At 71.2% G+C, this 114,403-nt stretch carries 104 protein-coding genes, 4 tRNA genes and 1 pseudogene (1 of these 109 running past the window's edge); 51 read left to right on the top strand and 58 right to left on the bottom strand.

Annotated features, from left to right (window positions below; all coding sequences use genetic code 11):
- The 4 genes and pseudogenes from ACFSDF_RS13875 to ACFSDF_RS13860 form a co-directional block, all read left to right on the top strand.
- Positions 1-58, top strand: the 3' end of a protein-coding gene (locus tag ACFSDF_RS13875; RefSeq protein ID WP_377157909.1) for a hypothetical protein. 317 nt of this gene lie to the left of the window's left edge; the window shows 58 of its 375 coding nt (coding positions 318-375); its start codon lies beyond the left edge, outside the window; the stop codon is at positions 56-58.
- Positions 10-1,839 carry a GDSL-type esterase/lipase family protein gene (locus ACFSDF_RS13870; protein WP_377157907.1) on the top strand — a complete coding sequence of 610 codons (1,830 nt, stop codon included), beginning with the start codon at positions 10-12 and terminating at the stop codon, positions 1,837-1,839. Before ACFSDF_RS13875 ends, ACFSDF_RS13870 begins: the two co-directional genes overlap by 49 nt.
- 155 nt (positions 1,840-1,994) lie before the next feature.
- Entirely contained in the window at positions 1,995-2,561 is a 567-nt protein-coding gene (locus tag ACFSDF_RS13865; protein WP_377157905.1) for a hypothetical protein, read from the top strand.
- 369 nt (positions 2,562-2,930) lie between these two features.
- Positions 2,931-3,296: pseudogene (locus ACFSDF_RS13860) on the top strand (bifunctional DNA primase/polymerase); the annotation flags it as partial.
- Between the two features lie 26 nt (positions 3,297-3,322).
- Here the strand turns inward: ACFSDF_RS13860 and ACFSDF_RS13855 are convergent.
- The 3 genes from ACFSDF_RS13855 to ACFSDF_RS13845 all read right to left on the bottom strand — a co-directional run bounded on the left by ACFSDF_RS13855 (position 3,323) and on the right by ACFSDF_RS13845 (position 4,974).
- Positions 3,323-3,970: a DEAD/DEAH box helicase gene (locus tag ACFSDF_RS13855; RefSeq protein WP_243843131.1), complete on the bottom strand. Its 648-nt coding sequence runs from the start codon at positions 3,968-3,970 to the stop codon at positions 3,323-3,325.
- Entirely contained in the window at positions 3,963-4,445 is a 483-nt protein-coding gene (locus tag ACFSDF_RS13850; protein ID WP_377157903.1) for a hypothetical protein, read from the bottom strand. The genes ACFSDF_RS13855 and ACFSDF_RS13850 overlap by 8 nt, the downstream gene beginning before the upstream one ends.
- Before the next feature lie 112 nt (positions 4,446-4,557).
- Entirely contained in the window at positions 4,558-4,974 is a 417-nt protein-coding gene (locus ACFSDF_RS13845) for a hypothetical protein (protein ID WP_167008814.1), read from the bottom strand.
- Positions 4,975-5,235: 261 nt separating this feature from the next.
- On the opposite strand from ACFSDF_RS13845, the gene ACFSDF_RS13840 reads away from it, so the two are divergent.
- On the top strand, positions 5,236-5,433 hold the full coding sequence (locus ACFSDF_RS13840; protein WP_377157901.1) for a helix-turn-helix domain-containing protein: 198 nt from the start codon (positions 5,236-5,238) through the stop codon (positions 5,431-5,433).
- Positions 5,434-5,527: 94 nt separating this feature from the next.
- Here the strand turns inward: ACFSDF_RS13840 and ACFSDF_RS13835 are convergent.
- A tRNA-Val gene (locus ACFSDF_RS13835) sits at positions 5,528-5,599 on the bottom strand.
- A gap of 379 nt (positions 5,600-5,978) precedes the next feature.
- Positions 5,979-6,812: an aminotransferase class IV gene (locus tag ACFSDF_RS13830; RefSeq protein ID WP_377157899.1), complete on the bottom strand. Its 834-nt coding sequence runs from the start codon at positions 6,810-6,812 to the stop codon at positions 5,979-5,981.
- A 93-nt stretch (positions 6,813-6,905) separates the two neighbouring features.
- Here ACFSDF_RS13830 and ACFSDF_RS13825 point away from each other — a divergent pair.
- From ACFSDF_RS13825 to ACFSDF_RS13810, 4 genes are all read left to right on the top strand, one after another.
- Positions 6,906-6,977 (top strand) — tRNA-Gly (locus tag ACFSDF_RS13825).
- 43 nt (positions 6,978-7,020) lie between these two features.
- Positions 7,021-7,091, top strand: a tRNA-Cys gene (locus tag ACFSDF_RS13820).
- 39 nt (positions 7,092-7,130) lie between these two features.
- Positions 7,131-7,202, top strand: a tRNA-Val gene (locus ACFSDF_RS13815).
- Between the two features lie 75 nt (positions 7,203-7,277).
- Positions 7,278-7,667, top strand: coding sequence for a hypothetical protein (locus ACFSDF_RS13810; protein WP_377157897.1), 390 nt, complete (start codon positions 7,278-7,280; stop codon positions 7,665-7,667).
- A 325-nt stretch (positions 7,668-7,992) separates the two neighbouring features.
- On the opposite strand, the gene ACFSDF_RS13805 is transcribed toward ACFSDF_RS13810, so the two are convergent.
- Genes ACFSDF_RS13805 through ACFSDF_RS13775 form a run of 7 tightly spaced genes read right to left on the bottom strand, consistent with a single transcriptional unit; the run spans position 7,993 to position 14,294 of the window.
- The gene (locus ACFSDF_RS13805; protein WP_167251827.1) at positions 7,993-9,555 is read right to left on the bottom strand and encodes a two-partner secretion domain-containing protein; all 1,563 of its coding nucleotides are present in this window, start codon (positions 9,553-9,555) and stop codon (positions 7,993-7,995) included.
- Positions 9,556-9,613: 58 nt separating this feature from the next.
- Positions 9,614-10,234 (bottom strand): GTP cyclohydrolase II, encoded by a 621-nt coding sequence (locus ACFSDF_RS13800; RefSeq protein WP_377157895.1) that lies wholly within the window; start codon positions 10,232-10,234, stop codon positions 9,614-9,616.
- On the bottom strand, positions 10,231-10,923 hold the full coding sequence (locus tag ACFSDF_RS13795; RefSeq protein ID WP_167008799.1) for a RibD family protein: 693 nt from the start codon (positions 10,921-10,923) through the stop codon (positions 10,231-10,233). Before ACFSDF_RS13795 ends, ACFSDF_RS13800 begins: the two co-directional genes overlap by 4 nt.
- Positions 10,920-11,858 carry a lysylphosphatidylglycerol synthase domain-containing protein gene (locus ACFSDF_RS13790; protein WP_243843130.1) on the bottom strand — a complete coding sequence of 313 codons (939 nt, stop codon included), beginning with the start codon at positions 11,856-11,858 and terminating at the stop codon, positions 10,920-10,922. The genes ACFSDF_RS13795 and ACFSDF_RS13790 overlap by 4 nt, the downstream gene beginning before the upstream one ends.
- The gene (locus ACFSDF_RS13785) at positions 11,855-12,877 is read right to left on the bottom strand and encodes a glycosyltransferase family 4 protein (RefSeq protein ID WP_167008796.1); all 1,023 of its coding nucleotides are present in this window, start codon (positions 12,875-12,877) and stop codon (positions 11,855-11,857) included. Before ACFSDF_RS13785 ends, ACFSDF_RS13790 begins: the two co-directional genes overlap by 4 nt.
- Positions 12,874-13,281 carry a 6-pyruvoyl trahydropterin synthase family protein gene (locus ACFSDF_RS13780; RefSeq protein ID WP_167008793.1) on the bottom strand — a complete coding sequence of 136 codons (408 nt, stop codon included), beginning with the start codon at positions 13,279-13,281 and terminating at the stop codon, positions 12,874-12,876. Before ACFSDF_RS13780 ends, ACFSDF_RS13785 begins: the two co-directional genes overlap by 4 nt.
- Positions 13,281-14,294, bottom strand: a complete 1,014-nt coding sequence (locus ACFSDF_RS13775; protein ID WP_167008790.1) for a zinc-dependent alcohol dehydrogenase — start codon at positions 14,292-14,294, stop codon at positions 13,281-13,283. The genes ACFSDF_RS13780 and ACFSDF_RS13775 overlap by 1 nt, the downstream gene beginning before the upstream one ends.
- Positions 14,295-14,391: 97 nt before the next feature.
- On the opposite strand from ACFSDF_RS13775, the gene ACFSDF_RS13770 reads away from it, so the two are divergent.
- Positions 14,392-16,737, top strand: coding sequence for a CDP-alcohol phosphatidyltransferase family protein (locus ACFSDF_RS13770; RefSeq protein ID WP_377157892.1), 2,346 nt, complete (start codon positions 14,392-14,394; stop codon positions 16,735-16,737).
- Complete coding sequence (locus tag ACFSDF_RS13765; RefSeq protein WP_167008787.1) at positions 16,734-17,135, top strand: hypothetical protein; 402 nt, start codon at positions 16,734-16,736, stop codon at positions 17,133-17,135. Before ACFSDF_RS13770 ends, ACFSDF_RS13765 begins: the two co-directional genes overlap by 4 nt.
- On the opposite strand, the gene ACFSDF_RS13760 is transcribed toward ACFSDF_RS13765, so the two are convergent.
- From ACFSDF_RS13760 to ACFSDF_RS13750, 3 genes are all read right to left on the bottom strand, one after another.
- A complete protein-coding gene (locus ACFSDF_RS13760) occupies positions 17,082-17,822 on the bottom strand; it encodes an anti-sigma factor family protein (protein ID WP_167008784.1) in 741 nt (246 codons plus the stop codon). The genes ACFSDF_RS13765 and ACFSDF_RS13760 overlap by 54 nt on opposite strands.
- Positions 17,819-18,328 carry a sigma-70 family RNA polymerase sigma factor gene (locus ACFSDF_RS13755; protein WP_167008781.1) on the bottom strand — a complete coding sequence of 170 codons (510 nt, stop codon included), beginning with the start codon at positions 18,326-18,328 and terminating at the stop codon, positions 17,819-17,821. Before ACFSDF_RS13755 ends, ACFSDF_RS13760 begins: the two co-directional genes overlap by 4 nt.
- Positions 18,329-18,409: 81 nt before the next feature.
- A complete protein-coding gene (locus tag ACFSDF_RS13750) occupies positions 18,410-19,318 on the bottom strand; it encodes an aminoglycoside phosphotransferase family protein (RefSeq protein WP_167009347.1) in 909 nt (302 codons plus the stop codon).
- Between the two features lie 91 nt (positions 19,319-19,409).
- Here ACFSDF_RS13750 and ACFSDF_RS13745 point away from each other — a divergent pair, with 91 nt between their 5' ends.
- The gene (locus tag ACFSDF_RS13745; RefSeq protein ID WP_167008778.1) at positions 19,410-19,730 is read left to right on the top strand and encodes a hypothetical protein; all 321 of its coding nucleotides are present in this window, start codon (positions 19,410-19,412) and stop codon (positions 19,728-19,730) included.
- Positions 19,731-19,743: 13 nt separating this feature from the next.
- Here the strand turns inward: ACFSDF_RS13745 and ACFSDF_RS13740 are convergent, their stop codons facing one another.
- From ACFSDF_RS13740 to ACFSDF_RS13715, 6 genes are read right to left on the bottom strand one after another with little or no spacing between them, the layout of a single operon-like run.
- Entirely contained in the window at positions 19,744-20,499 is a 756-nt protein-coding gene (locus tag ACFSDF_RS13740; RefSeq protein ID WP_167008775.1) for a copper chaperone, read from the bottom strand.
- Complete coding sequence (locus ACFSDF_RS13735) at positions 20,496-22,622, bottom strand: tyrosinase family protein (RefSeq protein WP_377157889.1); 2,127 nt, start codon at positions 22,620-22,622, stop codon at positions 20,496-20,498. Before ACFSDF_RS13735 ends, ACFSDF_RS13740 begins: the two co-directional genes overlap by 4 nt.
- Positions 22,623-22,634: 12 nt before the next feature.
- Positions 22,635-23,756: a hypothetical protein gene (locus tag ACFSDF_RS13730; protein WP_377157887.1), complete on the bottom strand. Its 1,122-nt coding sequence runs from the start codon at positions 23,754-23,756 to the stop codon at positions 22,635-22,637.
- Positions 23,753-24,181, bottom strand: a complete 429-nt coding sequence (locus ACFSDF_RS13725) for a hypothetical protein (RefSeq protein ID WP_167008766.1) — start codon at positions 24,179-24,181, stop codon at positions 23,753-23,755. The genes ACFSDF_RS13730 and ACFSDF_RS13725 overlap by 4 nt, the downstream gene beginning before the upstream one ends.
- A 22-nt stretch (positions 24,182-24,203) precedes the next feature.
- Positions 24,204-25,454 (bottom strand): hypothetical protein, encoded by a 1,251-nt coding sequence (locus tag ACFSDF_RS13720; protein WP_167251834.1) that lies wholly within the window; start codon positions 25,452-25,454, stop codon positions 24,204-24,206.
- On the bottom strand, positions 25,451-27,928 hold the full coding sequence (locus tag ACFSDF_RS13715; RefSeq protein ID WP_167251764.1) for a hypothetical protein: 2,478 nt from the start codon (positions 27,926-27,928) through the stop codon (positions 25,451-25,453). Before ACFSDF_RS13715 ends, ACFSDF_RS13720 begins: the two co-directional genes overlap by 4 nt.
- A gap of 296 nt (positions 27,929-28,224) precedes the next feature.
- Here ACFSDF_RS13715 and ACFSDF_RS13710 point away from each other — a divergent pair, with 296 nt between their 5' ends.
- The 4 genes from ACFSDF_RS13710 to ACFSDF_RS13695 all read left to right on the top strand — a co-directional run bounded on the left by ACFSDF_RS13710 (position 28,225) and on the right by ACFSDF_RS13695 (position 32,999).
- On the top strand, positions 28,225-28,911 hold the full coding sequence (locus tag ACFSDF_RS13710; protein ID WP_167251835.1) for an AfsR/SARP family transcriptional regulator: 687 nt from the start codon (positions 28,225-28,227) through the stop codon (positions 28,909-28,911).
- A gap of 39 nt (positions 28,912-28,950) precedes the next feature.
- On the top strand, positions 28,951-30,111 hold the full coding sequence (locus tag ACFSDF_RS13705; RefSeq protein ID WP_377157885.1) for a PQQ-dependent sugar dehydrogenase: 1,161 nt from the start codon (positions 28,951-28,953) through the stop codon (positions 30,109-30,111).
- 79 nt (positions 30,112-30,190) lie between these two features.
- A complete protein-coding gene (locus tag ACFSDF_RS13700) occupies positions 30,191-31,600 on the top strand; it encodes an amidase (RefSeq protein WP_167008756.1) in 1,410 nt (469 codons plus the stop codon).
- 43 nt (positions 31,601-31,643) lie between these two features.
- Positions 31,644-32,999, top strand: coding sequence for a M15 family metallopeptidase (locus ACFSDF_RS13695; protein ID WP_377157883.1), 1,356 nt, complete (start codon positions 31,644-31,646; stop codon positions 32,997-32,999).
- 14 nt (positions 33,000-33,013) lie between these two features.
- Here ACFSDF_RS13695 and rsgA read toward each other — a convergent pair whose 3' ends face one another.
- Entirely contained in the window at positions 33,014-34,027 is a 1,014-nt protein-coding gene (gene rsgA, locus ACFSDF_RS13690; protein WP_377157881.1) for a ribosome small subunit-dependent GTPase A, read from the bottom strand.
- Between the two features lie 93 nt (positions 34,028-34,120).
- Here rsgA and ACFSDF_RS13685 point away from each other — a divergent pair, with 93 nt between their 5' ends.
- Positions 34,121-35,764: an acyl-CoA dehydrogenase family protein gene (locus tag ACFSDF_RS13685; RefSeq protein WP_377157879.1), complete on the top strand. Its 1,644-nt coding sequence runs from the start codon at positions 34,121-34,123 to the stop codon at positions 35,762-35,764.
- A 22-nt stretch (positions 35,765-35,786) separates the two neighbouring features.
- On the opposite strand, the gene ACFSDF_RS13680 is transcribed toward ACFSDF_RS13685, so the two are convergent.
- Entirely contained in the window at positions 35,787-36,221 is a 435-nt protein-coding gene (locus tag ACFSDF_RS13680; protein WP_377157875.1) for an SRPBCC family protein, read from the bottom strand.
- 354 nt (positions 36,222-36,575) lie between these two features.
- Between ACFSDF_RS13680 and ACFSDF_RS13675 the strand changes: the two genes are divergently transcribed.
- The 3 genes from ACFSDF_RS13675 (at position 36,576) to ACFSDF_RS13665 (ending at position 39,955) form a co-directional block, all read left to right on the top strand.
- Positions 36,576-38,258, top strand: a complete 1,683-nt coding sequence (locus tag ACFSDF_RS13675) for a nitrite/sulfite reductase (protein WP_167251839.1) — start codon at positions 36,576-36,578, stop codon at positions 38,256-38,258.
- A 151-nt stretch (positions 38,259-38,409) separates the two neighbouring features.
- Complete coding sequence (locus ACFSDF_RS13670; RefSeq protein WP_167008743.1) at positions 38,410-39,135, top strand: phosphoadenylyl-sulfate reductase; 726 nt, start codon at positions 38,410-38,412, stop codon at positions 39,133-39,135.
- Between the two features lie 70 nt (positions 39,136-39,205).
- On the top strand, positions 39,206-39,955 hold the full coding sequence (locus ACFSDF_RS13665; RefSeq protein ID WP_377157872.1) for a sirohydrochlorin chelatase: 750 nt from the start codon (positions 39,206-39,208) through the stop codon (positions 39,953-39,955).
- Here ACFSDF_RS13665 and ACFSDF_RS13660 read toward each other — a convergent pair.
- A complete protein-coding gene (locus ACFSDF_RS13660; protein WP_208322521.1) occupies positions 39,913-40,812 on the bottom strand; it encodes a PPK2 family polyphosphate kinase in 900 nt (299 codons plus the stop codon). The two genes, ACFSDF_RS13665 and ACFSDF_RS13660, sit on opposite strands and share 43 nt — an antisense overlap.
- Before the next feature lie 46 nt (positions 40,813-40,858).
- Between ACFSDF_RS13660 and ACFSDF_RS13655 the strand changes: the two genes are divergently transcribed.
- Together ACFSDF_RS13655 and ACFSDF_RS13650 are read left to right on the top strand one after the other, a co-directional pair.
- Positions 40,859-41,563 (top strand): SDR family NAD(P)-dependent oxidoreductase, encoded by a 705-nt coding sequence (locus ACFSDF_RS13655; RefSeq protein WP_377157870.1) that lies wholly within the window; start codon positions 40,859-40,861, stop codon positions 41,561-41,563.
- Positions 41,564-41,631: 68 nt separating this feature from the next.
- Positions 41,632-42,189 carry a hypothetical protein gene (locus ACFSDF_RS13650; RefSeq protein WP_167008731.1) on the top strand — a complete coding sequence of 186 codons (558 nt, stop codon included), beginning with the start codon at positions 41,632-41,634 and terminating at the stop codon, positions 42,187-42,189.
- Between the two features lie 10 nt (positions 42,190-42,199).
- On the opposite strand, the gene msrB is transcribed toward ACFSDF_RS13650, so the two are convergent.
- From msrB to hemE, 4 genes are all read right to left on the bottom strand, one after another.
- On the bottom strand, positions 42,200-42,607 hold the full coding sequence (gene msrB / locus ACFSDF_RS13645; RefSeq protein WP_377157868.1) for a peptide-methionine (R)-S-oxide reductase MsrB: 408 nt from the start codon (positions 42,605-42,607) through the stop codon (positions 42,200-42,202).
- A 63-nt stretch (positions 42,608-42,670) separates the two neighbouring features.
- Positions 42,671-43,369: a hydrogen peroxide-dependent heme synthase gene (hemQ, locus tag ACFSDF_RS13640; RefSeq protein WP_377157867.1), complete on the bottom strand. Its 699-nt coding sequence runs from the start codon at positions 43,367-43,369 to the stop codon at positions 42,671-42,673.
- A gap of 4 nt (positions 43,370-43,373) precedes the next feature.
- On the bottom strand, positions 43,374-44,786 hold the full coding sequence (gene hemG / locus ACFSDF_RS13635; protein ID WP_167008722.1) for a protoporphyrinogen oxidase: 1,413 nt from the start codon (positions 44,784-44,786) through the stop codon (positions 43,374-43,376).
- A 10-nt stretch (positions 44,787-44,796) separates the two neighbouring features.
- On the bottom strand, positions 44,797-45,822 hold the full coding sequence (hemE, locus tag ACFSDF_RS13630) for a uroporphyrinogen decarboxylase (RefSeq protein ID WP_243843153.1): 1,026 nt from the start codon (positions 45,820-45,822) through the stop codon (positions 44,797-44,799).
- Positions 45,823-45,985: 163 nt separating this feature from the next.
- On the opposite strand from hemE, the gene ACFSDF_RS13625 reads away from it, so the two are divergent.
- From ACFSDF_RS13625 to secD, 6 genes are all read left to right on the top strand, one after another.
- Positions 45,986-46,588 (top strand): DUF3000 domain-containing protein, encoded by a 603-nt coding sequence (locus tag ACFSDF_RS13625; RefSeq protein WP_167008716.1) that lies wholly within the window; start codon positions 45,986-45,988, stop codon positions 46,586-46,588.
- On the top strand, positions 46,585-47,820 hold the full coding sequence (locus ACFSDF_RS13620; protein WP_377157864.1) for a ribonuclease D: 1,236 nt from the start codon (positions 46,585-46,587) through the stop codon (positions 47,818-47,820). Before ACFSDF_RS13625 ends, ACFSDF_RS13620 begins: the two co-directional genes overlap by 4 nt.
- Positions 47,821-47,862: 42 nt before the next feature.
- Positions 47,863-48,462, top strand: a complete 600-nt coding sequence (locus tag ACFSDF_RS13615; RefSeq protein ID WP_167008710.1) for a hypothetical protein — start codon at positions 47,863-47,865, stop codon at positions 48,460-48,462.
- Between the two features lie 149 nt (positions 48,463-48,611).
- Positions 48,612-50,006, top strand: coding sequence for a dihydrolipoyl dehydrogenase family protein (locus ACFSDF_RS13610; RefSeq protein ID WP_167251843.1), 1,395 nt, complete (start codon positions 48,612-48,614; stop codon positions 50,004-50,006).
- A gap of 72 nt (positions 50,007-50,078) precedes the next feature.
- Positions 50,079-50,435, top strand: a complete 357-nt coding sequence (locus ACFSDF_RS13605; RefSeq protein ID WP_167251844.1) for a hypothetical protein — start codon at positions 50,079-50,081, stop codon at positions 50,433-50,435.
- A gap of 69 nt (positions 50,436-50,504) precedes the next feature.
- The gene (gene secD / locus ACFSDF_RS13600; RefSeq protein WP_167251845.1) at positions 50,505-52,811 is read left to right on the top strand and encodes a protein translocase subunit SecD; all 2,307 of its coding nucleotides are present in this window, start codon (positions 50,505-50,507) and stop codon (positions 52,809-52,811) included.
- 86 nt (positions 52,812-52,897) lie between these two features.
- Here the strand turns inward: secD and ACFSDF_RS13595 are convergent, their stop codons facing one another.
- The 6 genes from ACFSDF_RS13595 to ACFSDF_RS13570 all read right to left on the bottom strand — a co-directional run bounded on the left by ACFSDF_RS13595 (position 52,898) and on the right by ACFSDF_RS13570 (position 59,668).
- Positions 52,898-53,410 (bottom strand): hypothetical protein, encoded by a 513-nt coding sequence (locus ACFSDF_RS13595; RefSeq protein ID WP_167008698.1) that lies wholly within the window; start codon positions 53,408-53,410, stop codon positions 52,898-52,900.
- 71 nt (positions 53,411-53,481) lie between these two features.
- A complete protein-coding gene (locus tag ACFSDF_RS13590) occupies positions 53,482-53,925 on the bottom strand; it encodes an SRPBCC family protein (RefSeq protein ID WP_167008695.1) in 444 nt (147 codons plus the stop codon).
- A complete protein-coding gene (locus ACFSDF_RS13585; RefSeq protein ID WP_377157860.1) occupies positions 53,922-56,561 on the bottom strand; it encodes an AAA family ATPase in 2,640 nt (879 codons plus the stop codon). Before ACFSDF_RS13585 ends, ACFSDF_RS13590 begins: the two co-directional genes overlap by 4 nt.
- Entirely contained in the window at positions 56,558-57,691 is a 1,134-nt protein-coding gene (locus tag ACFSDF_RS13580) for a metallophosphoesterase family protein (RefSeq protein ID WP_167008689.1), read from the bottom strand. Before ACFSDF_RS13580 ends, ACFSDF_RS13585 begins: the two co-directional genes overlap by 4 nt.
- A 106-nt stretch (positions 57,692-57,797) precedes the next feature.
- Positions 57,798-58,637 (bottom strand): ribokinase, encoded by an 840-nt coding sequence (locus ACFSDF_RS13575; protein ID WP_243843128.1) that lies wholly within the window; start codon positions 58,635-58,637, stop codon positions 57,798-57,800.
- The gene (locus ACFSDF_RS13570) at positions 58,634-59,668 is read right to left on the bottom strand and encodes a nucleoside hydrolase (RefSeq protein ID WP_377157858.1); all 1,035 of its coding nucleotides are present in this window, start codon (positions 59,666-59,668) and stop codon (positions 58,634-58,636) included. The genes ACFSDF_RS13575 and ACFSDF_RS13570 overlap by 4 nt, the downstream gene beginning before the upstream one ends.
- Before the next feature lie 146 nt (positions 59,669-59,814).
- Between ACFSDF_RS13570 and ACFSDF_RS13565 the strand changes: the two genes are divergently transcribed.
- Both ACFSDF_RS13565 and tgt read left to right on the top strand, forming a co-directional pair.
- Entirely contained in the window at positions 59,815-60,666 is an 852-nt protein-coding gene (locus ACFSDF_RS13565; RefSeq protein ID WP_377157856.1) for a hypothetical protein, read from the top strand.
- Between the two features lie 49 nt (positions 60,667-60,715).
- The gene (gene tgt / locus ACFSDF_RS13560; RefSeq protein WP_167008680.1) at positions 60,716-61,951 is read left to right on the top strand and encodes a tRNA guanosine(34) transglycosylase Tgt; all 1,236 of its coding nucleotides are present in this window, start codon (positions 60,716-60,718) and stop codon (positions 61,949-61,951) included.
- Between the two features lie 88 nt (positions 61,952-62,039).
- Here the strand turns inward: tgt and ACFSDF_RS13555 are convergent, their stop codons facing one another.
- Positions 62,040-62,768, bottom strand: coding sequence for a queuosine precursor transporter (locus ACFSDF_RS13555; protein ID WP_167008676.1), 729 nt, complete (start codon positions 62,766-62,768; stop codon positions 62,040-62,042).
- Positions 62,765-64,018, bottom strand: coding sequence for a geranylgeranyl reductase family protein (locus tag ACFSDF_RS13550; protein ID WP_243845170.1), 1,254 nt, complete (start codon positions 64,016-64,018; stop codon positions 62,765-62,767). The genes ACFSDF_RS13555 and ACFSDF_RS13550 overlap by 4 nt, the downstream gene beginning before the upstream one ends.
- A 40-nt stretch (positions 64,019-64,058) precedes the next feature.
- Here ACFSDF_RS13550 and ACFSDF_RS13545 point away from each other — a divergent pair, with 40 nt between their 5' ends.
- Positions 64,059-65,597 carry an ATP-dependent DNA ligase gene (locus tag ACFSDF_RS13545; RefSeq protein ID WP_377157853.1) on the top strand — a complete coding sequence of 513 codons (1,539 nt, stop codon included), beginning with the start codon at positions 64,059-64,061 and terminating at the stop codon, positions 65,595-65,597.
- A gap of 10 nt (positions 65,598-65,607) precedes the next feature.
- On the opposite strand, the gene ACFSDF_RS13540 is transcribed toward ACFSDF_RS13545, so the two are convergent.
- The gene (locus ACFSDF_RS13540) at positions 65,608-65,910 is read right to left on the bottom strand and encodes a helix-turn-helix domain-containing protein (protein WP_167008667.1); all 303 of its coding nucleotides are present in this window, start codon (positions 65,908-65,910) and stop codon (positions 65,608-65,610) included.
- Positions 65,911-65,974: 64 nt separating this feature from the next.
- On the opposite strand from ACFSDF_RS13540, the gene map reads away from it, so the two are divergent.
- The 5 genes from map (at position 65,975) to ACFSDF_RS13515 (ending at position 69,453) form a co-directional block, all read left to right on the top strand.
- On the top strand, positions 65,975-66,745 hold the full coding sequence (gene map, locus ACFSDF_RS13535; protein ID WP_167008663.1) for a type I methionyl aminopeptidase: 771 nt from the start codon (positions 65,975-65,977) through the stop codon (positions 66,743-66,745).
- A gap of 104 nt (positions 66,746-66,849) precedes the next feature.
- Positions 66,850-67,569 carry a hypothetical protein gene (locus ACFSDF_RS13530; RefSeq protein ID WP_167251848.1) on the top strand — a complete coding sequence of 240 codons (720 nt, stop codon included), beginning with the start codon at positions 66,850-66,852 and terminating at the stop codon, positions 67,567-67,569.
- Between the two features lie 77 nt (positions 67,570-67,646).
- Positions 67,647-68,060: an MmcQ/YjbR family DNA-binding protein gene (locus ACFSDF_RS13525; RefSeq protein WP_377157850.1), complete on the top strand. Its 414-nt coding sequence runs from the start codon at positions 67,647-67,649 to the stop codon at positions 68,058-68,060.
- 57 nt (positions 68,061-68,117) lie between these two features.
- Positions 68,118-68,612 (top strand): hypothetical protein, encoded by a 495-nt coding sequence (locus ACFSDF_RS13520; protein ID WP_377157848.1) that lies wholly within the window; start codon positions 68,118-68,120, stop codon positions 68,610-68,612.
- Complete coding sequence (locus ACFSDF_RS13515; RefSeq protein ID WP_377157846.1) at positions 68,602-69,453, top strand: hypothetical protein; 852 nt, start codon at positions 68,602-68,604, stop codon at positions 69,451-69,453. Before ACFSDF_RS13520 ends, ACFSDF_RS13515 begins: the two co-directional genes overlap by 11 nt.
- Position 69,454: 1 nt before the next feature.
- On the opposite strand, the gene ACFSDF_RS13510 is transcribed toward ACFSDF_RS13515, so the two are convergent.
- Together ACFSDF_RS13510 and ACFSDF_RS13505 are read right to left on the bottom strand one after the other, a co-directional pair.
- A complete protein-coding gene (locus ACFSDF_RS13510; RefSeq protein ID WP_167251852.1) occupies positions 69,455-72,280 on the bottom strand; it encodes an ATP-binding protein in 2,826 nt (941 codons plus the stop codon).
- Positions 72,281-72,334: 54 nt separating this feature from the next.
- Entirely contained in the window at positions 72,335-73,204 is an 870-nt protein-coding gene (locus ACFSDF_RS13505; protein ID WP_167251853.1) for a sulfurtransferase, read from the bottom strand.
- A 24-nt stretch (positions 73,205-73,228) separates the two neighbouring features.
- Between ACFSDF_RS13505 and ACFSDF_RS13500 the strand changes: the two genes are divergently transcribed.
- Positions 73,229-73,885, top strand: a complete 657-nt coding sequence (locus ACFSDF_RS13500) for a thymidine kinase (protein WP_167008638.1) — start codon at positions 73,229-73,231, stop codon at positions 73,883-73,885.
- A gap of 23 nt (positions 73,886-73,908) precedes the next feature.
- On the opposite strand, the gene ACFSDF_RS13495 is transcribed toward ACFSDF_RS13500, so the two are convergent.
- The 5 genes from ACFSDF_RS13495 to ACFSDF_RS13475 form a co-directional block, all read right to left on the bottom strand.
- Positions 73,909-75,294 (bottom strand): adenylate/guanylate cyclase domain-containing protein, encoded by a 1,386-nt coding sequence (locus ACFSDF_RS13495; RefSeq protein WP_377157843.1) that lies wholly within the window; start codon positions 75,292-75,294, stop codon positions 73,909-73,911.
- Positions 75,287-77,008 carry an NAD(P)/FAD-dependent oxidoreductase gene (locus ACFSDF_RS13490; RefSeq protein ID WP_377157841.1) on the bottom strand — a complete coding sequence of 574 codons (1,722 nt, stop codon included), beginning with the start codon at positions 77,006-77,008 and terminating at the stop codon, positions 75,287-75,289. Before ACFSDF_RS13490 ends, ACFSDF_RS13495 begins: the two co-directional genes overlap by 8 nt.
- Positions 77,009-77,060: 52 nt before the next feature.
- Complete coding sequence (locus ACFSDF_RS13485; RefSeq protein ID WP_243845171.1) at positions 77,061-78,191, bottom strand: alkaline phosphatase family protein; 1,131 nt, start codon at positions 78,189-78,191, stop codon at positions 77,061-77,063.
- Positions 78,185-78,817: a DUF5998 family protein gene (locus tag ACFSDF_RS13480; protein WP_167008629.1), complete on the bottom strand. Its 633-nt coding sequence runs from the start codon at positions 78,815-78,817 to the stop codon at positions 78,185-78,187. The genes ACFSDF_RS13485 and ACFSDF_RS13480 overlap by 7 nt, the downstream gene beginning before the upstream one ends.
- Positions 78,818-78,885: 68 nt before the next feature.
- The gene (locus ACFSDF_RS13475) at positions 78,886-81,609 is read right to left on the bottom strand and encodes a bifunctional acetate--CoA ligase family protein/GNAT family N-acetyltransferase (protein WP_167008626.1); all 2,724 of its coding nucleotides are present in this window, start codon (positions 81,607-81,609) and stop codon (positions 78,886-78,888) included.
- Between the two features lie 128 nt (positions 81,610-81,737).
- On the opposite strand from ACFSDF_RS13475, the gene ACFSDF_RS13470 reads away from it, so the two are divergent.
- Positions 81,738-84,197, top strand: coding sequence for a DNA gyrase/topoisomerase IV subunit A (locus ACFSDF_RS13470; RefSeq protein ID WP_377157838.1), 2,460 nt, complete (start codon positions 81,738-81,740; stop codon positions 84,195-84,197).
- Positions 84,198-84,205: 8 nt separating this feature from the next.
- Here the strand turns inward: ACFSDF_RS13470 and ACFSDF_RS13465 are convergent, their stop codons facing one another.
- A complete protein-coding gene (locus tag ACFSDF_RS13465) occupies positions 84,206-84,628 on the bottom strand; it encodes a glyoxalase superfamily protein (RefSeq protein WP_167251857.1) in 423 nt (140 codons plus the stop codon).
- An 84-nt stretch (positions 84,629-84,712) separates the two neighbouring features.
- On the opposite strand from ACFSDF_RS13465, the gene ACFSDF_RS13460 reads away from it, so the two are divergent.
- The 4 genes from ACFSDF_RS13460 to helR all read left to right on the top strand — a co-directional run bounded on the left by ACFSDF_RS13460 (position 84,713) and on the right by helR (position 90,063).
- Positions 84,713-85,411 (top strand): LppX_LprAFG lipoprotein, encoded by a 699-nt coding sequence (locus tag ACFSDF_RS13460; RefSeq protein WP_167251858.1) that lies wholly within the window; start codon positions 84,713-84,715, stop codon positions 85,409-85,411.
- The gene (locus ACFSDF_RS13455; protein WP_377157835.1) at positions 85,408-87,174 is read left to right on the top strand and encodes an MFS transporter; all 1,767 of its coding nucleotides are present in this window, start codon (positions 85,408-85,410) and stop codon (positions 87,172-87,174) included. The genes ACFSDF_RS13460 and ACFSDF_RS13455 overlap by 4 nt, the downstream gene beginning before the upstream one ends.
- Before the next feature lie 9 nt (positions 87,175-87,183).
- The gene (locus ACFSDF_RS13450; protein ID WP_167008614.1) at positions 87,184-87,699 is read left to right on the top strand and encodes a beta-class carbonic anhydrase; all 516 of its coding nucleotides are present in this window, start codon (positions 87,184-87,186) and stop codon (positions 87,697-87,699) included.
- 174 nt (positions 87,700-87,873) lie between these two features.
- A complete protein-coding gene (gene helR / locus ACFSDF_RS13445) occupies positions 87,874-90,063 on the top strand; it encodes an RNA polymerase recycling motor ATPase HelR (RefSeq protein ID WP_377157833.1) in 2,190 nt (729 codons plus the stop codon).
- A 79-nt stretch (positions 90,064-90,142) separates the two neighbouring features.
- Here the strand turns inward: helR and ACFSDF_RS13440 are convergent, their stop codons facing one another.
- Positions 90,143-92,323, bottom strand: coding sequence for a DNA gyrase/topoisomerase IV subunit B (locus ACFSDF_RS13440; RefSeq protein ID WP_377159062.1), 2,181 nt, complete (start codon positions 92,321-92,323; stop codon positions 90,143-90,145).
- Between the two features lie 149 nt (positions 92,324-92,472).
- Here ACFSDF_RS13440 and ACFSDF_RS13435 point away from each other — a divergent pair, with 149 nt between their 5' ends.
- On the top strand, positions 92,473-92,703 hold the full coding sequence (locus ACFSDF_RS13435) for a DUF7455 domain-containing protein (RefSeq protein WP_167008605.1): 231 nt from the start codon (positions 92,473-92,475) through the stop codon (positions 92,701-92,703).
- An 80-nt stretch (positions 92,704-92,783) separates the two neighbouring features.
- On the opposite strand, the gene ACFSDF_RS13430 is transcribed toward ACFSDF_RS13435, so the two are convergent.
- A complete protein-coding gene (locus tag ACFSDF_RS13430; protein ID WP_167008603.1) occupies positions 92,784-94,865 on the bottom strand; it encodes a WD40/YVTN/BNR-like repeat-containing protein in 2,082 nt (693 codons plus the stop codon).
- A gap of 109 nt (positions 94,866-94,974) precedes the next feature.
- The gene (locus ACFSDF_RS13425) at positions 94,975-95,325 is read right to left on the bottom strand and encodes a hypothetical protein (protein WP_167008600.1); all 351 of its coding nucleotides are present in this window, start codon (positions 95,323-95,325) and stop codon (positions 94,975-94,977) included.
- 74 nt (positions 95,326-95,399) lie between these two features.
- Between ACFSDF_RS13425 and ACFSDF_RS13420 the strand changes: the two genes are divergently transcribed.
- A complete protein-coding gene (locus ACFSDF_RS13420) occupies positions 95,400-95,882 on the top strand; it encodes a DUF456 domain-containing protein (protein WP_167008597.1) in 483 nt (160 codons plus the stop codon).
- 14 nt (positions 95,883-95,896) lie between these two features.
- Here ACFSDF_RS13420 and ACFSDF_RS13415 read toward each other — a convergent pair whose 3' ends face one another.
- Entirely contained in the window at positions 95,897-96,625 is a 729-nt protein-coding gene (locus tag ACFSDF_RS13415) for a DUF981 family protein (RefSeq protein ID WP_243843124.1), read from the bottom strand.
- Positions 96,626-96,712: 87 nt separating this feature from the next.
- Here ACFSDF_RS13415 and ACFSDF_RS13410 point away from each other — a divergent pair, with 87 nt between their 5' ends.
- Positions 96,713-97,324, top strand: a complete 612-nt coding sequence (locus ACFSDF_RS13410) for a TetR/AcrR family transcriptional regulator (RefSeq protein ID WP_167008595.1) — start codon at positions 96,713-96,715, stop codon at positions 97,322-97,324.
- Positions 97,325-97,330: 6 nt separating this feature from the next.
- Here the strand turns inward: ACFSDF_RS13410 and ACFSDF_RS13405 are convergent, their stop codons facing one another.
- On the bottom strand, positions 97,331-97,942 hold the full coding sequence (locus ACFSDF_RS13405; RefSeq protein WP_167008592.1) for a rhomboid family intramembrane serine protease: 612 nt from the start codon (positions 97,940-97,942) through the stop codon (positions 97,331-97,333).
- A 134-nt stretch (positions 97,943-98,076) separates the two neighbouring features.
- On the opposite strand from ACFSDF_RS13405, the gene ACFSDF_RS13400 reads away from it, so the two are divergent.
- The gene (locus ACFSDF_RS13400; protein ID WP_208322519.1) at positions 98,077-99,426 is read left to right on the top strand and encodes a phytase; all 1,350 of its coding nucleotides are present in this window, start codon (positions 98,077-98,079) and stop codon (positions 99,424-99,426) included.
- Positions 99,427-99,510: 84 nt separating this feature from the next.
- On the opposite strand, the gene ACFSDF_RS13395 is transcribed toward ACFSDF_RS13400, so the two are convergent.
- Together ACFSDF_RS13395 and ACFSDF_RS13390 are read right to left on the bottom strand one after the other, a co-directional pair.
- Positions 99,511-100,926 (bottom strand): RNA polymerase sigma factor, encoded by a 1,416-nt coding sequence (locus ACFSDF_RS13395; RefSeq protein ID WP_377157829.1) that lies wholly within the window; start codon positions 100,924-100,926, stop codon positions 99,511-99,513.
- A 100-nt stretch (positions 100,927-101,026) separates the two neighbouring features.
- Positions 101,027-101,431: a universal stress protein gene (locus ACFSDF_RS13390; RefSeq protein ID WP_167008589.1), complete on the bottom strand. Its 405-nt coding sequence runs from the start codon at positions 101,429-101,431 to the stop codon at positions 101,027-101,029.
- 120 nt (positions 101,432-101,551) lie between these two features.
- Between ACFSDF_RS13390 and ACFSDF_RS13385 the strand changes: the two genes are divergently transcribed.
- Entirely contained in the window at positions 101,552-102,010 is a 459-nt protein-coding gene (locus tag ACFSDF_RS13385; protein WP_167008586.1) for a hypothetical protein, read from the top strand.
- 10 nt (positions 102,011-102,020) lie between these two features.
- Here ACFSDF_RS13385 and ACFSDF_RS13380 read toward each other — a convergent pair whose 3' ends face one another.
- The gene (locus tag ACFSDF_RS13380) at positions 102,021-103,493 is read right to left on the bottom strand and encodes a glutamate-cysteine ligase family protein (RefSeq protein WP_167008584.1); all 1,473 of its coding nucleotides are present in this window, start codon (positions 103,491-103,493) and stop codon (positions 102,021-102,023) included.
- A 55-nt stretch (positions 103,494-103,548) separates the two neighbouring features.
- Positions 103,549-104,583: a DUF4192 domain-containing protein gene (locus ACFSDF_RS13375; RefSeq protein WP_167008582.1), complete on the bottom strand. Its 1,035-nt coding sequence runs from the start codon at positions 104,581-104,583 to the stop codon at positions 103,549-103,551.
- Positions 104,584-104,697: 114 nt separating this feature from the next.
- Between ACFSDF_RS13375 and ACFSDF_RS13370 the strand changes: the two genes are divergently transcribed.
- The 4 genes from ACFSDF_RS13370 to ACFSDF_RS13355 all read left to right on the top strand — a co-directional run bounded on the left by ACFSDF_RS13370 (position 104,698) and on the right by ACFSDF_RS13355 (position 109,937).
- Positions 104,698-106,020 carry a DNA polymerase IV gene (locus tag ACFSDF_RS13370; RefSeq protein ID WP_167008579.1) on the top strand — a complete coding sequence of 441 codons (1,323 nt, stop codon included), beginning with the start codon at positions 104,698-104,700 and terminating at the stop codon, positions 106,018-106,020.
- On the top strand, positions 106,017-108,155 hold the full coding sequence (locus tag ACFSDF_RS13365; protein WP_167008576.1) for a S9 family peptidase: 2,139 nt from the start codon (positions 106,017-106,019) through the stop codon (positions 108,153-108,155). Before ACFSDF_RS13370 ends, ACFSDF_RS13365 begins: the two co-directional genes overlap by 4 nt.
- 49 nt (positions 108,156-108,204) lie before the next feature.
- Complete coding sequence (locus ACFSDF_RS13360) at positions 108,205-108,747, top strand: dihydrofolate reductase family protein (RefSeq protein ID WP_167008573.1); 543 nt, start codon at positions 108,205-108,207, stop codon at positions 108,745-108,747.
- 293 nt (positions 108,748-109,040) lie between these two features.
- Positions 109,041-109,937 (top strand): sigma-70 family RNA polymerase sigma factor, encoded by an 897-nt coding sequence (locus ACFSDF_RS13355; RefSeq protein WP_167009328.1) that lies wholly within the window; start codon positions 109,041-109,043, stop codon positions 109,935-109,937.
- Positions 109,938-110,022: 85 nt separating this feature from the next.
- On the opposite strand, the gene coaE is transcribed toward ACFSDF_RS13355, so the two are convergent.
- From coaE to ACFSDF_RS13335, 4 genes are all read right to left on the bottom strand, one after another.
- Positions 110,023-110,634, bottom strand: a complete 612-nt coding sequence (gene coaE / locus ACFSDF_RS13350; protein ID WP_167008570.1) for a dephospho-CoA kinase — start codon at positions 110,632-110,634, stop codon at positions 110,023-110,025.
- Complete coding sequence (locus ACFSDF_RS13345; RefSeq protein ID WP_182397159.1) at positions 110,631-111,410, bottom strand: lipoate--protein ligase family protein; 780 nt, start codon at positions 111,408-111,410, stop codon at positions 110,631-110,633. The genes coaE and ACFSDF_RS13345 overlap by 4 nt, the downstream gene beginning before the upstream one ends.
- A gap of 91 nt (positions 111,411-111,501) precedes the next feature.
- Positions 111,502-113,010, bottom strand: a complete 1,509-nt coding sequence (gene rpsA, locus ACFSDF_RS13340; protein WP_167008567.1) for a 30S ribosomal protein S1 — start codon at positions 113,008-113,010, stop codon at positions 111,502-111,504.
- 225 nt (positions 113,011-113,235) lie between these two features.
- A partial coding sequence (locus ACFSDF_RS13335; protein ID WP_377157824.1) for a M18 family aminopeptidase occupies positions 113,236-114,403 on the bottom strand: 1,168 nt, incomplete at its 5' end.

The raw sequence follows: 114,403 nt of genomic DNA, 5'->3' as shown, positions 1-114,403 counted from the left end.
CGCAGCCAAGTGGGGCAGCACCTACTGGCAGGGCTCGCTAACATCCAGAACCAGGTGACCTCCAGTGGGGCTAACACGCTCGTGGTCATGCTTGGCAGCAACGACCTGTCCTACGCGACGAGTCCAGCGGCGACGATCGACAATGTCCGCACCTACATCCAGACAGCCCGTGCCGCCATGCCCGGAATCGACGTGGTGGTCGGCGAGGTCGTCAACAAGTACGACCCGTGGACCGGCGTCTACTCCCTCGAGTCCGAAGGCGCCGACTACGCCTCCCGACTCCGGACGTTGGCTACGCAACTCAACACCGCATCCGAGCGCGTCGTCGTCGCATCCACCCGCACCGGGTGGGACGCCAGAGACCACACTTGGGACGGCACTCACCCCAACCCGACCGGGGAAGCTCTGATCGCCCAACGCATGTCCCAGGCCCTCGCGTCGATCGGCATCGGAACGTCCACCCCCGACATTTCAGGGGCAAAGGCTTGGAACGTCGCAGCGCCCGCTCTGACCGGGCTTACGCCGGGCAGCGAACAGGCGACACTGTCGTGGAACAGAACATCGACCGGTGCTACGGGCATGTACATCCACGTCCGAAATGTCGACACGGACGAGCCGTGGAACCCCCTACCGTATGCTGTTGGCGGCAGTGGCTGGACAGCCGAACTCTTGGCCGCCGGAGGGACATACCAGTTCCGCAACGCGCCCGCCAAGGGGTGGAACACCGGGCTCCCTGGCCCCGCATCGACTGTCACGGTTGGAGGGCCGCAACCGGGGGCGATCGCGAGTTTGGCGGCTCGGTCGACAGGTGAGTCCATTTATGGCGGGATGCGAATCACGGCGGACTGGTCTGCGTCCGCAAACTCGACTGGCTACCTGCTTTCATCGCGTATGGGCGGAACCACGGGCGCCGAGGCATGGTCCAATCTTCCGTATCCAGTCTCTGACACCCGCACGTGGACGTGGGAGCCGCTCTATCCGGGGCGCTGGCACGAGATGCGTGTGCGGGGTGTCCGTGGCTTCTTGAATAGCGCTTGGAAGGTGAGTAACAAGGAGCGGACCCTCGGCACACCTGGTGAGCAGGTGCACGTCGGGCTAGGTGACTCCTACTCGGCAGGGGTTGGTGCTGAAGAAGACCATGTCTACTTTGACGGCAGTTGCTACCGAAGCGGCGAGGCTTGGCCGTACAAGATTCTGCAGTACTCCGTCACGAATCGTGAGAACTGGGCGTGCACCGGCGCGGTAGTCGCGGGCATTGCGAACCAGCGGACGTACCTCCGTCAGAAGTTCGCCAAGCATCCAGGTAGGCCTGCCGTGGTCACGATGACCGTTGGCGGCAATGACGTGGGATTCTCCGACGAGCTGAAACGATGCATCACCAGTGATTGCACGAGTCGCGAGAGCGCGATGAACACGAAGATCGACGCTATGCGCCCCACATTGGCTGCGGTCTATCGACAGATTGTGGCCGACGCCCCATATGCGGACATCTACGTAGGTGGGTATCCCGGCCTGCTTGAGCCCGCAGGAACTTCGTTGGCAGCAGCGTGCATCCCGATCACTCGTCCAGAGCGCGAGATGGTGCAGCGGCTCGCAAGGAGGCTCAACAACGTCATCTCATACGCCGCAAACGACGCGGGTGGCGGTGTCTTCGCAATCGGCAACGGCCTAGTAACCCGGTTCGCTGGGCACAACGCCTGCGTCGGAGGTATCCATGAGTGGATTCATGCCCAGGTTGCCGCTTATCTCGTAGAGAGCTTCCATCCAAATAGGTCAGGTCAGACGGCGTACGCTATCGAGTTCAACAACCTGATCTCTCAACTCTCGGCGGGTGGATGATGCGCACGGTACAAGTGGCAGCGGCCGGAGTCGCCTTGCTGGCCAGCCTGATTCTCGCCGGCTGCGACGCTGGGTCTCCTCGTGAACCAGCCGGGGCCAGCGAGACGAACGCGAGCTCGTCGGCGCCGTCGTGGGCAGCGCCACCGGTCGACTTCGTGCCAAGCTTCCAGCCCTTGGACGAATCGAGCGCATGGCTCCCTCTAGAGTCGGCACCGATTCCTGAGGACGTCGACCGCGAGGACCTTTTCGAGCTCCGGGCTACGGGACCATCGCCGATCGAGGGCGCGGAGTACGTCCTTGCCCTCGCTTCGTACTGGCACGACACCCGGCATGAGGTGGTTGTCGACGAGGAGTTGCGTGAACTCAGCGATCCAGATATGTCGGAAGAACTCTGGAGGTTCCTCGCGTCTGATCGCTGGGCGCAACAGGACCTTGGGACGAAGCGGTTCTACGATCCCGCTGGAGGCGGGTTTGTCCGGGCGAGCGCGACAGGGAATCGTGAATCCCCATCCGTCACGCTTGAGTTGGTAGCCGCAACGACTGCCGATGCGCCAGAGTATGCGACCGACGAGGTGAGTTTCAGTCGCTACACGTATGAGGTTGTCTGGGACGGCGAGGAGTGGCAATGGCTCGATTTCGCGGTGGCCAACTCACCCGAGGTTCAGCCATCGCAGGACGGTAGCGTCAAAGGGGCTGGTTGGGTCCGGCTGCCCCCGGCGTGACGACGTCCTCAGATGGAAGGTGCCGCGTGACGATCGGTTGGCGGTGAGATCGATCTGAGCGGGAGGGCTCGAGCAGCAGAGCTCGAGCCCTCTTCGGCCGCGCGGCCATCGCCGAGCCCTACCATCAAGTCGAGGTGGCTCATCCCGCCGAGCTGGGTACCGGCACAGCAACCTGCTCTGCGCTGGATGGTGAAAGACCGTAGAGGCTTCCGCACGCGAGTGCCGTAATCGCGAGGAACACGCGCTGGCTACAGACTCTGCTCGACATTGGTGTACAGCCCGCCCGTCCAGCATCACGGAGGCGGAACGGGCGCACCGCGGAGGTGGGACGGGCGCGGAGTGGTGCGCTGCGGGCGGACAGTCAAACGCATGGACAGGCAGTCAATCCGAGCTGCGGCGGCCCGATGGAACTCACGGCTGCTACACGACGTCGCGAACGCGCCGGATCTCGCAACGGCAGCAGGGCTCCTCGGGAGTGTGGGAGTCCCGGTCTTCCCGTGCGTCCACGGCGCCAAACGCCCGGCGACAGGCCACGGCTTCCAGGAAGCTAACACCGACTCGGCGACTATCCGTGACTGGTGGCGCCGCTCCCCCGACGCCAACATCGGCGTCCCCACGGGAGCGGCCGGTGGCATCGACGTAGTCGACGTCGACGTCCACTCGAACGGCACCGGGTACGCAGCGTTCGAACGCGCCCATCAGGCCGGGTTCGTCCGCCACTGGGCCTGCCTGGTTCGAACCCCCTCTGGCGGCATGCACGCCTACTTCCTCCACCCACCCGATCGCAACCAGCGCCCGTGGCAGGTGCCCGGCATGCACGTCTTGCCGCCACCGGTGGGGATCACGATCAGCCCCGAGCGCTGTCCACCAGCGCCGCGAAGCCGATCGAGATTCTCCCAGGCTTCAGTCTGGTGAGCGTACGCAGTGTGGCGCCCCGTGGCCCCCTCGCCAACCAACTCAACCGCGGACACGCGCGCGTGCGTCGGCGCGCCCCCCTGGGGTCCTACGGCTACGACCGATTCTTTTTGGGCGGCGATGAAGGCCGACCAGAGGTTTGCGACGAACGCGTCGGTGCGGTTGCGCGTGCGCAGAAACTCGATGCGCTGCTCCCGTGTCGTCAGCGAATCGAAGCGGTTGACCATGCCGGTGAGTCGCGCCAGCTCCTCAGCACTTGCCTTCGGAAGCCAGCCGTCGCGAAGGGTGTCAGTGAGTTTGCGTCGCAGACCAAGCTTCGGCGGCCGACCTAGCACGTGCCCGGCGCTCCGCCGGAGCTGCTCGGGCGATAGGGACGCGACCGCGCCAGCGTCTTCGGCCTGATGATGGGCGTCATAGGCGGCTCGGAGCAACTTGCGGATCAGTCGCTCATCGACGCAGTCCCACGAGAACCGCGCCTTCCGACTCTCAACCATCTTCTGGTCCCTCGTACGTCGCCGCCCAGCCATGGAGCACGGCGCGCAGGGTCTGCTGCCTGTGCTCGGCCAGCGCATCGCCCGACAGTGCGCGATCCGTGGCCGACTCGACAACCTCGGAAAGGTTGGCGTTGGTCAGGTCGACGATGAGGCCGATCATGAGGTCGGGCACACTCCAGTCGGACACGTCGGAGGATCCGGCCGACTCGTATGGCTCGCGAAGCTCGCCCGCCGTGAACGGAACCATCGACACATCATCGGCACTGACACCCGTGAGTGCGAGGGCACGGACGATGGCAGCCGCTGCTGTCTCCTCCGCGGGCTGGACACCGAAACCCGCCGGCGCGTACTGGAACTCCGCAATCCAGCTCCCGCCGTCCGGCTCGACGCCATGGAGGGAGGCAATAGCGGTCGGGAGGAATGCTGCGACCGCGCTCGCGGTCGCGTCAGCGTCATGCGCGCCGCGAAGCCTCACGATGTGCACGACGGCGAACCCATCGACGTCAGTGATCTCGTACGCGAACGGCTGAAGCGTGATGCCCGTGAGCCGCGCCCCTCTTCGACGTCCAGCAACGTACCGAGGTAACTCATGCCAACCAATCGTGGAGCGTATGCGCCGCACCGATCAGGGACGCGCGAGCGACCTCGATGTCAAGACCGTCGTGCTCTACCACGTCGTCCTCAAGGTCGGGGACGATGATCACTTCGATTGCAACAGTGAACGGCGTCGAGGCGGTGACCGCGAACGCGAGGCCCGCCTCCACATCCTCGACCGTCGCCACTGACTGCTCCGGGTGAGCGTCCTGCGCGCAACTCATCCACGCCTCAGCAAGCTGCTCGAAGAACCGACGCGGCACGGGCCGGTTGAGATACCGGACAAGCCGATCAGGTGACAGAAGCTCGACATCCATGAGGCGGACTCCATCGTCGACTGCCCTTGACAGGTCGGGAACCGCAATCAACGCGAAGGCGGCACCCGAGCCCGAGAGGAGGCGCACTTCCACCGCAGCCGCCTATCCCTGCCGCTCGAAGCCGAGCACCGCTCGCACCGCAGCCTCAATTCCCTGAATCACAGGGACAACGCTATCGAAGAGCGCCGACAGACTTCGGCTGTTGCGCGCCGCACCGTCAGCCTGCCGCTTGGAAGCACCAAGCGGGGCACGAGTACGGGCATTCGGATTGCCCGGCACACCTCCCAGCACATGACAGCGCAACCCACGGGCCATCCAGCACTGCCCAGCGGCGGCCACGAAAAGGAGAAAACCATGCAGCACGCGAAGAACCTGCCGACCTACCTGAGCATCACCGAAGCCGCCGAGGTCATGTCGGTCTCGACGAAGACCATCCGTCGACGAATCAGCGACGGCAGCATCCCCGCCTACCAGTGTGGATCTCGTCACATTATGATCCGCCTGGACGACCTCGAAGCATCGCTCCGACGGATCCCCACGGTCGGCTGGTGAAGCGGGTCTCAAGACCACGTATAGACCACGAGGCCGGAAATGAAAATCGCCTCCGACCGGCGTTTCCGCAGGTCAGAGGCGGTTTCGAATGCGGTGGGCGATACTGGGTTCGAACCAGTGACCTCTTCGGTGTGAACGAAGCGCGCTACCACTGCGCCAATCGCCCGCTGTGCCGTCCCGTCTCAGCCGGGACTTCACAGAGAATAGCGTACGCGCACGACCACTCCGTAAACCGGGTCGAGGTCGCCGCGCCCGCTCGTGGCGACGCTCGACGTCGCCGCCAAGCTCCTCCTCCTCGTCCTCCTCGTCGTCGCCGTCACCTACCCCGATCTGGGCAACCTTCGGGGCACGGCGATGGGCTTCCGCGCGGTGGCCTACCCGCTCGGGGCTGTCATCATCCCGCTGCTGTGGTGGTGGCTCGTCACCCTCCCCTGGCTCACCGACACGCTCGGCAACCGGCTGGACCTGTTCGACTCGGTCTGGTGGTTCGGCGGCCTACACCGACACCCTTGGCGACCCTTCGCTCGGCTCGCTCGGCGCCCGCGTCACGGGTCGACCTGCTCCTTCGAGCGCTGCGCAAAGATCGACGCAGCCAGCGTCGTGACCGGGCCGGGGGCGACCAGAGCCCGGTCGTCGACGCGGTGGATGCCCTGGACGTCGCGTGTCGTCCCGGCGAGGAAGATCTCCTCCGCCCGCTGCAGCGCCTCGATCGGCTCGTCGCGCTCCACCACGTCGATCTCGTCGCGGCACCACTCGAGGACAAGTGCCCGAGTGACTCCCGCGAGGCAGCCCGACTCCAGCGTCGGGGTCACGAGCTGTCCGTCGAGCACGTAGAAGATGCAGGAGCCCGTGCCCTCACACAGCAGACCGGCTGTGTTGGCCATCACCGCCTCCGACGCGCCCTGTCGGAGGGCGTACTCGACCATGAGCGCGTTCTCCGCGTACGAGGTCGTCTTAAGGCCGCTGAGTGCCCCGCGCTCGTTGCGTACCCACGGCACGGTCGCGATCGCGGTCGTGGACTCGGGGCGGGCTGCAGGCTCGGTGACGACGACGAGAGTTTGCCCCTGGTTCCCGCGCGGCGAGCCGAGCGGGCCCGGCCCGGACGTGATCGTGATGCGGATGCGGCCGAACGGCAGCTCCTGCCCTTCGACGGTCGCCTCCACCCCCGCCCGTACGAGGTCGAGGTCAGGCTCGCCGATCCCGAGACCGGCCGCCGAGCGTGCGAGTCGTTCGAGATGTCGCGTGAGGGCGAACGGCTGACCGTCGACCACCTTCACGGTCTCGAAGACTCCGTCGCCGACGACGAGCCCGTGATCGAGGACTCCGAGGGCTGGCTGGTCCGGTGATTCCAGTGTTCTTCCGTTGATCCACGCGCGCATGTGACCACGTTAACGCGCCGAGGGGTACCCCCCGTTTGGACGCCCTCACCCCATCCGCTAATGTTTCTCTCGCACCGGGGAAGCCCGGAAAGCGCGGACGTGGCTCAGTGGTAGAGCATCACCTTGCCAAGGTGAGGGTCGCGGGTTCGAATCCCGTCGTCCGCTCGGAGTGGGTCCCAGGGCCCCTTCTCAGACATCCTAGATGTCCGGTGGAGTGGCCGAGAGGCGAGGCAACGGACTGCAAATCCGTTTACACGGGTTCAAATCCCGTCTCCACCTCGATGGGGCTCACGCTCCTGACGAGTCCCTCGGGCTCACGGGCGATTGGCGCAGCGGTAGCGCGCTTCCCTGACACGGAAGAGGTCACTGGTTCAAACCCAGTATCGCCCACTCAGCAGTACGCAGGACAGAGCCCCTTCGAGGGGCTCTTTCTGTTTCCGGCGGCAGTGGCGCACAATCGAGCGCATGGATGACGGCGGCCACCTCCCCGAAGACGCCCTCAGTGCCCTGCTCCAGCGCTTCCCGGACGGATGGGGGCAGTGGATCGACTGCGACCGCGGCTGGTTCCCGCTGCTCGCCGCGCTCAACGCCGATCTCGCCGCCGTGTGCCCGGAGTACGAGTTGCGACAGGTCAAGCAGAAGTACGGGTCGCTGCGCTACTACGCCGAGCCTTGCGAGGACCACCGCGCCGTCGATGACGAGTTCCGCGCGCTGATCGCCTCGGCGGAGAAGCGCTCCTCGAGGACCTGCGAGAGCTGTGGAGCGCCAGGACGGCGCAGTGCCAGCGACCACTGGTACCGGACGCTCTGCGCCGCCTGCGGCGAGACCGCCGCCGAGCCGACCCCGACTGTGTAGGCAGCCCACCCGCCTCGTGGCCCGTGCGTGACCCCCGACCTGGAGCAAGATGCTCTGGCCCGAGGCGTACGCCGCCACGAACAGGCGGCGGTAACGCATCGCGAAGCCGTTGCAGCGCTGGCCTTCCTCGAGCCGAACTGGCCTTCAACGGGTCTCCGTCGCGCTCCAGGCACGACCCCACGCCTGCACGTTCCCCACGACCGTCCCGGGCTCCGGTGCCACGAAGGGCGCGCGCGGAAGGCGCTGAGACCTGCGCACCCGGGTGCGCTGGCACAACGCACGCGTGCGACGCCGTAGCGCTCCCCACAGCGGGGATTGTTGACGCCTACCGCGTGATCCGGACGGCTCGGCTCTTCCGTACGGCGGTGCCGTACCCGGTCTTCGCGCCGGTCACGCGGACGGTGAGGCGGTGGCCCGCGTCCGCCTTCTTCACGCGGTAGTGACGCTTCGTGGCGCGCCTGATCGGATCACCATCACGGAACCAGCGGTAACGCAGCGTCACCGTGCCCGGTCCCCAATGGCCTGCCTTCGCGGTGAGTCGCCGCCCGACCTTGCCCTTGCCGGCGACCTGGGGACGCGGTGCCGTCAGCATTCCGGCGGCGATCCTCACAGCGTTGCTCGTCCGCGTGGCCGTCTCGTAGCCCGCGCGGCTGCCAGTGACGCGCACGCTGAGGCGATGACCCCGGTCCGATGCGCGGGGCACGTACGTCGCGCCGGTCACGCCAGGAAGCACCGCACCGTCGCGCAACCACTGGTAGGCGAGCCGAACCGGGACCGGCCCCCAGCGTCCCGTGACCGACAGCCGTCGGCCGACCGCCGGCGTCCCCGCAACCCGCAGGATCGGCGCGTTCAGCACGCCTGCCGAGCAGGACGTCGACCCGGGTCCGTACGAGGCGCCCGGCGGCAGCAGCGGCGAGACGGACAGGACCTTCTGGGCGTCGAATGCGCCCGTCGCCGTGCGGTAGGTGTGGGAGACACCTCCGATCGACGTCACGGCACCTGGCCCCCGCGGGATCCCGTTCATCGTCACGCCGGCCCGCAGCGTTCCGCCGAGCGCGCACGACACGCGAAGCGCACCGAGCTCGACGCCGTCGACGCGGAGGCTGTGAACGGTGAGCGCGCTGTCGGCGGCGAGGACGACACCGGCTGACGCGGTCGCTGCGGAGGCACGATCGCTGTGCAGGCGAACGACGCCGCGGCGCGCGTCGAGGACGCCCGTGTTGCGCGCCGTGCCCTCCGGCAGGGCTCCTGCCGACGGCGCAGGGGTGATCGCGTCGGCCCCGCGCGCCGTCAGGGTCACACCGACGCTGCTCGACGACACCAACCCGATGGTGCCGTCGGGCGCGACGACCTGTCCATCGTTCGTCACGGTCGAGGATCCGAGCATCGCTGCGATGCCGCGGCTCTCGACCTGGCCCTGGTTCGTGACCGGCCCCGTCGCTGTGCCCGTGGCGAACGTCGGCGCGCCCGCGAGGAACTGCACATTCGGCGCGTCCATGCTGCTCAGGACGACGCCGCCAGCCCGAACGGACGCCCCCCTCGCGAGAACGATCCCCGAAGGGTTGACCAGCACGAGCTGCCCGTCGGCCTCGATCGCACCGGCGACGGCGGAGACGGCGTTGCCCACGACCCTGAGGAGCAGCCGGCTGTCGGCCGACGGCTGCGTGATGCGCAGGGTGTTCCCGGCGCCGACGTCGCCGGCTTGGACGTGCACGATCGCGGTCGCGGACGTCTGGGTCAGCGTCAGCGTCGTGGAGTCGTACGAGGCACCCACGCTGCCGGAGACGAGGGTGAACCCGGTCGGCAGGACCGCAGCGGCCTCGGCCGGGGCCGAGATGCCGCCGAGCAGGACGGCTACCGAGCTGGCGAGAACCACGACGCGTCGCATGCCGCGAACCGTAGCGACGCAGCCGCCCGTACGGGCGGGGATTGCACGCCCACCCGCGTCAGCGGGCCACCTCGATCGTGTGCGCGGCGCGGCGGGCCTTCGCCTCGAGGTAGCGCACGTTCGCGTCTCGCCGGTGCACCCCGGTCGGGACGCACGCGACCACGTCGATCCCGAGCCGTACGAGCTGGTCCGCCTTGTCCGGGTTGTTGGTCAGCAGGCGCACGGACGTACGACCGAGCGCACCGAGCATCTGCGCGGCGACCGTGTAGTCGCGTTCGTCCGCGCCGAAGCCCAGCGCGACGTTCGCGTCGTACGTGTCGAGGCCGGCGTCCTGCAGGAGGTACGCGTCGAGCTTCGCGTAGAGCCCGATCCCCCTGCCTTCCTGCCGCAGGTAGAGCAGCACTCCCCCGGCAGCGGAGATCTGCGCGAGCGCCTCCGCGAGCTGCGCGCCGCAGTCGCACCGTTCGCTCCCGAGCACGTCGCCGGTCAGGCACTCGCTGTGCAGGCGTACGAGAGGTGGCTCGCGGTCGGGGTCACCCAGCTCGACGGCGAGGTGCTCGCGTCCGTCGACGAGGCCTTCGAAGGTCACCAGGCGGCCGCGTACGGTCGTGCCCTCCGGGAGCGCCAGCGGGACCGGGACGCGTGCGCGGACGCCCGCGGGCGGGGGCCTGCCGCTCACGCCGCCTCACCCCGCTCGGACAAGGCGTAGCGGACGAGCACGACGTCGTCGAGCGTCCTCGTCTCCACCAGGCGTGCACGATGCTCGTTGCCCCAGGGGTAGTCCCCTTCGTCGACCCAGCGTCGTGCCCGTGGGTCACCGAGGAAGAAGGGGGCGACGACCAGCTGGAGCTCATCGGCGATCCCCTCGGTGAGGAACTGCGTGTGGACGGTCGCGCCGCCCTCGACCATCAGCCGCCGCACCCCCCGCTCGTACAGGTCCTCCGCGACGTGGCGCATCGTGACCGGTTCGCCGCCATCGACGACGGTGGCGAGGTCGCCGAACGCCTGGCGTCCCTCGTCGACCCGCAGGCTCGGGCAGTAGACGAGCTTCTCGACGTCGCCGGTGGTGAAGAACGCGCTGGCCGGATCGAGCTTGACATGCCCGCTCACGGTGACCTTCTTCGGTGAGTCGGTGGCTCCCCGTCGACGGCGACCGTCGATCCTCTCCCGCGCGCGGACGAGCAGGCGCGGGTCGTCGTTGCGTACGGTGGCCGCGCCGACGAGGATCGCGTCGCTCTCGGCGCGGATGCCGTCGACACGGTCCACGTCCGCCGGTCCGGACAGGTGCAGCGGGTGCTCCCCTGCGTCGTCGAGGTAGCCGTCGAGCGTGATTGCGCACGACAGGATCGTGTACGGGACCTCGTTCATCGCACCGCTCCCGTCATCGGAGAAGGGCCCGGGCGGATCCGCCCGCGTGCATCGCTGAGGAGGACGGCGATCCCGGGAGCCGTCGCGACGAGCGCCAGCAGCCCGTATACGACGGAGACCTCGACCCCTTGGCTCGCGCCGAGCCCGCCCGCCGCGAACGCCCAGGCGGCGACGCCCTCGCGGGGACCCCAACCCGCGAGACTCATCGGGACGGACGCGGCGAGCAGGACGAGAAGGGCGGCCGGCAGCGCGTCCGTCGCGGCGACCTGCGGCGCGGCGATCCGGACGGCGACGAGGAAGACGGCCACGTGCCCGCAGAAGGCGAGGACCGACAGCCCGACGAGCTGCACGGTGGGCGACGGACGGTGCAACACCCGGCGTACGTCGCCGGCGAGCACGCCGCGCCAGGAGCCAGGCAGTGCAGCGACGACCACGAGCACCGCACAGACCGCGGCCGCGCCGACGGCGAGAACGGCCCCGAGTGCCGACCGCAGCGGGGACGGCACCGCCACGAGCACGCCGGCCGCGACCACGACGCACACGGCCTGCCCCGCGAACCGCTCCCACGCGACGGTACGAAGGCCACGAGCGGTGTCGTCGGTGTCGCGGCCGTGGACGAGCCCTCGATGGACGTCGCCCGCGACCCCGAGCGGAAGGGTCACGTTGAGGATCTGGGAGCGGTAGTACGCGACCACGGCGTCCTTGAGACGGATCGAGGCCCCGAGCTCACGCGACACGACCTGCCAGCGCCGCGCGGCGCAGACCGTGCTCAGCGCCGTGAGGACGAGCGCGGCGAACACCCCGGCAAGCGCCGCCGACGACTGCGTCGTGGCGCGGAAGCCGTCGAGGAAAGGGACCGTACCGACGTGGGCGACGACCACGACGAGGACCGCCGCCGGGACGAGGGGCTTGAGGATGAGCGCCGCCCGCCTCACGACGGCACCGCCCCTCGGCGCTGAACGCCCTCGAGGACGGTGGAGACGGTCTCCGCGGTCGCGTCCCACGTCGAGAGCGTGTCCCGCCGTGCCCGCGCGTGCCGCCGCAGCCACGTGCGCAGGCCGACGTCGGTCAGCCAGCTCCGGAGTGCGTGGGCGAGCGCCACCGGGTTGGCCGCGTCGACGACCAGGCCCGGCGCCGCTCCGTCCGCCGTGCATCCGAGTGCCTCCTCGACGCCACCGACCGAAGCCGCGACCACCGGCACCGCGCGGGCGAGCGCCTCGGTGACCACCATCCCGTACGACTCGGCGCGCGAGGGCAGGACGAGCAGATCGGCGGAGGCGTACTCGGCGGCGAGCCGGTCACCTCTGAGCGGTCCGGTCCAGGTCACACGCCCGCCGAGCCCGAGCTCGCCGCTGCGGCGCATGACCGCTCGGCTGTACGGAGGCTCCACATCCCGCGAGCCGACCATGCGGCACCCCCACGCCAGGTCCGTCAACGACCCGAGCGCATCGACGAGATCGTGCTGGCCCTTGGCCGCCGAGACCGCACCGACGCACAGGAGGCGGCCCCCGTCCTCCGTCCCCCGATGCGCAAGCGACTCGTCGACCCCCGGCCACGCCACGTGGAGGTGCTGGGGAGCGAGTCCGTACACGTTGGTGATCCGGTCGGCCGTCCACTGGCTCGTCGTCACCACGGCGGCAGCGGACGCGAGCACCGCGCGCTCGTCGCCGTCCGGCCCGATCGGCTCGTGCAGCAGCACCACCACGTGCAGACGGCTGGCGTTCGCGCCGACGACGGCACCGGCCCCCCGCGTGACGAGCCCGTCGGTGAGCACGAGACTCCCGTCCGGGATCGACGCGAGGACCTCGCCGAGCGGTGCTCGCACCGGATGCTCGCGCAGCGACCACCCGCCGGCCTCGAGCGCGCCCGCCAGCCGACGGTCGTACACGTTCCCCCCGCTCGGTCGGTGCGGGTCGTCGATACCGTCGGGGACGACGAGGTGGACGACGGTCATGGCACGTCCAGCCCTCGCTCGTACGTGGCCCACGCGGTCGGCGACTCGCGCAGGGTCACGACGAGCCCGTCGAGGTCCGCCCCGGGGCGGCCGAGCGCACCGTCCGCGACCTGCAGCGCCAGCCGGTCGGCGAGCAGCCGGGCCAGGACCTCCGTGGTCGTGTTGGTCCCGGCGAGCTCCGGCTCGTCGTCCAGGTTGCGGTAATTCAGCGCCGCGAGCGCCGCGTGCAGCACCTCGGCGGCACGACCGAGGTCCACGACCACCCCGTCGTCGTCGAGCGTCGCGGCACGAAAGGTCGCCTCGACGACATAGGTCGCGCCGTGCAGCCGCTGGGCGGGACCGAACACCACCCCGCGCAGGCTGTGGGCGACCATGACGTGGTCACTGACCGTCACGGCGAACATCACGCGCCGCCGATGTGGTCGACGCTCGCGCGATCGACGCCGGCGTACTCGATGACGTGGCACAACGGCGCGCCTGCCCCGGAGACCAGGCGCGCCATCGTCACCGGCAAGTCCTCGAACCGCGAGCGGCCCGTCAGCAGCACGTCGAACGCGTCGTCGTGCAGCAGCTCGAGGGCAAGGCGGAGACGATCCCGCGTCGAGCGCCGGTGGGCGCGCGCGGGTGAGACCGTTCCGACCTGGCTGGAGCGGATGCTCAGCCGTCGGGAGTGGAAAGCGCCGCCGAGACGCAGCTCGACGGGTGTGTCGCCGTACCAGCTGAGGTCGACGACGGTGCCGTCCGTCGCAAGGAGGTCGAGAGCGCACTGGAGTCCAGCGGCGGTGGCACTCGCATGGAGGACGAGGTCGTACCCGCCGCCCGCCGCGTCCGGTGCCGCGAACCCTGCTCCCAGCGCCGAGGCCGTCGACGCCCGGTCCGCAACGGTGTCGACGAGCGTGACCTCGACGCCCGGGATGCGGGCGAGGAGTCGAGCGACGCAGCACCCGACCATCCCGGCGCCCACGACAGCGATCCGGTCCCCCATGAGCGGGCGCGCGTCCCAGAGGGCGTTCACCGCCGTCTCCACCGTCCCGGCGAGGACGGCCCGCTGCGGCGGCACGCCCTCGGGGACGACGGCGACGGCCGCAGCGGGCGCGACATACGCGGTCTGGTGCGGGTACAGGCAGAAGACCGTCCGGTCTTGCAGCTCGCTGGGCCCGCGCTCGACGACGCCGACGTTCAGGTAGCCGTACTTCACGGGGCCGGGGAGCTCGCCCTCCTGGAAGGGGGCGCGCATGGTCGCGTACTGATCGGGCGGGACCCGTCCCCCGAACACCAAGGCCTCGGTGCCCCGGCTGATGCCCGAGCGCAGCGTACGCACGAGGACCTCGTCGGCTCCAGGCTCGCGCAGGCGGGCGTCGCGCAGCTCTCCGACACCGGGCTTGCGCACCCAGAACGCCTGCGCCTGCTTCGTCACCGGAGGGAACCTCCCTTGCCCTGCTGGACACCGCCCGATTGAACCGATCCGTCACCGCGACCGTTTCTGGTCATGTACCGAGGAACACGGAGGAGCCGTGCCGGAGGTTCAACGTTGGCCGTGGGTCGGCCTGACCGCATCGCTGCTGATGGTCGTGCTGCTCGACCTGCGGGTCGGGCTCAGCGAGGTGGGCTGGGTCGGCGGCGGCGTCCTGGCGGTCGGGGTCGCCGTCCTGCTGGGCCGCGCTCTCGTACGGACGCGGACGCGGCGGTTCGGGTCCGCGAACGCGGTCACGCTCTCCCGCTCGGCCCTCACCGTGGCGGTGGCCGCGCTCGCCGTCGGTACGGATCTGCGGGGTCGCGCCCTCGTCGTTCTCGTCAGCCTCGCGGCACTCGCCCTCGTGCTCGATCTCGTCGACGGCCGCGTCGCGCGCCGTACCGGCACCGTGAGCACCCTCGGCGCCCGGTTCGACATGGAGGTCGATGCGCTGCTCGTCCTCGTGCTGAGCGTGGCCGTCGTCCGGTCCCTCGGCTGGTCCGTTGCCTGGGTCCTGGTGATCGGGGCGGCGCGCTACCTCCTGCTGGCCGCGACGGCCGTCCTCCCCTGGCTGCGTGAGCCGACCCCCGTACGCCCGTGGGCGAAGGTCGTGGCGTCTGTCCAAGGCGTCGCCCTCACCGTCGTCGTCGCGGGAGTGCTGCCCCGTACGGTCGCGCTCGGCGTGCTGGTCGCGGCGCTCGCTCTTCTCTCCGAGTCGTTCGGGTGGCAGGTGCGCTGGCTGTGGCGGCACCGCGCCCGCGGTCGTACGGCCCGTCCCGCGCCGGCAGTCGTCGCACCGGCAGCGACGGCGGCGGCAGCCCTCGTCGTCTGGGCCGCGCTCGTCCTTCCCGACCGCGCGACCGATCTGTCTGCCGCGAGCCTGCTGCGCGTCCCGCTGGAGGGGGCGGTGCTCCTGGGGTTGGCGGTGCTGGTCCCGCCCCGCGCCGCCCGAGCAGCCGCGGTCGGCGCTGGGCTCGTGATCGCTGTCGTGGTCCTGCTCAAGGTCCTCGAAGGGGTGTTCTGGGGCGTCTTCGACCGCCCGTTCGACCTGCTCAACGACGGCTACTACCTCGGGCCCGGCTTCGGCGTGCTCGTGGACTCGATCGGCAGAGCCGCGGCGGTGGGCGCCGTCGCCGCACTCGTGCTGGCCGTCGTCGCGCTCGCGGTGACGCTGCCGTGGAGCCTGCTGCGCCTGGCCCGCGTGGCCCGCGGACGGCGAGCGCTGGCGCTCGGTGTCGCTGCGCTCATGGCGCTGCTCTGGGTGGGCGCGACCGTGACGGGTGCGCGGATCCCCGGCGGCGCCGGTGTCGCGACCGCCTCGACGACCACGGCCGCATACGACCAGGTCACGCGCCTGCGCGCGGACCTCGCTGACCGCAAGGCGTTCGGTGCGGCGATCCGCCACGATCCGTACGCGAACGTCCCACCCGACCGGCTGCTGACCGCCCTGCGCGGCAAGGATGTGCTCCTCGTCTTCGTCGAGAGCTACGGCCGCGTCGCCGTCGAGGGCTCCCGCTTCTCGCCGGCGGTGTCCTCGGCGCTGGTCCGGGGGACACAGCGCCTCACGGCGGCCGGGTATGCGACGCGCAGCGCGTACCTCACCTCGCCGACCTTCGGCGGAGGGAGCTGGCTGGCCCACGCCACGATGCAGTCCGGGCTCTGGGTCGACAGCCAGCAGCGCTACGACCAGCTGTTGAGCACGCGGCGCCTCACGCTCAGCGCGGCGTTCGGCCGCGCCGGATGGCGCACGGTGCTCGACGCACCTGCCACGACGCGGCCGTGGCCGCAGGGCGCGCGCTTCTACGGCGTCGACCGGCTGTACGGCGCAGCGGACGTGGGCTATCGCGGCCCCGCGTTCAGCTATGCGACGATGCCCGACCAGTACGTGCTCGCCGCGCTGCACCGCCTCGAGCTGGCAGGCAAGGATCGCCGACCGGTGATGGCGGAGATCGATCTCGTCTCCAGCCACCACCCGTGGACCCCGCTCCCCTACATGGTCGGCTGGCACGAGGTCGGCAACGGCTCGGTCTTCGACGACATGCCGTCCCAGGGCCTGTCACCCCGCCAGGCCTTCCGTGATCCCGACCGGGTCCGAGAGCTCTACGGCCGCTCGATCGTCTACAGCTGGCAGGCGCTCGTCTCCTACCTGGACCACTACCGCGACCCGAATCTGGTGGTCATCGCTCTCGGGGACCACCAGCCGCACCGCTCCGTGAGCGGCCGCGACCCCGGGCGCGACGTCCCGGTCTCCGTGATCGCGCAGGACCCCCAGGTCCTCCGCGCGATCACGGGGTGGGACTGGCGGCCCGGGCTTCTCCCCGCTCCGGACGCGCCCGTCTGGCCGATGGACCGCTTCCGCAACACGTTCCTCAGAACATTCAGCCTCGAGGGAAGGAACCCGTCATGAACATTCGCATCGTCGCAGCACTCACCGTGCTCGTCTCCGCAGTCGTCCACCTGTGGTTGTGGCTGGACGGCGTCAAGGACCAAGGGACGGTCGGCGGCCTGTTCGTCGTCAACGTCGTCGCCGGTGTCGTGATCGCCGTCCTGCTCGTGACCTGGAAGCACTGGATCCCGCTGTTCCTCACCGCCGGCTTCGGCCTCGCGACGCTCGTGGCGTTCCTGATCTCTGCGACGGTCGGCCTGTTCGGCGTCGAGACCGGCTGGAGCTGGTATGCATGGGTGGCCGCGATCAGCGAGGTGCTCGCCGTGATCCTCGCCGTCGCCGCCGCCTCACGCGAGGGCTACCTCTCACGCGGGGGTACGCAGCACGGCGGATCCGTCGGCGTCGCGCACCTCCACTGACGCGATGTCGGCACGCGGCGTCGCGGTGGCTGCCGTCAGGTGCATCGTCTTGCCCGGCAGCCCCCGCCACGTCGCCACATGCTCTTCCTGTCCGTCGCGGGTGAGGACGACCAGTGCGTACGTCGCCGCACCGCCGTACTCGCCCTCGTACGGTCCTGCCGTCGGATAGCTGCAGGTGAGCGCCAGCTTCGTCCCCCACGCGACGGTGCTCAGCGCGAGCTGCGCCGTCATCGAGGTCTCCTCCTCGGCCGGCACCATCGGCGTGCCCGTCGGCTCGGTGGTGGGCTGGCTCGTCGGCTCGGTGGTGGGCTGGCTCGTCGGGGGGTTCTGCGCAGCGGGCTCGTCGCGGCTCCCCCACTGCGCCCCGGCCGCGAAGCCGCCGGCCACCACCGCGACCGCAGCGGCTGCGGCGATGCCGACGCTCACCCACCGACGCCGCTGCCGCTGCCGTGCGGCGAGCGCCAGGACGGTCGGCCGCAGGCTCTCGGGCAAGGGCTCGTCCGTCTCGGGCGGGTCCCAGACGTCGACGGGCACCTTCGACAGCAGCCCGGGAAGTCCGGCGAGCTCCTGGACCGCCTGCTGGCACGCCTCGCACCCCGCGAGGTGGTTCTCAAACTCGAGCCGGTCCGCGGTGGACAGCGATCCCAGGACGTACGCACCGTCGAGATGCTCGTAGGGACACGTCATGCCGTCACCCCTCTCTCTTCGAGCGCGAGGCGCAAGGCCCGCAGAGCGTAGTGCGTGCGCGACTTCACGGTCCCGGTCGGCACCCCGAGGCGCGTGGCGGCATCGGCGACCGACGCGCCCCGGAAGTAGCACTCCACAAGGACGGCGCGGTGCTCGTCCGACAGCTGTGTCAGCGCATCGGCGACCATCCAGGAGGTCAAGAGCTGGTCCGTACGATCCGACTCGCCGGCGTCGGGCACGTCCGCGACGACGACCTCACCTCGCACTTTCCTCGCCCTCCAGTCGTCGATGACGATGTTGCGCGCCACGGTGAACAGCCACGCGCGCACCGAGCCCTGAGAGCGCTCGAGCGTCGGCGCTGCACGCCAGGCGCGGAGCAGGGTCTCCTGGACGACATCCTCCGACCGTGCCCGGTCGTACCCGGTCAGACGCAGGCAGAACCGCCACAGCGCCTCCGCATGGGCGTCGTGGAGCCGCTCCATCACCGCGTCGGGGCTCTCGGACATGACACCTCCGCCCTCTACCACGTCCTGGGGGGCCGGATGGTTCACAGCAGACCACGTCGACGCCGCCGACGTCGAGGGCGCTCAGGCGTCGGCGAGCACCTGCGCGAGCGTGTGCTCGCCGATCGCGCGCAGCATCGGGGCATCGTCGGACGAGGTGACAAGCAGGGTCCCGAACAACGCTGCCCATGCGAGAGCACGGTCCCAGGTCGCGTCGTCGGCGTAGCCTGCCTCCGACACGCGCCGGCGGAACACCGCCCGGTCCCGCGGCCCGAACGTCAGCCACGCCGTCGCGAGGTCACTGGCGGGGTCGCCGGACGTGACGTCGCCGAAGTCGATCACCGCGGAGAGCGTGGGCGACCCGTCCGCGGACGGCGCGGCCAGCAGGTTCGCCGGGTGCAGGTCGCCGTGGACCCACAGCGCGGGCCCGTCCCAGGGCGGCGTCGGCAGGAGCCGGTCCCAGAGGGCGAGGAGCACGTCGGCGTACGGCACGTGGCCGGTCGCGAGCCGTTCGCGCATGCCGTCGTCGCGCGCAGAGAGCGGCACTCCCCGGTACGCGCTCGCGGGCGCCTCGGCAGGAGCCGGACGGTGCAGCGCGACCACGAACGCGGCGAGCGGCTCCATCAGTCCTCCGCGCTCGCCGAGGGTCAGGTCTCCCACCGCCTGCCCGGGGAACCACGGCACGATGCTCCACGCCCACGGGTACGCCGGCCCGCGGGTGCCGTCACTCGGCTTCCCGGTGCGTACGGGCGCGGGGACGCGGGCCGGGAGGTGCGGCGCGAGGACCGGCAACCACTCCTGCTCGTGGCGGACGAGGGCGGCTGCGAGCGCACGGCGCGGCATCCGGAGCGCCAGCGTGTCACCGAGCCGCAGCACCACGTTGTCCCAGCCGTTCGCGACGACCCTCAGCGGGAGGGCCGCGAGGTCAGGATGCTGGGCCTCGAGGAGGCCTCGCACGAGCGGCACGGTGACGTCGATCTCGGCGGCGGGCATCGGGGGCACCGGTCGATGGTAGGCCGCATGATCCACCACTGGGGACACACGCACTGGACCACTGACCCGGACAACCGCCATCCTGGTCCGCATGAGCGACGACCCTGCGACCGTGAGCCCGGGAGGGGTCACGTACGGCAAGCGCGCCGCGCACCTTCCGCCGAGCAGCGCGGGTCCTGACTGGCCATACCCGACCTGCGTCCGGTTCTGCGCGATACCCCACGAGGTCGGCGCTCCCTGCCGGTCGTTCGGCGAGGAGGTCTTCCTGAGCCTCAGCGGCGTCGATCCTGAGACCGGCGAGCCCACCTTCGCGCTGGTCTTTCCCGGCGGACCGGGCACTCCCGAGGTCATCCTGACGGCCTACCAGGCCTCTGTCCTCGCTGCGGAGCTGTCGCCCGAGAGCCTGCGCTGACGATCCCGGCCGCTCAGTGCTGGTGCTCGGCGGGGTGCCCGGGCAACGGCGCCTCGCCGCCGACCACCCCGTACGAGAGCGCGAGCGAGAGCAGCCCCAGACCGACCACGACGAGCGCGCCGTCCGCTCGTGAGACGTTGCCGCCGCGTCGGCGCTCGACCACGCCGAGCACAGTGGCAAGGGCCATCACGACGAGTCCGTGCCCGATCATCACCGCCGTCATGAGCACCCAGCACGTCGCGACGCACCGCCTCGCGGTCGCCATGCCATAGCGGGCGCAGTCACGATCAGCGCGCCACCCACGCGGCGCGAGCGGCCTCGTCATGGCGCACTGGCGCACGAGGCGTTGGCGGCCCGGAGCGACGTACGCCACCACCGCGACCGCGAAGCCGACCACGATCGCGGGGCGCCACCCGATCGCGATGACCAGGAGTCCCCCGAGCGTGATCGTGACGGCAGCGACGACCGTCCACACCGCGAGGTAGCCGACGAGATAGGCGCCCGCGGCCCGGTAGCGCCGCGGCCAGAGGCTGGTGTGCGCGACATGGGCGACCTGCGGCAGGACGAACGGCACCATCATCGCCGTCGACATCACCGCCGCGTGCGACAGCGCGTGCAGCGGAGGGTGGACCTCACCCGACCCGAAGAAGTGGCCTGGCTCGCCCAGCCCGACGGCAAGCAGCGATGCCCATGCCGCGGCAGCGAGCGCCACGGCACACCACTCGGGGTGGTACCAGTGCGTCCGTACAACGAGGCCGGCCGTGCTCATGAGTAGAAGAGGCTCACGCGGCCGACCGAGATGTCACCTTCCTCCGTGCGGCCCGACTTGTCGGGCAAGGGCGTGAACGCCACGGTCAGCTTCTTGGGGTCCCACTGACCGGCTGCGGACAACGCCTTCACGATCTTCGTGATCTCGAACGTCGCGTTCTTGCCGCTGCCGCTGTGGGTATCGCTTCGCCGCGATGCCTCGATGACACCGAACATCGGCAGCTGACCGACCTCACGATCAGGGAACTCCGTCGCGCGGGCACCGGCCGGCACGTTCACGTGGACGAGGACGGGACCCGCGCTGAGCCGGGTCGCGGTGATGTTCTCGAGCCGGAGGAAGACCCGGGAGCCGGGCGGCACCGTGCCGGCCTCGTCGACGAGGCGCGCGAGCGGACCACGCGGCGCGCTGACGTCGATCGGCACCGAGGACGGGCCGGACCGGATCGGCACCGGGCCGCTCGATGCTCCGACCAGCTCAGGAGGACGCGTCTCCTCCTCTCCGAACTCTTCCCCCTCGCCCGTCGGCTCGCCGAACGCCTCCCGGGCGCCCCTCTCGGGCATGTCGGAGTAGCGATAGCCCAGCGGTGGCCGACGAGGGTCGATCACCTGCTCGGTCGTCATCGATGTCGTCGTCCCGCCGGTTCCAAAGACCCATCGAGCGTCTCGCCACTGCCGCTCCCGCGGGTTGCGGCGGCGGGGCTGTCGCAACCACACCTCCCACAGCCGGTCGATGTTCGCGTGGTGCAGCCAGAACACGGGGTCCTGCCCTGCCGTCTCGAAGCGTGACATCAGACCCAGCGGGACCCGGCCGCCGACCGCGACGTGCACGTCTCCGTGCGGCGTCGCCTCGAGCGTTCCCGCACCGGGCCCATTCTCATGGGTCCCCACCGGCGCCGTCCGCCCCCCGAACGCCGGGAGGAATTGGTCGCTGAACGACGTCTGATCCATCGCGCCCTTCACGGCGACGTCCCGAGGGTCCATAGGATCCCCGCGTCTGATCGACTCGCTGCGCAGGCGGACCATCAGGGGGTTGTCGACGTTGTCGGGCGTCCGCGCGGCGAGGAACGCCGGTGGAAGCTTCCGGACGTCGGGACGGCTGGCGTCGCTGTAGTTCCAGAACGGTAGCGCCCAGCCGTTCGGGCCACCGAGCCGCACGATCTCGTCGCGGACGATGCGCTCGAAGTGGTAGAGATACACGCGATGCCACGGCAGGAAGTGCCAGCTCTCGTGCTCGCACGTGTTCCAGCGCGCCCCGGACGGCCAGGCGGACCGCGAGATGTCGGTCCCGTGGGTCTCGGCCAGGTGCCGCCAGCACCGTGGATCGGGGAAGCTCCCCGAATCGCGGGCCTGGAGCGCGGCGACCGCGCGGGCGTACCAGAGGATCGTCGGGTGCCACACGTTCGTGGCGCTCAGCGTCCAGACGTCCTCGCGGACCCGCACGGCAGGGGCGGGCGTGGGAGTCGGGGTCGGGGTCGGGGTCGGGGTCGGCGTCGGTGTGGGTGTGGGTGCGGGTGTCGGGGTAGGCGTGGGTGTGGGCGTCGGCCCGGGCAGCGGCGTCACCGCCAGCTTCTCCAGCTCCGGCCAGGTCTTCGGCCCGATCACTCCGTCACGGACCAGCCCGCGGCAGGCCTGGAACATCTTCGTCGCGAGCTCGGTCCCCTGCCCGAACCGGCAGTCGACGACCAGCGGGTCCTGCCCGATCGCCTTCAGCTGCGGCTGGAGCGACGAGATGTACTGGCGCGTGGCCTGGCTCGTGTCCGAGCACGCCGGGGTCCCTGCACGCCACGAAGAGAGAAACCGGTTGAGCAGGTGCTGGGCGTAGCCGACCGCAGGGTTGCGTGCCCGAGACGCCGAGGTGCTCCGGTGGAGCAGCGGCCGCGGGCCCACAGGAGCGGCGGGAGGGCCCTCGCCGGGTGCGCACCGGTGCGGCCCCCACGTCTCTCCCTCGGTGGTGGGCGTCTCGGTCCACTCGGTCTCCGTGCCCCACTCGGTCTCGGTGCCCCACTCCGCCTCGGGGGCAGACTGGGTCTCGGTCCACTCCGCCGCGAACGGGCTCTCGTCGAACCACTCACGCGTCGCGGGGTCGGCCTCGGTCGTCTGCCACGGCGCCTCGTCCTCGTGCATGATCCACCCCCGTCATCGCTTCGGCAGCGGACGCGGCGCCGCCACGACCTGAACCGGCGTGGGCCGTTCCTTGAGGTTGCGCCCTGATGCGGCCGCCCACTCCGTGATCACGCGGCGCACCTCGGTGCCGAGCGGCACCGCGCCCGCCGGCAACGGCGGCAGAGCCGGCGGCACCGTGCTCTGGTAAAGCAGCCATGCCCGCCCGCTGTCGGTCACCCATCCCGCCTCCAGCGCGCGCAGCACGAGCGAGAGCTCCTGCGCCATCGCAAAGAACGAGTTCGCACGCGAGTGTGGCGGCAGGCTGACGCGCTCCCCGATCACCCGCAGGCGATCGGCCGCGCTCGTCGCCTGGGCCCGCAGGTCGATCACGACGGGCGTGTTCGACCCGAGCGTCAGCTCGACCCACCCCATCGCGGTCGTCGCGGCGAGCTCCTCGCGGCTCAGCAGCGCGTTCTGGCGCCGCGATCGCAGCATGAAGCCGAGCTGCTCGGCGAGCCGATAGATCCGGTCGTCGTCGGTGGTGTTGCCCGCGACCAGGTTCCGGACGTTCTCGATCGCCCGCCACAGCTCGTACAGGAGCTCCTCGAGGAGCGCGACGAACGTGCGGTTGGACGCCTCGGCCTTCTCGTACGGGTACGGGGCGTTGGTGTCCGTGCCGTGGGCGAGGTCCATGCCGAACATCCGGTAGTACGCGTTGCGGCGTACGGCCTCGGCGTCGGGACGCACATTGCTGGTCGACAGCCACGCGGAGACCGGGTTGTGCGCGTTGAACAGCAGCGCCTCCGTCGCGTCCAGCCAACGCTGGGTCGACACGGAAGGGATGCCGAGGCCCTCACCGCCACGGAACGCCCGGACGACACGCGCGAGGATCTGCGCGGCCCGCGTGTTCTCGATCGCGTACGCATAGATCAGGTGGTCCCAGGCCGGCTGAGCCAGCATCGGGACGGTGCTGAACGCCCCCTCGGTGAAGAGTGCCACGCGCGCCGGACCCGCCGGAGCAGGATTGGGCGCCCACGGGTTCGCGGCGTCGAGCACCTGCTCCATCCGCCACACGAGGTCGAGCGGGTCGGCCGTGATGACCTGGCCCTCGGCAACCGGACCGCCGCCAAGCTGTTGGACGAGCTGCGTGATCATGCCACCTGCTCCTCGTCGTACTCGCCGTAACCAGCGTCGACGACCGGCTGAGCCTGCCCGATGAACAGCACCGGCTCCTCGAAGTCCGTCGACAGCTGCTGGAAGTTGGAGTCCCGGTCTCCACCGAGCGCCCCACGGATGAGGACCACCGCCTCGGCGACGCCGGGCTCGAGCTCGAGCGCCGTGGACGGCGGAACGATGCTGCGCAGCGGGCCCATCACCTCCGCAATCTCGGCGAGCCCGATCGCCAGGCCGTCGAGCCCCGCGATCCCGCCGAGCGTCGTCCACACCTTCGTGAGCTCCTCGGCGGTGCTCTGCTGCATCATCTCCATGGCGTCGAGGAGCGCCTCCGTACGCTCCTCGATCGCTGCCACCGACGACGCCAGCGTCTTCATCGTCGGGTTCCCGGTCGCCTTCTTCGCCACGTCTCTCACCTCCGTCGGCCGCTCACGCGGCTACGCTCTGTTGGCCGGTCATCCAGGTCCTGGCCCGCGAGATCCACTCGCCTGCCCGCTGGGGGTTCTCCGCCTCACGCAGCCCGGCCAGCGCGATCAGGCGGATGCCGTCCGTGCGGCGCCAGTGCGGCGACGTCCACAACGACGGTCCCGCCGTACGTTCAAGCTCCGCAAGGGCGCTCGGCGACACGCGCGAGGCGTCGACGAGGGCGCCGATGGGCCGGTCGCGGAACCCCGGGACGCGGCTGTCGAGGCACGTGGCCGCGAGGGCGTCCATCCGCCGGTGCGACCGCAGCAGGAGCGGGACGGTCGCCGCCTCCGCGCGGCTCGGTGGGTACGTCGTGAGGACTGCACGTTCCAGCCGGTCCCACGGGCCCGCTCCGTAGACGTGACGGCACATCGCGCAGCCCAGGAGCGTACGCAGCCAGCCGATCGGGTGCGGGTCGCCGAGCGGCCAGCGGAAGAGCGTCCGCTCGTCGGCGACCACGTCGTGCAGGGCGGCGACGGAGGCGTAGCCGGTGAGCACGAACGCGTACACGTCTGCGGCGATCTCGCTGCTCCACGGCTGCCACATCGCGCGCAGTGCCGGGTCGTCGGCCAGGGTCTCCCCGAGAGCCTTCCCGAGCGCGTCGTTCCACCCCGAGAGGTGGGCGACCTGATGGCCGGCCTCGTGGAACAGCGACGTCGGGCGGTAGAGGTTGTGCCGCACGATCTTGACGGCGGCGACGGGATTCACCGTCCCGGGTGCCCACAGACGGATGCCTACCCGCAGGATGCTGGCGCCCAGGCCCTCACCGAGGTACGTGAGCACCGGCGGGACAGGCAGGCCCAACGGTCGGAGGACCTGCTCGATGCTCTGGTAGGCGACGGAGTCGAGGAACTGCAGCGCCGCGCGCAGGTGGGTGCTCGTGCGGGTGTTGACGGCCTGTCCGAAGAAGTCGAGCGTCGTCTCCACCTGGACGTAGCGGCGGCGGAACTGCTGGACCGCTGCCTGCGCCTCGGCGAGGGCGGACGGGTCGAGGCGGCTCGCCCGCACCGCCGCCGCGCTCGTGCGGCCGGCCTCGAGCAGCTGCTCGACCGTACGAGCAAGCTCGCTGCGCACCGGAACGCCGATCGAGTGCTCGAGCGACTCCCACGCGTGCCGCGACGCGAACTCCTCTGCGTCGACGAAGCACTGCGCCGCGCCCAGCCAGTGGCCGAGCTGGCGCTCCAGCTCCTCGGCGATCAGGCGGTGCTCGTTCACGGCTTGGCCCTCCCCGGCGTGACGGTGACGGTCACGGCAGAGGGCGCCGCAGGTGCGGCAGCAGGTGCGGGTGGGGCGGGCGACGCCGCGGGTGCGGTCGGCTCAGCGGCCGGCGCCGTCGGCGCGGGGGCCGCCGCGTCGTCGTCTGCTTCGGACGCGGTCGGCGGAACGCCCCTGGCGTGCACGGTCACCGTCACGCCGCTGGCGGGGTCCTGGGCCGCTCGGACGAACTCGTGTCCACGCGTCCGTGCCCACTCCGCCAGCGCCTTGGCGATGCTCGCCCTGACCCGGCGACCGGGCCTCGGTCCCGCTCCTCGGAGGGCGACCCGACCGCGGCCCCGACCGCGGCCACGACCCCGGCGGCCCGATGACCGGCGCCTGCGCGCGGCAGCGCCGCCGGTCGCAGCGAACGCAGCCCGCAGCAGCGCCCGGAGCAGGGTCGTTCCCCCACGCCCCGCGGACACCGAGGCGGCGAGCCGCTGGGCGTCCGCCTCGGAGAAGTACAGCGACAGCCGGAGGTCCCCGCGCGCCTCGTCGGTCCGTACCCGCTCGTCGCTGGGCCGGGTCGCCTCGCCCGTGGTGGTCGGCGCTACCGGCGCCTCGACCTGACCGACGGGTTCGAGGTGGAAGAAGCGCTGCCCGACCGAGATGCGGTGGCGTGACTCCAGGAACCGCGCAGGGACGTCGACACCGAGCCGCGGCTCGCGCAGCAGCAGCCCTGCCGTCTGGACGGTCAGCGCGTGGAGCTGGTGGTGGGCACCGCGCGGGAACGCGGCCCCGCCGATCCGCTCCAGGCGCGCCAGCCGGGTCAGCGTCGTCCCGGGCCCCGACTCGAACAGGTGGACACGGAACCTGCCCGGCAGGCTGATCCCCGCCGCGCGCAGCGCCGCATCGAGCTTCACTCCCTCGAACGTCGTGATCGAGGCCGCGACGGCCACGGTCAGCTCGATCTCGGGGACGCGCGAAAACTTCTTGTACGCGTACGCCCTGCGCGCGTGCCGCACCACGAACGACCCGCCGAGCGACGGCGCGATCTGCAGGTCGGGGCGGACGAGCGGGGTGGGGAAGTTCGCAGCCACCGCCTGCTCGAAGGCCTCCGTGAGCGCGACCTGGAGCAGGTCCTCGTCCTCGAAGAACTCCGCGGGCTGCTCCGAGAGCCGGCGCACGGTGTCCTCGACCGTGGCGGCCAGGGTCGCCGGTGCGGCCTCCTGCTCGAGCTCGCCCGGACGTCCCTGCTCGAGCCCGATCACGCGCAGGCCGACGTCGACGATGGCCGACGAGAGTGGTCCGGACATCTTCGGCCCGACCCACTGGCTGATGAGCTTCGCGAGGAAGCCCGACAGGAAGCCGACCACCTTGGGACGCCCGACGAGGCGGATGCCGAGCCGAAGCGCCGGAAGGATAGCGGGGATGAACTGGTCGATCGCCGGGGTGAGGTCCTCGCCCTCGGGCGCCGCCTGAAGCCGGTCGATGAACGCGCTGCGCGCCTCGGCGAGCATCTCGAGCTCGTCGGACGCCGCAGGCGCGGCACCTCGCTCCTGGTCGTGCCCGAAGCTTTCGCCCTGCTCGAGCGCTTCGCCCCCGAGCACGGACTCGGCCAGCGCCGCGTCCAGCGACTCGGCGAGGGTCTCCGGGTCGCCCACAGCGACCGGCGTAGGCGCGAACGACTCGCCGAGGAACTCCTCCTCGGCCTCGCTCTCCACCAGCTCCTCGGTCTCCTTCTGTCCAAGACCGAAGCGCTTGGCCAGCGCACGCGCGGGTTCGTGGAGGGCGGCAGGGAGCTTGTTGATCGCGATCGCCAGCACGCGCTGCAGCAGCGGCCGTACGAGCGCCTTGAGCTTGTTGAGGATGGGCCCGAGAATCGGGAGCGCGGCCTTCGCGATCTTCCCTGCGGTCTTCACGACGGTCTTGACGACGCTCTTGGCCTTCTTGATCAACCCGCCGATGAATTCCTCGCCCGCCGGGGTGACACCGAGCGCGCCGACCTCGAACCGGTCGAGCAGCTCGTCCAGCTGGTCCGGCGCCAGGCCCTCCAGATCGAGGTTCTGGACATGGTCGGCGAAGCGCTGGACGCACCGTTCCGCCTCGGACCCGACCGGCGCGAGATGGGCGTCCGCGAGCTGCTGACGCTGCTCGGCGAGCTGCATCGGCTGTTCTCCGGCGAGCCGGGTGTCGGCCGCCTCGGCCGTCTCGGCGATCAGCTCAGCGAGCGCCTCGTCGAACTGCTCGTCCCGGATGCTCTCGAAGGCCTCGGCGATGAGCTCGCCGGCCTCGCCGTCGCCTTCGTCCTCCATGCCGAAGGCCTCGGCGAACGGCGTCGTCACCTCGGTCCACGGCATGAACCCAAGCGTCGCGGGCGGTGTTTCCGTACCGACCGCACCTTCGGAGAACGGCGTCTCGACCTCGAACGCCTCTGCGGTCTCGCCGATCACGGTCATCGCGCCCTCCCAGAGCTCGTCGTTGCCGACACGCACCAGCCTGCGAGGTGCCCGTACCCGCCACGCTCCCGTCGCCGCTCCGTCTGCGGCCCTGTCTCGTACCCGCTGTCGCCGCTGCCTCGTCCGTGCAGCGTCCCGCCGCCGTAGCCGGCCCCGTACCCCGTACCGTCCCGTGCAAGCAGGCCCGGCGACATTGGCGGCGGCGCGAGCCCTCGGAGGCCCTATGCTCGTGGGGTCGAAGACTTGTCGCGCAGACCGCCCGCGCCCGTCTCCGCCGTCGCGTGTCCCCCCGACGCCTCGTCCGGACGCGCCGCGGACTCAGGAGCAAACCGGTGGCCAGCTCGTACGGAACGCGTCGCGTCGGCGTCCTCGGCGGGCTCGGGACGCGGCCCGTCGAGCGGCTGTCAGGCGCAGGCCGCCGTGTGCTCGCCTACCTGGCGGTGAAGGGTCCCCGGACGAACCGGCTCCTCACGGGCACGGACCTGTGGCCTGAGGTCTCCGAGGCCCGCGCCCGGGCGAACCTGCGCCGCGCGCTGTGGCAGCTCCCGCGCCGCTGGGTACGTCCCGACGGTCTCGAGCTGGAGCTCGAGGCCTCGGTCGACCTCCTCGACGCGCGCCGGGTGGCCGATCAGGCGCTTGCCGACACGCCTGTCGGCGCCGACGGGGTGGAGATGCTGAAGCACGACCTCCTGCCCGGCTGGTACGAGCCCTGGGTCCTCGACGAGCAGGACCAGTTCCACCTGCGACGGATCCAGGCGCTCGAGGCCGTGTGCCGGACGGCGTCCGAGGCCGGGGCGTACCCGCTCGCGACCGGTGCCGGCCTCGCCGCCGTGTGCGCCGAGCCGCTCCGCGAGTCGGCCGTGACGGCGCTCGTCGAGGCGCTCGTACGGGAGGGGAACCGGGTCGAGGCCGCACGACGGTTCCGCGCGTACGCGCTACGGCTCCGCCAGGAGATCGGCGCCGCCCCCGGTGACGACTTGGTCGGCCTCGTCCGGCCGTTCCTGCGCCGCCGTCCGTGACCACTCGCCGAAGTGCGCGCGGCGAGACAGACTGAGGCGATGGACAGACGTCGTACCGCCATTGCCGTGGCCGTCCTCGCCTCGACCGCGTTGCTGCTGCCCGAGGGGGCGGCCGCCGAGCCGCGAGCAGCCTCGCCGACATCGTCCGCCGCCCGGGCCGCGCCGATGCGTGTCTCGACCGTCCTGACGGGCCTGGACCACCCGTGGGACCTCGCGTTCGTCTCCTCGTCTCAGTTCTTGTTCACCCAGCGGGACCGCAAGACGATCTCGCTGGGGACGACCAGCGGCGCCAAGCGGGTCGTCGGGCGGGCGGCCGGCATCTGGGCCAGCGGCGAGACGGGGCTGATGGCGCTCGAGCTCGCGCCCGACTTCGCCCGTACGGGCACCTTCTACACCTGCCACGGCTACCGCTCGGGAGCGACGAAGGACGTCCGGGTCGCCCGCTGGCGCCTGAACGCCGCCCGGACGAGCGCGCGGCTCACCAAGACGATCGTGCGCGGCCTGCCCGCGACCAGCGGCCGTCACGGAGGATGCGCGCTCGCCTTCGGCCCCGGCGGCGCGCTGTTCATCGGCACCGGCGATGCGGCCGTCGGGCGCAACGCACAGCGCCTGCGGTCCGGCGGCGGCAAGGTCCTGCGGGTCAACCCTCGTACGGGCCGCGGGCTGCGGAGCAACCCGTACGCGAAGTCCCGCTACGCGATGAAACGACGCGTCTTCACGTACGGGCACCGCAACGTGCAGGGCCTCGCGCGGCGAGGCAACCGCATGTGGGCGGTGGAGCAGGGGTCGTACCGCGACGACGAGGTCAACGCGCTCTTCCGCAAGGGCAACTACGGCTGGAACCCGGTCCCGGGCTACAACGAGTCCGTCCCGATGACCGACCACGGCCTGCCGGGCAAGCAGCGCAGTCCCCGGTGGCGCTCGGGCGGCTCCACGCTGGCGACCACGGGTGCCGCCTGGCTGCGGGGATCGGTCTGGGGCAACCGGTCCGGCCGCGTGCTCGCCGTGACGGCGCTGAAGGCCGAGCAGATCCGGCTGCTGCGCTTCGACAGGCGTGGACGGCTGCGGGGGCAGTCCGTCGCGCTGCGGGGCCAGTACGGCCGGCTCCGCGCGGTGACCGTCGGGCCCGGCGGCGCGCTGTACGTGTCGACGTCGAACGGTGGCGGGAACGACCGCATCCTGCGGGTCCTGCCGAGGTGACGCCAAGCGATGTCCCCGGCGGTTACCCGCTGGTACGCTCCGGGGTGACCCAGGCCACACCTGCGCCCCAGGAGCTTCCGTGACGACCTCAGACCGCGTCCACGCGTTCCGCGACGACGTCCTCGGCGATCTCGACGCGACGGGGGTCGCGGAGCTCGTCGCGGCCAAGCAGATCAAGCCGCGCGAGGCCGCCGAGGCAGCGCTGGCCCGGATCGAGGCCGTGCGCGGTCTCGACGCGGTCGAGCACCTCGACCCCGACCGGGCGCTCGACGCCGCCGACCGCGAGGCGACAGGCGCCTTCGCCGGTGTGCCGACGCTGGTCAAGGACAACACCGACGTCGCCGGCTGGCCCACCGGCAACGGCTCGGAGGCCTACACCCCGCGGCTCGCCCGTACGGACAGCGACTTCGTCCGCATGTGGTCGGCGCAGGGCCTGACCTACCTCGGCAAGTCCCGCCTGCCGGAGTTCGGCTTCAGCGCGTCGACCGAGTTCATGACGCGCCCACCCGTTCGCAACCCCTGGAACCCGGCCTACTCCTCGGGCGCATCCTCCGGCGGCGCCGCAGCCCTCGTGGCCGCGGGCGCGGTGCCGATCGCCCACGCGAACGACGGCGGCGGCTCGATCCGCATCCCCGCCGCCGCCTGCGGACTCGTCGGGCTCAAGCCGACCCGCGGCCGGATCACCCCCGACCACCTCGACGAGACGATGCCGGTCAAGGTCGTCGCGCAGGGCGTCGTGACGCGATCGGTGCGCGACACCGCGCGCTTCTTCGCCGCGGCCGAGCGGACGTACCGCAACCCGAGGCTCCCCGCCGTCCGCATGGTCGAGGGGCCGAGCGCGACCCGCCTGCGCATCGGCGTCCTCTACGACTCGGTGACCGGGGCCAGCGACCGCGACACACGTGCGGCGACGAGCGACGCAGCCGACCTGCTGGCAAGGCTCGGCCACCGGGTCGAGGAGATCCCGCTGCCGATCACCCAGCAGTTCGCCGACGACTTCGCGCTCTACTGGGGGTTTCTGTCGTGGTACCTCACGACCACCGGCAAGCGCGGCCTCGGCGCCGACTTCGACCCGGCACGCACCGACAACCTGACCCAAGGCCTCGCGGCGGCGTTCCGCAAGGGGTTCCGCCGGTTTCCTGCAGCGCTCTACCGCCTGCGCCGCACCGAGCGGTCCTACCGCGCCCTCTTCACCACGTATGACGTCGTCCTGTCACCGGTGCTCGCGCACACGACGCCGAAGCTCGGCTATCTCTCCCCGACCGCTGACTTCGACCGGCTTTTCGCACGCCTGTACGCCTACGTCGGCTTCACGCCGCTCAACAACGTCTCAGGTGGTCCCGCGCTCTCGCTGCCGCTCAGCCGTACGCGCGCGGGGCTCCCCTTGGCGTCACACTTCTCGGCCGACCACGGCGACGAGCGGACGCTCCTCGAGCTCGCGTACGAGCTGGAGCAGGCGGCGCCGTTCGCGCGGATCCAGGACGCGTGAGGCCCGAGCGGCGCTAGGGCCCGACGGCCCCTAGCGTGGAGGCGTGACGTCCCGCCTCCTCGTCCCCCTCGCCCCTCTCGCCGCCTTCGCGCTGCTCCTCGCGCTCCTCGCCGCCGCCCCGGCGTCCGCAGCCGCCCCCACCCTCACCGCGTCCTCCCCGGCCACGGGCTACACCGGCGCGAGCGTCACCGTCTCCGGTGCGGCGACGCCGCCCGGGGGTGAGCTCGTGCTCGAACGCCGCGTCGCTGACGGACCCTGGCGCCCGGTGAGCACGGGCCGCCCCGCGGACGACGGGTCGTACGCGCTGCGCCTCGTCGTCGCCGCCGGCACCCAGACCCTGCGCGTCTCGTACCGCAGCGCCGGCGGGACGGTCGCGCGCGAGCTGCGCGTCACGGGAGTCGCCGCGCCCGTCCGCGTGTCGCTGAGCGGCTCCCACCGGCTGCGCGACGGCCACCGCCTCGGGCTCACGGCCCGGTGGACCACGACGGACGGCCGCCCTGTCAGCGGCGCCGCACAGCTGTACGGCCGCCGCGCGGGTAGCTCCACATGGACCCGGCGTGCGTCGGTGCGGGTCACGAACGGCACCGGATCCGTCCGGGTCCGCCCGCGGGTCGACACCACGTACCAGCTCCGGACCCCCGCGACCACGCTCGTACGCCCGGCCGGCTCGTCCGGGCACGTCGTCGACAACCTTCCGCCGGGTCGCGTGATCCGCACGCCGGCGGGCGCTCCCGCGCCGCGCCGCACGCTCCCGCCGCAGCGACGCGCGATCGCCGCCGGACCGCACGTCCGCGTCAAGAAGATCTCCGCGCGGGTCTGGCGCTCGATGAAGGGCCGCAGCTGGCACCGCGGCTGCCCCATCGGCCGGAGCTCGCTGCGGCTGATCGAGACGAGCTACTACGCGTACGACGGCTACCGGCGCCGCGGCGAGCTCGTCGTCCACAGCAGCGTCGTCAAGGCGACCCGGCGCGTCCTGATCGACCTGTACGAGGCCAAGGCGCCGATCCGGTCGATGTACCGGGTCGACCGCTTCGGCTGGTCCAAGCGCCTGCGTGGCGCAGACGACATGAAGTCGATGGCCGCCGGCAACACCTCGGCGTTCAACTGCCGCGGGGTCGTCGGGCGTCCGGGGACACGCAGCCCGCACAGCACGGGACGCAGCGTCGACCTCAACACCTGGGAGAACCCGTACCGGTCGGGCTGGGGTCTGGTGCCCAACAGCGCGTGGGACGCGCGGCGCACCCCGACGGCGATCGTCTACCGCAGCCGCCAGCACGCCGTGGTGCGGATTCTGGCGCGCCACGGATTCCGGTGGATGGGCAGCGCGGACTGGCAGCACTTCCAGTACGCCGGTCGGGGCGCCCGACACCTGCCGACGCCGACGACCTTCCTCGACTGAGGCCGGGCTAGCCTTCAGTGCCCGCGCTCGCGGCGCATGCGGCGCTGCGCTCGCGTCGAGCGGCGGAGCTGGCGGTTCTGCTCGGCCGCCAGCCGTGCATCGGCCCGGCGCTCCAGCCACTGCGCCTCGCGCTGCAGCGCCCGCCAGCTCTCGTACCGGCGCAGGCTCAGCACGCCGGCGTCGAGCGCGGCCCGCACCGCACACCCCGGCTCGACCTGGTGACCGCAGTCGGCGAAGCGGCAGGACGCCGTCAGCTCCTCGACGTCGGCGAACGCGCCGACCAGCCCGTCCGAGTCGGTGACGCCGACCCCGCGCAGGCCCGGCGTATCGATCACCGCTCCCCCACCGGGGAGCGCGACGAGCTCGCGACGCACCGTCGTGTGCCGTCCACGCCCGTCGGCACGGATCGCCGACGTCGCAACCCGTGACTCGCCGACCAGCGCGTTGACCAGGCTGGACTTGCCGGCCCCCGAGGAGCCGACGAGCGCGAGCGTGCCCCCGCCCGCGAGCGCGGCCGCCTCCGCGACGCCGTCACCGCTCTCGGCGCTGCACACGACCACCCCGACACCGAGAGTCGTCGCGATCTCCTCGGCGACGTCGGCGGCATCGGATGCCAGGTCCGCCTTGGTCAGGACCACGGTCGCCGGCGCGCCGCTGGACCAGGCGACCACGAGGAGCCGCTCGACCTTCTCCAGCGACGGCATCTGGTCGAGACCGACGACGACCGCCACGGCGTCGATGTTCGCGGCGAGCACCTGCCGGCGCGACGAGCCGCCTGGCTCCGCACGCTCGAGGACGCTCCGGCGCGGCTCGACCGCCACCACGCGCAGATCCGTACCGACCGCTTCGATCAGCACCCAGTCCCCGACGCACGGCGCGGCGCCGTCGTCCGCTCCGGCGAGCGTCCGCACAGCGACCTCCTCGCCGCCGGGTGTCCACACGCGAACCACTCCCCGGTCGCCTCGTACGACGCGACCGCGCCAGGGCTCCGGGCCACCGCTCGTCCCGTTCTCCGCGTCTGCGTCCACTCCGTGACGGTACGAACGAAGCAGGGTGGCGGGCGAACGATTTTGTCGCGCCCGCATGACCTGCGTCACTGAGCAGCCGCTTACGCTGGCCGCATGGACCCGCTGCAACGTGCCCCTCAGAACCAGGCCGCGCCGTTGACCGGCTACCACACCGTCCGCTCGGATGCGGCCCTCGTCGGCGCCGTCCGCGCGTTCGCCGGAGACGATGCCGAGACGGTGCTGACGTCGCTCGACCCGGTCGGCGCGCTCGCTGGGACCGCCGAGGCCCGCGAGCACGGGATGCTCGCCAACCGCAACGAGCCGGTCCACCACCCTGTCGACCGGTACGGCAACCGCGTGGACGAGATCGTGTTCCACCCCTCCTGGCACTGGATGATGCAGCGCGGCGTGGAGTTCGGGCTGCACGCGACCCCGTGGGTCAGCGAGGAGCCGAAGCCGCACCTGCGACGCGCGGCCGCGTACGTCGCGTGGACGCACAACGAGCCCGGCCACGGCTGCCCGCTCACGATGACGTACGCCGCCGTCCCCGCGCTGCGGGCCGACGACGCGCAGGCCAAGCAGTGGACGCCCCTGCTGGCCGCGACCGAGTACGACTTCGGGCTGCGCAACCCGGCTGAGAAGACCGGCATCCTCGCCGGGATGGGCATGACAGAGAAGCAGGGCGGCTCCGACGTCCGGACGAACGTCACCACCGCGACACCCACCGACGCCGAGGGCGAGTACGTCCTGCACGGGCACAAGTGGTTCACCAGCGCGCCGATGAACGACCTGTTCCTCGTCCTCGCGCAGACCGCCGGCGGGGTCACGTGCTTCGTGGTCCCCCGGGTGCTGCCCGACGGCACCCGCAACCCGCTCCAGGTGGTGCGCCTCAAGGACAAGCTCGGCAACCGCTCCAACGCCTCGTCGGAGCTGGAGTTCGACGGCACGTGGGCCGTACGGCTCGGCGACGAGGGGCGCGGCATCAGGACGATCATCGAGATGGTGGCGTCGACGCGTCTCGACTGTGTGCTCGGGTCGTCGGCGCTGATGCGTCGCTCCGTCGCCGAAGCGACGTGGCACGCGTCGCAGCGCTCGGCGTTCGGCGGCCTGCTGTCTGAGAAGCCCGCCATGCAGAACGTCCTCGCCGACCTGGCTGTGGAGTCCGAAGCGGCGACGCTGCTCGCCCTGCGGCTGGCCTCGAGCGTCGAGCACCCCGACGATGAGCACGAGAAGGCGCTGCGCCGCATCGCCCTGCCGATCGCGAAGTTCTGGGTCTGCAAGCGCACGCCGTTCCACGTCGCGGAGGCGCTGGAGGTGCTCGGCGGCAACGGGTACGTGGAGGAGTCGGGCATGCCGCTGCTCTTCCGCGAGTCGCCGCTCAACTCGATCTGGGAGGGCAGCGGTAACGTCAACGCGCTCGACGTCCTGCGGGCGCTGCAGCGCGAGCCCGAGGCGCTCGACGCCTGGCTCACCGAGGTCGGGAGCGTGCGCGGTGAGGATGCTCGACTCGACGCCGCCGTCCACGACGTCCTCACCGGGCTGTCCGACCTGTCCGAGATGGAGTTCCGGGCACGCCGGCTCGCGGGGCAGATGGCCGTGGCGCTCCAGGCATCGCTGCTGATCCGCTACAGCGACCCCGCTGTGACCGACGCGTTCCTCGCGAGCCGCGTCGCCGGCGACTGGGCGGGGACGTTCGGCACACTCCCTCGCGGTGTCGACGCGGCGGGCATCGCGCGGCGCGCGACACCCACGGTCTGAGCATCGGTGTCGACTCCCCCGCTCAGAGACGGGCGAGGGTGTCCTCCATCTGGAGGACAGTCTTGTCGGCCAGTCGCTCGAGCGGCAGACGCAAGATCGCGTCGGGGAGCTTGCCGATCACCCCGTGGAAGGTGAAGTCGGCGCTGTAGCGGATCTCGGTGCCGGCGCCGGTCGTCGCGAACATCAGGTGGTCCTTCGTCGTGACCGTGTCGTTGTCGCCGGTGACCTCGAAGACCGCGTCCGGCACGAGCTGTGTGGTCTCGTACGTCAGCTCGACGCGCTTGCCGAGGAACTTCGAGACGTTGCGGTAGCGGGTCCCCAGCCCTCCGTCGCCCGACAGGCGTGTGGTCTCGACCGTGCCCGGGTCCCACTGCTCGGTCGTGGTGAAGTCGCTGAGGTAGGAGAAGACCTCGGCGAGCGGCTTGGCGACGGTGAGCGTACGAGACACGGCGACCATGCTCCACGCTAACCCTTTCGCTCACGGGCGCCGTTAACGCGACGTCGACTGTGGCGCCGCTCACACGGGCCCCCTGAAACGCCTGGAACATCAGGAAGCACGAAACCCGCATCTCGCAATGTGAACGCCAATCTCGAATACTGGGATCGGCCATTGCCGGATCATGGATCCTCAGCACAGACTTACGACCATGCTCACAGCGCAGACCACTCACCTGGCGGCCCGTCGCCACGTGGATTTCGGTCGCATGCGCAGCATGATGTGTCGCTGCGCCTGATCCTGGCCCCGGCCCCGGCCCTCTGAGTGCCGGCCCGACCGTCATCCCCTTCTCGAGCATCTTCGACAGGACGTCTCATGACTGCGACCACCGACGCCCCCGTGCGCGCTGCCCGCCCTCGCCGCACGAAAGGCGAAGGCCAGTGGGCCCTCGGCTACCGCGAGCCCCTCAACGCCAACGAGCAGTCCAAGAAGGACGACAACCCGCTCAACGTGCGTGCGCGCATCGAGAACATCTACGCGCGCGGTGGCTTCGACTCGATCGACAAGGCCGACCTGCGCGGGCGCTTCCGCTGGTGGGGCCTCTACACCCAGCGCAAGCCCGGGATCGACGGCGGCAAGACGGCCACGCTGGAGCCGGAGGAGCTCGAGGACTCCTTTTTCATGCTCCGCGTCCGCATCGACGGAGGCCAGCTCGACCTCGCCCAGCTCCGAACGATCGCCGGCATCTCGACGGAGTTCGGCCGCGACACCGCCGACCTGACCGACCGTCAGAACGTCCAATACCACTGGATCCGCGTCGAGGACATGCCCGAGATCTGGAGCCGGCTCGAGGGCGTCGGGCTCTCGACGCAGGAGGCGTGCGGCGACTGCCCCCGCGTCATCCTCGGCTCCCCCGTCGCCGGCATCTCCGCCGACGAGATCATCGACGGCACCTGGGCGGTCGAGGAGATCCAGCGCCGCTACATCGGTGACCCCTCGCTCTCCAACCTCCCCCGCAAGTTCAAGACGGCGATCAGCGGCCACCCGAGCCACGACGTCGTCCCCCAGATCAACGACGTCGCCTTCACCGGAGTCGTCCACCCCGACTACGGGCCAGGCTTCGACCTGCTCGTCGGTGGTGGGCTGTCCACCAACCCGATGCTCGCGCAGCGGCTCGGCGCCTGGGTCCCTCTCGAGGAGATCCCCGAGGTCTGGCACGGCATCGCGTCGGTCTTCCGCGACTACGGCTACCGCCGCCAGCGCTCCCGCGCCCGCATCAAGTTCCTCATCGCCGACTGGGGTCCGGAGAAGTTCCGCGACGTCCTCGAGAACGAATACCTCAAGCGCAAGCTCGTAGACGGACCCGAGGCCCCCGCCCCCCGTACCCCCGGCGACCACGTCGGCGTCTATCCGCAGCTCGACGGCGGCTACTACGTCGGCGTGGCTCCCAAGGTCGGACGCCTCACCGGCACGATCCTGAGCCAGCTCGCGGACGTCGTCGAGGCCCACGGCAGCAACCGGGTCCGTACGACCGCCCAGCAGAAGCTGCTCGTCCTCGACGTCGCGCCCGACAAGGTCGACTCGCTCGTCGCGGCGCTCGACGAGATCGGGCTCGAGGCCAACCCGTCGCCGTGGCGCCGCAACACGATGGCCTGCACCGGCATCGAGTTCTGCAAGCTCGCCATCGTCGACACCAAGAACCGTGCCGACCTCCTCATCGAGGAGATGCAGCACCGCATCCCCGAGCTCGACGAGCCGATCACGATCAACGTCAACGGCTGCCCCAACTCCTGCGCCCGCATCCAGACCGCCGACATCGGCCTCAAGGGGCAGCTGGTGATGGAGGACGGCAAGCAGGTCGAGGGCTTCCAGGTCCACCTGGGCGGCGCACTCGGCCTGACGCCGGGGTTCGGCCGCAAGCTGCGGGCCCACAAGGTCACCGCGACCGGGCTGCCCGACTACGTCGAAGGTCTCGTCCGCAGCTACCTCGACGAGCGCACCGACGGCGAGTCGTTCGCCGAGTGGGTCGCCCGTGCCGAGGAGGACGCGCTGCGATGAGCGGACGAGCGGCTCCCTACCACTGCCCGTACTGCGGCGACGAGGATCTGCGTCCTCACGGTACGCAGCACGGGGCGTGGGAGTGCCGCGCCTGCCTCCGCGCCTTCTCCCTCTCGTTCATCGGACTGATCAGCCCTGGGGGTGACAACGCATGACCACGACAGCAGTTCGCGGGGACCTCCCCGCCCGCTCCGCCGAGGAGCTCGAGGAGCTCGCCCGCATCGCCGGGCCCGACCTCGAGCTCGCCCCGGCTGAGCTCATCGTCGCGTGGGCCGTGGAGCAGTTCGGTGAGCGCTTCTGTGTGACTTCGTCGATGGGCGACGCCGTCCTTGCCGACATCGCCGGCAAGGTGGCGCCCGGGATCGACGTCGTCTTCCTCGACACCGGCTATCACTTCGCCGAGACGATCGGCACGCGCGACGCGGTCGAGGCGACGATGCCGGTCAACCTCGTCACCGTGGCGCCGCAGCAGTCGGTCGCCGACCAGGACGCCCAGTACGGCAAGGACCTCTTCCGCACCGACCCCGACCGTTGCTGCGCGCTGCGCAAGGTCAAGCCGCTCCAGGACGCCCTCGCGGGGTACGACGCGTGGGCGACTGGGCTACGCCGCGACGAGACCCACAGCAGGGTCATCGCTCCGGTCGTCGGCTGGGACTCCCGCAAGGCCAAGGTCAAGGTGTCCCCGCTCGCGCGGTGGAGCGCCGACGACGTCGACCGCTACATCGCCGAGAACGGCGTCCTGGTCAACCCTCTGCAGTACGACGGATACCCGTCCATCGGCTGCTGGCCCTGCACCCAGCGCGTCGCCCCGGGCGAGGACGCCCGCAGCGGACGCTGGGCAGGCACCGGCAAGAACGAGTGCGGCATCCACCTCTGACGCCGTACGCCCCATCCCCGCAGGTCGCCCGCGACCACGCACGACACCCTCCTGGAAGGAGGAATGCACCATGACCGCCCCTGCACTGGTCACGCTCGCTCACGGGAGCCGTGATCCTCGCTCGGCCGCCACCATCGCATCACTGACGGAACTGGTCCGGTGCATGCGTCCAGACCTGCGGATCGAGGAGGCCTATCTTGAGCTGTCCGAGCCCGGTCCGCTGACCGTGATCGACCGGCTCGTCGCGGAGGGGCACGACGAGGTCGTCATCGTCCCCCTGCTCCTCATGCACGCCCACCACGCCTCGGTGGACGTCCCCGCGGTCATCGAGGCCGCGCGCCGCCGCCACCCGCACGTACGGGTGCTCGCGACCGACGTCCTCGGCATCCACAAGAGCTTCCTGCGCGTGCTCGACGTCCGCCTGCGTGCCGCGCTCCGCGAGGCGCGGGCGACCGAGCTGGACGGGCTCGTCCTCGCGGCCGCCGGCACCTCCGACCAGCTCGCGAACGCCCACGTCGCTCGCGTCGCCCGCGCCTGGGGGGCGCACCACAAGCTGCCCGTGCTCGCGGCGTTCGCCTCGTCGGCTCCTCCCGCTGCGGGCGAGGCGGTCCGCGCGCTGCGCCACGACGGCAAGCGTCACATCGCGGTCGGCTCGCTGTTCCTCGCACCGGGCTTCCTGCCCGACCGTGCCACCGAGCTCGCTCTGGAGGCAGGTGCCGTCGCCGTCTCCGACCCGCTCGGCGCTGCCCCGGAGCTTGCCCACGTGGTGCTGGCGCGCTATGCGGTGGGCGCCGTCGACCTGGTGCCGATCCCGGCCTGAGTCCCGACCGTGGCCGTCGCGTCGAGACGCTCGCGCTCGGCCTCCACGTCGAAGTCGGCTGTCGGCCACTCAAGGTCGAGCGCCCCGAGATGCTCGGCCAACAGCTGCGCGACCGCCCAGTTGCGGTACCACTTGCGGCCGCTGGGCACGACGAACCATGGCGCGTACGAGGTCGAGCAGCGCTCGAGCGCAACCTCGTACGCCTCGCGGTAGCGCGGCCACAGCATGCGTTCGTCGACGTCGGCCGGGTGGTACTTCCAGTGCTTGGTCGGGTCGTCGAGCCGTGCGCGCAACCGCTCAAGCTGGTCGTCCGGGGTGATGTGGAGGAAGCACTTGACGACGACGCACCCGTCGTCGACGACCCCCTTCTCGAAGGCGGTGATCGCGTCGTACCGGCGCTCGATCTCCGCAGGATCGGCAAGGGCGCGCACCCTGCCGATCAGCACGTCCTCGTAGTGCGACCGGTCGAAGATCGCGATCCGCCCGGGCGACGGGAGCGCGCGCTCGACGCGCCAGAGGAAGTCGTGCTCGAGCTCCTCCGGCGTCGGCGCCTTGAACGACGTCACCTGCACGCCCTGCGGGTCGAGCATGCCCGCGGCGTGGCGGATCGTCCCACCCTTGCCGGAGGTGTCCATGCCCTGGAGCACCAGGAGGACCCGACGGTCGCCGACGCCGGCCGCGCCCGCGGCGTACAGGCGCTCCTGACGGTCGGCGAGCACCGCGGCGAGCGCGGCCATCGCATCAGGCTGGTCCTTCTTGGAGCCGGCGAAGCCTGGGGTCGCCCGCGAGTCGTACGAGGTCAGGTCCACGGGTCCGTCGAGAACGCGGAGCTGCTCGCTGAGCGTGGTCGTCGCCATGCGAGGCAGTATGCACCGCCGCGGGCGCGGGCGGCAGACTGTCGGCATGGATGCGTCGCGCCCCGCCCCTGCCCTTTCTTCGGCCGTGGTGCACGGCGCGACCGGATATGTCGGACGTCACCTGGTCCGCGGACTGCTGGCCGAGGGGGCGACCGTGCTCGCCGTCGGCCGGTCGGCCGCACGCCTGGAGGCGCTTCGGGAGTCGGCCGGAGACGACGGGACGCGCCTCGTCCCGGTGGTCGCCGACGTCTCGGCCGACGACGGCGCGCGGCACGTTGCCCAGCAGATCGCGGACCACGGCGTCGTACAGGCGGGGTTCGCGGCGATCGGCGGCTGGTGGGAAGGGTCCCGGCTCGTCGACCTCGACACGCAGACCTGGTCGTCCCTGCTGACCAGCCACCTCACGGCGCACTTCCTCGCCGCGCGGGCGACCGTCCCTCACCTGGACCCTGTCGGGTCGGCCTACGTGACCCTCAACGGCATCGCCACGCTGCAGCCCGAGGCCGGCTCGGGTCCGGTCAGCGTCACCGGTGCCGGCCAGTCGATGCTGCTCGACGTGCTGCGCGCCGAGGACGACCGGCCGGCCGTCCGTTTCCACGAGCTGTGCGTCGTCAACCCTGTCGTGGACGACGGTGACGCTGCCGACGCGCCCGAGGCGGTCGTCGAGATCTCCGACGTGGTCTCTGCTGCTCTGACGCTCGCGCGCAGCGGAGAGGCCCGGACACGCCGGCACGAGCTCGGCCGACTCTGAACCAACCCCGGGGCACGCGGCGGCGCTTCGGCGTTAGGCTGGAGACCCCCTGGCGAAAGGCATCGACGATGAACGATCCCGGTCCGGACGCACCGAAGCCCTACGACGTGGCGGTGCTCTTCGAGCAGGAGCTCTCCCGCCTGGATGCTCAGCAACTCACGGCGCTGCACGAGGGGCTCGACGACCCCGTCGTCTACCACCTGCTGCTGCCCGTCGAGGACGCCGCGGCCACGATGGCGACGTCGCTCGGGGTGCTGGGCGGAGCCGACCTAGCCATGCCTGACGCACGCTCGCTCGGCGACATCGACCGTGCCGTCACCGAGGAGGGCGAGGCTGCGCTGCAGCGCTCGATCGACCTCGTGACGGCCGCCGGCAAGAAGACGACGACCGTACGCGGCGCACTCACACGTGACGACCCGGTCAGCGCACTCACCGACCTCGTCACGCAGGTCGGCGCCGCAGAGGCGATCATCCTGACCACGTCGCACGTCTTCTCGGAGTTCTTCCACGTCGACTGGGCGTCGAGGGCTGAGCGCAAGCTCAAGGTGCCCACGCTGCACCTCGTCGAGCACGAGTCGTTCGACGCGCAGTCCTCCGGCGCCGGCGAGGGCGCCTCCCTCCTCTGAGGCTCGCGGGTCAGCCTGCGTCGGGGACGAGGCGCAGGCTGACACCGTTGATGCAGTAGCGCTGGTCGCTCGGTGTCGGGAAGCCCTCGCCCTCGAAGACGTGCCCGAGGTGCGACCCGCAGTGGGCGCACCGCACCTCGACACGGCGCATGCCCATCGAGGTGTCCTCGATCAGATCGACCTTGTCTCCTGCCAGCGGAGACCAGAACGCCGGCCAGCCGCAGTGCGCGTCGAACTTCGTGTCGCTGCGGAACAGCTCGGTGCCGCAGGCCCGGCACTCGTACACGCCGGGGGTCTCGTCGGTCTCGTACGCGCTGCTGAAGGGCCGCTCCGTGCCGGCCTCCCGCAGCACGTGGAACTCCTGGGGCGTGAGCACGGCACGCCACTCATCATCCGTCTTCTCGACCTCGTACGCCATACCCCCATCGTACGGAGGAACGCACACACGCCGAGCGACTCGCGCGCGGGAGGGGAAGCCGGGTCAGGGCAGCGTGTCGACGATCTCGGCGACCGTACGGAGACGCCCCGTGTAGAACGGGATCTCCTCGCGCACGTGCAGGCGCGCCTTGCTCGCGCGCAGGTCGCGCATGAGGTCGACGATCCGGTAGAGCTCGTCGGCCTCGAACGCCAGCAGCCACTCGTAGTCGCCGAGCGCGAACGACGCGACCGTGTTGGCACGCACGTCCTCGTACCCGGCTGCCAACATGCCGTGCTCGCGCAGCATGTCGCGGCGCTCGGCGTCGGGCAGGACATACCAGTCGTACGAGCGGACGAAGGGATAGACGCACAGGTAGGCCTTGCCGCCGGCCTCGGACAGGAACGCCGGAGTGTGCGAGCGGTTGAACTCGGCCGGGCGGTGCAGACCGGTCTGCGACCAGACGGGGGCGAGGCGCTCGCCGAGCGCGGTGCGACGGAACGCGTGGTAGGCGTCCTGCAGCGCGTCGGCGGACGACGCGTGCCACCAGATCATGAGATCGGCATCGGCACGCAGGCCACCGACGTCGTACAGGCCGCGGATGACCACGTCGCGCGACTCGAGGTCGGCGAGCAGTGCCTCGACCTCCGCGGTGACCTTCGTACGGTCGGCGACGTCGCCGAAGGGCGTCTCCAGCCGGAAGACCGACCACATCGTGTAGCGGATCGTCGCGTTCAGGGCCTCATGATCGAGATCGGTCGTCATACCCTCATTGTGCCCCGCGCCCCGACGGGCCCTCCAGGTGGTCGCAGACCCGGTCGGCCGCCGCGCGCGCGGACGCGATCACCGCTGGGATCCCGACTCCCTCGTACGCGGCGCCGCAGACCTCCAACCCCGGCGTCGCGGCGATCTCGGTCGCGATCTGGGCGACACGAGTGAGATGGCCCACCGTGTACTGAGGCAGCCCGCCGCCCCACCGTTGCACGTGCGCGTCGGCGAGCGGGCCACGCAGACCGACGGCGTCGCCGAGATCACCGACCGCCAGCGCGACGAGGTCGGCGTCGTCGCGCTGGAGCACGTGCTCCTCCCCCGCCCGGCCCAGCGAGGCCCGGAGGACGACGACGTCGCCGGCCCGCTTGGCCAGCCAGCCCCACTTCCACGACGAGAAGGTCGCGGCCTTGATCGCGCGCCCCTCGACCGGCGGGACGAGGAAGCCCGACGTCGTTGCCTCCGCCGCGATCTGCTCGCGCGGCACCGCCAGCGTCACGATGGCCATCGACGCGTACTCGATCTCACGCATCAGCCTGGCTGCGACAGGAGTGGTCGGCGCGACAAGACGTGCCGTCGGCGCCGCGGGGGTCGCCAGCACGAGCGCGTCGGCCTCGAGGATCCAGGGTCGGTTGGCGGGGCCGACGACCAGCCGCCAGCGGCCATGGCCCAGCGGGCTAGCCTCACGGACGGTCTCGCCGGTCCGTACGTTCACGCGCGGATGGCGGACGGCGGCGACCGGCAGCTGCCACAGCCCGCCGTCCAGGCCCGCGAAGACCGGCGGGAGGTCTGCGGGAGCGGACGCCTTCTGCTCCGACGCAGCGCGCGCGAGCCGCGATCCGCGCTCGTGCAAGGCCCAGATCGCGGGAGCGGCAGCGCGTACGGACAGCTCCGACGCGTGCCCGGCATAGACACCGCCGAGCAGCGGCTCCACGAGCACGTCGACGACCTCGCGACCGAGGCGATGACCCACGTACGCGGCCACGGACACGTCCTGGGCCGGCGTCGGGAGCGGCAGGTCGGTACGGGCGCGCAGCAGCGCCGGCGCCGACAGGACGCGGCTGCGCGCCAGCGCCGTCATGTCGCTGGGGACGCCCATCACCGACGGCGGGAGCGGACGCAGGGCGCCGCGCGTCCACAACGAGGCGCTCACAGGCTCGGGGTGGACCAGCGACTCCGCGAGGCCTGCTTCACGCGCGAGCCCGACTGCCTCCGGGCGCCGGTTGAGCATCGACTCGGCGCCGACGTCGACCGAGATGCCGGCGACCTCGGCGGAGGCGAGCTTGCCACCGACCCGCTCGGACGCCTCCAAGATGCTGACCTGAGCGTCGGGAAGCCGGTCGACCACGGCACGCGCAGCCGTGATCCCGGCGATGCCGCCCCCGACGACGACGACGTGGACCGGACCTCTCATCGCGCCTACCTCAGCGGACCTCGTACGCGTGGACATGGTCGACCAACCGCTTCAACGCGTCCGGGTCGGTCGCGGGGAGGACCCCGTGCCCGAGGTTGAACACGTGGCCGCGCGCCTTTCGCCCGGCGTCGAGCACGGCCGTCGCCTTGGCGCGCATCACGTCCTCGGGCGCGAAGAGGACGGTGGGGTCGAGGTTGCCCTGGAGGGAGCGAGTCTTCCCGACCCGCTCCACCGCATCGTCGAGCGAGACCCGCCAGTCGACACCGACCACGTCAGCACCCGCGTCGCCCATCTCCCCAAGCAGCTCGCCCGTGCCGACGCCGAAGTGGATCCGCGGCACGTCGAGGTCGGAGACCGCGTCGAGCACCCGCTTGGAGTACGGCTTGACGTACGTCACGTAGTCCTCGCGCGACAGCGATCCGGCCCACGAGTCGAACAGCTGGACGGCCTTCGCACCCGCCTTCACCTGCACGCGCAGGAACGTCGCGGCGATCGTGGCGAGGCGGCCGAGGAGGGCGTCCCAGGTGTCGCGGTCGCGGTACATCAGCTCCTTGGTGAGCCGGTGGTCACGCGACGGTCCGCCCTCGATGAGATACGAGGCCAGCGTGAACGGGGCGCCTGCGAAGCCGATGAGCGGCGTCGTCCCGAGCTCGGAGACGAGACCGCGTACGGATTCGGTCACGTACGGCACGTCCTCGGGCGTGAGGTCACGCAGCTGCTTCTCGACGTCCTTGACCGTACGGATCGGCTTGGCCACGACCGGGCCGGTGCCGGCCACGATGTCGAGGTCGACGCCGATCGCCTTGAGCGGCACGACGATGTCGGAGTAGAAGATCGCCGCGTCGACGCCGTAGCGCCGCACCGGCTGCATCGTGATCTCGACGACCATCTCGGGGCGCGTGCACGACTCGAGCATCGGCACACCCTCGCGGAGTTTGCGGTACTCCGGCAGCGAGCGACCCGCCTGGCGCATGAACCACACGGGGACGTGGTCGACCTTCTCTCCCCGGCACGCCGCGAGGAACGTGCTGGTCACAGGGGTCGCGGCGTTCTTTGCACCGTCCTTCGTCGCACCGTCCTTCGTCGTGTCCGGGGTCGTGGGGACGTCCTTCTTCTGCGCTGCGCTCACGACTTGATCCTCGCAGGTCGCACGGCGCGTCGCCGCCTCAGGTCGGCGGGATCGCGCATAGGCTGGGGACATGGCAGCGCGTACCGAGCTCGACGGTCAGCCGTCGGAGTTCGTTGATGCTGTCGCCCAACTGCGCGACGCCGCACTTCGCCCAGAGGTGCTCTGCGAGCCGCTTCCCGCCCCCCGCAGGATCGCGCCGTACGCGTTCGCACAGAGCGGCGACGTTCACGCTTCCGGTGACGAGATCGGCACCGGGCGGCTCGTCCTGCTCCACGACCCGGCGGGCAACGACGCGTGGCAGGGCACCTTCCGCCTCGTGACCTTCGCCCGCGCGGACGTGGATGCCGAGATGGCGAGCGACCCGGTGCTTCCGGAGGTCGGCTGGAGCTGGCTCGTCGAGGCGCTGGCCGCCAAGTCCGCCTCGTACGTGGCGCCGAGCGGCAGCGTGACGACCGTCCGGTCCGAAGGCTTCGGAGGGATGGAGGAGGACGGCTCCACCGCGCAGCTCGAGATCCGCGCCTCGTGGACCCCGCTGTTCGGGCGCGGAGCCGGGCTCGCCGCCCACGCCGAGGCCTGGAGCGAGCTGCTGTGCACCGTTGCCGGGCTGCCGCCGCTCGCGCCGGGGGTGCTCACGCTGCCCCGGCGTGGCCGTGAAGGGCGGCCCCGCCGGTGACTGATGCCGAGTCCGCACCCGCGGAGGAGGTGGTCCTGCCACCCCTCGAGCTGCGCGATCCGCTCCCTGGCGTGATCGACGACACCGAGAGCCTGGACCGCACCCTGGAGGCGCTGCGCCGCGGCACCGGTCCGGTCGCCATCGACGCCGAGCGCGCTTCGGGCTACCGCTACTCCCAGCGGGCATACCTCATCCAGCTGCGCCGGGAGGGTGCCGGCACCGCGCTGGTCGACCCGACCGCGTTCGCCGACCTGAGCGCCCTCGACGAGGCGATCGCCCCGGCTGAGTGGATCCTCCACGCCGCGACCCAGGACCTGCCCTCCCTCGCCGAGGTCGGGCTCCGTCCCCGGTCGCTGTTCGACACCGAGCTCGCCGCCCGACTCCTCAACCTCTCCCGCGTCGGGCTCGCGTCGCTGGTCCAAGAGGTCTTCGGCATGAGCCTGGCTAAGGAGCACTCGGCGGCGGACTGGTCCCGACGCCCCCTGCCCGAGCCGTGGCTGCTGTACGCGGCGCTCGACGTCGAGCCGCTGGTCGGGCTCCGCGACGCCCTCGAGTCCCGCCTCGAGCAGGCCGGCAAGCTCGCGTGGGCGCACGAGGAGTTCGAGGCGCTGCTCGCCTTCACCGGACCTGCCGTACGCACCGAGCCGTGGCGACGCACGTCAGGGATCCACAAGGTACGAGGTGGGCGACGGCTCGCCGTCGTGCGCGCGCTCTGGGAGGCACGCGATGCGATCGCCCGTGAGCGCGACGTGACGCCGGGCAGGATCCTCAACGACGCCGCGATCATCGCCATCGCCCGGTCGCTCCCGCAGAGCCGTCAAGAGCTCCGCGACCTCGAGGCCATGCGCAGCCGTGGCGCGCGACGCTACCTCGACACGTGGGAGGCCGCCGTGGCGCAGGCCCGCGACCTCGCGGAGCGCGACCTCCCGACGGCGGCGGGCAACGACGTCGACGGACCGCCGCCGCCGAGGTCGTGGCCCGAACGCAAGCCCGACGCCGCGGCACGGCTCGCCGCGTACCGGACTGTGCTCACCGAGATCGCCGAACGCCACGACCTGCCTTCCGAGAACCTCCTCACCCCCGATCTCGTCCGCCGTATGGCCTGGGACGACATGGGGGGCGCCGATCCCGAGGCCATCGCCGCGTTCCTGAGGGAGCGTGGCGCCCGACCGTGGCAGGTCGCCCTGACGGCCCCGGCGCTGGCCGAGGCACGCCGCACGCTCGCGACCTGAGTTCAACGGCACGTCGTCAGTCCGCGCCACTACGCTGGCCCGATGGCTGAATTCAAGAAGCCGTTGGTCTCCGGATCGGAGCTCTTCGACGCCCGCGCGGGCGACGAGGACCCTGCAGCACGCGCTGAGGCCGGTGCCCGCATGGCCCACCTCCTCGTCCGCGGCGCGCGCTCAGCCGGTGACCACGAGACGACCGAGCGTGTGCTCGCCCTCGCCGACGAGCACGGGCTCGACCTCCTTGCCGAGCTGTGGTCAGGGGCACCCGCCGACTCGCTCGCGGGCGCGCTGTGGCGGCTCTACGTCCTCCGGACCTGGGTACGCCGCGACCCGGTCCGGGCTGCGCGCGAGTTCGACGCCGGCAAGGCCCACTCCCCCGTCGACGAGGTCGTCGCAGGAGTCGTCGACCCACCCGGCCCACAAGAGGTCGTCGCGCTCGTCGACGCCGTCGTCCGCGGCGTCGTGACCAGCGATCTGGCCGACACGTTCGACCGCGCGGCGGCGTTCGCCAGGCTCGTCGGCATCGGTCGCGCGTCGCTCGACACCACCGACCACGACGACGCACTCAGCGCCTCTCGGCTGGTCGACACGGCCGGCGCGCTCCAGCTCGCCGCTGCACATGAACGACGTGGAGACCTGAGTTAGGCTGGTGCTCGCGTCGGGCTGCGGTAGCCCCGGGTCCCAAAATTAGCCGCTACGAGCGGCCACGCGCCGTGAGGCGCTTCCCAGCCCGGCGCACAACTTCCTCCCGCGCTTGGCCTGCGCGATCGTGCGTGGTGGGCGATGCTCTCGTCATGGACGCAGACACCGCTGCAGGCGACATCGTCACCGACGTCGTCATTCTCGGCACCGGACCAGGCGGTGAGGCGGCGGCCGGAGCGCTCGCCCGCGCCGGGCTCCAGGTCGTCGCCGTCGAGGCCGCTCTCGTCGGCGGCGAGTGCCCGTACTACGGCTGCATCCCCTCCAAGACCCTCCTCCGCTCCGCCGATCTCCTTGCCGACGCCCGCCGCGCCGACGAGGCCGCAGGCGAGGTGAGCGTGGTGCCCGAGTTCGCCCTCGCGTACGCCCGCGTCCGCGAGATCACGGCCGACTGGGACGACTCCGCGGCGGTCAAGCGCCTCCAGGATCAGGGCGTGAGGCTCGTCCGCGGCAGGGGCACGGTCGTCGGTTCCCGGCGTGTCCGCGTGGACGACCGGACCTTCACCGCCCGACGCGGGATCCTCCTGGACGTCGGCACGCGGCCGACGGTGCCGGAGATCGACGGACTCGCGGACACCCCGTACTGGACCAACCGCGACCTCCTGCGCAGCCCCGACCAACCCACCTCGCTGCTCGTCCTCGGCGGGGGCGCGGTCGGGCTCGAGCTGGCTCAGGCGTACGCCCGGTACGGCACGACGGTCACCATCCTCGAGGGCGCCGACCGCGTCCTCGCTCACGAGGAGCCGGAGGCGAGTGCGCTCGTCGCGGCCGCACTCGCCGAGGACGGTGTGACCTTCCGTATGGGCAGCCGCGTCACGTCCGTACGCCATGACGCGGAGCGCTTCGCCGTCACGCTCGACGACGGCGCGACGCTCGACGGGCAGCGGCTCCTCGTCTCGACCGGCCGCACGCCCAACAGCGACCGGCTTGGCCTGGACGTCGTGGGGGTCCCGACGCAGCACGGCTACCTCTCCACCGACGAGCATCAGCGAGTCCTCGCCGACAGCAGGCCGGTCGACGGGCTGTGGGCGATCGGCGACGTCACCGGGCGGGGCGGGTTCACGCACGTGTCGATGTACCAGTCCGCGATCGCCGTCGCAGCCATCACCGGGCAGTCCGGGCCAGGTGCCTCGTACCGCGCGCTGCCCCGCGTCACATTCACCGACCCCGAGGTCGGCGCTGTCGGGCTCACCGAGGCGCAGGCGCGACGGCGGGGGCTCGCCGTGCGGACGGGGAGCGCGGACCTCGCCGCGTCGTCGCGAGGCGCGACGTACGGTCCGGGCAACCGCGGCCTGATCAAGCTGGTCGCCGATGCCGAACGACGGGTCCTCGTCGGGGCCACCTCGGTCGGGCCCGCGGGCGGTGAGATCCTCGGCGCGCTGTCGGTCGCCGTCCACGCACAGGTGCCCCTGTCCGAGCTGGTCCGTACGATCTGGGCCTATCCGACGTTCCACCGAGCGATCGGCACGGCGCTGGCCGACCTCTCCTGACCCGCGTTGACCTGCGCGGCCGCCTCGCGCGAAGCAGGCCGGGAGCCACGTCCGTCACGCTAGACTGCACGCATGCTGAGGAACGTCCCGCGTCTGCCTGCCGTCATGGTGGCGGCAGCGCTTTCGGGACTTCTCCTCATGCTGGGCGGCACAGCCTCGGCGTCCAGCCCCCGCAGCCACGCGACCTCGTCCACCGACGTACGCCCCACGGAGCCCCGGCTGACGATCTGGAAGGCCGCGATCCACAAGATCGACGTCGCGACCCGCGCCCACCACGAGAAGTCCGGGCTCGGACCCGAGCTGGCGGCGCTCCCTGCGTCGGCCGACCTCCCCGGTGGGGGCACCCTCGAGGAGCCCAGCGGGTCGCCGTCTACGGGCGCACCTTCCGTGGCGCCAGGCGGGGTCCTCGGTCGCGCTCCCCCGCGCTGACGGCTCCTCCTCGATCCGTCCTCGCGCACCTCGGTGCGATCGTCTTCTCCAGAATCCCGGAGCACTCTCGTGTCACGACCCGATTCCCGCGCGCCACTGTGGCGTGCGGTCGCGGCGCTCGCCGTCCTCGTCATCTCGGCGGTCATCGCCCTCAACTTCTCTCCGCGCCTCGGCCTCGACCTGCGAGGCGGTACCCAGATCGTCCTCGAGACCCAGGACAGCGAGCGCACCAAGGCAGACTCCGAGTCCACCGACCGCGCGCTCGAGGTCCTGCGCGGCCGCGTCGACGCCCTCGGTGTCTCCGAGCCGACACTCGCCCGCTCCGGCGAGCGCCGCATCATCGTCGAGCTGCCCGGCGTCCAGGACCCCCGCAAGGCGGCCGATGTCATCGGCCAGACCGCGCAGCTGACCTTCCACAACGTCATCGGTCCCGCGCCCGAGGGCACGAAGTCGACCGAGGGCCAGACCGTCGTCAACGACGAGGACGGCAACCCGATCATCGTCGGCCCGCAGGAGCTCGACGGCAACGGCGTGACGAGCGCGAAGTCCGAGCAGGAGCAGCAGTCCCTGCAGTGGGTCGTCAACGTCAAGTTCAACAAGGAAGGCACCCCGGGCTGGCAGAAGCTCGTCCAGGACGCGTGCGCCAACACCGCCGGCGGCCAGCGGATCGCCATAATGCTCGACAACGAGGTCATCTCCTCGCCGCAGGTCCAGCCGTCGCTGTGCGCCGGTGCCGGCTCCACCACCAGCATCACCGGTGACTTCACCTCCCAGACCGCCAAGGACCTCGCCATCCTCATCGAGGGCGGCGCGCTCCCCGTGCCGGTCGAGGTCATCGAGCAGCGCACCGTCGGCGCCACCCTCGGCGACGCCGCCATCGAGGCGTCGTTCGAGGCCGCGATCATCGGTGTCATCCTCACCGCGATCTTCATCGTCTTCGTCTACCGCCTCATGGGCTTCATGGCGAGCATCGCGCTCGGCTCGTACGCCCTCATGTCGTACGCGATGCTCCTCTGGCTCGGCGCGACGTTGACACTGCCCGGCCTGGCGGGCTTCGTGCTCGCGATCGGTCTGGCGATCGATGCCAACGTGCTGGTGTTCGAACGTGCGAGAGAGGAGTACGCGCGCCGGCGCGGCGACGGCCTCAGCCGCGCCCTCGACACCGGCTACAACAAGGCCTGGTCGGCGATCCTCGACTCCAACGTCACGACGCTCATCGCGGCAGGCCTGCTGTTCTTCCTGGCCAGCGGACCCGTGAAGGGCTTCGGCGTCACGCTGTCCATCGGAACCATCGCGTCGATGGTCTCCGCCCTGGTCATCGCCCGTGTCCTCACCGACTGGGCGGTGCGCCGCTCCTTCGCCAAGAACCGGCCCGCGATCACGGGCCTCGCCGGGACGGGGCGCCTTCGTGAGTGGCTCGTCACCAAGGGTCCGTTCCTCATGCGCAAGGCCGGGACGTGGATCGTGGTCACGGTCGTCGGGCTGGTCCTGGCCGTCACCGGCATCGTCACGCAGGGTCTCAACCTCGGCGTCGAGTTCACCGGCGGTCGCATCCTCGACTTCCAGGTGACCAAGGCGATCTCGGCCGACGAAGCCCGTGAGGTCGTCTCTGACGCCGGGTTCCCCGGTGCGGTCGTCCAGGAGTCGAGCGGCGAGTCCGGCGACCAGGACAACATCACCGTCCGTACGGACCAGATCACCGACGACGAGGCCGCCACCATCGAGGAGGCGCTCGACGAGGCCGCGGGCCCGGTCACGAAGGACCGTGACGAGCTGATCGGCCCGAGCCTCGGCGAGGAGCTGCGCAACCAGGCGATCATCGCCTTCATCATCGCGCTCGCGGCGCAGATGGTGTATCTCGCGGTGCGGTTCCGGTGGACGTTCGCCACGGCCGCCGTCCTGTCGCTCGCGTCGGTGGTCACCGCGGTCGTCGGCATCTTCGCGTGGGTCGGTGAGCCGGTCGACGGGGTGTTCCTCGCGGCGATCCTGTCGATCATCGGTCTGGCGGTCAACGACACGATCGTCGTCTTCGACCGGATCCGAGAGAACCTCCGCGAACACCGCGAAGGCTCCAGCCTGCGCAAGACGTTCAACGACGCGATCATGCAGACCATCCCGCGTACGGTGAACACCGGCCTCGGCGCGATGTTCATCCTCGCGGCGCTCGCCATTCTCGGCGGCGCGTCTCTGCAGCCGTTCGCGATCGCGCTGCTGCTCGGTCTGACGCTCGGCACCCTGGCGACGATCTTCGTCGCCTCGCCGATCGCTCTCCTGCTGGAGGAGCGTTTCCGTCCGAAGTCGAAGGAGGACCGGGTCGCGGCGGCCGACCCGTACGCGACCGTCCCTACGGCCGGGCGCGAGTCGGGCACGCTCTAGGCGCGGAGCTGACAGAGGACCCGACGTCGGCGCCAGCGATGGCGCCTACGTCGGGTCCTCTTGTCCGCGGACGTCTGCCCGTACGGTCAGAAGGTGCCGGTGCGTTCGCGGGACACCGTGAAGCCGCGCTCCGACTCGAGATGGACGCAGGTGACTCCGGTCTGCGCGCTGGTGCATCCGACATCGCCGACGATCGTCGAACGACCGTAGCCGAGCTCGGGCGACTTGCCGGCCAGCGTGGCGACGCGGCACGTGAACTCCGCCCCCTCGGCGGTGACGAGGAGCGTGCCGCCCCAACCCTTGCCGCACCCGTCGGGACGCGGCGGTGGCTCGTAGGAGAAGTCCTTAATGTCACAACGGGCGCTGCGCTCGTCGAGACGGCACACGATGTTGCCGGTCGGGCTGCGGAACGCGCGCATCTCGTCACCGACCTTGGGCAGCTTGGTCGACACGCCCTTGATCGGGAGCTCGGCGCTTCGGGACTGGCCAGGCGGCTCGGGCGACGACGTCGTCGCGGTGCCGGTCAGCTGAGCCGCCGACGAGCACCCGGTCAGGGTGAGCGCGGCGAGGGTGAGGGCGACTTGTGTCGCTCGGTGCACGGGGAAATCTCCTCCGGTCGAGGTCGGTGGGCACGCGTGCTCGACGGCCACTCTAGGTGACCGCGAGATCGTCAGGACATGAGGTGTCGCGTGAGCCCGTCGGCACCGTCGCGCATCATCACAGCGTGGTTCAGGCGGAACACGGGTGACAGGACGATGCCTGCGGCGTTCATCCAGGGCTCGGTGGTGACGACCTCTTGGGAGTAGCGCAAGAGGGTCTCCCCGCCGTCGGTGTGCAGCCTCCAGCTCGCCCACCCGTCGAGGTCGCCGGCGATCTCCGCGAGGAGGTGACCGGCGCGCGCGTCGACTCGCGTGCGGTGCAGCGTGAGGTGCAGCGTGTACGGGAGGAGCGAGCGCACGGCGACTCGGGCGGTGTCGTCGTCGATGCCGACGACGTGCCGCACCTGCGGCCACCACAGCGCGTAGTGCTCCAGGTCGGCGACCGCGTCGAACGTCGCCCCCTGCGGCGCGGGGATTCGCCAGGTGCTGGCGAACGAGTAGTGGCGGGGCGTCACCGAGCGACGAGCCGCTCGGTGCGCGCGCCGCCCACGGACTCGAACCGGCGAGGCTGGCACGTGAGGATCACCACCTGCGCGGTACGGCCGACATCGTTGAGCACGACCGCGAGACGCTCCAGCCGCGCAGGATCGGAGAAGCCGAGCGTGTCGTCGAGGATGACGGGCGCGCCCTCGTCGACGTCCACGAGCTGGGCGCAGGCGAGCCGGCCGAGGAGCGCCAGCTGCTCCTTGGCGCCGCCCGACAACGACGTGAACGGGACCGTACGGCCACCCAGCGTGCGGGTCTCGATCGCGAGGTCGGTGCTGACCTCGACCTCGAAGTCGGCGCCGAACACGACCTTGCCGAGCCGATCGATGCGGTGCTTGAAGGGAGCAACGTAGTGGCGCTGGGCGTCGTCGCGCCGGCGCACGAGCGTCTCCTTGAGCAGGGCGACTGCCTGGGCGGCACGATCGAGCCGCTGCCACGTGGCGCGCGCAACCTCGAGCGCGGCCTCCACGTCGACGCGCCGGTCGTGGATGCCCTCGGTCGCGCGGTCGTCGAGGAGTGTCTGCAGCTCGACGCGGCGCTTGTCGGTCCGGGTGAGGTCGCGGTCGACGCTCTCGACGAGCTCACGGGCGTTGGTGAGCTCCATGTCGAGGGTCTCGGGCGAGGCCCCCTCGAACGCGGCACGCGCCGAGGTCGCGGTGACAGCGGCGGCGTCGCGTGACTCCGCGGCCGCGACGACATCATGCTCGAGCGAACCGTCGCTGCTCCCGGAGCGGGCCGCCGCAAGGCGGGCGGCTGCCCGCTCGTGCTCGTGCTCGGCGCTCTCCCGCTCCTGGCGAGCACGCACCGACGCCTCGGCGGCCGCTGCCAGGGCCTCGCGGGCGTGGTCGTGGTCGGCCCTGGACGACGTCGCCTCCCGGTCGGCGTCATCTGCGGCGCGTCGGGCAGCGTCGTGGGCGACTTCGAGCGCGTCGCGGTCGAGCGGAGCGTGCCCGTCCTCACGACTCGTCGAGGCCTCCGCGGCGTCCTCGTCGGTGGCGTGCCGGTTGCGGCTGTCGAGCGTGGCGAGCCGCGTCTCAAGATCGTCGAGCGCGGCTCCGTCGAGTGCCTCGCGCAGCGAGGCGTCGGCGGCAGCGAGTCTCGCTGCCACGTCACGGCGACGCTCGTGGGCCGACCGTGCCGCGGCGAGCGAGTCGACGTCGGCCTCGCGCAGCGCGGCCTCGAACGCCTCACGCGCCTGCGTGACGCGCCGGTCGAGATCGGCTGGTGGTGTGCCCGGTCGTACGAGGACCTCGACGACTCCCTCGACGGCGACCAGAACCTCGTCGAGGACGGCGCCCTCGTAAGGCTCCGCTCCGATCGCGCTGCCGTCGACGAGGACGGGCTGCCCTCCCAGGGGGCGGACGACGAGCGCGGCAGCGGCCGCCTCTCGCGCACCCTCGGCGACCTGCAGGTCGGTCGCCAGGTCGGTCAGGCGCGCGAGGGAGGCGTCGTCGACACGAAGCGGATCGTGCTCCGCACGCGCCTGCGCCCGGTCGCGCGTGGCCTCCTGGGCACGGCGGACCCGCTGGGCGAGCGCGTCCCGCTCGACCCTGTCGCGGTGGCGTGCAAGGGCGGCCGCGGCGTCGTCTGCCGCGCGGCGCGCCTCGTGAGCTCGGGTCGTGGCGGCGGTGGCTTGGAGTCGTGACTCCTCCTCGCGCCCACGGGACTCCCGGTGGGCGAACGTCACCTCGCCGAGGCGTGCGCCCAGCGTCTGCGCCGCGTCAGACCGATCGGCCTCCTCCGTCACGAGAACCCGCCGCTCGTCACGCGCCCGCACGGCGTGCCCGTGGGCGCGCTCCGCGACCTCGACAGCCTCCTCGGCACGACGCAGCCCGTCGCGCAGCGCATCGACCGCGCGGACCGCCTCCTCGGCGCGGTGGAGCCGCGCGTCGGCATCGATCGACAGGGTCGAGAGCCGTGCGTGCTCCTGCTCGTTGGCGGTGTGGTCCTCGACGTAACGGTCCATCTCGGCGCTGCGGGACTGCAGCGCGACAAGCTGGGCCTCGCGGTCGAGGATCTCGGCGGCAGCCTGGGCGTAGTCGCCGCGTGGCTTGCCCGTCGCCGTGAAGAACTTCTCGTACTCGGTCATGACGGCGCTCATCAGCGCGTCGTGATCACCTGTCGCTCCGGCCGAGTCGTCCAGGGCGCGGTGCAGCGACGAGATGCGGGCCAGTGCGGGCTGGTCGAGCGAGGCGCCCTGCAGAACCTCTAGCGCCTCCCACAGGTCGACGTCGACCGTCTCCTCGAGGAGGGCGCTGAAGCGCTGGTGAGCCTCGTCGCCGCTGCTCTGCTCCCGCAGAGGGGCACGCACCTCGAGCTCGGTCATCGGGGACTTGAGCCAGCGCTTGCGGTAGACGAGGTCGTACGGACCGGTCCGCAGCTCGACCTCGGCCTCGGGCCCGACGTCGCGGCCCGTGGGCTTCACGTCGCGCACCGACTGGCTGCGCGAGCTCGACTTGGCCGTGCGCAGCAACCGGATCGCCTCGGCGATCGACGACTTGCCGACCTCGTTGGGACCGACGACGACCGTCACGCCGTCACCGAAACGAACGGTCGACTCCTCGACGCCCCGGAAGTTGCGGAGCGTCACCCGCACGAGTCTCATCGACCAGCACCCGCAAGTCGATAGAGGAGGCCCAGCGCGTCTTGCGCGACCGTGGCGCCCGCCTCGCCGGACGTAGCGCCCTCGACGAGCTCGTCGAGGGCCTCCTGCGCGAAGCCGCTCAGGCCGAGGTCGGCGAAGTCGTGGCCGTCGGGGAGGACCGCGAGATCGGTGTGACGCTCCCAGGCGTCGAGGCGCGCGAAGAGGTCGCTCGCCTCCTCCAGCACGCCCTCGAGGTGGGCCATCTCTGCGGTGGACAGCGTGCCGCTCAGGGTCAGCCAGACCGCCGTTCGCTCCTTGTCGGGCATCTCTTGCAGCCGCTCGGCCAGCATGTCGACGTCGTCGCGCGACGACAACGGCGCGTCCACGACCTCGAACCGCCACCGGCCGACGTGCTCGCGCTCGACCGTGAGCGCCCCCGAGGAGGCGTCCACATCGATGACGAGGACGTTGCCGGGGTCGCTCTCGCGGCGCGAGGTGACCTCGGGCGCACCTGCGTACCAGATGCGGTCCTCGACCTCGGTGGTCGAGTGCCGGTCGCCCAGCACGGCCACGTGCACACAGCCGGTGTCGAGAGCCTTGAGGAGCGCAGGGACCTCGATCGCCGCGAGCGCGTCGCGATCAGGGTTGAGCGTGCTGGCGGCGCCGTGTCCGGCGACGACCCGTACGAGCCCCTCGGGCGCAGGGAGCAGCCCCGCGCACGCGTCCGCCACCAGGTCGCGTGTCGGGTGCTTGCTGAACCAGGGGGCGCCGACGATCTCGACCCCCTCGACCACCGCGTAGGGCGCACTGTCGCGCAGCACGTGGACGTGATCGGGCACACGATCTCGGAAGGCCTGGGAGTCGTAGATCGACGCGGCGTCGAGGGGGTCGTGGTTGCCTGGGAGCAGCACCACCGGCACCGTGAACGAGCGCAGGACCTCGAACGTACGGGCGACGATCGCACGGTCGAGCTGGTTGGACTCGAAGACGTCACCGCACACGACCACGAACGCGGCACCGCGCTCCTCGGCGACCGCGCCGATGCGTCGGACCGCGTCGAGACGGGCCTGCTGAAAGCGGGGGCGCGCCTCGTCGTCGAGGTAGTGCGCCGTCATGCCGAGCTGCCAGTCTGCCGTCGCGACGAATCGCATGCGCACCTCCCGGGGTTTGAGATCCGGGTCCCACCCTAGAAGCGAAGGCCGACACGATCGGGGACGCGCGCCGCGCCTGGGGACGACCGGTGCCTGGGGAGAAGAATCACACGGGCTGGGCGCCGGGCCAGGTCGTCGCCTCAGCGCCTGCGTCCACCGCCGCACGCAGCGCCTCCTCGCGCGGTACGCGGGCCGCGAGAGCGGCTGCCAGCGCCCCGGCGAACGCGTCGCCGGCGCCCGTCGTGTCCACCGGAAGCACCGGTGGTGGCGTCGCGGTCGCCTCTCCCCACGTGGCGCCGCGACCACCGAGCGTCACGCAGACCGCGTCGCCGCCGGTCGCGAGCCCGTACGCCGCGGCCTCGTGCTCGTTGAGGACCACCGGATCGGCCTGGCGCAGCACCTCGGCGGGCAGATCCCGTACGGGCGAGGCGTTGACGACCAGCCGCGTCCCGGCCCGCGCGGCGACGCCGGCCACCGCCCGTACGGCCTCGTCGGCGATCTCGAGCTGCACGAGCACGACGTCGGCGGTCGCGATCATCTCCCGCGCCGCCTCGACGTCCGCGGCGTCGAGGCGGGCGTTGGCTCCCGGGGCGACGACGATCGAGTTCTCGCCCGCCTCGTCGACGACGATCAGTGCGGTGCCCGTCGGCGCAGCGGGAGTGAGGTGGAGGTGCGTGACGTCGACACCGGCGTCGGACATCGCGGCCCGGTATGCCCGACCGTCGGCGTCGTCACCCACGCGCCCGATCATCGCGACCGACGCGCCGGCCCGACGCGCCGCGAGCGCCTGGTTGGCGCCCTTGCCGCCGCGCAGGCGGACAAGGTCCCCGCCGAGGACGGTCTCGCCGGGTTCGGGGTGCCGCGCCACCGTCGTCACGAGGTCGACGTTGAGCGAGCCGACCACGACGACGGTGCCGACTCGCCGCACGTCGCCGAGGTCGTTCACCGCTGGACCGCCCGTGCCGTGTCGTCGACCTGCGATGCGCCCGGCCCGGCGCAGATCGTCGTGAGGAAGAGGTCGCTCGCCCGCGCGGCATCGATCTCGACCGCGACATCGACGAGGTGACCGAGCGACTCCACGCCGTGGACGGCATCCTCACCGAGGACGTACCGGCGGTCCACGACCGTCTGCCCCCGGGACCGTCCGGGCGCGAGCTCGACGTGCACCGGCCACCGTCGTACGGTCACGAGGTCGGGCCGCGCGACCACGCACGCCGCGCCCGCGTCGCCGATCAGCCCGCCGTGGCCGACCCGCGGGTCGGCGCGGATCACGTCGTGCGAGTGCGCGAGCAGCCGCCCGGCGAGCGCGACCGCGGGGTCGGGGTCGCCGCGCAGGACCTCGTACGTCTTGGCCTCGACCACGACCTGCGTGAAGACGTCCAGCCCGTACATCGTCACCGGTACGCCGGCGGCCAGGACGATCGCCGCGGCCTCGGGGTCGTGCCACACGTTGAACTCCGCCACTGCGGTCGCGTTGCCGCCGTCGACCGCACCGCCCATGAGGACGATGCCGGCCAGGTTGTCGCGGACCTCGGGGTACGCCCGCAGCAGCAGCGCGACGTTCGTCATCGGCGCGAGCGGGACCAGGGTGACCGGCTCGGGCGACTCGAGGATCGCCCGGCGCATCACGTCGATGGCGCCCCCGTCGGCGGGCTCGCGGCTCGAGTCCGGCAGACCCTGGTCGCCCATCGCGTCCGCGCCGTGGATGTGCCGGGCGTCGCGCGCCGGCTCGACGAGCGGGCGCTCGGCGCCGCGACCGACCGGGATGGCGGGGGCGTCGAGCGCGTCGAGGACGGCGAAGGTGTTGGCGACCACCTGGTCGACGTCGGCGTTGCCAGCAACGCAGCTGATCGCCCGGACGTCCACGTCGGGGCTACGGACGGCGAACATCAGCGCCAGCGCATCGTCGACGCCCGTGTCGACGTCGAGCACGACAGGTGTCGGCGTGGTCGTGGTCGGCTCGAGCGAGGGGGTCATGGCTTCACCGTAGCCTCGCGACGCTGTGCTCGACCTCACTTGGGCCAGTGTGACCTTCCCGTTACCGTCGAAGGTTGGCGACGGGCCCCCTCCGTACGTTCCCGCCGCCTCTCGACCACCCCGAACCCCGAACCCCGAAAGGCTGCATGACGGCCCAGAAGAACGAGGAGATTGACGAAAACACCCGTGTCCTGTCGGGTGTCTCGTCGAGCCAGGTCGTCGGTGGCGCTCTCGCCGCCATGACGGCCGCCGTCGCCGGCTCGTGGCTCGGTGTCGCCGGGACCCTCATCGGCGCAGCGGTCGGCTCGGTCGTGGCCACGGTCGCGGGCACGGTCTACACCAACTCCCTCCGCAAGAGCCGGCGTCTCGCCGAGGCCGCGCGGCTGACCACGCGCGCCGCGCTGGCGAACCGCGCCGCCGACGGCGGCCGGGGGACGGCGATCCTGCCGACGGCGCCCGACGCGGCCGAGGCGCTCGCGGAGGCGGAGGCCGAGGCAGAGGGCATTGCCGGTGACGCGGACCGCACGACCCAGGGCGACGACGCACCCAAGCGCCTGATCTCATGGCGCGCCGCAGCCATCGCCACCGTCGTCAGTCTCGTCCTCGCCCTCGGCGGGATCTGGGCGTACGAGAAGGTCGCCGGGCACCCGATCGGGTCCAGCGACAAGCCCGGGACGACCTTCAGCAACGTCCGCTCGGGCGGCTCGGACTCCGGCGACTCCGGCGGCTCCGACTCGGACCAGCAGGACCGCGACGAGAGTCCCAGCGAGGAGCAGTCCCCCAGCGACTCACCCTCGTCCCCCACACCGACCCCCGAGCCCGAGTCGACGCCGTCGCCGAAGGCCGAGGAGCCGACCGTGACACCGTCCCCGTCGGTCCCGCCGACCACCGAACCCGCCGATCCGACACCCTCTCCGGGCAGGGACGGCGAGGGTCTCGGCCAGCCCGAGCAGCCCGCACCCCAGGCGGAGACGACCGCCCCCTCGGTCGACGGATGACGTCGCTCCGGCTCGCCGGACCCGCGGACACACCTGGTTGGATGGACCGGTGACCTTCTCCTTCTCCGTGTCCGAGCGCCTCGCCGACTCCGTCGACGGCGCCCAGGGCCGTACCGGCGTGATCTCGACCCCGCACGGGGAGATCCAGACCCCTGCGTTCATCCCGGTCGGGACCAAGGCCACCGTGAAGGCAGTGCTGCCCGAGACGATGGCCGACCTCGGGTCGCAGGCGCTGCTGGCGAACGCGTACCACCTCTACCTCCAACCGGGCGCCGACATCGTCGACGAGGCCGGCGGGCTGGGGGCGTTCATGAACTGGCCGGGGCCGACGTTCACCGACTCCGGTGGCTTCCAGGTGCTGTCGCTGGGCGCCGGTTTCCGCAAGGTGCTCGCGATGGACACAGCCGGCCGTAGGGCAGACGACGTCATCGCCGACGGCAAGGAGCGCCTCGCGCACATCGACGACGAGGGCGTCACGTTCAAGAGCCACCTCGACGGGTCCAAGCACCGCTTCACCCCTGAGGTGTCGATGCAGATCCAGCACCAGCTCGGCGCGGACATCATCTTCGCGTTCGACGAGTGCACGACGCTGATGAACACCCGCGAATATCAGGAGCGCTCCGTCGAGCGGACCCAGGCATGGGCCGTACGGTGCGTGGCCGAGCACGAGAAGCTGACGATCGCGCGTACGGGCAAGCCCTATCAGGCGCTGTTCGGCGTCGTACAGGGCGCGCAGTACGAGGATCTGCGGCGGCGGTCGGCGCAGGGGCTGGTCGAGCTCGGGTCCGACGGCCCAGGGTTCGACGGCTACGGCATCGGCGGCGCGCTCGAGAAGGAGCAGCTCGGCACGATCGTCGGCTGGGTGTGCGACGAGCTGCCCGAGGACAAGCCGCGGCACCTGCTCGGGATCGGTGAGCCGGACGACCTGTTCACCGGGATCGAGAACGGCGCCGACACGTTCGACTGCGTGAGCCCGTCGCGGGTCGCGCGCTCGAGCCGCGTCTACACGCACGACGGCCAGCGCAACCTCGCGGTCGCGGCGTCGCGCCGCTCGTTCGTGCCGATCGACGCGGAGTGCGACTGCTACACGTGCGCGCACTACACCGAGGCGTACCTGCACCACCTGTTCAAGGCCAAGGAGTACAACGCCGCGACGCTGGTGACGATCCACAACGAGCGCTTCATCGTGCGGCTCGTGGACCGGATCCGCGCCTCGATCGAGGACGGGACGTACGCCGACTTCAAGGCGGAGTTCCTCGGCCGCTACTACGCGCGACGGGGCTGAGGCCGCGTCCGCGATTCGGGCAGTTCTCCACCCAACGGGCCGCCCGTTTCCGTGCAGAACTGCCCGAATCGGGGACGGGACGGGACGGTCAGCGCCAGTACGTGGGCTCGCGCGACTTCAGCCAGCCGATCACGAGCATCGTCACCGGCATCACCAGCAGCTCGACGCCGACCTTGTAGACGAACCCGACGACCGCGTAGTTCCAGAACTGGCCCCACGTCGTGATCCCGATGACCGACGCGGCGATGGCGCAGAAGATCAGCGTGTCCGCGAGCTCGCCGACGCCGGTCGATGTCGCGAGCCGCGCGAACAGCCCGCGCTCGGCCGTACGCGCCTTCATCCGCACGAGCACCACGCTGTTGAGGAGCTGGCCCACGACGTATCCCGCGAGGCTCGCGAGCACGATCTGCGGGACGAACCCAAGCACCGCCTCGTATGCGCCCTGGTTCTCGTAGAACGACGCGGCAGGCGCATGCTGCACCACCCAGAACGTCACCGACGCGATGATCGCCATCGCGAACCCCGTCACGATCGCGCGGCGCGCTGCCCGGAACCCGTACACCTCCGAGATGACGTCACCGAGCACGTACGCCAGCGGGAACAGGAACGCCCCGCCGTCGGTGATCACTGGCCACAGCTGCAGGCTGCCGACGCTCCAGGCGCCCGAGCCGATCTCGATGCCCTTGGTCGCGACGACGTTGGACACCACGAGCACCACGCAGAACGCGGCGAGGATGACGTCGAAGTGCGTCGAGCCGCGAGAGGCGTAGCGGACCGCGCCGTCATGCGCGGGCGCCGCTCCCCCGTCGTCGCTCACGCGAACGGGGTCCGTCGGTCGAGCCGCAGCGACATGCGCCCCGCCCAGCGCCACAGCCGGGCCACGGCGTCGCGGTCCTCGTCGGTCACGAGGTTGCCCATGAGGCGCAGCGCGATCGTCATCAGCGCGTACGAGCGCATGCCCACCGGGCCGCCGTACGTCACGATGCCCGGCACGGTCAGCAGCCCCGCGAGCCGGCGCGCGATCGAGAACGCCTCGCCGTAGTGGCCGCGCAGCTCGGCGGGCCACGCCGCCGCGAGGTCCGCGCCGGAGACGAGCTGCTCGGCGACGAGCCGCCCGGTCTCGAGCCCGTAGTCGATGCCCTCGCCGTTGAGAGGGTTGACGCAGCCGGCGGCGTCACCGATCAGCGCCCAGTTGGCGCCTGCGACGCCGGAGACCGCGCCGCCCATCGGGAGGAGCGCGGAGGTCGGGGCGCGCAGCTCGTCGGCGAGCTCCCACTCCGTACGACGCAGGCGGGCGTAGTGCTCCATCAACGGGCGCAGCTGGATGTTCGCGGGGCGCTTGGACGTGGCGAGCGTGCCCACGCCGAGGTTCACCTCGCCGTCGGCCAGCGGGAAGATCCAGCCGTAGCCGCTGAGCACGGCGCCGTCCTCGTCGCGCAGCTCGAGGTGGCTGGAGATCCACGGGTCGTCGCTGCGGGCGGACTTCACGTACGACCGCGCCGCGACCCCGTACGCGGTCTCGCGGTGCCACTCGCGGCCGAGGACGCGGCCCAGCGAGGAGCGGACGCCGTCGGCGACGACGACGCGGTCGGCGGCGACGCGGTGCGGGCCGCGCGCGGTCTTGAACACGACTTCGCTGACGCGTGCGCCGTCACGGACCACGTCGACCGCGCGGGCGCCGTCGAGCGGCGTGGCGCCGGCGTCGAGGGCGGCGGCGCGGATATGGGCGTCGAGCTCGGTACGCGGGACGGCCGAGCCGTAGTCGGGGAGGGAGCCTCCCGGCCAGGGAAGCATCAGCGTCTGGCCGAACCCGGCAGCGCGCAGGCCGCGGTTGATGCCGTGGCGGCGGACCCAGGGTCCGAGGTCGAGTCTCTCCAGCTCGGCGATGGCGCGGGGGGTGAGGCCGTCGCCGCACGTCTTGTCGCGGGGAAAGTACGCCGCGTCGGCCAGGACGACATCGAGGCCGTGCCGCGCCGCCCACGCTGCGGCCGCGGATCCCGCGGGGCCGGCACCGACGACGAGGACGTCGGTGCGGGTGGGGAGGCTGGCGGCGGGTTCGGGACTCACGCGGTCGATTGTGTCATCCGTCCGCAGCACAATGGGCCGCATGCTCCTCTCCGAGGTCGTCGACACCTCGCGCGCCGTCGCCGCGACGCGGTCTCGCCTGGCGAAGCGGGCCGAGATCGCCGCGCTGCTGCGGCGTACGGACCCGAGCGTGCTCGCGCTCGTCGTGACCTACCTGTCCGGTGAGCTCCGCCAGCGTCGTACGGGGCTGGGATGGGCGTCCTTGCGCGACCTCCCTCCTCCTGCGGACGCGCCGACCCTGACGATCGAGGAGACCGACGCGGCGTTCGAGACGATGGCCGGGCTCGCCGGTCCCGGATCGCAGACCGCCCGCGCCGAGACGGCGTACGCCCTGTTCTCCCGCGCGACGGCCGACGAGCAGCGCTTCCTCGCGGGACTGGTCTCGGGCGACGTCCGTCAGGGTGCCCTCGACTCGGTCGTGCTCGATGCCGTGGCCGAGGCCGCCGACGTGCCGGCAACTGCGGTGCGCCGCGCCGCGATGCTGCAGGGGGCGAGCGCGCCCGTCGCCCTCGCGGCGATGACCGGCGGAGTCGAGGCGCTCGCTGCTGTAGGCCTGGAGCCCGGCCGCGCCGTCCGCCCGATGCTCGCCTCGTCGGCGCCGGACGTCGCCGAGGCCCTCGACAAGGTTGGTCCCGCGCTGCCCGCCTCGGTCGACACCAAGCTCGACGGCATCCGCATCCAGGTGCACCGCGTCGGCGACGACGTCCGGGTCTTCACGCGCAGCCTCGACGACATCACCGAGCGGGTCCCGCAGATCGCCGAAACCGTACGGGGGCTGGCGGCCGACCCGCTCGTCCTCGACGGCGAGGCGTTGATCGTCGAGCGCGACGGACGGCCGGCGCCGTTCCAGGACATCGCGTCGCTCGGCGCCACCCATCCCCGTGACGCCGCGCCCGACCTGCGCTCCAGCGAGGACGTCCGTGTGCTGTCGCCGGTGTTCTTCGACGTGCTGCACGCCGACGGCGACGACCTGCTCGACCGTCCGCTCCACGAACGGCTCGACGTGCTCGAGCGGGTCGCGCCCGGCCTCGGCGTGCCGAGGCTGCGGACGGCCGACGCGGAGGAGGCGCAGGCGTTCTTCGCCGATGCGGTGGCGTCCGGCTACGAGGGCGTGGTCGTGAAGTCGCTCGACGCCCCGTACGACGCGGGTCGCCGGGGTGCGGCGTGGGTCAAGGTCAAGCCGCGCCACACCCTCGACCTCGTCGTGCTCGCCGTCGAGTGGGGGTCGGGGCGCCGCAAGGGCTGGCTGAGCAACATCCACCTCGGCGCGCGCGATCCCGACGGCGAGTTCGTGATGCTGGGCAAGACGTTCAAGGGGATGACCGACGAGATGCTGCAGTGGCAGACCGAGCGGTTCACCGAGCTGGCCGACGGACCGACCGAAGGCCACGTGGTCCAGCTGCGGCCCGAGCAGGTCGTGGAGATCGCGTTCGACGGCGTGCAGCGCTCGCCGCGCTATCCCGGCGGTGTCGCGCTGCGGTTCGCGCGGGTGCTGCGCTACCGCGACGACAAGCGGCCCGACGACGCCGACACGATCGAAGCCGTACGGTCGCTCCTCTGACGGGGCCGGCCTACGACGCTGACCGCTCCGGTGTGAGGCGATCGTCCGCGGTCGCTTCGGCGCCGTGGGCGGGTGGGTTGATCTCGGCCCACACCGCATCCAGCGAGAGTCCGAGGACGTCGGCGATCGCCGCGATCGTCGAGAAAGCGGGGGTCGCGACGCGGCCCGACTCGATCTTGCGGAGAGTCTCCGGCGAGACACGGGCATCGAGCGCGGTCGCGAGCATCGAGCGCTCGCCCCTCGCGCGACGCAAGAGCGCACCGAGGCGCTGTCCGCGCTCGACCTCTGCGGGTGTGAGCGGCAACCTGACCATGGGTCCGATACTAATACCGGGATAACATGACCGGGATAGTTATTGGGAACGAGAGAGGCGACGCATGATCGAGATCCTGACCCCCAGCCGACTGCCCGCAGCACGGGAGACGGGTGCCCTGGTCGCCCACATCCTGCAGACGCTCAAGGGCCGCGCCACGGTTGGCACGAACCTCCTGGACGTCGACCGGTGGGCCAAGGCGATGATCCTCGAGGCGGGTGCAGAATCCTGCTACGTCGACTACGCGCCGTCCTTCGGACGGGGGCCGTTCGGCCACTACATCTGCACCTCCGTCAACGACGCCGTGCTGCACGGGCTGCCGCACGACTACACGCTCGCCGACGGCGATCTGCTCTCGCTCGACCTTGCCGTGTCCCTGGGCGGAGTCGTCGCCGACTCCGCGATCAGCTTCGTGGTCGGCGAGGCCAAGCCCGCGGAGAGCGTCGCGATGATCGAGACGACCGAGCGCGCGCTGGCCGCCGGGATCGCCGCTGCCCGCCCCGGCGCGCGCGTCGGCGACCTCTCGCACGCCATGGGCTCCGTCCTCAGTGAGGCGGGCTATCCCATCAACCTCGAGTTCGGCGGTCACGGTGTCGGCTCGACGATGCACCAGGACCCGCACATCGCAAACACCGGGCGGCCCGGTCGCGGCTACAAGCTGCGCCCCGGCCTGCTGCTCGCCCTGGAACCGTGGATCATGGCCGACACCGCCGATCTCGTCACCGACGCCGACGGGTGGACGCTCCGCAGCGCGACGGGCTGCCGTACGGCGCACAGCGAGCACACAATCGCCGTCACCAGCGACGGAGCCGAGATCCTGACGCTGCCGAGGTAGACGGGCGCGGAGCACGATTCGGCAACGACTCGCGGCTCCCCCGTACGACGGGCCGTGGCGGGTGACACAGTGCACAGCATCCCGCCCCCTCTCTCGGAGTCGACATGGTCATGCAGCCCCACAACTGGGCCCTGCTCGCGTACACGCTGGCGTCCCTCTCCCTCGTGGTCGCCCTCGTCGTGCTCGTACAGCGCGGCTGGGCGCTGGGCATCCGCGAGAGCGTCCTGCCGCTGCTCGTCACGGTCGGTCTGGCGTACGACAACACGCTGCTGACCTTTGGCGCCTCGTGGGGCGAGAGCGCCGCGCTCGAGGCCGCCTCGTACCCGCGCTACCTCATGCACGCGCTCTTCACCCCACTCCTCGTCCTGTACGCCGCACGCGTCGCCCAGCGGTGGGGCGTCGCCGGCTTCCAGGGACGGCGCAGCCTTGCGATCTGGGGCGCGCTCACCGCGGTGATCGTGGCGCTCGGCCTCTCCGGCGAGGTCGGGATGCACCTGACGCCCGTGACGACCGACGGCGTGCTCAGCTACAAGCACCTCGACGGCGCTCCCCCGTTCGCCGAGATCGCGACCATCGTCGCCTTGATCGTCATCGGCGTCATGGTGCTCCGCCGGGCGCGGTGGCCGTGGATCCTCGCGGGCGCGGCGCAGATGTTCGTCGTCGCCGCCGTCGCCGCGTCGAACGCGATCGTCACGAACCTCGGCGAGGTCCTGCTCCTCGCGGCCATGGCGTTGACCGCCCGCGAGGTGCTCCGCCGGGCCGTCCCCACGGGCGTCCTCCGCGCGGACGACGCCGCCACCGGGACCGTACGCGCGGCGGGCTGAGGTCGCTCCCTGCGTCCTGCCGGCAGAACCAGGCGGAGAATGGAGGGACCCGTTCGTCCGCCCGCGGAGGAGGTTCGATGGCACGCTCACGGAAGGCGCGCGAGTCCGACATCGACGAGGTCGCGCTCGCCCTCCCCCGTACGACCAAGGTGCCCGGCTGGGCCGGCCTGCCGTCGTACCAGGTGAGCAGGAAGTTCTTCGTCGGCTACCGCTCGCCCCGCCCGGATGCGCTCGACGCCGCGACCGGTGAGCGGCTGACCGACGTCCTCGTCTTCCGCGTGCCCGACGAGGGTGACAAGCTCGCGTTCGTCCAGGGCGACGGGCCGTGGTTCACGACCGACCACTTCAACGGCTACAACGCCGTGCTGCTGCGGCTCGCGCACCTCGGTCAGCTCACCCGCGACGAGCTCACCGAGGTCATCGAGGACGCCTGGCGGTCGCAGGCACCGAAGACGGTCGTGAGGCGCTGGGAGGACGAGCGTCCCAGCTGACGAGAGAGGTGCTCGGATCAGGAGACAGGCTGAGGCGTGCGGCCCTAAAGTGCGGCCGTGAGCCTCGACCTCGACACCCGCCGGGCGCTTCGGCGACGAGCCGTCGTCGTGCCCATCCTGATGATCCTCGCGGTGGGGCTCCTCGCCCTGTACGTCGTCTCGCCACTCGACACGGGTGTCTACACCCTCGCTTTCGTCGGGCTCCTCGCTCTCACGGGGACGGCTCGCACGGTTGGCCCTGAGGTCCCGCTCCAGGCGCTCCGCCCACTGTTGCGCGCACGCGGCGCGGCCACCGCCGTCGTGCTGCCGAACGACCCGCGTCCTTGGGAGTCTCGCCGCACGCTCCGACTCCGCATCGGCACCGACGACTACCAGTGGGACGCCCGTCTCCCGAAGGGTTGTGTCCCGTACCCCGGCGGCACGCTCGACCTGCGCGGCGATGTCCGGGACGGTGGTTGGGTGCTGGCGCTCGATCCGGCCCACGGGACCGCCTATCCATGCAAGCGGCTGCGGCTGCGCGCGACTCCCGCCACGGCCGCCCGTGGCGACTGACGACACGGTCGACACGATCCGGACGGAGCTGCGTAGACGGCTCGCCGGTCTCGCGATGGCGGCCGTCCTGGGTGTCGGCGCGGTCACGTTCTGGTACGTCGTCTCCGGGAGCACCGAGCTCGGCGACCTACGCCGCGCCCGCGCGCTCGCGGCCACCCAAACGCCACAGAAGGCCGTCGTCGTCGACGTCGAGGACCTGTCCGCGAAGGAGTCGGAGGGTGTCGGCGGCGGGTCTGCTGTCGTACGACTTCCCGACGGCGCTCACGCCGACCTCTGGACCCTTGATACGGGACTCGCCGCGTTCTTCGGCGGACCGGACAAGGGCGAGCGACTCGAGGTGCTGATCGACCCCAAAGAGCCGACCTGGGCGGCCAGCGCGGACGACGTGGAGGCGTCGTTTCTCGCCCGCGCGCGCTTCCTGGCCGTCAGCTTCCTCCTGCGCGGCGGCATCCTCCTGGTGCTCGCGCGGCGCCTCCTCACTGTCGGCGACTCGATCCCCCTCCGCGCGTTCCGCACCCTCCTGTACCCGCGCGACCATGTCAGCGCCGAGGTGGTCGCGGTCCTCCACTCAGACAAGCGCAAGCCGCACCGCGTCACCCTGCGGATCCGCGTGGGCGAGGACGAGTACAGCTGGGACGCCACGCTTCCCCCGGAGTGCGTCCCGTACGCCGGCGGAACGCTCGACCTGCGCGGCGACGTGCGCGACGGCGGCTGGGTGATGGCCGTCGACGAGAAGTACGGCGTCGCCTATCCGCGGTCGCCCCTGCGCCAGTGGGGTGCCGAGCCGCCGACCCAGTCGTGGCACCCGCCCGAGTCTGGACGCGTCACCAACAGGTGGTGACTCAGCCGCCCGCGTCGCCCGCGCGCGCCTTCACCGCCGCCTCCGTACGGCTCGTCACGCCGAGCTTGCGCAGGATCGCCGACACGTGGACGGACGCCGTCTTGCGGGAGATGAACAGCCGCTCGCCGATCTCGCCGTTGCTGAGCCCCTCCGAGACGAGCCCGAGCACCTGACGCTCGCGCTCGGTGAGCTCGGCGGGATCACCACGCCGCACGACAGCGTCGAGGCCACCACTCTCGAGCAGCTCCTCGGCGCGCCGGACGACGAGCCCAGCGCCGATAGCGCTGGCTGCCGCGACCGCCTCCGCCAGGCGTGCGCGGGCGCCTGCCCGATCGCCCGCCTCGAGCCGCGCCTCGCCGTCACGCAGCAGCGCGTACGGACGCAGATGGGCGGGCCCCTCGGCCTCGGCCACCGCACTCCACGGCCCCTCACCGAGCTCGGCGGCGAACAGCGCGGCCAAAACGGGATAGGTGGGCCAGGACTCGCACTCGTCGACAAGCGCACGGTACGGAGCCACATCAGGCACGTCCTCAGCGCCCGACCGTCGAAGCACACCGATGGCCCTCGCGGCGACGACCGCCACCGGCAGCTCGTACGCGGGGCTGCGGTCCTGGTCGTCGCGCCAGAACAGGACCTCGTGCGCCAGCCGCAGCGCCTCGTGCGGATCGCCCCGCAGCAGCGCGAGCTCACCGAGCATGGCCGCGACGCGGGTGCGGACCTGCTGCTCGAGGCGGCCGAAGCGCTTCCAGTCGGCAAGCTTGGCCCGCGCGATCGCCTCGGCGGACTCCACGTCGCCGCGCCACATCTGGAGCCACGCCCAGCGTTCGCGCAGATAGACGGCGAACATGCTGTCGGAGACCAGCGGGATCGCGCGTTCGTACCAGGCAGCAGCCTCGTCCCACCGACCCAGCGCGATCATCGCCTCGGCGGCGTTGCCCTCAAGCATGGCGTCGGTGCTCCACCCCGACCCGAGGCCGCGCGAGCGGCGAGCGCCCTCGGAGGCGAGCGCGAGCGCCGTCTCGTACCGGCCCCACATGAGGTGTGCCTCGGAGGTGTTGGTGTAGCAGCGCGACAAGGAGATCCAGTCGTCCCCGGCCAGCTCGCGACAGCGCTCGAGGTCGTCGAATCCGCCCGCGTCACCGATCGTCACCCGGCACACGCCGCGCATGTTGAGCGCCAGCGACACCTCGCGAGTCGACCCTGCGGCGGTCGCGGTCTCGTAGCAGGCAGTGGCGGACGCGATCGCCTCGATCGACCGCCCGTCGAGCATCGCGTCACGACTCTTCGTCACCAGCAGGGTGGCCCGGACCTTGTCGTTGTCGCCCGGCGGCACCAGCGCGAGCGCCCGGTCGAGGAAGGCCCGCCCCTCGGTGCTGCCGGCCTGAGCCGCGATGACGGCTGCGTCGTCGAGCGCCCCGGCGAGCCCGTAGCGGTCGTCGTCCGGCCACTCCGCCAGCGCCTGATGGGACAGCGCGAGCGCGCGCTCGAGACGGGTCGTCGAGCGCACCGAGTCGGCGACCCGGGCCAGCAGCTCATGGTGCGGCATGCCGGCGACCGTCTCGGCGCCCGGCACCATCTCCCACAGCTCGAGCGCACGCTCCCCGAGCGCAGCAGCCGTCGTCCACGACCCCGCGCGGTCGGCGGCCTGCGAACCGATGACGGCGGCGGCCAGGGCTTTGTCGAGCACCCGCGCACGCCACCAGTGGTCGGCGATCGCGGACTGGCGCGCCACAGTCGTCGGAGAGGTCTCCAGCGCCTGCGCGTACGCCGAGTGCAGGCGACGACGCTCCCCAGGAAGGAGCTCGGAGACCACCGCCTCCTGGACCAGCGCGTGCCGGAATACGTAACCGTCCTCGTCGCCCTCCAGCACGGCCGCCTCGACCGCCTCGCGGGCGGCAGGCTCGGCGTGAGCGATCGCCTCGGCTCCCAGGGCGTCGGCGAGCAGGTCGTACGGGGCGCGCGCGCCGGCGGCAGCGACCTGCCGACAAAATTCCTGGGCTCCCGCCGAGAGGCGCGAGTAGCGAAGGAGCAGCATGTCGCGCAGCGAGTCGGGCAGGTCGACGCCCAGGAAGCCGACGAGCTCCTCGACGAAGAAGGGGACGCCCTCGCTGCGTTCGACCAGGTCGGCGAGTCCGGGGCCCACGTCCTCGGCGTCGAGCAGGGCCGCCGCGAGCTGGGCGACCTCCGTCGGATCGAGGCGAGGAAGGTCCACGCGCGTGATCAGCCGCGCCCGCTCGAGCTCGGCCATCGTCGTGCGCAGAGGGTGGCCGCGGCCGACGTCGTCGCTGCGGAAGCTGAGGACGAGGAGGACCGACTCGTCCGTGCCCGTGCGGGCCAGCCGCGCCACCGTCGCGCGCGTCGACTCGTCGGCCCAGTGCAGGTCCTCGATCACGACCACCATCGGGCGCTCGCGGCCCACGGCGGCGAGCAGCCCCGCCACGACGTCCGGAAGCCGACCGGGGCCCACGTCGGTGCGGACGTCGATCAGCCGGGGCGCGACCAGGCCGAGCGCGTCGGCACCCGGACCAGCGGCCTCGAGCGTGCGCTCGGCACCGAGTGCGGCGACCAGGTCACGGAGGACACCGTCGAGCGCCGCGTACGGGAGGGGGCCGGACCCGGAGTCGGCGCACCAGCCCCTGAGGACGAGGGCTGCCTCGTCGGAGCCGACGCGAGCGACGAACTCCGCGAGCAGCCGGCTCTTGCCGATCCCTGCCTCGCCAGCGACGACGACGGTGCGTGGCGTGCCCGCACAGACGTCGGCGAAGGCGTCACGCAGCGTCGCGAGCTCCTGGGCGCGACCGACGAGCGGTGCATGGACTGGGGACATGCTTCTCATCGTGCCGTACGACGCTGACCGCCTCGCAGTCCCCGTACCAGCGACCTACGGGCGCTCGGGCGACCCGGTCGCCACGGGCCGCGCAGGGTCGCTGACCCACTCGCTCCAGGACCCCGCGTAGAGCGCGGCGTCGACGCCGACGCGGCGCAGCGCGAGCACCTCGTGAGCGGCGGTGACGCCCGATCCGCAGTAGACGGCGACCTCCGCGCCCGGCACCGCTCCGACCGCCGCGAAACGCTCCGCCAGCGACGCGACGGGCTTCCACCGACCGGCGTCGTCCACGTTGTCCGTCGTCGGGGCGCTCCGAGCGCCCGGTACGTGCCCCGCTACGGGGTCGATCGGCTCGACCTCTCCCCGATAGCGCTCGGCAGCCCGCGCATCGAGCAGCACACCCTCGCGCGCGACCCGAGCGGCCCCGTCGGCATCGACGAGACCCAGATGCCCCGGGTCGGGCGTAAAGTCGCCGTCGCCACGGGCCGGTTCCTCGTACGACACCGGAAGCCCCGCGGCGAGCCACGCCGCCCACCCGCCGTCGAGGAGGCGTACGTCATGGTGGCCGAAGTACGTCAGCAGCCACCATGCACGCGCGGCCGCCATCCCGCCCGCGGCGTCGTACACGACGACCGTGCGGTCGTGCCGGACCCCGGCGCGCCGCATCGCCGCGGCGAACCGCTCCGGGTCGGGCAGCGGATGCCGCCCGCGCCCACCACCAGGGGGATCGGCCAGGTCGTTGTCCATGTCGACGAAGACCGCGCCCGGCACGTGCCCGGCCTCGTAGTCGCCCCGTCCGGGCGGGCCGCCGAGCGTGTAGCGGACATCGAGCACGACCGCCTCCCCCTCGCGTACGAGCTGCTCGAGGGTGGGCACGGTCACCAGGGGCTCAGAATTCGGCTCGGCGGTGGGGAAGTCAGGCATGGGCACACGGTAACCTCGTCCCTCGTGGCGAGCTTGCTCTTCTTCACCGGGACGATGGACAGCGGGAAGTCCACGCTGGCCCTGCAGACCAATCACAACCACGCAGCGCGTGGAAGGGTCGGACGGATCTTCACCAGTCACGACCGCGCGGGCGGTGGTCGGCTGTCGAGCCGCCTCGGCCTGTGGACCGAGGCGTACGAGGTCGACTCCGACTTCGACTTCTGGGACCACATCGTCGGCTCGCTCACCGCGGGCGGCCGGATCGACTACCTGATCTGCGACGAGGCCCAGTTCTACACCGCCGCCCAGGTGGAGGCGCTGGCCCGGATCGCCGACGAGCTGCAGATCGACGTGTTCGCGTTCGGGATCCTCACCGACTTCAGGGCATACCTCTTCGAGGGCTCCGCACGACTCGTCGAGCTCGCCGACCGCATCCAGCCGCTCCAGGTGGAGGCGCTGTGCTGGTGCGGCAAGCGCGCGACCCACAACGCCCGTACGGAGAACGGCATCATGGTGACCGAGGGCGACCAGATCGTCGTCGGCGACGTCGACGATCCCGGTCAGCCGACACCGAACGTCGGGTACGAGGTGCTGTGCCGCCAGCACCACCGTCGCCGCATGACCACCGCGCGTGCCCGCGCCGTCACCACGCTGAACGACCCGCTGCCCTTCAACGGCTGAGCTCCCGGCCGCGGCCTGAGCCGTCAGCCCACCGACAGCAGCCGGAACACCTCGACCGGCTCGGACTTCCCCTTCAGCTCCAGGAAGCCCAGCGGCTCCGCCTCGGCGTCGGGCAACAGCGCGAGCGTCGCCGCGCTCACCGCGACCCCGCCCGCAGGTGCCTTGCCCTCGATGCGCGACGCGGTGTTGACGGTGTCGCCGATGACCGTGTGCGTACGCCCTCCGGCGGTGCCGAGCACGCTCACGGAGACGGGCCCGGAGTTGATCCCGACACGGAAGGTCGGCCAGCCGGGATTCTCCGCGAGCACGGTCGCGGTCGCCTCCTGCAGCGCGAGTCCGGCGAGCGCCGCCCGCCGCGCGTGGTCCGGCTGGTCGCCCCGCCGGTTGAAGGTGACCATGAGCGCGTCGCCGATGATCCGGTCCACGTCGCCGCCGTACCGTCCCGCCACCGCGGGCACCGCGACCTCGAAGTACGCGTTGAGCATCTGCGTGACCTCGCGCGGCTCGTGCGCCTCGGAGAACGTCGTGAACCCCTGGAGGTCGGCGAACAGGATGCTCATCTCGCGCTCCCCCTCGGTGGTGTCCTTGAGATAGAGCGCCGCGAACCGCTCCTCGTGCCACTGCGACCGCGCCACGAGCGCGACGAGCAGGACCGCGGCAAGCATCAGGACGTGCCACTCCCACCACGACAGGTGCCAGTTCCGGGAGAACGCGACCGCCACGGACGCCTCCGCGAGCAGCACGAAGGCTGACGCGACCGCGAGCGGCAGCGCCGCACGGCCTTCGCGCCACAGGCGCAGGTAGCGCCACGCCGCCACGGCGAACCCGACGACCGCCGCACCGGCCGTCGCCGCGAGCACGCCGTCGACCTGCTCGGGCACGACGCCTTCGTCCAGCGGCCAGACCCGGATGAGCGACAGGGCGGCCCACCCGGCCACCACCACGACGATCGCGGCCCGCAGCAGCGGCGCCCGGCGTACGATCGCCACGTCCCGCTCCCCACCGAGGTCGCTCCCCGACCACACCGCGAACACCGCGCCGAGCACGAGGCCGACGGGCGTCGCGAGCACGAAACCCGCGTTCGGGGTGGTCAGGAGCACGCCGGGAGTCGCGAGCGCGTGGAGTCCGAGGAATGCCGCCGTGACGAAGAACGCGTACGAGGCCAGCAGGACACGCGCGTCCCCGCGCTGGAGCGCGGCGGCACCCATCGCGTACGCGATCAGCGCCCCGACCACGGCGGCAGCGAGCACGAGCCAGAAGTGCGCGGGGTGGTCCTCCCACGCGACGTCGATCTCGGGCTGCCAGAGAAGCAGCGCCAGACCGACCAGCGGGAGCGCGAGCGAGACCGCGAGCGCGACCACGCCGGTGCGCCCGGTCACGCCGGGCCCGGCCGCGCGTCGCTCAGGCATCGTCCGCCGCCAGACACTCGTGGACCTGCGAGACCACCACAGAGCCCTCGCCGACAGCCGCCGCGACCCGCTTGACCGAGCCGCTGCGCAGGTCGCCGACGACGAACACGCCGGGCATCGTCGTCTCGTACGGCCGCGGTGGCCGCTCGCGGGGCCACGCTCCGGAGGCCGCGGCGTCCGTGCCGGCGAGGACGAACCCCCGTGCGTCGCGCCGGATGCCGTCCGGGAGCCAGTCCGTACGAGGCTGGGCACCGATCATCACGAACAGCCCGTCCGTCCGCAAGGGCTCCGTGTCGAGCCCCGTACGACGGTCGCGGAGCACGACGTGCTCGAGCCAGCCGTCGCCCCCACCACCGACGACCTCGACCTCGGTCCGCACCTCGACGACCTCCGCAGCATCGATGGCGTCGACGAGGTACTGCGACATCCCGGACTCCAGCGTCTCGGCGCGGACGGCGAGCGTGACCTTCTCGCAGTAGCGGGCGAGGTGGAGCACGGCCTGCCCCGCCGAGTTGCCGCCTCCGACGACGACAGCCCTGCGCCCCGTCATTGCGTGCGCCTCGGACACGCTCGCGCCATAGAACACGCCGGCACCGGTGAGCGCCTCGAGCGCAGCGACGCCGAGCCGCCGGTACGAGACACCGCTCGCCAGCACGACTGCTCGCGCCGTGACCGAGCCGAGCTCGGCGACCTCCACCTCGAACTCCGCACCCAGCGGCCGCAGCCCGACGACCTCGCGCATCAGCAGCACGTGCGCTCCGAAGACCCACGCCTGCTGATAGCCGCGCTGCGCGAGCTCCGCGCCGCTGATCCCGCGCGAGAAGCCGAGATAGTTGCGGATGAGCGAGCTCGACCCCGCCTGCCCGCCGATCGCCTCGCTCTCCACGACGAGCGTGCGCAGACCCTCCGACGAGCCGTAGACCGACGTCGCGAGCCCAGCCGGTCCCGCACCCACAACCACCAGGTCGAACGCGCGGTCGTCGTCGAGCGTGGTCCTGACGCCCCAGGCCTCGGCGATCTCGACGTCGCTCGGATCGGTGAGGACCGGTGCGCCCGCGATCGCCGGCATGGTGACCAGCACGTCCACGCCCGAGAGGTCGTGTCCGCGCTGGCGGATCACGCGCTCGACCCGGTCGGCCAGATCCGTCCCGCGTTCGCGATAGGCGTGCGGCACGCCGTTGCGTACGAGCAGGCTCCGGACCTCCGCCGCGCGGGGCGAGCTGCGTCCCGCAACCACGACGACCTCGCGCATCGTCGTCGCGTCGCTGCGGGACCACTCCTGCACGAACTCCGCGACCGTACGGTGGAACAGCTCGTCGCGCGTCGTCCACGGCTTGAGCACGTAGTAACTGACGTCGCCGACCGCCACCGCGGACAGGATCGTGCGAGCGATCTCGCGACTCTTCCAGTCGCCCCACTCGACGAGCAGCGCGCGACGGGCGTCCGGATGCAGCGTGCGGGCGGTCGTCAGGATCGTGTCGCGCTCGTCCGGGGCGAACGCGTGGTCGACCAGCACCACCGCGACCGGGGCAGCGTTGTCGTGGGCGCGCTCCAGCGTGCGTACGGCCTCGGCCGCCGTCAGCTCCGCGCGGACCCGGTAGCCGTTGCCGAAGGCGCGCTCGAGCTCTCCCTCGAGTCGCTCGAGGGAGGCAGGGTCGCGATCGACCGCGAGGAGCAGGGGACGCGCGGCGCCTCGCACGCGGGCGTGGGCCATGACTCGACGCTAGTGACCCAGCGGCGTCGCAGCCCAGCCACTTTCACCGCGTCTACAGGTCGACGAGCAGCGGGATGCGCATCTCGGCCGGGGTGACCGACCCGTGGAAGCCCGACATCAGCAGCTCGATCGCGAAGTGACGCGACGAGAACACGCCGAAGTCGCCGAGCGACGCCACGAGCACGTCGCCGATCCGGGGGCGTACGGAGTCCTCGATCTGGCCGAACCAGCCCGCAGCCTCGGCCTCGTCCCGCGTCACGACCAGCGCCTGGTCGCCCACACGCTCACGCCACCTCTCGGCGACGTCGAGCTCGGTGCCCGAGCGCGTGTAGAGATGGCGGAACCGCGCCTCTCCGGCGAACACCACGACGTCGGTGAGCATGGCCGGCTCGGCCTCGACGTCGAACCGGCCTGCCTTGGGCAGGTCGAGCATGCCGTGGTCGGCGGTCACGAGCATCGCGGTCCCCGGGGCGAGCGCGTCACGCAGATCGGCCAGGTCGCGGTCGATCCCGCGGAGCCGGTCACGCCACTCCGGCGACGTGCAGCCCTTCTCGTGCCCGGTGTGGTCGAGGGTCGACTCGTACGTGTAGACGAGCGAGCTCGGGGTCGCCTCGGAGGCCTCGACGACGACATCGAGGCGCTCGTACACGGAGCTGATCGGGTGGAACGGCACCCCGCCCTGGCTGCACACCGTCAGGCCGGAGCCCTCGAACTCGGCCTTGTTGACGGCGGACGTCGGGATGCCGGCCGCGTCGATGCGCTCGAACATCGTCGGGTACGGCTGCCACTGGGCCGGGTCGACCTGAGGGTCCCAGCGCAGGGAGTTCATCACGCGGTCAGTGCCCGGGATCCGGCTGGTGTAGCCGACCACACCGTGCGTCCCCGGCGCGAGGCCCGTCCCCAGCGAGGTGAGGCTCGTCGCCGTCGTCGACGGCAGGCCCGACAGCAGCGGCGCGCGATCGACGAGCGAGCTCAGGTAGGGGGCAATGTCAGCGTGCTCGAGGAGCAGGTCGTAGCCGAGCCCGTCGACGAGGACCACGACGTAGCGCGCCGCCTCGGGCAGCCTGAGCGTGTCGGCCCAGCTCGGCACGCCCATCGCGGCGGCGACGCTGGGCAGGACCGACGTGAGGCTGCGGCCGTGGTAGTCGGTGGAGGGCAGCGGTGTCCCGGTTGCTGTCACCACCGCGGACGGCTCGTCGCTGCAGACAGCTCCCGAGAGAAGGCAAGGAGACGCTGCACGGCACCGCCGCCGTCGGCGGCAGCGCTCACGCGGAGCGAGAAGTCGTCGGCCGTCGTCGAGCCCGTGTAGCCGTGGTCGGCCTCGCAGTCGGGATCGGAGCAGCCGGCAGGCTCGAGGTCGAGGCGGCGCACGGCTCCCCAGCCGATCGTGAGCACGACCTCGGCCGTGTCGCGCGCGGACACTGCACCGACCGCCGTGGCCATCGGGACGGTGCGGGTCACCACGACGGAGTCGACCGTCCGCAGCGGCACGGCCTCGGTCGTCGTCGAGGTGTAGGGCTCAGGCAGCACGTCGTCGGCGGAGTGCTCGTCGGTGTGCGCGAGCACCAGCCGCGACGGCGTGAGCGTGAGGACGGTCATGTGGCGCCGAACCTCCTCACGGTCGAAGGTCGGCTCGTGGTGCAGCACGTAGGCCACCACCGGTTCACCCGCGAGCGCGTCGTCGATCCCCGCCGTGACCACCTGGGGGTAGTAGCCGGTCTTCTCGATGTCGGCGGTCAGCTCAGCCGTACGGTCGCGGGGTTGCTCGCCGCTCTCGGTGCGCTGCGGCGAGGGGTGTCGGTTGGCCATGCTTCCCAGTGTCCCACTGTCATCGACGCCATGTGAGCCTGTCCCCACAACCGACCGGCGCCATCTCATCAGCGGGCCATGGTGTCGCCGAGCCCGGCAGGCGTGCTGAGCCGCCGGACGTACCAGTCGCGCCGGTTGTCGACCGGCTGTGCCACCCGCGCCTTGGCCTTCAGCACGCGGTAGCCGTCCTGCCCGGCGAGCACCGGCTCGAGGTTGATCTCCGCCACCTCCGGCAGGTCGTCCTTGAGCGCGGCGACCCTCTGGAGCAGGTCCTCCACGGAATCGAGGTCGGCGCGCGGGCCACCCCGGTAGCCGAACAGCAGCGGGGCCGACTTGAGCTCGCGGATCATCTCGGCGGCGTCGACGTCGGTGACCGGCGGGATCCGGTAAGACCGGTCCTCGAGCAGGTCGCTGGCGGCACCCGACAGCGCGAACGACAGCAGCGGCCCGAACAGCGGGTCCTCGACCGTACGGATCGACATCGGGACGCCGGGAGGCGCCATCTTCTGGACGACGAACAACGCACGCTCGGGCGGGCCGATGTAGTCGGTCATCGCCGACCACGCCTCGCGCATGTCGTGGGCATCGGAGATGTTGCGCCACACGTGCGTCATGTCGGGGCGGGCGCGCACAGTGTCGGCGGTCGCCTTGAGGACGACGTTCCAGCCGAGCTGCTCGCCGGCAGCGACCGCCGCATCAAGCGTCGGCGCCCGGAACCAGTCCCAGAGGTCGATGCCGTACAGGCGCAGCAGGCGATGCACCTCGTCGTCGTCGAGCCACCCGCCGTCGGGCGTACGGGTCAGCGCGGCGCGGACGATCTCGCTCGCGGCCTCGCGGTCGACGTCCTCGTAGTGGGCGATCACCCCCTGGTCGCGGCCCGCCCACGCCGCATAGCTGACGACGCGGGCCAGCGCACGCACCGCCGACTCCGGCGCCGAGTATGACGGCACCGATCCGCGGCCGGCGGCGCCCTCGACGTCGGGGACGCGCAGCAGCTCCGGAACGCCCTCGGAGCCGAGGAAGGTCGAGACGAGGGGCTTGTCGGACTGCTCCCCCACCGCCGCGAGCACGTTCGCGACGTCCTCGCCGGTGGTGTTGACCGGCGGGATGTAGACGGCGACGATCGCGTCGACGTCGGGATTGTCGATCGCCGCGTCGAGGGCACGCTCGAAGTCGTCTCCGCCGGCGTTGGCGCCCAGGGCCACGGGATCGGCGACCTTGAGGCCCGCTGCGGTCGCCGCGTCGGCGACCAGCAGCGCGAGCGCGTCGGAGTTGCCGACGACGGCGACACGAGGGCCCCGCGGCAGCGGCTGGTGGGCGAGCAGCTGCGCGACGTCGAACATCTCGTCGAGCGTGTCGACCTGGATCACGCCGGCCTGGCGGAACATCGCGTCCACCGCCGACTGCGGGGCGGTCGTCTTGCGGACCGCGTGGCCGACCGGGACACCCTGCGTCGAGCGGCCCGACTTCACCGCGACGATGGGCTTGCGGCGGCCGACACGACGCGCGATGCGGGAGAACTTGCGCGGGTTGCCGATCGACTCGAGATAGAGGAGGACGACCTCGGTCGCGTCGTCTTCCTCCCAGTACTGGAGGAGGTCGTTGCCGGAGACGTCGGCGCGGTTGCCGGCGGAGACGAACGTGGACAGCCCGAGACCGCGGCGATCGACGTTCTCGAGGATTGCCAGCCCGAGCGCACCGGACTGGCAGAAGAACCCGACGCGCCCGCGCGGCGGGATGATCGGCGACAGCGACGCGTTGAGCCGTACGCGCGAGGACGTGTTGATGACGCCGAGGCAGTTGGGTCCGACCAGGCGAAGCCCGTACGACCGTGCGAGACCGACCAGGCGACGCTGACGCCGGCGCCCCTCGTCGCCGATCTCGGCGAAGCCCGACGAGATGACGACGAGGCCGTGGACGCCCTTGGCCGCGCAGTCCAGCACGACCTCGGGGACCGACTCCGCCGGGACCGCGATGACCGCGAGGTCGACCTCGCCGGGGATGTCCTGGACGGTCTTGTACGCCGGAAGGCCCGAGACCGCCTCGGCCTGCGGGTTGACCGCGTAGACCGCTCCGGCGAAGTCGCCGAGCACGAGGTTGCGGATCATGCCCTGGCCGATCGTGTCCTGGCGGCGGCTCGCGCCGACCACGGCGACGCTGCGGGCGTTGAAGAACCGCTCGATCGACGCGGCCTCCGCGCGGTGCTCGCGCGACTGCATGACGCCGATTGCCGTCTCTGTCGGGTCGATGGAGAAGACCAGGCGCATCACGCCGTCGGCGACGCTGCGCTCGACCTGATAGCCCTGGTCGCGGAAGACCTGGATCATCCGGACGTTCTCGGGGAGCACGTCGGCGACGAACCGGTGGATCCCCATCTCGCGCCCCGCCTGCGCCAGGTGCTCGAGAAGGAGCTGGCCGAGCCCGCGGCCCTGCTGGTCGTCCTCGACGAGGAACGCCACCTCGGCCTCGCCTTCGGCGACCGCGTCGTAGCGGCCCACCGCGATGATGCTGGCGCCGATCGTCACGACGAAGGCGACGCGCTTCTGGTAGTCGACGTGGGTGAAGCGCTTGACGTCGCGGTCGGACAGCTTCGGGTACGGGGCGAAGAAGCGGTAGTACTTCGACTGCTCGGAGACGCGGGCGTAGAAACGGACGAGCTCCTCACTGTCCTCGGCCGTGATCGGCCGCAGATGGGCGGCGCCGCCGTCTCGCAGCACGACGTCGGCCTCCCAGTGCTCGGGGTAGCGCTCGTCGGGAAGTCGCTCATCGGGTACGGCAGGTTCGTCGGCCACACGCCAGAATCTACCGTCTGAACCCTAGCCCCGTGCCGCCGCAACCCGGGAGCGTCGGAGTCATGGCCTAGGGTTTCTGACAGCCGCCACAGCGCGCCCGTGCAGGGCACGCCACAGAAAGGACGTGCATGGCCCGCCGTACGCCGAGCGCACCGCCCCCCGAGGACTTCGAGGAGCACATCGTCGACATCGACGTGCGCGAGGAGATGCGCTCGAGCTTCCTCGAGTACGCCTACTCGGTGATCTACTCGCGGGCCCTGCCCGACGCGCGTGACGGGCTCAAGCCGGTCCAGCGCCGCATCCTCTACACGATGGACGACATGAACCTGCGGCCCGACCGCGGTCACGTCAAGAGCGCCCGCGTCGTCGGCGAGGTGATGGGTCGGCTCCACCCGCACGGCGACGGCGCGATCTACGACGCCCTTGTGCGGCTCGTCCAACCCTGGTCGCTGCGTCTGCCCTTCGTCGACGGCCACGGCAACTTCGGCTCGCCCGACGACGGACCCGCCGCCATGCGCTACACCGAGTGCCGGATGGACCATCCCGCGCTCGCGATGACCGCGTCCATCGACGAGGACACCGTCGACTTCAAGCCCAACTACGACGGCCGCGAGGAGGAGCCGTCGGTGCTCCCGGCGGCGATCCCCAACCTCCTGGTCAACGGCGCCGCCGGCATCGCCGTCGGCATGGCCACCAACATGGCCCCGCACAACCTGATCGAGGTCGTCCAGGCGCTGCGCCACCTCATCAAGAAGCCTGAGGCGTCCCTCGACGACCTCATGCGCTTCGTCCCCGGACCCGACCTGCCGACCGGCGGCAAGATCGTCGGCCTCGACGGCATCCGCGAGGCGTACGCGACGGGCCGAGGCAAGTTCGTGATGCGTGCGACCGCACGCGTCGAGAACGTCACTCCGCGCCGCAAGGGCATCGTCGTCACCGAGCTCCCCTACAACGTGGGCCCCGAGAAGGTCATCGAGCGCATCAAGACGCTCGTGCAGTCCAAGAAGCTCCAGGGCATCTCCGACCTCAAGAACCTCACCGACTCCCAGGGCCTCAACCTCGTCATCGAGATCAAGAACGGCTTCAACCCCGACGCCGTCCTCGCCCAGCTCTACAAGATGACGCCGATGGAGGACTCGTTCGGCATCAACAACGTCGCCCTCGTCGACGGGCAGCCTCGCACGCTCGGGCTCAAGGAGCTGCTGGAGGTCTTCCTCGAGCACCGCATCGTCGTCATCCGCCGTCGCAGCCAGTTCCGTCGTGACAAGGCCGCCGCGCGCCTCCACCTGGTCGAGGGCCTGCTGGTCGCGATCGTCGACATCGACGAGGTGATCGCACTGATCCGCTCCAGCGACGACCGTCGCCACGCGCACGGCCGCCTGATGGAGGTTTTCGAGCTCTCCGAGAAGCAGGCCGAGTACATCCTCGACCTCCAGCTCGGTCGGCTGACGCGCTTCTCCCAGATCGAGCTCGAGCGCGAGGCCGACGAGCTGCGCGCGACGATCGAGGAGCTCGACGCGATCCTCTCCGACGACAAGCTGCTGCGCGGCATCGTCTCGACCGAGCTGGGTGAGATCGCCAAGAAGTTCGGCACCCCCCGCCGTACGGTGCTGCTCCAGAGCGCCGGCCACACCGTCACGGCGGCCGTGCCGCTCGAGGTCGCCGACGACCCGTGCTTCGTGCTGCTGTCGGCGAGCGGGCTGCTCGCCCGTACGGCCGACGACACCGTCCCCGAGATCGACGTGGCTCACCGTCACCAGCACGACGTCATCGCCTCGGTCGTCCGCACGACGGCGCGGGGCGAGATCGGCCTGCTCACGTCGCACGGACGGGTGATCAAGCTCGGCGTCCTCGACCTACCGGGGCTGCCCCCGACCGCCGCCGCGCCCAACCTCCAGGGCGGGCTCCCCCTCGTGGAGGTCCTTGCGCTGCGCGACGGCGAGCGCGCGCTGGCCCTGACCAACTTCGACACCGACTCGCCCGGTCTCGCGCTCGGCACACGTCAGGGTGTGGTCAAGCGGGTCAAGCCCGAATACCTGCCCAGCAAGGACGACTGGGAGGTCGTGGCGCTCGCCGACGGCGACCAGGTCGTCGGCATCCGCCAGCTGGCCACCGGTGACGAGGAGCTCTGCTTCCTCACCACCGATGCCCAGCTGCTGCACTTCCCTGCCACCTCCGTGCGTCCCCAGGGTCGTACGGGATCGGGCATGGCCGGCGTCAAGCTGGCCCTAGGGGCGTCGGCGCTCTTCTTCGGTGCGTTCGACCCGGCGGACGACGCCGAGGTCGTGACGATCGCCGGGGCCTCTGACGCGCTGCCGGGCGCGGAGTCGGGCTCGGTCAAGGTCACGCCGTTCAGCGCGTTCCCGGCCAAGGGTCGCGCGACTGGTGGTGTGCGCTGCCACCGCCTGCTCAAGGGCGAGGACGCGCTCGTGCTGGCTTGGGCAGGTCGCGGTCCCGCGATGGCGTCCGGGTCCGGAGGTGCGCCCGCCGAGCTGCCCGACGTCGATCCGCGACGTGACGGCTCGGGCGTCCCGCTCGCCCACCCGATCCTCGACGTCGGCAGCCCGGTGGCGACCCAGCTCGCTTGACCCGCCGGTCAGGTGGTCCCGGAGGCGTGGTGCGCCTCCTGGACCACCCACGAGTTGCCGTCCGGGTCGTCGAAGTAGACGTACGACATGAAGTCGCGGCGCTGGGGATCGACACCGGGCGTCGGCGCGCCCTGCGCGAAGTTCTGGATGCCCGTGTTCTCGACGCCCCGCGACTCCAGGTCGGCGTGGGCGGCCTCGATGTCGTCGACGACGAGGTGGATCCCCTTCGTCGCGCCAGGCGCTGCGCCACCCAGGCCGACTCCGAACGTGATCGAGCACGCCGACCCGACCGGGGTGAGCTGCACGACCCGGAAGTGGTCGTTCGGCTGGTGGTCCACGTCGAGGTGGAAGCCCACGCGATCGGCGTAGAACTCCTTGGCGCGGTCGACGTCAGTGACTCCCAGGATGATGTTCTCGAGCTTCCAGTCCACGTTGCTCCCCTCGTCCCGTCCCGCTCGGAGCGAACTTCTCCCACCGCATCCGGGACGATTCTTGGTGCGCCTATGCTGACGCCCATGCTGAAGCGTGCCACGACGGCGACCGTCCTGTCCCTCCTTGCCTTCGCAGCGTCGGGCTGTTCAGGAGACGACGGTGACGACGCCTCGACGGGAGCCGATCTCTCGGACCGGCTAGCGGCCGCACGCGCGACTCTCGACGACGCCGAGAGCCTCGCGCTCTCGCTCTCCACCGAGAAGCTTCCGTCGGGGGTCACTGGGCTTCTCGAGGCCCAGGGCAAGGGCAACCACTCCCCCGCCTTCGAGGGCACGGTGAAGGTGTCGCTCAAGGGTGTCCCGGTCGGTGCCGAGGTCGTCTCGGTCGACGACGCCGTGCTCGTCAAGACAGGTTTCTCCCCCGACTTCGTGCCGATGGATCCCACCTCCCTCGGTGCCCCGGACCCCGCCACGCTGATGAAGACCGACGGCGGCATCTCCTCGCTGCTCACCGAGACCGACGGTCTCAAGGAGGACGGTGAGAGCCGCGACGGGCGCGAGGTCCTCACGACGATCACCGGGACGATCCCCGGCTCGGTCGTCCGTACGCTCATTCCGACGGCACAGGAGGGCGAGAGCTTCGACGCGACCTACCGGCTGACCGACGACGACGAGCTGCGTGACGTCGTGCTCGACGGACTCTTCTACGACGCCGACGAGCCGGTGACCTACACGGTCGCGGTCACGGCGTCGGACGACCCGGTCGAGATCACCGCACCGTGAGCGAAGGCGCCGCCGCCCCGGCCGGACGTGCGGCGCGGGTCCTCCTCGGCCTGGCCGCCGTCGCGGTCGCGTTCGCCGCTGCGGACACCTACGTCGTCGTGATGGCGCTGCCGGACATGATGGCGGCCGGCGGGCTCGGGCTGGACGAGCTCCAGCGCGCCGCGCCGATCGTGTCGGGCTTCTTGCTCGGGTACGTCGCGGTGCTGCCGCTGGCCGGTCGGATCGCCGACCTGCGGGGCCGCCGCCCAGTCCTGGTCGGGTCACTGGTGCTGTTCGCAATCGGCTCGGTGGTGACGGCAGCGGCCGACGGACTGGTGCCGATGGTGGCCGGGCGGTTCCTGCAGGGAGTCGGCGGTGGCGGCCTCGTCCCGGCGACGCTCGCGCTGGTCGCCGACCTGTGGCCGCCACGGCGACGTGGCGTGCCGCTCGGCATCGTGGGTGCGGTGCAGGAGCTCGGGAGCGTCATCGGCCCCTTGTACGGTGCGGCGGTGCTGGCCGTCGCGGACTGGCGGGCGATCTTCTGGCTGAACTGCGCGGCGGGTCTCGTCCTCGCAGGCGCGATCCTCGCCACCGGACGGACGCGACGCGCTGTGCCGCGCCGCGAGGCCCACGGCTTCCCCGACGTCCTCGGAGCCGTGCTCGCCGTCCTGGCGGTGGCCGCGCTCGCCCTCACGCTGGCCCAGCCCGCACCGCTGCGCAACGACGTCGAGCTCGGCACGCTCTTCCTCCCGGTCGTCGGAGAGCTGCGCTGGACCAGCCCGGTCGCGCTCGTGACGTATGCACTGGCCGCTGCCTTCGTCGTACGGGAGCTGACCGCGCGACGTCCGCTCGTCGCCTTGCGCACGTGGCCCGCGACCGCCCGTACGGTCGACCTGTGGGGTGCGTTGCTCCTCGGGGCGGCGCTGGGCTGCGTGATCGTCACGTTCGCCTCGGCCGATCCGGAGAACAGCGTCGTGTCGCCCGCTGCGCCGCTGCTGCTCGGCGGCGCCGTCGTCGCGACGGCGGCGTTCGTCTGGCGGCAGCGGACGGCGACGACGCCGCTCGTCCCCCGCAGGACGCTGAGCGCCGCTCGTCCGGCCTGGGGCTCGCTGGTGGTCTCGTTCTTCGTCGGGTCAGCGCTGATCGCGGCACTGGTCGACGTGCCGTTCTTCGCGCGCCTGACCGAGCACCGTGGCTCGCAGCTCGGGGCCGCGCTCGTGCTCGTGCAGTTCCTCGTGGCGCTGCCGGTCGGCGCGATTGCCGGCGGCTACGCGACGAGGCGCATCCGTCCCGCCTGGGTCGCCGGGGCCGGCATGGCGCTGGCCTGCAGCTGCTTCGTGGTGATGTCGGGGTGGGAGCGCGACGCCCTCACCCACCCGACCTCGTCGGTCGCGCTCGCCCTGGCTGGCCTCGGATTCGGTCTCGCCGTCGCTCCGGTCAATGCGGCACTGCTCGACGCGACGCCCGACGCCGCTCACGGCATCGCGTCTGCGCTCGTCGTGGTCGCACGCATGGTCGGCATGCTCGTCGGGATCTCGGTGCTGACCTCGTGGGGCCTGCGGGCCTACCACGACGCGGTGACCCAGATCCCTCCGCTGTCCGAGCTCTGCCCAGGCTCGGCGACGACTTGCGACGCCTACAACGACGCGATGATCGACGCGGGGATCGTGCAGCTCAGCACCGTGTTCACAGGGGCGGCGGTGTGCGCGGGGATCGCGGCCGTCGCCTCGGTCCTGCTTCTCACATCGCGTACCGCGGTCACCGAGGGCGGCGCCGGCGACTAGGTTCGAACCATGCCTTCGTCATCTTCGGACCCGCGCGGCTTCGACGACCTGCTGGCCGCGAACCGCTCGTACGCCGACTCCTTCGACCTCGCCGGCTTCGACGGCGTCGCCCGCGCGGGCGTCGCGATCGTGACCTGCATGGACTCGCGGATCGACCCCCTGCAGATGGTCGGTCTGGCTCCCGGCGACGCCAAGATCCTGCGCAACCCAGGCGGCCGCGTGACCGAGCAGGTGCTCGTCGCCCTCGTCCTGAGCGCCAACCTGCTCCAGGTGGACCGCGTGATGGTCGTCGAGCACACCCGCTGCGCCATGGCGAGCGCCTCGGAGTCGGGGCTCCAGGCCCGCATCGGCGAGGCGACCGGGACGGACGCGACCTGGATGTTCCTCGGCGCGATCAACGACCAGCGCGCCGAGCTCGCGGAGTCGGTGCACAAGATCGACTCGCACCCGCTGATCCCGTCGCACGTGCGCGCGGGCGGGTTCCTCTATGACGTCGACACGGGGCTGCTCGAGCATGTCGTGTGAGGTGGCCCAGCCTGTGACGGCTCAGCGTCTGACATGGGAATGGAGAGGGAATGCATCCCTCTCCATTTCCAAGGTATAGCCGACCCCGGGGCTTGAAACAAGCCCCCCGTCGTGGCGGAGAATCATCGGCCGAAGCCGCTTGCACAGTGGCCCTCGCCCGCGATCGGAGCCACCTTGACCCGTCAGCACCACCGTCAGACCGCCCTTGCCTTCGACCTGCCCGACCACCTCACCGCCAAGGCCGACCCGGCGCTGATCGCCCGGGACGTGGAGCACTTCGGTGCCATCGCGGCCTGCGTCGAGCAGACCGTCGCTGACCTGTCCCAACGCCTCGACGCCGCCCGCAAGGAGCCCACCCGCGAAGGGCAGGCCGCGGTCGAGCGCGACGCGGAGATCCGGCGGCTCACCGGCCGTCTACGGACGTTGCGTCGCTTCGGGCTCGACCTGTGCCTCGGACACGTCGTCGCCGAAGACGACCCCGAGCCTTTGTACGTCGGTCGTCTCGGCCTCACCGACGCCGGGGGCCGGCGCCTCCTCGTCGACTGGCGCTCCCCCGCCGCCGAGCCCTTCTTCGCGGCGACCCACGCCCACCCGATGGGTCTGGAGAGCCGACGCCGCTACCGCTGGACCCGTGGCCGGGTCACGGACTACTGGGACGAGGTGTTCACCCCTGACGGGTTCACCGGCCACGCCGCCGCCCTCGACGACCAGTCGGCTTTCGTCGCCAGCCTGGGCGGGAGCCGGACCGAGCGGATGCGTGACGTCCTGAGCACCATCCAGGCCGACCAGGACGCCATCATCCGCGCAGGCTCGCGGGGCGCGCTCGTGGTCGACGGAGGTCCCGGGACGGGCAAGACGGTGGTCGCGCTGCACCGTACGGCCCATCTCCTCTACTCGGACCCCCGACTCGGCCATCGTCGCGGCGGTGTCCTCTTCGTCGGCCCGCACCAGCCATACCTCGCGTACGTCTCGGACGTCCTGCCCAGCCTCGGCGAGGAGGGGGTGCAGACCTGCACCCTGCGTGACCTCGTCCCTGAGGGAGCAACTGTCGAGCCCGAGGCCGATCCTGAGGTCGCCCGCCTGAAGTCGTCTGCGGACATGGTGCGGGCTATCGATGCCGCCGTCGACATCTATGAAGAGCCGCCCACCCAGGGCCTGGAGGTCGAGACCCCGTGGTCCGACGTCTGGCTCAGCGCCGACGACTGGGCTGAGGCCTTCCGCACGCCCAGTCCCGGGACGCCGCACAACGAGGCGCGCGACGAGGTCTGGGACGCGCTGCTGTCGATCCTCGTCGACAAGCACGGCGTGGACGAGGACGAAGACGTCTCCGCGGACCAGATCCGCCGAGCGCTCGGGCAGAGCACCGAGCTGCGTGAGGCCCTCGTGAAGGCGTGGCCGATGATCGAGGCGGACGACCTCGTCGGCGACCTGTGGACGGTGCGGGCCTACCTGCGCCTGTGCGCGCCCTGGCTGAACCCCGACGAGGTCGCGATGCTCCTGCGGGCAGACGCGCAGGCTTGGACGCTCTCCGACCTGCCGCTCCTCGACGCCGCGCGGCAGCGCGTCGGCGACCCCGAAGCATCTCGGCGACGTCATCGCGAGGAAGCCACGCTCGCCGCCGAACGCGAGCAGATGTCACGCGTCGTCGACGAGCTCATCGCGGCGGACGACAGCGAGCTGCTGCTCATGACCACGCTGCGCGAGCAGGACATGCAGAACTCGCTCGTCGACGAGTCCGTCTTGCAGCGCGTCGACCCGGACGTCCTCGCCGGGCCGTTCGCGCACATCGTCGTGGACGAGGCTCAGGAGCTCACCGACGCCGAGTGGCAGATGCTCCTGCTGCGCTGCCCCTCGCGCAGCCTCACGATCGTCGGCGACCGGGCCCAGGCCCGCCACGGGTTCACGGAGACGTGGGAGGAGCGGCTCACACGGGTCGGGTTCGACCGGATCGACCTCGCGTCCCTGAGCATCAACTACCGCACGCCGCAGGAGGTCATGGCCGAGGCCGAGCCGGTGATCCGCGCGGTGCTGCCGGACGCGAACGTCCCCACGTCCGTCCGCGAGAGCGGCATCCCGGTCGCGTACGGCACCGCCGCCGACCTCGACACGGTCCTCGCGTCCTGGCTCGCCGAGAACGACGAGGGCGTCGCGTGCGTGATCGCCGTCGGCGAGGTCGACAGCGCCGTGCTCGCGTCGACCGTTCGCGTACGGCTGCTCACCCCGGAGCTGTCGAAGGGGCTCGAGTACGACCTGGTCGTCCTGATCGACCCGGAGGCGTTCGGGACCGGCATCGAGGGCGCGGTCGACCGCTACGTCGCGATGACGCGTGCGACGCAGCAGCTCGTCATCCTCACCAGCGCCTGACGTACGACCCGACAAAAGGACCCGACGTTCCACCCCGGATCTGGGGGTGAAACGTCGGGTCCTTTTGTCGGGTTCCTCGTCAGGCGTCGATGCGGTCCGCGTCGAGCTCGTACGCGCCCTGCACGATGAACTCCTTGCGCGGCGCAACCTCGTTGCCCATCAGCAGCTCGAAGACCTCGCTCGCGTCCTCGGCGTCGTCGACGGTGATGCGGCGCAGCGTACGGCGGCGCGGGTCCATCGTGGTCTCCGCGAGCTGGTCGGCATCCATCTCACCGAGGCCCTTGTAGCGCTGGATCGGGTCCTTCCAGCGCATGCCCTTCTTGGTGAGCTCGGCGAGCTTGCGCTGGAGCTCGGGGTCGGAGTACGTGTAGACGTACTTGTCCATCCCCTTCTTGGGGTTGACCAGCTCGATGCGGTGCAGCGGCGGCACGGCCGAGAAGACACGCCCCGCCTCGACGAGCGGACGCATGTAGCGGAAGAACAGCGTTGCCAGCAGGCAGCGGATGTGGGCGCCGTCGGAGTCGGCGTCGGCCATGAAGATGATCCGGCCGTACCTCGCCTGCTCGAGGTCGAACGACCGGCCGGAACCGGCGCCGACGACCTGGATGATCGAGCTGCACTCGGCGTTCTTGAGCATGTCGGCGACCGACGACTTCTGGACGTTGAGGATCTTGCCGCGGATCGGCAGCAGCGCCTGGAACTCCGACGAGCGCGCCGACTTGGCCGTGCCGAGCGCGGAGTCGCCCTCGACGATGAACAGCTCCGTACGGTCGTTGTCATTGCTGCGGCAGTCGGCGAGCTTGGCCGGGAGCGAGCTGGACTCGAGGGCGCTCTTGCGGCGCTGCGTCTCGCGCTGCTGGCGGGCCATCTCGCGGGTGCGCGCGGCGGCGACCACCTTCTCCATGACCGCGCGTGCCTTCGCCTTCTGAGCAGCCTTGGTGGACGTGAGGAACGCCTTCAGCTCGTCGGAGACGACCTTGGCGACGATCCGGGTCACCGGCGGCGTGCCGAGGACCTCCTTGGTCTGCCCCTCGAACTGCGGCTCGGCCAGCCGTACGGTCACCACCGCTGTCATGCCCTCAAGGATGTCGTCCTTGATGACGTCCTTGTCGCCGGCCTTGAGCTGGCGGTTGGCGCGGAGCACCTCGTTGAACGTCTTCGTCAGCGCCCGCTCGTAGCCCGTGACGTGGGTGCCACCTTTGGGCGTCGCGATGATGTTGACGAACGACCGCAGGGTCGTCTCATAACCGGTGCCCCAGCGAACGGCGACGTCGACGTCGAGGTCGCGCTCGACGTCCTGCGGGGTCATGTGGCCCAGGTCGTCGAGCAGCGGCACGGTCTCGGTGAAGTGGCCGGTGCCCGTCAGGCGCAGGACGTCGGAGACGGCCGGGTCGGGCGCCAGGAACTCGCAGAACTCGCCGATGCCCCCGTCGTGCTTGAACGACTCCTCGAGCTTCTCCGGGCCGCGCTCGTCGCGGAGCACGATCTCGAGGCCCGGGACCAGGAACGACGTCTGCCGGGCACGGGTGACCAGCTCGTCGTACGAGAACTGGGCGCCCTTGATGAATATCTGGTGGTCGGCCCAGTAGCGGACGCGCGTGCCGGTCGTCGTCTTCTTGATCCGCCCGATCTTGCGCAGGCCGCTCTTCGGGGTGAACGTCGTGTCGGGGGTGTCGCCGGCGAACTCGCCCGGGGCGCCACGACGGAACGACATCTCCCACCGCGCGCCGTCCTTGGCGACCTCGACGTCGAGACGCTCCGACAGGGCGTTGACCACCGAGGCGCCGACGCCGTGGAGTCCGCCCGTCGCCACGTACGAGCCGCCGCCGAACTTGCCGCCCGCGTGCAGCTTGGTGAAGACGACCTCGACGCCGGAGAGCTTGGTCTTGGTCTCGGTGTCGACGGGGATGCCGCGACCGTTGTCGTGGACCTCGACGGAGCCGTCGGGATGGAGCACGACCTCGATGCGGTCGCAGAACCCGCCGAGCGCCTCATCGACCGCGTTGTCGATGATCTCCCACAGGCAGTGCATGAGCCCGCGGGTGTCGGTGGAGCCGATGTACATGCCGGGGCGCTTGCGGACCGCCTCCAGGCCCTCCAGGACGAGGAGGTTGCGGGCGTTGTACTCGGTGTCGATGACAGGCTCCTTCTGCGACGTACGGCCCGGGGTGGCCGGGCGCGACGGGGCCAATCTACCGAGCGGGTCCGACGAACTCGGTGCACCGTCGGCGGCGGGCGGGGCGCGTGTCGCAGACCACACCGTCGAGCCTGGACGAGCCAGGTTGACGAGGACGGGTACGGTCGAAGTGTCGGGCATCCTCCAGATGACCGACAGGGGAACACGTTCCCATGGTTGGATGTTGATCCTGAAGGACCGCCTGGTCCGACTTGGAAGAGAAGAGGTCAGACGTGACAACTGCTGTCGCCCCCACCGCTGCCCTCAGCGCCGCTGATCGTTGCGACCGTTGTGGAGCCCAGGCCTACGTACGCGCCGAGCTCGCGAGCGGCTTCGAGCTCCTGTTCTGCGCACACCACGCACGCGCCCACGACGCAAAGCTGCGCGAGGTCGCCGCGAACATCCACGACGAGTCCGACAAGCTCACCGGCACTCCGGCGACGGCGCCGGCCGAGGAGATCTGACCTCCCGCCGGCTGATCACCGCACGACCTGACGAGGGGCCCCGTACCGATCCGGTACGGGGCCCCTCGTGTCGTGTCAGGTCAGCGAGTCCATCGCGGACGCACCACGATGCCGTCCAGGACGCCGTCGCCGGTGATCCGCACGGCACCCGCACGACGCTGACGCGGCTGAGCGACCGTCTCCACGACTGCGAACTTCGTCCGGCCCGCGGTGTCCACGTAAGCCCTCATCACACCCGGCCGACGGATGGTGAGCCCTCGACGGCCCGGCTCGCGCTTGTACACGACGATGACGTCGGCTCCCCGCGGGACTGCGCGGAGCCTCACCGTCCCGCCGGGGCGGATCCGCGTCGCGCTCGCGTCGACGAAGCGCTTGCTACGTAGCTTCTTCGTGGTGCCCGAACGCGTCAGCGCACGGTCGTCGTACGGGCGCGCAGCACACTGCTGGGTCCACGCCGACACGTTGCCGGCGCGGTCGGTCGCACGCATCTGGACGCAGACGACCTTGCCGCGCGGCACCGCGAGGCTCACCGAGCGCCGGGGCGTCCGCGCCAGCGCACGCGGCGTACGCCAGGTCCGCGACATCCGGGCGGCGGTCTGCGCCGTCACGGAGTAGCGGACCTGGTACGAGGCGACGCTCGACTCGAACTCGTCGGCCCCCCACCGGAACGTCGCCCGGGACGTCAGCACGACCTCCTTCGCGTGCATGAAGGTGCTCGCCGGCGGCGCCTGGTCGAGGATCCAGCGCGCCGTGACGACGGGCGAGACCCGCCCTGCGGCATCGATGGCGCGGACGCGGAGCTCCTGGTTGCGGCCTGCCACCTCGGGCGACCAGCGTGAGATCTGGTGAGGGCTCGAGCACTCCTCGAACCATGGGTTGTTGCCGTAACCGCACTCGTACGTGAGCCACGCGTCGGCCGAGTCGGCGTCGGTCGCGGCGAAGCGGACGACCTGGTTCGCCACCTTGGTCACCGCTGGCGGGACGGCCGTGAAGCGGACGGACGGCGTCCGCGTGTCCGGGAACGAGCGCAGCAGCGTCGAGCCGTGCATCACGACAGGACCGCTGGCGCTGACCGCCACGACCGTCCTCCCTGCGTTGGCGAACTGCCGCTCGTGCGCTGCCAACGACGTCACCACTCGGCTGTACTCGTCGACGCGGCCCCACGATCCGCCGCCCGTCGAACGGTGCAGGTTCTGGCCGTCGCCGCTCGCGAAGAACATGTCCCCCTCGGCTGTGAGGTCGAGCATCTGCGTCGCCGAAAGGTTGGCGAGCTTCGTCGGCTCCGACCATGTCACACCGTCCGCGGAGGTACGAACCTCTCCTCGACGTGACGCACCATCGGCGTACGAGAGCCCGAAGGCGATCGTGCCGCCCGTCGTGATCGCGACGCGCGGCGTACCACCGTCCCGACCCACCGCCAGCGTGCGGGGGGTGCCCCACGTCGTCCCGGCATCGGCGGAGACGCGTACGGTCCACGTGCCGGCGCCGGTGTTGGCCACCAGGGCGGCCTTGATTCCGTTGACGTCGAGGTCGACGTTCCCGTTGCCCACTGCCACGACGATCGGTGCCGCCCAGGTGGCACCGCCGTCGTCCGTGCGGGCGACGAAGACGTCGGAGGCGACCCTGTACGTCAGGACCGCCCGGTCACCGGAGGCAGCAAGTCGCAGGTTCGTCGGGGAGGCGGTCGTCGCGATCTCGACCGTCTCGGGGGTGCCGCTCGTGGCGCTGGCGGACCAGCGGGCGACCCGCACGACGGGCTTGGCAGGACCGGCGAAGCCGGGGCTCGCGGAGAGGACGTGTGCCGCGGCGACAGCTACGACCGGCGCGCTCGCACCGTCGTCGACCTTGCGCTGCGGTCCGAACGTACGTCCCGCATCGGTCGAGAGGCGCAGATAGCTCTCCGGACCGCATGACGTCGCGGTGCATGGCCGCCACCGGACCGCAACCACCGGGCCCTCCGCATCCGCGGCGACCGCATCGTCCGCCTGCGGCACCGCACTGGTGGACAGGTTCGTCACCGCCCACCCGAGCGGGGCCGGCTCCGCGGCCGTGGTCGTCTCGCCTGCTGCGCTGCCCGGCGCCACCGCCAGCACACCCGCCACCAGCACCCCGCCCAGCGAGGTCGCCACCATGGCCGCCAGGCGCGGCCGTCGTCCGATCATCACGTGATCCTCCAGCCAGGTCACGTACCGAACGTGACACTCGGAGTGTTTCTATCTCAGCAGAAGGCCCCTGCGATAGATGCGTCACGTAACGATTCGGGACGCCGACTCACGGGCAGTCCGTCGGACCAAACTCCACGGTGCTCCCGTCCGCATCCGGGATGAACTGAAAGCAGGAGCGCTCGACCTTCTCTGCGCCGCCCCATCCTTCAGTGACCGTCCGCTCGTACCGGACGACCACGGCGAGGTCGCCACCATCGCGGGTCCCGTCGGTGGCGACGACCTCACCGACACGTACCCACGTGCCGAGCTTCTCCCCCGTGTCCGCACCCCGGAAAAGCCCGAGGTTGAGCCGGTTGCGGTCGAGGTCGGCCTGCTTCCAGTCCCAGGAGTGCCCGCACCCCGCGAGGGTGAGCAGGAGCACCACCAGCACGGCCGCCGTACGAACTCGTTGCGTCACGCTCCCATCATCGGTCGGCTGTTGCCCCGACGCCAGCGTCCTCGTACTCAACCCCCGTCTGGCACCCTTCCCCCATGGGAACCCTCGGCACCGTCCTCGTCGGCCTGGCCATCCTCGTGGGCCTGGTGGGGATCGCGGTCCCCGTCCTGCCCGGCTCGCTGCTGATCTGGGCCGCGATCGGCGTCTGGGCGTTCGCCACCGGCTCGGCCACCGGGTGGGTCGTGTTCGGCGTCTGCACGGTGCTCTACGCGCTGACCCTGGTCGTCCAGTACCTGATCCCCGGCAAGCGCCTCAAAGAGGCAGGCGTCCCCGGCCGGGCGATGCTCGCAGGCGGAGTGCTCGGCGTCGTCGGGTTCTTCGTGATCCCGTTCGTCGGGCTGTTCGTGGGCTTCGTCCTGGGCGTGTACGCGTGGGAGCTCAACCGGCTCCGCATCCACTCGGCCGCATGGACGGCCACCAAGCACGCGATGAAGGCCGCCGGCCTCTCGATTCTCATCGAGCTCACCGGCGGCCTCCTGTCGACCGCGGTCTGGGTGGTCGGGGTCGTCGCGACCTGACCACCACCGCGTCGTTACATCGTGTTGACGATGAGGCCGATGTGGGTGAAGAAGTTCATCGCGCCGAACAGCAGGAACGCGACACCGGTGATCCCCCAGACCCAGCCGGTCACCGACGCGATCCAGTCGCGCCCGGCCCGCACGCCACGCCCGAGGCGATTGACGGCGAACGGGAACAGCAGGGCCCCGACGCCGACGAGCGCGATGAGGCCCGACATGAAGATCGCCTCGACGAGAGGCCACTCGGCGAACGCACCCGAGATCGGCTCCTCCGGCGGAGCGGCAAACAGCTGATACTTCACGCCCGCGACGGCGATGCCTAGGAGGCCGAGGCCGAGCCCGAAGACGAACACGCCGATCGGCTTCACGAGCGCCTTGACGGCCTCGCGCGGGTTCTCGGCAGCGAGGATCGCGTCACCGCGACGCCACAGGGCGAACGCCGCGAAGAGCAGCAGCACGCCGAAGCCGAGGCTGGTCTCGCCGAAGATGATGTTGTCGAAGGGGAAGCCACCGGCCGCCAGGGGCCAGGTGAGCGTCATGTGCGCGCCGGTCAGCGTCAGGATCGTGCCGAGCGCGCCGAAGTTGAGCGCCCATCCTGCGGGGCTGATGCTCTGCGGATCCTTGCGGAAGTCGCGAGCCAGCCAGACCAGTCCGATCAGCCCGGCGCCGACGGCGACCGACATGATCGTGTTGTAGGTGGGCATCGTCGCCCAGTCGATCTTGAGACCCTCTGCGAGGACCATCTCGTCATCCCCTTTCATGGGCTAGAAGTGATACGTATGTATAACTTCTTGGGACCTCGTAGTATTCCGGCAACGCGAAGGAGTCCCATGGCCGTACGCTCGCCCCGTCAGGCCCGCAGCGCGGAAAAGCTCGACGCCCTACGCTCCGCGGCAGGCCGCTTGCTCATCGAGGAGGGTCCGGACGCTGTCACCTACCGCGGGGTCGCTCTCGCCGCGGGCCTTCCTGCCGGCACCGCGTCGTACTACTTCCCCTCGCACGACGAGCTGTACGCCGCCGCCGTCGACGCCGCGGAGGAGCAACGGACCGAGGCCGCACACGCCCAGGCCAATTCCCTCGAGGAGAAGCCCCGCACAGCCCTCGAGGTCGCCCGGCTGCTGATCGACGTCGCCTACGCGCCACACGTCGCCGAGGATGTCGTCACCCGGCGGCTCGAGCCGATGCTGGCCGCCCAGCGCAACGAGCGCCTGCGTCCCACCATGACCGCCTCACGGCCGCGGCTCCTCGATGCGCTCGCCACCGTCGTCACGCGCAGCGGTCACCCTCCGCCCGAGCCGGACGACCTCGAACTCCTGGCTCAGGTCATCGACGCGGGGCTCATGTACGCCCGCGCACGCGGCAGCGAGCACGTGATCGACGACGCCGCGCTGACCGTCGCGAGGATCCTCACCCTGATCGACAAGGAGCGCCCGCAGGCGTGAGCGGGCTCAGTACGCCTGGTTCCGCCGCTGCACCCGACGCTCGTGGTTGTCGCGGCGTCCGAGCCACCACGCCATGACGACGCCCGCGACGGCGCCCATCAGGTGGCCCTCCCACGACACGCCCGCCTGCCCCGGCAGGATCCCGCCGACGATCCCGCCGTACAGGATCGCCACGACGACCGCGACCAGCACAGCGATCACGCGTCGCGTGACGATCCCCCAGACGACGAGGAACGCCGCATAGCCGTAGATCACGCCGCTCGCCCCGATGTGGACCGTGTACGGGGCTCCGATGAGCCACGTCCCGATCCCGCCGATGAGCACGATGCCGAGCGTCGCCGGCCAGAACCGCCCCCTCGCCGTGTACGCCAGCAAGATGCCGAGCACGAGGAACGCGGTGGTGTTGGCGATCAGGTGATCGAAGCCGCCGTGCAGGAACGGCGCCGCGAGCACCCCGTACAGGCCGCCGGTGTCACGGGGCCGGATCCCGTGCTGGTCGAGGAACACCCCAGGCAGCGCGTCGAAGATCTCGAGCAGCCACATGACCCCGAGCAGCACGAGCACCGGGACCACGGGAGCGAGGTACGACCGGCGCGCTGGCGTGCTCGTCGACGACATGGCCCCAGGCTATCCGCGACGTGCAACCAGGAGGTCCCCAACGCGTCGTCCGACGTCCACCTCGGCGCCACCTGGACGTCGTTGGGCGACACCAGGGTGGGGATGGTCAGACCCCACCGACCTCAGGAGCTCCCGTGGCCCGACCACCCCGCCCTCGCACGCTTCTCGCCACGCTGGTCAGCGCGCTGTGCGTCGTCACCTGCGCCACCGCGGCCGCCGCCACGGCCACCCTGGCCCCGACGGGCACCCGCCCGGGCGACGGGCGCCCCGCCCACCCGCGCACGATCGCCGCGGCGCTCGAGACGCGAGCCGTCTTCGACGACGAGGCCGGCGGCGACGCCGACGCCGACGACCCGGCCATCTGGGTCGCGCCCCGCGAGCGCACGCACAGCCTCGTCCTCGGCACGCTCAAGAACGGCGGCCTCGACGCGTACGACCTTCGCGGGCGGCTCGTCCAGCACGTCGATGCCCCCGTCGCGCCCGCCGACGGGCTCGAGGCGAGCCGGTTCAACAACGTCGACCTCGCCCTCGGTGTCCGCCTGGGCGGCGCCCGTACAGACCTCGCCGTCGTCAGCGACCGCGGCCGCGACCGCCTGCGCTTCTACGCGATCGACGACGACGGCGCCCGACGCGGAGCCGCCCTCCGCGACGTCACGGACGCCACGGCACCCCGACTGTTCTCGCCCGACGAGGCATCCGTCGAGGAGCAGAACACGGGGTACGGACTCACTGTCCGCCCAGACCCTGCGGGTGGCCTTCCGTACGTCGTCGTGAGTCAGCGCAATCGGACGACGGTCGGCCTGTTCCGCGTCGTCGTGACCTCTCGGGGCACCGTCACGTACGCACCGGTCGACGAGGTCGTCCTCCCCTCGACGTTCGCCCGTGACGAGGGTGGCAGCTGGACGCCGTGCGGAGAGCCCGGTGAGGGACCGCAGGTCGAGGGCATGGTCGTCGACACAGAGGCCGACATCCTGTATGCGGCGCAGGAGGACGTCGGTGTCTGGCGGGTCCCGCTGGGCGCCGAGGCGCTCGGTCGTCCGACCCTCGTTGAGCGTGTCCGGGAGTTCGGGGCGCCGTCGACGTACGACCCGCAGACCGAGGAGTGCACCGTCACCGGCACCTCCGCCTCAGGCGGCCGGCATCTGAGCGCCGATGCCGAGGGGCTGACGATCGCGTACGGGTCTGGCGGCAGGCGCACCCTCGTGGCATCCAGCCAAGGTGGCAGCACGTTCACGACGTTCCGGATCGATCGTGGGTGGGCGGCCGAGCGCACCTTCGCGATCAGCGACTCGACGGCGACCGACGGCGTCCAGCACAGCGACGGCGCGGCGGTGGTGACGACGCCGCTCGGGCGCGCCTTCCCTCGAGGCCTGCTCGTCGTCCACGACGGCGAGGCGACCCCGTACGAGACGGGCGCCGACGGTGAGCAGCGCGTCAGCACCAACTTCAAGCTCGTCGACGCGGGCGCGCTGCACCGCCGCTGAGCGCGGCGGCCGGACGTCCGCACGCACGAGCGCCGCGTACGGGATCCCGTACGCGGCGCTCGTCGTCGCTCTGAAGCGTGCCGCTCAGTCGAGGTAGTCGCGCAGAACCTGCGAGCGCGACGGGTGACGCAGCTTGCTCATCGTCTTGGACTCGATCTGGCGGATCCGCTCGCGGGTCACGCCGTAGACCTTGCCGATCTCGTCGAGCGTCTTGGGCTGGCCGTCGGTGAGGCCGAAGCGCATCGAGACCACACCTGCCTCGCGCTCGGACAGCGTGTCGAGGACCGCGTGCAGCTGCTCCTGCAGGAGCGTGAACGACACGGCGTCGGCCGGGACGATCGCCTCGGAGTCCTCGATGAGGTCACCGAACTCCGAGTCGCCGTCCTCGCCGAGCGGCGTGTGGAGGCTGATCGGCTCGCGACCGTACTTCTGTACCTCGACGACCTTCTCCGGAGTCATGTCGAGCTCCTTGGCGAGCTCCTCCGGGGTGGGCTCGCGGCCCAGGTCCTGCAGCATCTGCCGCTGGACACGGGCCAGCTTGTTGATGACCTCGACCATGTGCACCGGGATGCGGATGGTGCGGGCCTGGTCGGCCATTGCGCGGGTGATCGCCTGGCGGATCCACCACGTCGCGTAGGTGGAGAACTTGAAGCCCTTGGTGTAGTCGAACTTCTCGACCGCACGGATCAGACCCAGGTTGCCCTCCTGGATCAGGTCGAGGAAGAGCATGCCGCGACCGGTGTAGCGCTTGGCCAGCGAGACGACGAGTCGCAGGTTGGCCTCGAGGAGGTGGTTCTTGCCGCGGCGACCGTCCTCGACGATCCACTCGAGCTCCTCGCGCATCGACTCCGAGAGCCGCTTGGCGGTCGCGAGCTGCTCCTCGGCGAAGAGGCCGGCCTCGATCCGCTTGGCCAGCTCGACCTCCTGGCCGGCGTTGAGCAGCGAGACCTTGCCGATCTGCTTGAGGTAGTCCTTGACCGGGTCGGCGGTCGCACCGGCGACGGTGACCTGCTGCTCCGGCTCGTCGGTGTCGTCGGCGGCCGAGATCGTGAAGCCCGACGCCTCGTCTTCCTTGAGCGTCGGGTCGGTCTTGAGATCCTTCACGAACACCTCGTCGGGGATGTCGGGGAGGATCTTCTTGCCGTTCTCGTCGACGATGATCGCGTTGGCGGTGACGTCGACGGCAGCGGACTTCTTGGCCGACGTCTTCTTGGCGGGCGCCTTTTTGGCCGGAGCCTTCTTGGCGGCGGCCTTCTTCGCCGGGGCGGCCTTTTTGGCGGGTGCCTTGGCGCCCTGCTCGGTCGTCGCCTTGACGGTGGTGCGGGACCCAGCCTCCGCTACGACTGTCTTCCGTGCTCGACTGTCGGGCGCTGAAACCACGAGGTGACTCCCTTGGGGTGTTCGGACCAAAAGGTCGCTGCGAGCGTTCGAGGGCGCGGTCAACCGGCCTCCCGTCAACCGCGGCACCGTCCAGTGTGCCACGCGCGCGGACCGAACCACGAACCGCCTCGGCCCGACGCACGGACCGTGACCGAAACGCGACCTTTGGGGACGGTCGTCGCTTGGCCAGGGCCGCCACGTCGATCCTACGGACGCCCGATCAGCTGCTGGCTTTGACGGCGAGCACGGGGCACGTCGAGTCGAGAAGGACCCGCTGCGCGTTGCTCCCGAGGATGAGCTTGCCGACCGGCGAACGTCGGCGCAGGCCGATCACGATGAAGTCGGCGCCCGTCTCGTTGGCGACCTTCACGAGATCGTCGGCGGGATCCATGCCGCGGACCAGCTGGCGGACCTCGGAGTCGACGCCGGAGTCCGTGAGCTGGGCACGCACCTCGGCGAGCTGCTCCTCGGTCTTCACGGCGTCCTCGTCGTCGAAGTCCCGTCCACCGCGGTGGGAGTTGACCACCACGAGGTGCGCCCCCCGAAGCTTCGCCTCCTCGACGGCTCGTGCGAGAGCCGCGCGGCCCTCGGGCTTCGGGACATATCCCACGACGATCGTGCCCATCCTCGACCTCCCAGTGTCAATGTGGTCCCGACACTATCCCCGATCGCCCCGTCTCGGCACCCGGCACGAGGGTGTGGACAGGCGCCGCACACTCCATCGCGCCGGACACACGCTGAAGGCATGACCGCGCGCCCTCCACTCCCCCACCCACCGCTGCTCGGAGTCGACCCCGACGTGGCGCTGCGGCTCGCCCAAGAGCTGGTCGCGCGGAGGGCGCGCGCGTACGCCGGCGGCAGACACGAGCCGGCCCTCACCGTGTGGGCGTACGACACCGCGCGAGCCACGCCGTTGGGTCGGTGGTCGGCGTCGCCGCGCGTCGCCGGCAAGCTCGACGGCTGGCTGAGGGGCGAGATCATGCGGCGCCTCCTCGGCCCGTACGACGATGCCTCCCGGTGGCCGCTCGCGGTCTGGGAACGGACGGGGGCGCTGCGCCCGAGCGCCGACGATCTGGCCTGGCACACGGCGTGGCTGCGGCACGCCACGACGACGCCGGTCCAGCCCCTCCTAGTCGTGACGCACGCCGGCTGGCTGAGCCTGCCCGACGGCACGACCTGGCGACAGCGACGCGCGCGCGCCTGAGGAGTCGCGCTCAGTCCCAGGTGTGCACCGGCTCGTTGGCGTGCATCCGCTCGCGGTAGTCCTGCGTCATGGCCCGCAGCGCTTCTGCACGATCGGTCCCTGCCCGCTCGTACAGCGTCCGGAACCGCTCGATCTGCCAGGTCGCGCCGTTGCGCCCGGTGAGGCAGCGCTGCTCGATGATGCCGAGATAGAAGTCGCGGTCGGCAGGGTCGACGCCGAGCGCGTCCAAGCCCTGCGCCGCCAGCGGCAGGAGGCGGCGCAGCACCAGCTCGGTCACGCCGACCGTGCCGATGCCGGGCCAATAGATGCTCGCGCCGATCCCGTCACGCGCCCCCACCGTGAAGTTCTCCTCGGCGGCGCTGAACGACATCTGCGTCCACAGCGGCCGGTCGGCGTCGACGAGCGCGCGCACGAGCCCGAAGTAGTACGCCGCGTTGGCGACCGTGTCGACCACCGTCGGGCCGGCGGGCAGGACGCGGTTCTCGACTCGCAGGTGCGGCCGGTCGCCGACCACGTCGTAGATCGGACGATTCCACCGATAGATCGTGCCGTTGTGCAGCCGCAGCTCCGACAACGTCGGGATGTCACCAGCGGCGAGCACGGCCTCAGGGTCCTCCTCGTCGAGGACGGGCAGGAGCGCCGGGAAGTAGCGCACGTTCTCCTCGAACAGGTCGAAGATCGACGTCACCCAGCGCTCGCCGAACCACACCCGCGGACGCACGCCCTGGGCCTTGAGCTCCTCCGAGCGCGTGTCTGTCGCCTGCTCGAACAACGGGATGCGCGTCTCGTGCCACAGCTGCTTGCCGAGCAAGAACGGCGAGTTAGCGCCCAGCGCGAGCTGGGTCGAGGCGATGGCCTGCGAGGCGTTCCAGTAGGCGGCGAACTCCGACGGCGCGACCTGGAGGTGCAGCTGGACGCTCGTGCACGCGGCCTCGGGCATGATCGACTCCGAGGTCGTCGACAGACGTTCCTCCCCTGCGATCGAGATGGCGATGTCCTCGCCGCGCGCAGCGAGGACCTGCTCGGACAGCAGCGCGTAGCGCGGGCTGGCAGAGATCGTCGCCGGCGTCATGTGTCCCGGCCGCAAGGTTGGCAAGATGCCGATCATCATCAGGTGGGCGCCGACTGGACGTGCCTGGACCTCGGCGTGGTTGAGGGCGTCGCGGACGGTCTTCTCGTACGTCCGCAGGCCGGCTCCGTCCAGCGCCCGCGGAGCGATGTTGATCTCGATGTTGAACTGACCCAGCTCGGTCTGGAAGTCGTCGTCGGCGATCGCCGAGAGGACCTCCGCGTTTCGGAGGGCCGGAGCCCCCTTGTCGTCAACAAGGTTGAGCTCGATCTCGAGGCCGGTCATCGGCTGTGCGGCGTCGAAGCGGGTGTCCTTGAGCATCCGCGAGAAGACGTCGAGACTCCGACGGACCTTCTCACGGAACGCGGTCCTGTCCTCGCGCGTGAAGACCTGCTCGTCGACCTCTTGACCCATCGCACCCCTCCTGGACTCTGCGGCCGCGCGGGACCGGTCGGCAGACAGCTCCAGCCTAGGAGAGTCCGGGCACGGAGCGCAGCACCTCCTCGGTGCCCATCCCCACCCACGAGCGTGGATCGAGACAACCCGATAGCGCCGACTGGATCAGCACCGCCATCGAGTAGTCGGGAGCGACCACGCGCACCCGGTCGAGCGCGCACTGGGCCTGTGCCCCGTCACCGCTCAACCATGCGGCAAACGCGGCGAGTGTGAGCGCCGGCACCTCGAACGGGAGCGGCGCACTGACGGCCACCTGGCGCCACAGCTCGAGCGAACGGACGGCGTTGTCGTGGGTGATCATCGTCCACGCTACGTCACGGATGATGACCAACGACGCCCACACCGCGAGCAAGGCCCGATCCTCGGCGCTGATCACGACCGGCTCGTCCTCGTCCCCCTCGAGGACCGCGTCGAGGACCGGGACGACCCGGTCGAGTCCGCGCCGCAGCGTACGGAGGTCGCGCTGCGGATCCTGCGCTCCCGCGGCGCATGCAGCGAGTGCGGTCAGCTCGGGCCCGGCCGCGAGGGCGACGTCATCGCGTGCCGCGCCGGTGACCGGCTCGAACCGCCGCGCGAGCGTTGCCCTGTCTGGGAGGATCTCCATCCCACGGAAGACAGCCTCCGCCAGCACCGCCGAGCCCTCGACGTCGCACGGGACCCCCTCGGGCGGGCAGCACCGGGTGTCGTCGCAGGAGTACGAGTAGAAGCGCTCCCCGTCGAAGCGCGCCGCGTCGGCGAGCCGCACGCCCTCCTCCTCGAGCCGCGCCACAAGCGCGTCGACCGCCGGGCGCGCCTCACCGTCGTCATCGGCGTACGCGAGGACGATCACTGCCTCGGGCTGCTGCGCGACCAGGTAGCCGACCAACGCCTCGGCCAGAGCGGGAGCATCGTCGGGCGGCGGCAGGTCGACGCGCAGGCGGAACCCCACCTGGCTGCGCGCGCCGTTCAGGCACAGCGCGACCAGCGAGTGCTCGGGGTGGAAGCCGAACATCGCGGGGACGGCGCCGATGAGGTCGGAGAGGGTGCGGGCACGGATCACGTCTGTCATGGCAGACAGCGTGGTCCGCCCGCGAGCGGTCGTGGGTCCCCGTCGCGCGGCCTGTGGACGCCCGTTCACGTCGTCCACAGGCTGGGCGTCGGAGCCGCCGGACACAATGGACGCATGCGCCGCCAGGCCACCTTCCTCCATCTCGACCTCGACGCGTTCTTCGCCGCGGTCGAGCAGCGCGACAAGCCCTCGCTGCGCGGCAAGCCGGTCGTCGTCGGCGGGCTCGGGCCCCGCGGAGTGGTGTCGACCGCGTCGTACGAGGCACGCGCGTACGGGGTCCGCTCCGCGATGCGGACGGCAGAGGCCCGCGCGCGCTGCCCCCACGCGGCCTACCTGTCCGGTCGGTTCGACGCCTACCGCGAGGCCAGCCGGGCCGTGATGGCGCGCCTGCGGGAGATCTCGCCGCTGGTCGAGCCGCTGTCGCTCGACGAGGCGTTCGTCGACCTCGCCGCAGGAGAGGAGTCGCGGTTCCTCGACCTCGTCGGCGCCCGCGCCCTGGCCGAGCAGGTCCGCGCCGACATCACGGACCGCACCGGCGGGCTCACCGCCTCGGTCGGCATCGCCTCGTCCAAGTTCCTCGCCAAGATCGCCAGCGAGCTCGCCAAGCCCGACGGCATCCACGTCGTAGAGCCCGGCACGGAGCTCGAGATCCTCGCACCGATGTCCGTACGCGCCATCCCAGGCGTGGGCCCAGCGACTGCCGAGCGGCTGCGCCGGATGGGCGTGCACACCGTCGAGGAGCTGCGCGGTCTCGACGTCCCGGAGCTCACGTCGCTTCTCGGGACCGCGTACGGGACCTCGCTGCACGCGCTCGCCCGCGGCGTCGACCACCGTGCGGTCATCGCCGAGCGCGAGACCAAGTCCCTGAGCGTCGAAGACACCTTCGAGACCGACATCACCGACCCCCGCGTCCTCGCTGACATCGCCACGACGATGAGCCGGCGTCTGTCCGCGCGGCTGCGCGAGCGCGGCATGTCCGGCCGTACGGTCACGCTCAAGATCCGCCACCACGACTTCGAGACCCACACACGCTCTGCGACGCTCGCGGGGCCGACCGACGACGCCCGGACGATCGCGCGGACGGCGACCGGCCTGCTGGCCGAGATCGACAGCTCCTCCGGGCTGCGGCTGCTGGGTGTGGGCGTCTCCGGCATGGCTGACTGGGTCCAGGACGACCTGTTCGTGACCGAGGAGGAGCCGCCCGCCGACGACGAGGGCGACAAGGTCGCCGCGGTCCCCGTGGCCTCCGCACGCGCCCGTACGCGGTGGCCGGCCGGGGCCGACGTCGTGCACGCCGAGCTGGGTCCTGGATGGGTCTGGGGGTCGGGCATCGGCCGTGTCACCGTGCGCTTCGAGACCCGTACGAGCGGCCCCGGCCCCGTGCGGACGTTCGACGTCAACGACCCCTCGTTGCGACCGGGTACGGTCGAGCCATGAGCACCCCTCCGGTCGCCAAGCGGCACCCGCAGGTCCGCGTCCACCACGGCGACGAGGTCGTCGACGACTACGAGTGGCTGCGCGACAAGGACAACCCCGAGACCCTCGCCTACCTCGAGGCCGAGAACGCCTACACGGCCGAGCGGACCGACCACCTCGCCCCGCTGCGCGAGCGCCTCTTCGACGAGATCAAGTCCCGGGTGCTCGAGACCGACCTGTCGGTGCCGGTGCGCCGTGGCGACTGGTGGTACTACGCCCGCACCTTCGAGGGCCGCGAGTACGCCGTCCACTGCCGACGCCCGATCGCCGGCCCCGACGACTGGACGCCGCCCGAGCTCGACTCCGCCAACGCCGTCGAGGGCGAGCAGGTGCTCCTCGACGGCAACGCGGAGGCCGAGGGCCACGACTACTTCGCGCTCGGCGCGCTGAGCGTGAGCCGTGACGGCAACCTTCTCGCGTACTCGACCGACACCGAGGGCGATGAGCGCTTCACGCTGCGCGTCAAGGACCTCCGTACGGGCGAGCTGCTCGGCGACGAGATCACCGGCGTCTCGTACGGCGCGACCTGGTCCTTCGCGGCCGACCACCTCTACTACTCCACCGTCGACGACGCCTGGCGGCCCGACAAGGTCTGGCGCCACGCGATCGGCACCTCCGCCGAGTCCGACGAGCTGGTCTTCCACGAGACCGACGAGCGCTACTTCACGGGCATCGGCGCGACGCGCAGCGACCGCTACCTCGTGATCGCCTCCGGCTCCAAGATCACCACCGAGCTGCGGGTCCTCGACGCGACCGATCCCACGGGCGAGTTCCGGGTCGTCGCCCCACGTCGCGAGGGCATCGAATACTCCGTCGAGCACGTCGTGGTCGGCGGCGAGGACCGTTTCCTGATCCTGCACAACGACGGCGCGCTCAACTTCGCGCTGGCGAGCGCCCCGGTGGCGACCCCGGGCCCGGAGCACTGGCGCACCGAGATCGCGCCCCGCGACGACACCCGGCTGGAGGACGTCGACGCGTTCGCCGACTTCGTCGTCCTCAGCCTGCGCCGGGACGCGCTCAGCCAGGTGTCCGTGATCCGCCTCGACCCCGCGGCCGAGCCCGGCGCGCCCCTCGGCCCCCAGGAGCCCGTCGTCTTCGACGAGCCGCTCTACACCAGCGGCGTCGGCGCCAACCCCGAGTGGCACCAGCCCGTCGTCCGCCTCGGCTACACCTCGTTCGTCACCCCCGAGACGGTGTACGACTACGTGGTCGACACCGGCGAGCTGGTCCTGCGCAAGCAGCAGCCCGTGCTCGGCGGCTACGACCCGACGGCCTACGAGCAGCACCGCGAGTGGGCGATCGCCCGCGACGGCACCCGCGTCCCGATCTCGGTGGTCGTCCGCAAGGGCGTTCCCCGCGACGGCACCGCCCCGGCGCTGATCTATGGTTACGGCGCGTACGAGGCGAGCATGGATCCGAGCTTCCGGGTCACCCGCCTCTCACTGCTCGACCGCGGCATCGTCTTCGCGGTCGCGCACGTGCGCGGCGGTGGTGAGATGGGGCGCGGCTGGTACGACGACGGCAAGCTGCTCCACAAGAAGAACACCTTCACCGACTTCGTCGACGCAGCACGCCACCTCGTCGCCCAGGGCTGGACGAGCGCGGAGCGGCTCGTCGCCGAGGGCGGCTCCGCAGGGGGCCTCCTCATGGGTGCCGTCGCCAACGACGCCCCGCAGGACTTCGCCGGCATCCTCGCCGTCGTGCCGTTCGTCGATGCGCTCACATCGATTCTCGACCCGTCGCTCCCGCTGACCGTGATCGAGTGGGACGAGTGGGGCGACCCGCTCCACGACGCCGACGTCTACGCCTACATGAAGTCCTACACGCCGTACGAGAACGTCGTCGCCCAGGACTACCCCAAGATCCTCGCCATCACGAGCCTCAACGACACCCGTGTCCTGTACGTGGAGCCGGCCAAGTGGGTCGCGCGCCTGCGTGCGGTCGCGGGCGCCGACGTCCTCCTCAAGACGGAGATGAGCGCGGGCCACGGCGGGGTGAGCGGCCGCTACGAGTCCTGGAAGGAGCGGGCGTACGAGCTCGCCTGGGTGATCGACACGCTCGGCGCGCCGGAGGAGCCGGTGCCGTCCGACGGCTGACGCCGCTCACGGGGCGTTCCTGTCAGTGTGGTGCGCAAGGATCGGTCGGATGAGCCGAACGATCTACTACACCGCCAGCAGTCTCGACGGATTCATCGCGACGCCCGACCACTCGCTCGACTGGCTGCTGTCCCAGCCGCTGTCCGACGACATCTCGGCCGAGATGGAGGGGCTCACCACGCGGTTCGGGGCGATGCTCATGGGCTCCAGCACCTACCAGTGGATGGTCGACCACGAGCAACTCCTCGACAACCCCGACGCCTGGCCGTACGCGGCGCCGACCTGGGTGATGACGCACCGCGACCTCCCGGTGGTCCCTGGCGCCGACATCAGGTTCGCGCAGGGAGAGGTGGCGGCCGTTCACGCCGAGGCCGTCGCCGCGGCCGGCGGCAAAGAGGTCTGGGTCGTCGGCGGCGGGGACCTGGCCGGCCAGCTCGCGGATGCGGGTCTCCTCGACCAGATCGAGATCTCGTACGCCCCCGTCACGCTCGGCGCCGGCGCCCCGCTGCTGCCGCGACGACTCGACCTCGTGCAGGGTGACGTTCGTCACGACGGTACGTTTCTCTCCGCCACCTACACGCTCGCGCGCTGACCATCATCGCCCTCGCCGGTCTCGTACGAGGAGCCGATTCGCCCGCTATTGCAGGAGTTTCGGCTGATCTGGAAGGGATCCGGTCTCCCCGCGGGCTGTGATTCCGGTTAAGAAACACCTGAGACCGGCACCATTAGCACGCTTCGTTCGTCGTTTCCAGTGCCGGACGGAATCGACTGGCATCCGATCGTGTTGTCAACGATCGAGTAACGAACGAAGTGAAGGAGCTGGTCTGCGTGACGACAGCAACGACTCAGGTGCGCGAGCGCGTCGAGGGACGAGACAGCGTCGGGATGTACCTCGACGAGATCTCGCGTACGCCGCTGCTCGACGCCGCTCGGGAAGTCGAGCTGAGCAAGACCATCGAAGCCGGACTCTTCGCCCAGCACCTCATCGAGGAGGGACGCGTCGGGCGCAAGAAGGGCGGCGCCCCGAAGTACGCGACGCTCGAGGAGCTCGAGTGGATGGTCGCCGAGGGTGAGCGTGCCCTCGACGAGTTCATCACCGCCAACCTTCGCCTCGTCGTGTCGATCGCCCGCAAGTACGGCCGCTCCCAGATGCCGCTGCTCGACCTTGTGCAGGAGGGGAACACCGGCCTGATCCGCGCGGTCGAGAAGTTCGACTACCTCAAGGGCTTCAAGTTCTCGACGTACGCGACCTGGTGGGTCCGTCAGGCCATCACGCGCGGCATCGCGCAGCAGGGTCGTGTGGTCCGCCTCCCCGTCCACGTCGTGGAGGAGCTCAACCAGGTCGGCGCCGCGCGCCGCAACCTCGAGCGCAAGCTGGGCTACGAGCCTGACCCCGCCGAGATCGCCGAGGAGCTCGAGATGACCGTCGAGCGTGTCCTCGACCTGCTCGCGTGGGGACGCGACCACGTCAGCCTCGACTCCCCCGTGGACGAGGACGGCGACACCTCGCTGGGTGACCTGGTCGCCCGCGAGACCCAGCCCGGCCCGGACCACGCGGTCCTCGACACCGAGTCGCGCGACCGGCTCTCGGGCCTGGTCGAGCACCTCGGCGAGCGTGAGGCCGACATCATCCGTTGCCGTTACGGACTGCTCGACGGACGCCAGCACAAGCTGGCTGACATCGGCAAGCGTCACGGCATCTCCGCCGAGCGGGTCCGTCAGCTCGAGCGGGAGGCGATCCAGCGACTCCGCAAGATCGCCGACCCGGACCTCGCCGCCTGACGGGGGCGCAGCGAGCTCCGAGCACTCCAGGGGCCGGCGCCCCGACCCACCGCGGTCGGGGCGCCGGCCTTCGTCGTACGAGGCGCTAGGCCCGAGGGCTCTCGCCGACTCCGAGCGACAGGCGCTCCCACAGCGCGCCGACGGCATCGGCGAGCTCGTCGAGGGAGCCGGTGTTGTCGAGGACCACGTCGGCAGCCTGGAGCCGCTGCTCACGCGTCGCTTGAACGGCGATGCGGCTCTGCGCCTCTGCACGCGACATGCCGCGGTTGGCCGCCAGACGCTCGATCTGGGTCTCGACCGGGACGTCGACGACCACCACCACGTCGTACAGCCCCGCTTGGCCCGTCTCCACCAGCAGCGGCACGTCGTGGACCACTACGGCACCCGGACCGGCGGCAGCCTCCAGCTCGGCTGCCCGCGCGCGGACACGAGGATGGATGATCGCCTCGAGGTCACGCCGTGCCTGGTCGTCAGCGAAGACGAGGGCTCCCAGGGCAGGGCGATCAAGGCGGCCGTCGCTGTCCAGGACCGCCTCGCCGAAGCGCTTGACGATGGCCTCGAGGCCCGATGTGCCCGGCTCGACGACCTCGCGGGAGAGGGCGTCGGCATCGACAACGATGGCCCCGTGCTCGCGCAGCAGCCCCGCGACCGCACTCTTGCCCGCGCCGATGCCCCCGGTGAGCCCGACGCGCGTCACGCAGACCTCCTCGCGCCGCTCCCGGGGACCACAGGCCAGTGATCGGCGCGCAGCGTCTCCATCCGTGCCAGTGTCCCGTCGTCGAGGGGTGCGACGTCGACCTCGGTCACCCGGTCGTACGCCCGCACCAGGGTGCTCGCGACCGTGTCGACGTCGAGGCCCGGCGCCTCCTCGAACACCGATCCGATCGAGCGCCGGCGCAGAGGGAGCTCGAGACGGTTGTGGACGATCGGAAGGGCTGCACGCAGCGATGGTCCGTCGCCGAGGACGACGACCGCACTGAACAGCCACGCACCGCGGACGATGCGCTGCGCGGTGCCGACGAGCTTCGCGACGCCACGTGCGTTGACGCTGTACTCGCCTGGGCAGTACTCCCCTGGCACGGCGCCCAGGCGGGCATCGACACCCAGCTCCTGGAGGACGCCGGTGAGCAGCGCGCCGTAGTCGCGGAAGCGATCGCGCATCCCCGTACCCGGATCCGGATCGGGGCTCACGTGGTCGATCACCAGTGTCTTGTCGGTGTATGCGGCCACGCGGCCTCCCGCCCCACGGACGATCGGCGCGAAGCCGAGCGCCCGGCTCGCCTCGGTCGCTGACACGAAGCCCGCACGCCGGACGTCGGAGCGCCCGAACGCCGCGGTCGGGACGCCAGGCACGCTGATGCGGACCGTCGGACCGATCTCGCCGTCGGACGCCTGCCTCAGCAGGGCGTGCGCGATCGCCACGTCGGTGACCGGATCGGAATCCACCGGCTTGGGATCGAGGATGAAGCGCACGGGGCAAGGCTACCCAGCCTGGCCGGGAAACGACGAGGCCCCTACCCGACTGGGTAGGGGCCTCGTTCAAGGCATCAGCCGTGGCGGGTGATCACTCGCCGCCGGTGAGCTTGTCGCGCAGGGCCTGCAGCGCCTCGTCCGAGGCGAGAGCGCCACCGCCGCCGCCACCGCCGCTACCACCGTTGGTGGACGGACGGCTGCTCGACTCCTGCGGAGCAGCGCTCGAGTAGGAGCCACCGCTGCTGGCCTGACCGGCCTCACGAGCCGCGGTCTCCGCGTCGACGATCTGCTTCTTGTGGGCCTCCCAGCGGGTGTGGGCCTCGGCGTACTGCCGCTCCCACGTCTCGCGCTGCTCGTCGAAGCCCTCGCGCCACTCGCCCGTCTCCGGGTCGAAGCCGTCGGGGTAGATGTAGTTGCCCTGGGCGTCGTACGACGAAGCCATGCCGTAGAGCGTCGGATCGAAGTCGTCGGCGTCCTGAGCGACCTCGGTCTCGTTGGCCTGCTTCAGCGACAGCGAGATGCGGCGACGCTCGAGGTCGATATCGATGATCTTGACCATCACCGAGTCGCCGACCTGGACGACCTGCTCCGGGATCTCAACGTGACGCTCGGCGAGCTCCGAGATGTGCACCAGGCCCTCGATGCCCTCCTCGACGCGCACGAAGGCGCCGAACGGGACGAGCTTGGTGACCTTGCCCGGGACGATCTGGCCGATCTGGTGGGTCCGGGCGAAGTGCTGCCACGGATCCTCCTGGGTCGCCTTCAGCGACAGCGAGACGCGCTCGCGGTCCATGTCGACGTCGAGGACCTCGACCGTAACCTCGTCGCCCACCTGGACGACCTCGGACGGGTGGTCGATGTGCTTCCACGACAGCTCCGAGACGTGGACGAGCCCGTCCACACCACCGAGGTCGACGAATGCGCCGAAGTTGACGATCGACGAGACGACGCCCTTGCGGATCTGACCCTTCTGCAGCTGCGTGAGGAAGTTCTGGCGAACCTCCGACTGCGTCTGCTCGAGCCAGGCGCGACGCGACAGGACCACGTTGTTGCGGTTCTTGTCGAGCTCGATGATCTTCGCTTCGAGCTTCTGACCGACGTACGGCGCGAGGTCGCGGACACGGCGCATCTCGACCAGCGACGCGGGCAGGAAGCCACGCAGGCCGATGTCGAGGATGAGGCCGCCCTTGACGACCTCGATGACGGTGCCCTCGACGACGCCGTCCTCGTCCTTGATCTTCTCGATGTCGCCCCAGGCGCGCTCGTACTGCGCCCGCTTCTTCGAGAGGATCAGACGCCCCTCCTTGTCCTCCTTCTGGAGGACGAGGGCCTCGACGGCGTCGCCGACCGAGACGACCTCGTGGGGGTCGACGTCGTGCTTGATGGACAGCTCCCGCGAGGGAATGACGCCTTCGGTCTTGTAGCCGATGTCGAGGAGAACCTCGTCACGATCGACCTTGACGATGGTGCCGTCGACGATGTCACCGTCGTTGAAGTACTTGATGGTCTTGTCGACCGCGGCGAGGAAGTCCTCCTCGCTACCGATGTCGTTGATCGCGACCTGCGGCGCTGCGGGTGCTGCCTGGATGCTGCTCGTCATATGGGATTGAGTCCTGGGTGGATAGAAGTCGTGCCGGAGCGAAGAGGACCCTCGTTTGCTGGGTGCGGGTGATCACAAGGCGGTTTCAATCGCTCCACATGGGCCCGACGCAGCGTGAGCACGAGCCCGCTCGGTCTGGGGTCGTGCGAGTCCACAACGCACCCCCAAGGGTACGGGGTCGCGCGTCACAGGGTCAACGCGGGCTACCACACCCCGCTGGCGGGGTCATCGCACGGGTGCAAGGAACGCCGCCAGCGCGTCCGCGTACATCCCCGGATCAGCGGCTCCCATCAGCTCTCGCGCCGCGTGCATCGCCAGCTGCGGAGCCCCCACATCGACGGTCGGGATGCCCGTGCGAGCGGCCGTCATCGGTCCGACCGTCGACCCGCAGGGCAGGTCGGCGCGGTGCTCGTAGCGCTGCATCGGCACGCCGGCCTGGGCGCAGGCCAGGGCGAACGCCGCGGCGCCGGTCGCGTCCGTCGCATAGCGGAGGTTGGGGTGAACCTTGAGGACGGGCCCGCCGTTGGGCACGATCTGGTGGTGCGGCTCGTGCCGGTCGGCATAGTTCGGGTGCGTCGCGTGCGCCATGTCGCCCGACGCGACGAGCGAGGCCGCCACCGCCCGGTGGTAGTCGTCGCGGGTGCCGCCGGCAGCGAGGACGATCCGCTCGATCGCCGTCACGAGAAGGTCTGACTCGGCGCCGCGGTCGGAGGTCGACCCGACCTCCTCGTGGTCGAACAGCACCAGCAGCGGGACGATCCCATCGGTCGCGCGCTCGACGGCATCGAGCAACGCGGTCGTGCCCGCCCAGCACGTCGTCTGGTTGTCCAGGCGCGGCGCGGCCAGCAGGTCGCCGTTGCGCCCGAACACTCGGCTCGGCACGAGGTCGTGGACCATGAGCTCCCAGCCGAGCAGGGCGTCGACGTCGACGTCGAGCGCGACCGCGACGTCGGACAGGACGCCGGCCCCCTCCCCCACGCCGTACAAGGCGTCGAGGTGGCGCTGGGGGTTGAGCTCGACGCCCTTGCGGTCCTCCGCCAGGTGGATCGCCAGCTGCGGCACGGTGAGGACCGGGTCATCGATGCGGACGAGCCGCTGCTCGACGCCAGCCCCTGTCCGTACGGTCACGCGACCGGACAGCCCCAGCTCGCGGTCGAGCCACGAGTTGAGCAGCGGTCCTCCGTACGGCTGCAGCGCCACCGTCTCCCACCCCGCGCTCGTCCGGTCGGGGTGCTGCTTGAGACGCAGGTTCGGCGAGTCGGTGTGCCCTCCGACGATCCGGAACGCCGACTGCGGGCCCTGCGCCGACTCGGTCGACCAGGCGACGAGCGAACCCCCGCGCACGAGGTAGTAGCGGCCCAGGGCGATCGGCCAGGCGTCGGTCTCGCGGACC

This window comes from Mumia zhuanghuii (assembly GCF_042681565.1).
Lineage (GTDB): Bacteria > Actinomycetota > Actinomycetes > Propionibacteriales > Nocardioidaceae > Mumia.
This window is presented reverse-complemented; position numbering and strand designations above follow the sequence as displayed.

Coding starts and splice junctions, on each gene's coding strand:
- ACFSDF_RS13855 (WP_243843131.1), bottom strand. CDS start 3,970: ATGGTTGAGAGTCGGAAGGCGCGGTTCTCGTGGGACTGCGTCGATGAG.
- ACFSDF_RS13840 (WP_377157901.1), top strand. CDS start 5,236: ATGCAGCACGCGAAGAACCTGCCGACCTACCTGAGCATCACCGAAGCC.
- ACFSDF_RS13830 (WP_377157899.1), bottom strand. CDS start 6,812: ATGCGCGCGTGGATCAACGGAAGAACACTGGAATCACCGGACCAGCCA.
- ACFSDF_RS13810 (WP_377157897.1), top strand. CDS start 7,278: ATGGATGACGGCGGCCACCTCCCCGAAGACGCCCTCAGTGCCCTGCTC.
- ACFSDF_RS13805 (WP_167251827.1), bottom strand. CDS start 9,555: ATGCGACGCGTCGTGGTTCTCGCCAGCTCGGTAGCCGTCCTGCTCGGC.
- ACFSDF_RS13795 (WP_167008799.1), bottom strand. CDS start 10,923: ATGAACGAGGTCCCGTACACGATCCTGTCGTGCGCAATCACGCTCGAC.
- ACFSDF_RS13785 (WP_167008796.1), bottom strand. CDS start 12,877: ATGACCGTCGTCCACCTCGTCGTCCCCGACGGTATCGACGACCCGCAC.
- ACFSDF_RS13780 (WP_167008793.1), bottom strand. CDS start 13,281: ATGTTCGCCGTGACGGTCAGTGACCACGTCATGGTCGCCCACAGCCTG.
- ACFSDF_RS13765 (WP_167008787.1), top strand. CDS start 16,734: ATGAACATTCGCATCGTCGCAGCACTCACCGTGCTCGTCTCCGCAGTC.
- ACFSDF_RS13760 (WP_167008784.1), bottom strand. CDS start 17,822: ATGACGTGTCCCTACGAGCATCTCGACGGTGCGTACGTCCTGGGATCG.
- ACFSDF_RS13755 (WP_167008781.1), bottom strand. CDS start 18,328: ATGTCCGAGAGCCCCGACGCGGTGATGGAGCGGCTCCACGACGCCCAT.
- ACFSDF_RS13750 (WP_167009347.1), bottom strand. CDS start 19,318: ATGCCCGCCGCCGAGATCGACGTCACCGTGCCGCTCGTGCGAGGCCTC.
- ACFSDF_RS13745 (WP_167008778.1), top strand. CDS start 19,410: ATGAGCGACGACCCTGCGACCGTGAGCCCGGGAGGGGTCACGTACGGC.
- ACFSDF_RS13740 (WP_167008775.1), bottom strand. CDS start 20,499: ATGAGCACGGCCGGCCTCGTTGTACGGACGCACTGGTACCACCCCGAG.
- ACFSDF_RS13735 (WP_377157889.1), bottom strand. CDS start 22,622: ATGCACGAGGACGAGGCGCCGTGGCAGACGACCGAGGCCGACCCCGCG.
- ACFSDF_RS13730 (WP_377157887.1), bottom strand. CDS start 23,756: ATGATCACGCAGCTCGTCCAACAGCTTGGCGGCGGTCCGGTTGCCGAG.
- ACFSDF_RS13705 (WP_377157885.1), top strand. CDS start 28,951: ATGGACAGACGTCGTACCGCCATTGCCGTGGCCGTCCTCGCCTCGACC.
- ACFSDF_RS13685 (WP_377157879.1), top strand. CDS start 34,121: ATGGACCCGCTGCAACGTGCCCCTCAGAACCAGGCCGCGCCGTTGACC.
- ACFSDF_RS13680 (WP_377157875.1), bottom strand. CDS start 36,221: ATGGTCGCCGTGTCTCGTACGCTCACCGTCGCCAAGCCGCTCGCCGAG.
- ACFSDF_RS13675 (WP_167251839.1), top strand. CDS start 36,576: ATGACTGCGACCACCGACGCCCCCGTGCGCGCTGCCCGCCCTCGCCGC.
- ACFSDF_RS13670 (WP_167008743.1), top strand. CDS start 38,410: ATGACCACGACAGCAGTTCGCGGGGACCTCCCCGCCCGCTCCGCCGAG.
- ACFSDF_RS13665 (WP_377157872.1), top strand. CDS start 39,206: ATGACCGCCCCTGCACTGGTCACGCTCGCTCACGGGAGCCGTGATCCT.
- ACFSDF_RS13660 (WP_208322521.1), bottom strand. CDS start 40,812: ATGGCGACGACCACGCTCAGCGAGCAGCTCCGCGTTCTCGACGGACCC.
- ACFSDF_RS13655 (WP_377157870.1), top strand. CDS start 40,859: ATGGATGCGTCGCGCCCCGCCCCTGCCCTTTCTTCGGCCGTGGTGCAC.
- ACFSDF_RS13650 (WP_167008731.1), top strand. CDS start 41,632: ATGAACGATCCCGGTCCGGACGCACCGAAGCCCTACGACGTGGCGGTG.
- msrB (WP_377157868.1), bottom strand. CDS start 42,607: ATGGCGTACGAGGTCGAGAAGACGGATGATGAGTGGCGTGCCGTGCTC.
- hemQ (WP_377157867.1), bottom strand. CDS start 43,369: ATGACGACCGATCTCGATCATGAGGCCCTGAACGCGACGATCCGCTAC.
- hemG (WP_167008722.1), bottom strand. CDS start 44,786: ATGAGAGGTCCGGTCCACGTCGTCGTCGTCGGGGGCGGCATCGCCGGG.
- ACFSDF_RS13625 (WP_167008716.1), top strand. CDS start 45,986: ATGGCAGCGCGTACCGAGCTCGACGGTCAGCCGTCGGAGTTCGTTGAT.
- ACFSDF_RS13615 (WP_167008710.1), top strand. CDS start 47,863: ATGGCTGAATTCAAGAAGCCGTTGGTCTCCGGATCGGAGCTCTTCGAC.
- ACFSDF_RS13610 (WP_167251843.1), top strand. CDS start 48,612: ATGGACGCAGACACCGCTGCAGGCGACATCGTCACCGACGTCGTCATT.
- ACFSDF_RS13605 (WP_167251844.1), top strand. CDS start 50,079: ATGCTGAGGAACGTCCCGCGTCTGCCTGCCGTCATGGTGGCGGCAGCG.
- ACFSDF_RS13585 (WP_377157860.1), bottom strand. CDS start 56,561: ATGAGACTCGTGCGGGTGACGCTCCGCAACTTCCGGGGCGTCGAGGAG.
- ACFSDF_RS13580 (WP_167008689.1), bottom strand. CDS start 57,691: ATGCGATTCGTCGCGACGGCAGACTGGCAGCTCGGCATGACGGCGCAC.
- ACFSDF_RS13570 (WP_377157858.1), bottom strand. CDS start 59,668: ATGACCCCCTCGCTCGAGCCGACCACGACCACGCCGACACCTGTCGTG.
- ACFSDF_RS13565 (WP_377157856.1), top strand. CDS start 59,815: ATGACGGCCCAGAAGAACGAGGAGATTGACGAAAACACCCGTGTCCTG.
- ACFSDF_RS13545 (WP_377157853.1), top strand. CDS start 64,059: ATGCTCCTCTCCGAGGTCGTCGACACCTCGCGCGCCGTCGCCGCGACG.
- ACFSDF_RS13540 (WP_167008667.1), bottom strand. CDS start 65,910: ATGGTCAGGTTGCCGCTCACACCCGCAGAGGTCGAGCGCGGACAGCGC.
- map (WP_167008663.1), top strand. CDS start 65,975: ATGATCGAGATCCTGACCCCCAGCCGACTGCCCGCAGCACGGGAGACG.
- ACFSDF_RS13530 (WP_167251848.1), top strand. CDS start 66,850: ATGGTCATGCAGCCCCACAACTGGGCCCTGCTCGCGTACACGCTGGCG.
- ACFSDF_RS13525 (WP_377157850.1), top strand. CDS start 67,647: ATGGCACGCTCACGGAAGGCGCGCGAGTCCGACATCGACGAGGTCGCG.
- ACFSDF_RS13510 (WP_167251852.1), bottom strand. CDS start 72,280: ATGTCCCCAGTCCATGCACCGCTCGTCGGTCGCGCCCAGGAGCTCGCG.
- ACFSDF_RS13505 (WP_167251853.1), bottom strand. CDS start 73,204: ATGCCTGACTTCCCCACCGCCGAGCCGAATTCTGAGCCCCTGGTGACC.
- ACFSDF_RS13495 (WP_377157843.1), bottom strand. CDS start 75,294: ATGCCTGAGCGACGCGCGGCCGGGCCCGGCGTGACCGGGCGCACCGGC.
- ACFSDF_RS13490 (WP_377157841.1), bottom strand. CDS start 77,008: ATGGCCCACGCCCGCGTGCGAGGCGCCGCGCGTCCCCTGCTCCTCGCG.
- ACFSDF_RS13480 (WP_167008629.1), bottom strand. CDS start 78,817: ATGGCCAACCGACACCCCTCGCCGCAGCGCACCGAGAGCGGCGAGCAA.
- ACFSDF_RS13470 (WP_377157838.1), top strand. CDS start 81,738: ATGGCCCGCCGTACGCCGAGCGCACCGCCCCCCGAGGACTTCGAGGAG.
- ACFSDF_RS13460 (WP_167251858.1), top strand. CDS start 84,713: ATGCTGAAGCGTGCCACGACGGCGACCGTCCTGTCCCTCCTTGCCTTC.
- ACFSDF_RS13450 (WP_167008614.1), top strand. CDS start 87,184: ATGCCTTCGTCATCTTCGGACCCGCGCGGCTTCGACGACCTGCTGGCC.
- ACFSDF_RS13430 (WP_167008603.1), bottom strand. CDS start 94,865: ATGATCGGACGACGGCCGCGCCTGGCGGCCATGGTGGCGACCTCGCTG.
- ACFSDF_RS13420 (WP_167008597.1), top strand. CDS start 95,400: ATGGGAACCCTCGGCACCGTCCTCGTCGGCCTGGCCATCCTCGTGGGC.
- ACFSDF_RS13415 (WP_243843124.1), bottom strand. CDS start 96,625: ATGGTCCTCGCAGAGGGTCTCAAGATCGACTGGGCGACGATGCCCACC.
- ACFSDF_RS13410 (WP_167008595.1), top strand. CDS start 96,713: ATGGCCGTACGCTCGCCCCGTCAGGCCCGCAGCGCGGAAAAGCTCGAC.
- ACFSDF_RS13405 (WP_167008592.1), bottom strand. CDS start 97,942: ATGTCGTCGACGAGCACGCCAGCGCGCCGGTCGTACCTCGCTCCCGTG.
- ACFSDF_RS13390 (WP_167008589.1), bottom strand. CDS start 101,431: ATGGGCACGATCGTCGTGGGATATGTCCCGAAGCCCGAGGGCCGCGCG.
- ACFSDF_RS13385 (WP_167008586.1), top strand. CDS start 101,552: ATGACCGCGCGCCCTCCACTCCCCCACCCACCGCTGCTCGGAGTCGAC.
- ACFSDF_RS13380 (WP_167008584.1), bottom strand. CDS start 103,493: ATGGGTCAAGAGGTCGACGAGCAGGTCTTCACGCGCGAGGACAGGACC.
- ACFSDF_RS13375 (WP_167008582.1), bottom strand. CDS start 104,583: ATGACAGACGTGATCCGTGCCCGCACCCTCTCCGACCTCATCGGCGCC.
- ACFSDF_RS13370 (WP_167008579.1), top strand. CDS start 104,698: ATGCGCCGCCAGGCCACCTTCCTCCATCTCGACCTCGACGCGTTCTTC.
- ACFSDF_RS13365 (WP_167008576.1), top strand. CDS start 106,017: ATGAGCACCCCTCCGGTCGCCAAGCGGCACCCGCAGGTCCGCGTCCAC.
- ACFSDF_RS13360 (WP_167008573.1), top strand. CDS start 108,205: ATGAGCCGAACGATCTACTACACCGCCAGCAGTCTCGACGGATTCATC.
- ACFSDF_RS13355 (WP_167009328.1), top strand. CDS start 109,041: ATGTACCTCGACGAGATCTCGCGTACGCCGCTGCTCGACGCCGCTCGG.
- rpsA (WP_167008567.1), bottom strand. CDS start 113,010: ATGACGAGCAGCATCCAGGCAGCACCCGCAGCGCCGCAGGTCGCGATC.